Raw genomic sequence first — 115343 nt, 5'->3', positions numbered from 1 at the left:
TGAGCCTTCAGGAAGCAGGTAACGGAGTGTCACGGTACGCGAGCGCATATCCAGTGCAGCGCCGGGATTCAGTAACGTCGCTGGATAAACATCTGAGCCAACACGAACCTTGGCGGATGAATTGGCAGTCAGTGCATCGAGGTATTTGATAGGCACACCAATACGTGCCTCTTTTAGATCATCTGCCAATAGGGTGAGGGTCGGCGCACCAACATTGACAACGTCCCCTTGGGAGACATAGCGCTGGCTTATCTTACCGTTGTAAGGAGCGTAGATGGTGGATTTTTCCTGACGAAGTTTATTCGAGGAAAGTGACGCATTGAGTTGTCGAACATTTGCCAACAGGGCGTCACGTTGGCTGATCAGTGAATCGATTTCTGCATCCGCACTGAAGCCTTTCTTTTTCAACTGGCGTTGGCGTTGTAGGTTGGTGCGGGTGAGGTCCAGTTGGGCGTCGAGTTGTTCCAATTGCGCGCCCAACTGCTGGGCTTCGGTTTCGAGTAACTGGGTATCCAGTCTGATCAGGGGCTGGCCTTTAACAACGGTATCGCCCTCGTCGACTAATAAGGCGTTCACCTTGCCACCGAGTTCAAAACCTAGATTGGCACTTTGACCCGCCTGAACAGTGCCGACATATTCGCGGTTAACGGAATAACCCGGCGCAAGTTCTACGGTCAGTACATTAACGGTCGGTAAGTTATGCTCAGGCTGTGCCGCGGCTTCTTCTGTCTGCGAATTGCAGGCAGTGAGGAGAGTGATAGTGGCCGCGATAGCGACAGATGGAATGCACTTTTGCATGGAAAATTTCTCGTCGTCCGTTACGATTATTTAGTGGACTAGACTGCCCAGTCCAATTAGATTAAAAATAAAGCAATCAAACTAGACTGTCCAGTTTGATTAGGCTAATAAATGCACAGCAACTCAACCAGGGAAGACTATGACAACGCATATCTCGCAGCGAAAAGAGCAAAAGCGCCAACAAATCCTTTCGGCAGCTGTTGAGCTCTTTTCCAAGCAAGGCTATGGCATCTCTATGGATGCAATTGCAGTGCATGCAAATGTCAGTAAACAAACGGTTTACGCGCACTTCAGTAGTAAAGATCAGTTGTTCGAAACCTGCATCATTGAAAAATGCATCTCGGCGGGGTTGGAGCTGGATCTGGAACACGAATCACGTGCTGCACACGTCGTGCTCCGTGAGTTTGGTTGGTTGTTCCAGAACATGTTGCTGGGGGAAGAGGCGCGTAATACGTTTCAGAATACGATTCGTCAGTCTGGTACCCATCCCGAAATCGCCCGCATCTTTTTAGAACAGGGTCCTATCCGCAACATCAACCGAATCAGCGATTACCTTTCCTTATTGGTAAAAAGGGGAGAGCTGCCCCTGTGCGACAACACTGAATCTGCGGCTATGCAGCTATTGCTGATGTTGCATGGTCGTGCGGTGTATTGGGCGTTACTGGGGTTTGACTCAGAAGAAGACGCAGAAACACGACGCACTTACGTGCATTCCTGCGTTGATCTGTTTTTGCGAGGATACGGCTATCCAACTGAGAGGCTTTAATCGCTAACCAGCAAGGTTTTGTATTCATCAAACGCGAACTGATCGGTCATGCCGCTGATGTAATCCTGCAATAATCGGCATCTCAAGTAGAACTCCCAAAGCGTCGGATGATTCACTGGTGCTTCTTCCTTCAGGGCAATTTCATATGCCGCTACATGTTTTCTGGAAAGCTTGTTGAATAACCTTCTTTCCACGGGCAATTTTCGTCCTTCACCGCGAACGATTTTCTGGAAGGTATCTTGGTCTAAATCCAGAAGGGGTCGATATTCCTCCAATAACCCGCCAATGATTTTGTAACCTTGAAGTTCCAGATTTTCGACTTCTGGATCGTTGAAGACGTGATTAATTGCTACCTGTTTGAAAGTCTTCGCCAATGCGTGGAATTGGCTGTTGTCTTCGATTAACGCACGGTTCAGATCGCCATTGAATACAGCTTCAAGGTTCTGCGTGAACTGTTCTGACGCGTGATTGACCAATGGATGAACCATTTCCACACGAAGTTTGATAAAGAATTTGTGGGTAGGGCTGATCTCGTCGTTTTGAGCATCACGATAAACGTTATCGAGCAGGGCGTCGAAACAGTGTCTGCCTTTTATCGGGCGGTTATCCGGCTCAAGTTCGGCAAATGTGCGTTTAAGATGTTCAGTCAGGGTTTCCAGCGAAAGAATACGTTTCTCAACAGCGTCTTCCAAGTCAGCCAGACAGTAAGAAATGTCGTCTGCCGCTTCCATGATGTAGCTGAGAGGATGGCGGCAGTATTTGCTGATTTCCAACTCGTCCATTAAGGCATTCACATAGCGGTTTTCAGTGATGTAGTAACCGACTTTCTTGGTAAGGTAGTTTTTATCTTGCGGCACTTCCTCTGCGCGTTCAGTCGCTGGACGGGTATATTTCAACACCGCCGCTGCCTGACTATAGGTAAGATTGAAGCGATGCAGTGATTGCACCAGACGGATTGCCTGCGCGTTGCCATCGAAATGACAAAGCTCATGGAGAATGGGGTCTGTTGTTGACGTTGGAAGTTCCTGAAGAAGCCGACGCATGGGCGTGAGATCGTTGAGGTGTTTGCTAAACCAACGGTTGATTGCATCTTCACCGCAATGCCCGAATGGCGGATTTCCCATGTCATGCATCAGGCAGGCTATTTCCACCAAAGATTCAATCGGACGCTCAAGCTCCGCCAATCCATAGGCTTTGATTTCATTGTCTGAGAGGCGATCAAAAATAGAGTGGACGATAAATCGGCCAACTTGCTGCACTTCCATGGAATGAGTGAGTCGGCTTCGTACTGCAGAGTTTCGTTCTAGTGGGAAGACTTGCGTTTTTTGCTGTAGGCGGCGAATGGGGGCGGAATTGATAATGCGCCCACGGTCACTTTCAAGAGCCCGTTGGAGATGGGTGCCATAAGGTCTGGGACGGGCGAGGCTGATTTTCTTCCTGAAATCGATGTGAGACATGGGTACCCTACCGGAAGCAACGTATTTTCATAACCTTAGCGCTGTAAGGCAGGATTGTCGATAAGCTTGATAGGGAAGAAGAAAGAGAAATGCCGACAGGCAGTGAAACGGCATTTCTCGGGTATAACTGTACTTAACAAACGGACGCGAGCAGCGCGACTCCAAAGGAAAAGCCGAACATAAACACTGAAAAACCTGCTTTATACTGGTTCTTACGTTTTGCTGTTAGCATCATCATTTCTATCCTTGTTATTGCTTTAACGTACTACTCAGCAAATCTGATGCCAATTATGATAGCCGTATTTTCAAAGAGTTAGAGACGTGTCGGTCAGCCAACATAACAATGGTTGGTAAAAATGACTAACTAATGGGAGTTTTCACCAGTGATTCAAGGAATTCATCACGTCGCTTTGATTGCCAGCGATATTATCGTGTCAAAGCGCTTTTATCATGAGGTGCTGGGGTTTGAAATTCTGGCGGAGAATTACCGTGAAGCTCGGAATTCGTGGAAAGTTGATTTGCAACTCCCCGATGGCAGACAGTTGGAGCTGTTTTCTTTTCCGGAAAGTCCTTCACGTCCTTCTTTTCCTGAAGCTCAAGGGCTGCGACATCTTGCTTTTTCCACCCAAAATATCGATGAGGCTATCGCCTATCTGGAATCGCAGGGTGTTCAATGCGAGCCTGTGCGTGTCGACCCTTACACTCAAGCCCGTTTTACCTTCTTTCAGGATCCTGATGGTTTGCCATTGGAACTTTATGAAGTGCCTCACTAACGAGAGCTTTCGTAAGTTAATCTTAAGTTGTTTCTAAAATAAGACGAATTTTTCTCGTCCTCGTCCGTACTATATCGTAGGGTCTGTTGATCTTTGGTGGTTGAATTTTGTTCTAGCCCTAAGCGTTTTAGGCGCCACAAACTGCATCAAAAGCCATCACCAAAGATCAACAGACCCTATTAATTCACTCAGGTTGAGTGAATCTCATTGAGTATTTATATGAGAGAGAAGTAGGGCGATGAGTGAAGTACGCCGTTGGCAGAGATACAAGTGCCAATCCAGAGTGAAAGGAACACTGTATTGGGCACACAAAATTTTCCCGAAGGTGAGTATTCAAATTACGGATATCTCTGAACGGGGCATGGGCTTCACTTCTGAGTGGAAGCTGGAAGAGGGCATTGGTGAGCTGAAAATCAACTCCATGCCGAAACTCCGTGTCGAAATCAAGCATAAAGGGGAAGTAAAGATTGGCGGTCGTGTACGTTATCGCTATGGACTCGCCCTACGCCGCAAACTTCATGCAGTCCAACTCTCCCAAATCAAACGCGCCGCTTGAGCACAAACGTTGACGGAGAAATGTCACAAGTGCTCAGCGGTAAATTCTTCCTCCCACCCGAACGGTTTCCGGAATAGTACTAACCGGAGAGCCTCTTAAATATAAATCACCGCCCACGCTTAAATCTGGTGGCAGCGACTCCACGCGTGTGTTGCTCAGGTAGAGGTTTCCTTTCACGTTTAACCGTCTTGGCAGTGCTGCGATTGGTGTACCGCTCAAGCTGAGATCGCCGTTCACTTTAAATCCTTGTGGCAAAACAGCGACTTTTGAGTTGGTGAGGTTGATGTATCCGCCTACATCAATTTTTGGGAATCTGGTCAGCCTTGTATTGGAAGCGTTGACATAACCTTTCACGGTTAAGCCGTCAGGCAAGCGCTCGATCTGACTCCCCTCAATGTCCAGAAATCCTTCCACATCAAAAGGCTCAGGTAATTCCGTTAAGGGCGAATTGTTTAATCGAACGTTACCATAGTTATCAATGTATCCATGAAGTTTCAATGTATCGACAAAATGTGGCTTTTTCTTGCCCATGGCCTGGGTTGTCTGGCCTGACAGGATCAACAGAAATGTCAGTAATACGAGTGAAATCGCGAAACGTGGGTGAGTTGTTGATTTATTGGTCATCTTTTCTCGCAGGCATAAAGGTAATAACCACTTAATTATACGCCATAAATCAAAAGCTTTGGTGGATGTTAATTAAATATTCCTTTTAGAATTAATCGTAAACGTCGCTTTACCAAAGATAATTAATAAATAATTTTTCAATCATCGAGACAAATAACATTATTAATATTGCTGTTAATAGATATTTTAATATTGGACTCAAGATCTCATTTTTGCTCCCAAGTACTTAATTTCTGGCAGTAGTCAGCCGAAAACGTGAATAAGTTCCCAGCGCAAACGATTGGTAATGAGTGATCCAATGGATGAAATTTGGTATTGCATTCAGAGGGTGAATGTTAATGGCTGGTAAAAGTCGATTTTATTTATGTGAGATGTTGATTTAGGTTTTCTAGACACTACAATACCCGGCAAATTACCACGGTTTTAGCATATTTACTCGCTCTGAATTTTCATCGCGACAATGGGCAACAATGTCGTTGGCCTTCTTTCAGTGAATTAAATGAAGCAAAAATTAAACAACCAATCTTTCTTACATTGGCTCAATCCGTATCGGTTTGAGGCGGTGACGCGATCGCTCAGAGCAATGCGAGACGGGATGTTATGGCTTGTCCCTTGTTTAATAGTGTCAAGCATCCTGGGATTTGTGGCGAGCATGCTCGAATTCCTTCATGTGGATGCACCCGTTTTTATACACGAACTGAACCTACTGAGACTGTCACTGACCTCCCTTTATCCATACCTTTTTGCTGCATCTATTAGCATGATGCTTGCGATTCAGTGGCGTTTACCCCGTCCGCCGATTGCGGTGCTCTGCATCTCTTACGTTGCAGTGGCGGAAAAAGTGCTGGGCTATGAGTATCAAGCCAGCTCAATTCTATTGACCTTTGTTGGCTTAACCCTGCCAATCTATGCTGTTCCTTTGCTCTCCAAACTGAAAAAGCAAAGATGGGCGCGGATTGTTGAAAATGAAGTCGCTGGCAAGTTAGTCAAAGACTCCATGAACCTCATCATTCCGGGTGTTATCACCACTGGTGTGGTTGTCTTGCTGACGAAGTTGCTCACTCTGACCAGCTTGTATTTTGATTCAGCGGCTTTCCTTAAGGCGTTTGACCCAGTCAATGACCCTTATACTGTTGGTGCGCTCTTCTCTACCTTGAATTCCTTGTTATGGTTTTTGGGTATTCATGGCTACTACGCGCTAACCCCATTGGTTCAACCTTTGATTGATGTGCTGGATATCAACCGCGTGCTTTACAGTGCCGGGGCCATGCCTTCAAACATAATGAATATTTCGACCCTTTCATCGTTTGTTTTCATTGGTGGCGCAGGGGCGACATTGGGGCTTGCGCTGGCGATATTGGCGTTTTCCAAAGACAAAGTGATGCGTGTGATTGCGATTTCAAGCATTCCTTTGGGTTTCTTTAATATCAATGAAATCCTGATGTTTGGTTTGCCAATCATTTTCAACCTGCGTCTTTTCATTCCGTTTTTGATCGCACCATTGGTCAATATGGGTATTGCATTGACCGTGATGTCGATGGGGCTGGTGGCTATTCCTGTGGTGATGGCACCGATCACAAGCCCGTTGATCCTTAATGCGTTTATCTCAACAGGTGGCGATTACAACGCAGTGATATTGCAGGTGGGGCTGGTGATCGTCAGTACACTGATCTATTTACCCTTTGTTCGTATGTTGGATGCGCACGCCAAAACTCGCGATTTGTACATTCCTTCTCTGGATACCTCGTTCACCCGCCGTGAAGAAGAAGCGTATGTGCTAGCGGTGGACCCAGTGACGGAATCACTCCATAAAGTGCGCGAAATTCAAGGCGTGCAAATGCAGTTGGAAGCGTTTGCTACCCGAGAATTCTATCTGGAATATCAACCACAGATTTCGAGCCACACTGGTCAGGTGACGGCAGTAGAAGCGCTGATCCGTTTACGCGACAGCATGGGGAATGTGGAAGCGCCGGGTCAATTCCTTTCGGTGTTTGAGAAAGCGAACCTGATGACAGATATCGATCTCTGGGTCGTGCGACAGTCAGTGGAACAGAGCAAGCTCTGGATGGATCAGACCTTCTATATGCCAATCAGCGTAAACATCACCAGTCATACCCTGACAAATAAAGACGCCATGGAAGAGATTCTCTCGCTCATCGCGCAGGTGCCGGGACTGATTCATTTTGAGATCACTGAAGATTCGCTGATTGATAAACCAGCGATGGTAGAACAGGCCATTTCGCGTCTTCATATGGCGGGTTCTGCTGTACATATCGATGACTTCGGGACGGGTTATAGTTCATTGAGTTATCTCAACCGCTTCGATATTGATGCGATGAAAATCGACCGCAGTTTTGTGTTGGCGCTGAGCAGCGAACGGGGCAAGCAGGTGTTCTATAGCCTGACTGGAATCGCCAAACAGCTAGGCATGAACATTATTGTGGAAGGGGTGGAAACCCAAGAGCAGCTTGATATTGTTTCGCGCGAAGCAGATGTGGTGATTCAGGGCTGGTATTACAGCAAGGCAGTTTCTGCTTCGGAGGTGCGGAACTACGCCCTGCAACGCCAGGCGATCAGTAAAGTGCCGGTGGCACGCACCAATCGAGAAATTGCTTAACCAATCCAATGAGAAATAAGAGAGCGCTGGTCGCTCTCTTATTTTTTGTGAGCAAGTGCCTCATCCAAGGCTTCCAACACACGCTCTCCGGGCTTCCCTACTAATTCCACATAACGACTTCTAACAGGCTCGGCGAGTTTCTTAAATGCGTTTTGCTGACTTCGGTTGAGAGTGATAAAGGTCATACTGGGTTTAAATGCTTTAATGGTGGCCAGTTGCTTTTTGTTCAGGGCTTGCTGCTTTTCGAGTATATAGTCACTCAAGCCTTGAAATGTTTCCCTAAGCAGCGCTTTATGCTCAGGCGAGAGTGATAAATACCATGCTTGATTGGCAATCACTGAGGTGGTGAACTTTTGCTTGCCCGGCCAAATCATATATTCCGTCACTTCGTAAAACTTCATTTCTTCTATCGAGAAAACCGGATTGGTCTGCCCATCCACAATATTGGCTTGTAGCGCGCCATAAACCTGAGAATAAGGGAGTGGCACGGCATCTGCGCCATAAAGTTGGAAGGATTCAATCACCAACGGGGAATTCATCACACGCATTCGGAATTGCTTAAAATCGCTGGGTTTGACCACTTCTTGATTGGTTGACCACACCATATCGCCTTCAAGATAGAGGGTCATCAAGCGCAGATCCTGATCGATAAGTGCATTCCCAAGCACTTCATAAAGCGTGGGATTGCTGGCGATAACGGATTGATTCAGCTCGTCGTCATGCGAATAAATGTAGGGAATATTGAAAACCTGCATTTCAGGCACCAGGCTGCCGATGATACCCACGGAGGCATGGGTAAGCTGAAGTGTGCCGAGTGTGGTCAACGCGGTGAGATCTTCCGATTCGCCCAAGGTGCCATAAGAGTAAATATCGACGACCACCTCACCACCGGACTTCTCTTCGATGATGCGTTTAAATTCTTTGGCGTAAATGTCTTGCACTGACCCTTCAATTTCTTCCAGCCCAAAACGCCACACCACCCGTTCTTCCTCACTCGACGCCTGAACGGATAATGAAAGTGAAAAGGTGAGTGTCACCATAAACAGTCTCAGCAGATAGCGCATTTTCACCTCTTTACTTCCATGTCTTGAATTATATGGACTTAGTTAATTGTTAATGCAAATAGATACGCTTCATCAGTTTAGTCCTTGAGATTCTGGGAAAAAAAGTGATGCCTTGGGAACTTCCTCAATGAAATAAAAAAGTTGCGGAGTGTCTTTGTGCAATGGTCACCAATACGAGAGAAAACTGCTGCTTTGTCATGGAGATAGCAAACTCAATCAATCATGATGGAATTGGGATAATTCTTGGCGTAAATAAAGTCGAGAGTCCTAAAAAATGCCACGAAGTCTTTTTTGAGGTAGTCCCGTACGTGGGACATAAAAATGGTGGTGACTTATTATCGAATAAGGAAATTCATCATGCACAAACCAATGATACTCTCGGCCATTGCGCTGAGCGTAGCAACAGCTCTGCCAGCTTGGGCAGTTGACTGTACTTCATTACCAACTTGGGAAAACACTGCCATATACAATGGTGGCGATCAGGTGGCGTATACTGGCGAGGCTTACAAAGCCAAATGGTGGACGACAGGCAAGAACCCGGCTGAAAACTCTGGTCCATGGCAAGAGTGGGAAGCGCTGGGGCAATGTTCTACTGGTGGAAACCAGCCTCCCGTCATCGACCTGACTTCTCCTTTAAATGACTCCAACTTTGTTACTGGCGATGTGATTACTCTTTCAGCGACGGCCTCCGACAGTGATGGCTCGGTGTCGGATGTTGAATTCTTCATCGGCGCAAACAGTGTCGGTATTGTGACAGCGCCTCCTTTCTCTTTGGAGTGGGTTGCAGAACAGGGACAGGCGATTGTTCGTGCTGTCGTCACAGACAATGAGGGCGCAAAGTCCGAGCAAAGCGTGAGTATCTCGGTTGAGGACCCTGTCTTTGGTATCCCGCCTACCGCACAGCTGACTAATCCGACTGCGAGTTCGCAATTAAAAGCTGGTGAAACAGTTGCTCTGACAGCAACTGCAGAAGACTCCGATGGTGCAGTCACGCTTGTAGAATTCTATGTCGACAACAAACTTGTCGGTTCAGATGACGTTGCTCCGTTTGAAACCCCTTGGCTTGCTACGGAAGGCAACCACAGTTTCAATGCTAAAGCGACTGACAACGATGGCTTGCAGGCTTGGGCAGGTGAAGTCTCTGTTAAAGTTGCCGGCAATACCGTTGGTGGTGGTTGTGCTGGCGTTCCGACTTACAGCGCTGGCACCAGCTATGCAGTTGGCGATATTGTTCAAAACGCGAACTATAAATACCAATGTGACGTAGCGGGATGGTGTTCATCGGATGCGGCGTGGGCATATGAGCCAAATACCGGCGCTCACTGGCAAGACGCTTGGACTGAACTGGGTATCTGCGCCATTGTTCCTAGCGTGACTTTCACTTCTCCGTCGGATAATGCAACTCTGCTTGCAGGTGAGACTGTTTCCCTTGCTGTTGATGCCGTTGATTCTGATGGCAGCGTAACCGGCGTCGAGTTCTTCGTAGCTGGCCAAAGCGTTGCCGTTGATAATGCTGCGCCTTATGCCGTTGATTGGGCGGTAACAGGATTAGGCGAAGTGAGCATCAGCGCCGTAGCCACTGATAACGAGGGTAATACAGGCGATGCCGGCATTCTGGTTAATGTGAGTGACCAGCCATTGGTAGCGAGCCTGACCTCCCCAGCAGCAGGCAGTTCTGTCGGCTTGGGTAAAGCTGTGTTGCTCGAAGCAGAAGCGAGTGCCCTCAACGGTACTGTGGCGAAAGTTGATTTCGTGGTTGATGGTGCCATCGTCGCATCTGATTCAACGGCGCCTTACAGTGCAAGCTGGACACCAGGTGCAGTAGGTAGTTACGCGGTTTCTGCGCTAGCAACTGATAGCAATGGCCTGACTGCTTCAACCGCAGCTGTTACGCTGAAAGTGTTCGAGCAATCGGCGAAAAAACATCAGCTGATTGGTTACTGGCACAACTTTGTGAACGGTGCTGGCTGTCCACTGAATCTGAGCGAAATGTCGGATGCGTGGGATATCATTGATATCGCCTTCGCAGAGAACGATCGCAACAGTGACGGGACTGTCCACTTTAATCTGTATAACGGTGACATTCGCAGCACTTGTCCTCCGCTTGATCCTATGAAGTTCAAGCAAGACATGGCTGCGTTGCAGGCGAAAGGAAAAATTTTCGTTCTGTCACTCGGTGGTGCGGAAGGGACGATCACGCTGAATACTGATGCGGATGAAGCTAACTTCGTTTCGAGCCTGACAGCGATTGTGAAAGAGTGGGGCTTTGATGGTCTGGATATCGATCTGGAAAGTGGCTCTAACCTTGTTCATGGTTCGCAAATTCAGGCGCGTTTACCACGTGCATTGAAGCAGATTGAAACCAACATGGGTGGTGACATGTACCTGACGATGGCACCTGAACATCCTTATGTTCATGGCGGTATGGTGGCGTACAGCGGTATTTGGGGCGCTTACATTCCATTGATTGATGAACTGCGCGATACCTTGGACCTGCTGCATGTTCAGCTATACAACAATGGTGGTCTGCCGAATCCGTATCTTTCAGGCGCTGCACCGGAAGGTTCAGTAGACATGATGGTTGCTCAATCCAAAATGCTGATTGAAGGTTTTGAATTGGCAAACGGGACCACGTTTGCGCCACTTCGCGATGACCAAGTCGCTATCGGCTTACCATCAGGTCCAAGCTCGGCGAACTCTGGCCAGGCACCTACTCAGAACATCTTGGATGCTCTTGACTGTGTGACCAAAGGTACTGCGTGTGGAACAGTGAAACCTGCTTTCAACTACCCGAACTTTGGTGGCGTGATGACCTGGTCAATCAACTGGGACAAACATGATGGCTTCAATTTCTCTGGCCCCGTCGGTGACAAGTTAAGTGCCATGAATGCAGGGCAATAACCTTAATACGCGAAGCGGGACGTAATGTCCCGCTTTTTTCCCCATTCATCAATTTTGAAACAACAACTATCCATCTTAATTCATAGACTTGCATAATCTTCTTAAAGTAGTACCCAGATATGCACGTTCAAACACCAAACAAAACGCTTCGCGGACTTTCTTTCCTGTTCTCGCGACTACCCTCAGCGGAAAAGTGGCTTCACTTTACGACCATAAGCTGGGTGATATTTCAACTGCTCACCTCAGCCGGAATGCATGTCAGCAAAGATGCGACCGTTTATCACCTCACCCTGATTGACCATATTCATATGTATGGCGGGATAGGGCTGTTACTTTTCTCTATGGTTTTTTTCGTAACCGTGGTTAACCGGCGTCCAATCGCAGACATGTATCCCTGGTTGTTTGGCAACTTTAAGGTCATTAAAGCTGATTTGCTTATTCTCAGAACTGGCCGTTTGCCAGAACCAAAGCCTGCGGGACTGGCCGCGACGGTTGAGGGACTAGGCTTGCTGGCACTGATGTTGGCGACCGTTACAGGCACTCTTTGGGCCATCGCGATGTTAATGGAAAATCCACTCAGCCCAGATTTTTTAGCCATTCATAAAACCGCCGTTGGCGCGATTGAAGCCTATATCTGGGGGCACGGCCTGTTTGCTTTGTTGCATCTCATCATCTGGTGGCGACGTTAGGGCCTATAACGACATAGGTCACGCTTGTCTCATAAATGCGATAAATGTTGTCGTTACTGTCTATAATTTCGACAGGCTTATATGATGAGGCATGCTAGATGAATACATGGAGAGAACAAGAAGTTGCCGAATTTTATGTTGAAGTATCTTCCAAGAGAACAGTAGGTGATGTCGGCGCTGAGTATGAAAGAACAGGCAGCGGTAAAGATTGGCAGCAGTGTATGAGATTGTCATTTGAAGGGTTTAATAATTCCCGCATTTTGTCGTTAGACGATATTTGGCGCGACCTGATTGAGAACAAGAAAACCAAGTTTACCGGTGAGGTTTTAGCGCTGGAAACCATCGTGAAATTTGGTGACACGATGCAGTTGGAAACGCCGTACAAAGTCCAAATTAAAGTCACTCATTAATCTGGTGGTAATGTCACCGGATGAGTATGAATCTTTAGTGACGAGGTTATCTAGACAAGTCGAGCAACCTATCTAGATAACCCCTCCAGCCCCTGCATACAAACGCTTCCACGCAATTTATACCTCTGTCTCACCTCTTCAATCGTCAACTTCCCTGACACCATTTCGTTATAAAAACGACACAAACAGACCACACGATAGGGACACCACATAACGAGGTTCCCTGAAACATGGATAGCATTATCGAAGTGAATGGTCTGACGAAAACGTTTGGAAAAAACAAAGCGCTTGACCAGATCAACCTCAAGATCCAACACAAAGAAATGACCGCACTTCTTGGACCTTCTGGTTCAGGAAAGTCAACGCTACTTCGCCATCTGAGCGGCTTGGTCTTCTCTGATAAAACGCAAGACGGACAGATTCAGGTGCTTGGTAAAACCGTTCAGAGTCAGGGCCGAGCTTCAGGTCAGGTTCGCAACTGTCGCGCGCAAGCTGGTTATATCTTCCAGCAGTTCAATTTAGTGAACCGCCTGTCAGTGATGACCAACGTGCTGATTGGGGCGCTCAACTACACGCCGTTCTGGCGCACGCTTACCGGTAACTTCACCAAGCAGCAGAAAGCAGAAGCGATGGCAGCATTGGAACGTGTTGGTATGCAAGATTTCGCTCATCAGCGTGTTTCTACGCTGTCGGGTGGACAGCAACAACGTGTGGCTATTGCCCGCGCACTCATGCAAAAAGCCCGGATCATTTTCGCCGACGAGCCTATTGCCTCTTTGGATCCAGAATCTTCACGCATCGTGATGGAGCTGCTTAGCGACATCAACCAGCGTGAGGGTATCCCTGTGATCGTGACGCTTCATCAGGTCGATCACGCCCTCAAATACTGCCAGCACGTTGTCGCACTGCGAGACGGAAAAATCTTCTATCAAGGAGAAAGCGCGGCAATCGACAAACACGCCCTTGCTGAACTTTATGGCAGTAAATCAGAAATGACATTGGACGTCGGTATGGAAGAACAACCGGCTTCTGTGGAAAAAGCACCACTTTCTCTCATCAGTTAAACCGTTAACACACAAAGGACGATGACGATGTTACGAGCACTACGCACATTCACCTGTGGACTTGGCATGTTGGCTGCAGCCGTCGCTGCACCAGCGTCTGCAGAGGAAAAAATGGACACCCTGAACTTCGGTATTATTTCTACGGAATCCCAGCAAAACCTTAAATCAGTGTGGGACCCGTTCCTAGACGACATGAGCAAGAAACTGGGTATGGAAGTGAAAGCCTACTTTGCTCCTGACTACGCGGGCATCATTCAGGGCATGCGTTTCGACAAAGTTGACGTTGCATGGTTTGGTAACAAATCCGCGATGGAAGCGGTCGACCGTTCTGGCGGTGAAATCTTCGCCCAAACTGTCGATTCAGAGGGTAACCCAGGCTACTGGAGCCTTTTGGTGGTTCATAAAGACAGCCCAATCAACAGCGTTGAAGACATGATTGCAAGCCGCAGCAAGCTGGCGTTTGGTAACGGTGACCCTAATTCTACTTCTGGCTTCTTGGTACCTTCTTACTATGTGTTCGCGAAGAACAACATTCAGCCTAGTGACTTTAAACGCACACTGAATTCAAGCCACGAAGTGAACCTGTTCGCGGTTGCTAACAAGCAAGTGGATGTAGCGACCAACAACACCGAAAACATGCGTCGCTTCGAGCGCACCAATCCTAAAAAATTCAAAGACATTAAAGTGATTTGGCAGTCGCCACTGATTCCTTCTGACCCAATCGTATGGCGTAAGAACCTGCCAGATAACGTGAAGGAAGACATCTACAGCTTCTTCATGAACTACGGCACAGCGGGCGATGCGCAGGAAGTGGCAATTCTGAAAGGCCTGGACTGGGCACCGTTCAAACCATCTAGCGACCTGCAACTGTTGCCTATTCGTCAACTGGCGCTTTACAAGCAGCTTAATGGCCTGAGCAACCAAGACAAGCTTTCTGATGAGCAAGTCGCAGAGCTGGCAAGCATCAAAAGTTCTCTGGCTGCCCTGAACCGCCAAATGAGTGCTTTGGAAGCGATGGAGTAAGTACCTGATGAGCCGGAGTTCTCTCCGGCTTTTCTTTTTAACTCGGTTATTTGTAGCTTGATGGAATTTTAGAATGAGCAGTAATACCGCCGTTTTAACCGCGCCACAAACCTCTCACTGGAAACGCTTTGTCGGCATGTTGATTGTGGCTCTCGTGCTTGCCTGGTCATGGCAAGGTTCTGAGATGAATCCAGCGCAACTCATTAAAGATGCTGGAAACATGGCAGAACTGGGGTCTGATTTTTTCCCACCGGATTTCACGCATTGGAAGCTCTATGTCGATGAAACCCTTATCACCATCCAAATCGCCATTTGGGGCACCGTGCTTTCTGTCCTGCTTTCGATTCCATTCGGGCTTCTCTGTGCAGAAAACATCGTGCCTTGGTGGGTTTATCAGCCAATGCGCCGTTTGATGGATGCCGCGCGCGCCATCAACGAAATGGTTTTTGCGATGTTGTTTGTTGTCGCTGTCGGTCTGGGACCTTTCGCAGGTGTATTAGCACTGTTTGTTCACACTACGGGCGTACTCGCCAAGCTGTTTTCTGAAGCGGTCGAAGCAATCGATATCGGGCCTGTCGAAGGGGTTCGGGCGACCGGAGCCAACAAGATTGAAGAAGTGATGTACGGGGTGTTACCTCAAGTATTGCCGCTTTGGATTTCGTTCACTTTGTACCGTTTCGAATCGAACGTCCGCTCAGCCACCGTGGTCGGCATGGTTGGTGCGGGTGGCATTGGTGTGTTGCTCTGGGAAGCGATTCGCGGATTTCAGTTCCAACAGACCGCCGCCATCATGTTGATAGTCATTGTGACCGTCAGTCTTATCGACTTCGCGTCCCAGTACATCCGCAAGATGTTTATTTAACAGCCAGATTTTTATTTCACCCAACTTGTCTAGATAACCCATAAGCGTAGAGGAATGCGGAGGGATAAAAGATGCGAGTTTATTTAGATATCGCCAGGCATCTTGAACAGGAAGTTCGCAGCTATTTTCAGGCGGGGGATTACCTGCCGCCTGAATCCAAGCTGGCGAAGAAGTATGACGTTAACCGCCACACAGTGAGACGAGCAATTGACGAACTGGTTTTTACCGGCCTCATCGAGCGTCAACAAGGGCGCGGCAACATGGTGGTCAGCCAACCGTTTGACTATCCACTTCACGCCGGAGCGCACTTTACGGACAACTTGATGGAACAGGGCAGTTTGCCAACCAGTCAGGTGATCAGCAGGGGGCTGGTGGCTGCGAACGAGAAAATAGCAGGCATGTTTGGTGCTGAGCTGGAATCGCAAGTCATCAAACTTCGCACGCTTAGAAAGATAAACGGCATGCCAGCGAGCGTGATTGACCACTACCTTGCTGACCTTGAATGGTGGCCGGTAGTGAAGCATTTCGAAGTGGGTTCGCTACACGCTTTTCTCAAAGACAAATTGGACGTTCACCTTACCCGTAAAAGTACTCGGCTCAGAGCCATGATGCCGAAAAAGACCGATTGCCGATTGCTTCAGTTATCCGGCAAGACACCCATCATGGTGTTTAAAACCACCAACGTGATCACAGGAACCGACCAGATTGTGGAGTTTTCATCGTCCCACACACGTTCTGATCTGGTCGAGATTGTTTTGGAGCATTGAATGGAACAGGAAAAGCAAACATCGCGCCAGCGCTGGATGTCAGTCCTCGCCAGAACGGATGCCAATGCGTTGATAACGCACTGGGTAAAACTCTCACTTAACCCGCAATACCAGTTGGTTCGCGCACCGGAACTGGGGTTGGCTCAGGTACGCGCTCGAATGGGCGGTACAGGGAACGCTTTCAATATGGGTGATGTCACCATCACCCGTGCGGTAGTTCGACTGGATAGTGGCGAGCTGGGCTACAGCTATGTCACTGGAAGAAACAAGCAGCATGCAGAACTTGCTGCAGTGGTGGATGCATTGATGCAAACCTCTGCACATGATGCGCTGCAGCAAGCTCTGATATCGCCGCTCGCGGCAGAAAAAGCAGAACAAGAACAGTTGCGTGCAAGGGAAGTGGCGACCAGTAAAGTTGACTTTTTCACCATGGTGAGAGGAGAGGACGAATGAGCAAGATAACAGAGGGTTTTCACTCACCCGTGCATGATGCACAGCAGGTCTTCCGAGAGTTAATGGAGGCAATGTCCCACCCCGGGAAACAGGTTTCATTGGACTACAACGCTCAGTTTGGAACAACTAGCCGCGCAGCGACTCAGGTATTACTGACGTTGGCCGACAACGCAACCAGCCTGTGGCTATCAGAACGCTTCAATGCAGATGAAACTTTGGTTGAAAACATCCGTTTTCACTGTGGCGCACCGCTCTCTGGTCAGAAGTGCGAGTCCGCTTTTGCGCTTGCCAGAGGCAGTGAACTGGAAGACTTTGAAGGTTTCAATGTTGGTAGCGAACACTATCCGGACAGAAGCACCACGTTGATTATTGAGGTGGACAGCCTGAAGGAAGGTGATGTGCTGGTGCTGGCCGGCCCCGGTATTCAGTCGACAACAAAAATGAGAGTGAAGGGTTTGAACCCGCTGCTGCTTCTGGCTTTAGTAACAAAACGCAGCCACTTCCCCCATGGTGTGGACATTCTGTTTACATCCGGCTCCGACATTATTGCATTGCCTCGCTCGACAGAGGTGACGCTGGAAATTGAGGAGGTCACATGTATGTAGCTGTAAAAGGCGGAGAGAAAGCCATCGCTGCCGCTCATGAATTGCAGGACAAAAAACGCAGGGGCTCTTTTTCGCAAGCCGCTCTGAATGTCAAACAAATAGCCGAACAACTGGCTGGCGCGACAGATCGTGTGATGACCGAGGGCGGCATCTATGACAAAGAACTTGCGGCGTTGGCTATCAAACAAGCTGGCGGTGACTTGGTGGAAGCTATCTTCCTGCTTCGCGCCTATCGCACTACTTTGCCTCGGCTGGCGGTGACGGAACCTGCGAATACCGAAACGATGAAAATCGAGCGTCGTATCTCTGCAACTTATAAAGATTTGCCGGGTGGACAGGTACTCGGGCCAACTTATGACTACACCCATCGATTGCTTGATTTTGCTTTGTTGGCAGAAGGTGGAGATCGTAGCGAACCCGCCAGACTGAGTGATATCGATGAGATGGCGCATTGCCCAAGGGTGATGAGTATTCTGGAAAACCTCGATCTAACGGTGACTGAGGAAGATAACGGCGCAGCGCCGGATGATATCACCATGGAGCCACCCACATTCCCGGCAAACCGGAGTGCAAGGTTGCAGCAACTTGCGCGCAGTGATGAGGGGTTCTTGCTGGCATTGGGCTATTCCACCCAGCGTGGTTACGGGCGTAATCACCCGTTTGCCAGTGAAATCCGCTCTGGCAACGTCACGCTTGAAGTCGTTCCTGAAGAATTAGGCTTTGCTATTGAAATTGGCGATATCGAAATGACCGAATGCCAGATGATCAATGGTTTCACTGGCAGTAAAAAGCACAAAGCGAAGTTTACTAGAGGCTACGGCGTCACGTTTGGGTTTTCTGAGCGTAAAGCGATGTCGATGGCGTTGGTAGATAGAGCATTGCAATGTGGCGAATATGACGAAGTGCCACAAGGCCCTGCTCAGGATGAAGAGTTTGTGTTAGCGCATGGCGACAACGTTGAAGCTGCGGGTTTTGTCAGCCACCTGAAGCTTCCGCACTACGTGGACTTTCAGGCTGAGCTCGAACTTATCCGCAAGCTTCAAAAAGAATTTGATGCCCGCGACGCTTCGGGCGAAGGAGAAGCGCTATGACTATGCAAGCCGTTCAAAGTGGTTATAACTTCGGTTATCTCGATGAGCAAACCAAACGCATGATTCGACGTGCCCTGCTGAAAGCCATTGCGATTCCCGGTTATCAGGTGCCGTTTGGTGGCCGCGAAATGCCCATGCCTTATGGCTGGGGCACAGGCGGTGTTCAAATCACCGCTGCCATTATCGGCGAGCCTGATGTGCTTAAAGTGATTGATCAGGGGGCTGACGACACCACAAACGCGGTTTCCATCCGCCACTTCTTTGAAAAGGTTGCCGGTGTTGAAACTACTGAGCGCACAGAGCAGGCCACGTTGATTCAAACCCGCCACCGCATTCCAGAAAAACCGCTGAACGAAGGTCAGATTCTGGTGTACCAGGTGCCGATCCCTGAGCCGCTGCGCTTTATTGAACCGCGTGAGACGGAAACACGCAAAATGCATGGTCTGGAAGAATATGGCGTGATGCACGTGAAGCTCTACGAGGATATCGCGCGCTATGGCCATATTTCGACCGCATACGCCTACCCAGTGCGGGTCAATGGTCGCTACATCATGGACCCTTCGCCCATACCGAAATTCGATAACCCCAAGATGGATCAAATGCCCGCGCTGCAACTCTTTGGCGCTGGGCGTGAGAAGCGTATTTACGCCATTCCTCCTTATACGGATGTGAAGAGTCTGGATTTCGACGATCATCCCTTCGAAATCCAGCAATGGGGTGAGCCTTGCAGCATCTGTGGTTCAACAACCAGCTTTCTGGATGAGGTAGTAACGGATGATAAAGGCAACCGAATTTTCGTGTGTTCTGATACCGATTATTGCAATGACCAGCAGTCAAAAAATGCTCTAAAAAAGGAGCAAGAGGAGAAGCGCGCGTGTCAGTAACAGAGTTAGGTCGCGAGCACGCGACGATGCGAGCAACGAACTTGCAGCCACTATTAGAAGTACAAAGCCTCACCAAGCTTTATCAGCCAGGCAAGGGGTGTCAGGACATCTCTTTTGCTTTATGGCCAGGCGAAGTGCTGGGTATTGTGGGTGAGTCAGGCTCTGGAAAAAGCACCTTGTTACGTGTGCTTTCAGGTCGTGAAACGCCAGATTGTGGCGCAGTGAATTACCAGTTTGAAGATGGCTATCAAGCGAGCCTCTATGCGCTTTCTGAAAGTGAACGCCGTCGATTACTGCGCACCGATTGGGGAGTGGTTCATCAGCACCCAATGGATGGATTACGCCCGCGGGTTTCTGCTGGTGGCAACATCGGCGAACGACTGATGGCAGTAGGAAACCGACATTACGGCGATATTCGGGAGCAAGCGTTGGACTGGCTTTCTCAGGTGGAGATTCCTAAAGACCGAATCGACGACATGCCAATCACTTTTTCTGGCGGTATGCAGCAGAGGCTACAAATTGCCCGCAATCTGGTGACGCATCCAAGACTCATCTTTATGGATGAACCGACAGGCGGGCTTGACGTGTCTGTGCAGGCAAGGCTGCTGGATTTGATTCGAAATCTCGTTACGGACTTAGGGCTGTCTGTGGTCATTGTGACCCATGATTTGGCTGTAGCGAGATTACTGGCTCACCGATTGGTGGTGATGAAAGAGAGTCGAATTGTTGAAACCGGGCTGACCGATCAGGTGCTCGACGATCCGCAACATCCTTACACACAGTTGCTCGTATCATCCGTCTTGCAGGGGTAGGGAAGACCATGACAAACACAACCATGTTAAGCGTGTCGAATGTCAGTAAGACTTTCGTTCTTCACAATCAAGGCAGTGCAAAGCTCTCCGTGCTTGCGGACTCCAGTTTCTCTGTCGACAAAGGGGAATGCGTTGTACTGCTGGGCCGTTCCGGTGCAGGAAAGAGTACCTTGCTCCGCGCGCTATATGCGAACTACCTCGTTGATAACGGCGAAATTAAGGTACGACACCAAAATACAACGCAAGGCGAGCATTGGGTGGATATTGCCAGTGCGCTGCCCCGCGACATTCTGGATGTTCGCAAAAACACCTTGGGTTGGGTGAGCCAGTTTCTGCGTGTTATTCCCCGCATCAGTGCACTGGATGTAGTTGCGCAGCCTCTGGTGGAGCAAGGGGAGTGCAAAGAAACGTCACGGCAAAAGGCTGGGGCGTTGTTGAAACGACTCAACGTGCCTGAACACCTATGGCATTTGGCACCCGCGACATTTTCTGGTGGTGAACAGCAACGGGTGAACATTGCACGCGGATTTATCGTTGAATCACCCATTTTGTTGCTGGACGAACCGACGGCATCACTGGATGAAAAGAACCGTGATGTCGTGATTGAACTCATTCTGGAAGCCAAGCAACGGGGCGCCGCAATTGTTGGCATATTTCACGACGAATACGTCCGCCAGCAAGTAGCAGATAAGTTCTACGACATTTCAACCGCCACATTGAAACTGGCTTAAGGGAAGGAAGCGATAATGATCATTACCAATGTTCAACTGGTGTTGGAAGACGAAGTCGTTAATGGCTCGTTAGAAGTTGAGAACGGCATCATTCGCGCCATGTCTGATTCGCCCAGCTATCAGCCAGGAGCAGTAGATGGCAATCAGGGATGGTTGATGCCGGGGCTAATTGAGCTGCATACCGACAATCTGGAAAAGTACTTCACGCCGCGACCAAAGGTCAGCTGGCCTGCATTCTCGGCCATGGCAGCGCATGATGCGCAACTTATCGGAGCTGGTATCACAACGGTTCTGGATGCAATTGCAGTCGGTGATGTGCGCGATGGTGGTCATCGTCAGGATAACCTCGACAAGATGATCAATACCATTGTCCAAAGTGGCGAAAGAGGTTTGAATCGCGCTGAGCATTTCGTTCATATCCGTTGTGAGTTGCCCCACGAGACGACGGTTGATTTAGCTAAGCTTTATCTGGACTTGGATCAGACCCATATGGTGTCCCTGATGGACCACTCTCCGGGTCAGCGCCAGTTCGTGAATCTCACCAAGTATTACGAATACTATCAGGGTAAATACAATCTCAATGACGAGGAAATGGCCGCATTCGAACAGGACCAGCGTGAAAAGTCTGCGATATGGTCAGACCTAAACCGACGAGCCATTGCAAGCCTATGCCATGAGCGAAATATCCCTCTTGCAAGCCATGACGATGCGACCCGTGCCCATGTTGAAGAATCCCGTGCTTTGGGACTGGTTTTAGCGGAATTTCCTACTACCGTTGAAGCGGCGCAACGTTCCCACGAACTTGGTTTGAAAGTCATGATGGGAGCGCCCAACGTGGTTCGTGGTGGCTCGCACTCAGGCAATGTCGCAGCGCATGAGCTGGCGTCGTTGGGCGTGTTAGATGCACTGTCGTCTGATTATTTCCCTGGCAGTTTGTTGGATGCGGTTTTCCGTCTTGCAGATGATGAGCGCAATGCGCTGGATCTGCCCTCTGCGACATGCCTAGCGACACGTAACCCTGCGTCCGCGCTTAGCCTTTCAGATCGCGGCATCATTAAAGAGGGCATGCGGGCAGATTTGTTGCTCGTAGAGCGTCATTACGATCAGCCTTATGTGGAGCAGGTCTGGCGTCAAGGGCGCCGCGTGTTTTAACCCAAAGGCAGGACAAGAAAATGGCAAAGCTGTTTTATGTGCTTGGTGCTTCTGGGGCGGGGAAGGATTCGCTGATCAATGCCGCCAGAGAGCGCTTCTGCGACAGGCTAATGGTGGCGCATCGTTACATTACACGGCCTGCTTCTGCTGGCAGTGAAAATCATGTTGCCTTGTCAGACGACGAATTTGATCTTCGTATCAAGCAAGAACTGTTTTCCATGCACTGGCGAGCGAACGGACTGCGCTATGGGGTGGGGCGTGAAGTGGAAACTTGGTTGGCGTCGGGCATGGATGTGATGGTGAATGGTTCTCGCGCGTATCTACCCTTCGCCAGAGGGGTATTTGGAGAACAGTTGGAAGTGGTGTGGATCTCAGTCAACCCTGATGCACTCAGAGAACGTCTCGAAGCCCGGGGCAGAGAAAGCGTAGAACAAATTGCCCAGCGATTGGAACGCGCCATTCACTATGATGCAGTGCGCCCAGCCGATGCGATTCATCTCAACAACAGCGGGAAACTTGAAGACACCATTGCTCAGTTTGCTTGTGAATTAGATATCGCACTCTGCAACGAAAACGGAGGCAATCACCATGGATGAGCATCACATTGACACAAATCTCACTTTGCATGAAGAGGCAACAATTTGTCGCGATGCTGTGGTAACTGACTCGGTGCTCGGGCGATGGACTGAAGTCGGGGAACGTACATTATTGGAACATGTTGCACTGCAAGACTTCAGCTATATTGGTCCCGACAGTGAAGTGGCGAACACTGACATTGGTAAGTTCACCTCGATTGCTTCAAAGGTTCGGATTAATCCCGGCAACCACCCTTGGTGGCGGCCGACGTTACATCACTTTACCTATCGTCCCGGAAAATATGGAATGGAAGATCTCCATCAGGCCGGCTCAGACAAGGATGCAGAGGTATTCGACTGGCGGGCGGAAAACCGGGTGACGATTGGGAATGATGTCTGGATTGGGCATGGTGTCATCATTCTCCCCGGCGTCAGCGTCGGAGATGGTGCGATCATCGGCGCAGGCAGCGTAGTCACCAAAAATGTGCAAAGCTATACCATTGTGGTTGGTAATCCAGCGAAGATGTTGCGGTCAAGGTTTGAAAATCCAGACACCGCGAGAAAGTTGGAAAGCCTGTGCTGGTGGGATTGGCCGGAAGAGAAAATCAGGCAGTATTTTCCATACTTTCAGCAAAGTGCCGAAGCCTTTCTTGAAGCAGTAGAGAAGCGCCACTGACTGTCAAAATTTAAAGGGTATAAAGTTGGGTACATACCCAACTTTTTTGTGCATGGAAGGATTAATGTTGAGAGTGACCTTGTTAGGGACAGGGGCGGCAGGGGGCGTTCCCCTGTATGGATGTGAATGTGGGGCGTGTCGGCGGGCCAGAGAGCACACTGCATTTGAGCGAAAACCCTGCTCCGCAATGGTGGAATGGGGCAGAGGGAGCACCCGAGAAAGACTATTAATTGATGCAGGCCTGATGGACTTGCACGAGCGCTTTCCCGCAGGCACCTACCATGGCTTTTTGCTTACGCATTTTCATGTGGACCATGTTCAAGGTCTTTTTCATTTAAGGTGGGGCAACCCATCGTCCATCCCTGTGTGGTGTCCAGATGATGAGCAAGGCTGTGCTGATCTTCTCAAGCACCCTGGCTGCCTGAGATTTCTGCCGGAAATGAACCATGGTGATGTGGTCAACATTAATGGACTGCGTGTTACCCCACTTCAACTCAGACACTCGCGGCCGACTGTTGGTTACCTGCTGGAATATGGGCCAAAAAGTATTGCTTACCTCACCGATACAGACGGACTGCCAGCCCAAACGCTTGATTTCCTCGCCTCGTTAACGCAACTGGACGCGTTGATTCTCGATTGCTCATTTCCGCCCGAGCACGAGGGCTCAAACCACGGAAACGTTGAAGCGGCCTGGCAGGTTTATGAAAAGCTCCAGCCGAAAGAACTGATCATCACCCACATTGGTCATGAACTGGATTGCTGGTTAATGGATAACGGGATACCTGACTGGATGGAAATTGGCAGGGAAGGGATGGAGATATAAGGGCGATTTCTCGCCCTTTTGAACTAAAGCGCTAATTGGTAATTTGGGTCTGCCAATATTTGTATAGCCCCTCAATGTCTGAAGAGCACATCAAATCCATACAGCCCTTCAATTGCTCATCGCTCCAGTTCCACCATTGCATTTCCATCAGCATTTGTATTTCAGGCTCACTGAACCGGAACTTGATGTGCTTGGCAGGGTTGGAACCCACCACTTCGTAAGGTGAGACATCTTTCGTCACCAGCGCGCGACTGGCAATGATGGCACCGTCACCAATCTTTACGCCTGCCATAATCATGGCTTCTGAACCAATCCAAACATCGTTACCGATCACTGTATCACCGGCGCGTTTGAAGCCGTCTTCGGCACCAGTAAAGTTCTCATTGTCCTGATAGAAAAACGGGAAGGTACTGACCCAATCCGATCTGTGGCCTTGGTTGCCCGCCATCATAAATACTGCGCCGGAGCCAATGGAACAGAAACTGCCAATGATGAGCTTGTCGACATCATGGCGGTTGGGCATCAAATAACGAGCGCAATCGTCAAAACTATGCCCATGGTAATAACCTGAGTAGTAACTGTGTCTTCCGACGATGATATTTGGATTGGTAAGCTGCTCAGCGATGGGCTTACCAACAAAAGGCGATTCGAAATAGTTCATGGTCTTTTTCACTGAAGTTGCTGCGCGAGAATGATACTCCTGAGATATCGGACAACCAAAGGAAACTTGACGTGAGTATCTGCAGAAAGATATATTGGTTTCGTATCGAAACCAATATTGATGGGAGGAAAATATGTCGAGTGTATTATCCGGTCAGACTTTCAAGCTGACCGCTAGTGAATGGTTGAATACGGAGCGACCTATCGAACTTAATGAATATCTGGGGAAAGTCGTTGTCATCTATGTATTTCAAATGCTGTGCCCTGGTTGTATTTCCCATGGACTGCCACTGGCAAAGAACATTCAGAGTACATTCTCGGACTCAGGCGTTCAGGTCATTGGTCTGCATTCTGTTTTTGAGCATCACGATGTGATGATTCCGGATGCATTGAGGGCGTTTATTCATGAATATCGCATTCAGTTTCCTGTAGCGATTGATCAACCCAGTGAACACAACCCAATCCCAAAGACCATGGATCGCTATCAGTTTGGTGGAACGCCGACGCTTCTTATTCTGGATCAGCATGGCAAACTCAGGCTTAACCATTTCGGTATGCTGAGTGATATGCAGGTGGGAGCGCTTATTGGTTCGCTGCTGGAAGAGGGAGCAAACGCTGAGGCAGAAAGCCAGACTGTAAGCACTCATAGTCAGGACGGCAAGACTGTCGATGATCATAATGGGTGTGACGAGCATGGTTGCAAGGTGTAAGTCAAACTACCTGAAGTTAAGAGCCGACACGTGGCCGGCTCTTTTGGTTTCACTCGTTAATCTTATCAAGCATTTTCAATGAGCCCATATAAGCCATATATTCGATAAGCTCATTCAACTGCTGATCGGAAAGATGTTCAAACGTCAACATCCGAGATTTGGCTCGATATGAGTTCGGATTCTTAATGAAAGCCTTTAAGTACTCGATATCTCTATATTCAGTAATATTTTTGGGAATATTTAATTCCGGGCCAATGTCGCCACCTTCCAGATTAATAGAATGGCAAGAAATACATGTGGATTTGAATGCATTGTATCCGGCCATAATAACGGGTTTATCTTCCGCTCCCGAAGGGTAATAATCCGGTTTTGGCGCTTGATAATTAAGCTCTATCTTATAAACCTGAAACGGCCATATCCAATTGTTATATTCTTTAGGATCTGTCGTCATGACATAAAATGGCCCAGGATTGAGCGTCTCTTTGCCTTCACCAATGTCGGTGAATTTCCCTTCAGTACCTTGCTCGCCAGTCACCACGACCAACGGGCTTTTCGTTGTGCCTTTAGACCAAGTGGCGACAAAGCCATCCAACGCGACAAACTTGATTTCTTCTACTTTGCTGAAGTCAACGCCGACCTGGCTTGCAACATCTTTGAAGGACAGACCTTCGTAAGCCATTGGCTTGTTGTAAACGGGAGACTGAAACGACAGTAAGCGTTGAGCCGCAGATGCTTCCATCTGATCAATGCCTACTGTTTTCTCAAAGAGTAGCTGCGGTCCATCTTTAAGAATGAATTCTAACTTTCGGTCATCTGCTGAACTCTGGAACGAAATAAAACCTAGCAATATTGCAAAAACGAACCTGAACATATTGTCACCTTTTTATTGAACATCCTGTTTGGTTTCATTTTGATAGTAGTCTTACAGATTGATTGTATTGATATTTAATTGGCTACTTTGAAACTGATCAAATTAATTTTTCGGAGTGTTATGAGTGAAGGTGAATATTGTCAAGATTATATGGTCTTTATTTATAAAAAAGACAAAAAGGGTAGGCATTAATTGGGGAAGGTAAGATGTAAGGGGGAGAAACTCCCCCTATTTGAGTAGACTAAGCAGTCGCAACGGAGCGGTAGAAAAGGCGCTCATAGCGTTTGCCATCGATCAGTCGCATTAGTCTGGATACAACACCCACTAAAACCAATGCAAAGACCAATCTTCCCCAGAAGATGGCAGTAAAGTCAGCACCAATCACCAGCATCAAGAGGGTATCTTCGATCAGGCTGTGCAGTAGCCCGAGCAAAGTAATGGCTGTAAATATATCCCGAGGCGGTATATGTCCCTTCTTGGCCTCATTGATGAGCAGGCCACCTCCATATGAAAGACCCAAAGTTATACCAATCAGCGTCAGATTCGTGGCCTCTTTGCTGATGCCAAGCAAACGAAGGAAAGGGCTTAGTGCCTTGGCGATAAGTTTTTCAATACCTATTACCTTGAGAATATTTAGTACGAATATCAAGGCGACGATAATCACGAAGACCAAAATCAAATTCTGGAGCTGACTAATCCCCCAGGCTACAAGCGACGTGTCTGTTTCCATAGAGGGTTGCCAGATGATTTGTGCCTGTTCTTGCAGCGATCCCGTTGCGCTATATGTCAAATGTAAGAGCCAGCCAAGAAGCAATGCACCGCCAACACGGGTAAGAATGCTCCACCAGACAGAAACACCGGATTTCTTGGCGAGCCCGACTTCAATTGGCATTGAGTGCGCAAGCAAGATCATGCAGCTTAGAATGGAAGCTTGGGCTACTGACATGGTGACATCAGTGTTTATAAGAACGACAAGGGCAGAGTATATATTCACAAAGATAGCGGTCGCCCAGACCAAGCCCATTTCACTGGGAAGGCCAACTGAATTCATTAGAGGCGCGATGAAATTGGAAAACCAGACCACGCCGCCGAACTCCTCGAAGATCTTTACCACGATGATGGTAGGAATCATGACCTTATAAAGTGTGATTGCAACATTGATGCTGTCAGCTAACGTTCTCTGGAAAAAATTCACAACTGGTTTCATATCCCACCTCCTTGTGCTGCTGAGAAACTTAATACTAAACCGTTTCGGTGTGACTAAATTTCCATTTGGTGGGGATAATTGGCTGTTTATTTCTTTTGTTTGGGTGTATAAGAAATTTAGGGCTCAGAAAATGGATAGTGAAGAAATATGGAAATCGACCGTATCGACAAGCGTATTTTGATGGCACTTCAAACTGATAACCGTATTGCAAACGTTGAACTGGCTGAGCGGGTGGGGCTGTCTCCCCCTGCTTGTTTGAAACGGGTAAAGCGACTTCGTGATGAAGGTGTTATCGCGAAAGATGTGTCGATTCTTAACCCGGACTTAGCGGGCGTGAAAATGACCATGATTGTTTCTGTGGAAATGGAGCGCGACCGCAGGGAAATCTACCAGCTTTTCCGCGCTTCGATTCTAAAAGCGCCAGAAGTGACCCAGTGTTACCAGACTTCCGGAAGCTATGATTTTGTTTTGATCGTCAATGTACCGGATATCAAAGCCTATGAAGCGTTTGTCGAGCGAGTGCTGCACACTGACCTGAATATCCGGAAGTTCCACACATCAGTCGCGATGCGTCAGGTGAAGTTTGAGACGGCAATTGGGTTGGGGGAATAGATAACGCGTCCCCAAAACCCATCTACGCTTCGGAAAATGTTGTCGGTCCCTTTAATGCCGCGCCACACCAGTAGCAGTTTGCCCTGCGCTTTCTGATGGTATGTCCGCATTCCGGGCAATTTTTAACAGCAGATACGGTGATCTTCCCATCCAGCACGCCATCTCTCATGTCTATTTCTTCCATTTTCTTCAGAAGATCATTCTCGGTATAACCGAGATGGTTGGACAGCAATTCCCACATGGCTTGATTGGCAAGAGACAGGGTGTCTAACCTGTCTTCTAGGTAATTTACGTCGCTGGCATTGCGCTCAGATTTGACAGAGGCTTGAGTCGCTGTTGAATGGTTTCGTCCAATTTGTCCCGACTGAAAGATAGTCCATAGGAAATTTGACATCGAGTACTCCTTTTCCATTTCGCTCGACGTTTGTTTAGGTCGTTATCTCATCATATCGTTAAAGTTTGAATAGAAAGTATACATTCGTAAGAAGTGGCAGTTATACGGTGGGCAAACTGAGATATGATGTAACCTTCACCAAACAAGTTCAGCAATGATGAAACTCTCCCAAACTCCCATCACGCAACATCGCTTTGAAGGTTATTCTTTCTTCCTTAAACGCGACGACCAGCTCCACCCACATTTTTCTGGCAACAAAGCGCGCAAATTGATGGCGTTATTGGAACTGGAAGACAAGGGTGTTACCCATCTGATTGGCTATGGTTCTCCGCAGGCAAATTCACTGCTTTCGCTGGCAGCATTGGCAAAGATGAAAGACTGGCAGCTGGAGTTTTATGTCGACCGTATACCAGATTGGTTGAAGGATAACCCAATTGGTAACTATCGCATCGCGTTGGAGCTGGGCGCGGAAGTGATTGCAGTGTCAGCGCTGACGGATGAGCCTATTCATCCCCATGATTACATTCATGCAAACCGGCTTGGCGAGGGATGTTTATATGTGCCAGAAGGTGGGCGTTCTCCCATTGCAGAGCGGGGCGTGGCGACGTTGGCAAAAGAGATTTTGGAGTGGGTGCAATCCAATCACATGGATAATGTCTGTGTAGCGCTGCCGTCAGGAACCGGAACCACCGCGTTGTTTTTACACAAGCATTTGAAAGCACATGGTATTGAAGTTCTGACCTGCCCGTGTGTGGGGGGAAAAGACTATTTGGTTGAGCAGTTCAGGGAGCTTGGTGAAACGTGTTTCCCTGCGGTATTAGAGACACCGTCTAAGCATCATTTCGGAAAACTATATCGTCAAGATTACCAAATATGGAAAGCCTTACTGGAACAGACCGGGGTTGAGTTTGATTTGTTGTACGACCCTTTGATGTGGCGATGTCTGAGCGAATGGTTACTGGTTAATAAGAACAAGACGCTGCTCTATATTCATCAAGGGGGCATTATCGGCAACGAGAGCATGCTGCCGAGATACCAACGAAAGTACGGTGAATGACGTTGCTGAGAGTTTTAAGAAAACGCCCTCCATACCGGAGGGCGTTTTTGTTAGTTGTTGACGCGAATCAGTGTGTCACTGTCTGAATGTGAGAAAGGCTTTCCGTAGATATCGAGCTTAACTGTCTCAGTGTAAGTCAGCTTGTCGCCATCGATTTTGATGTTCATGGTGAAGTCTTTGGTGCTGGCATTGTTGGCCATAAAGTCAGACTGAGCGATGCCATCCCCAGAAGCAACCAGAGTCATGTCGTTACCTGCTTTACCTTCTGCTACAACGCAAGTCGCGCGAGGCACACAGAAAGAGTTGTAAACGGTCTGATTTTTGTGGTCGTAAATCAGATAGCCGCGCTGGTCATGGAATTTGGTGTCGTCGGCTTTACGGAACACTTCCTGTTTGTAGTAAATCGCAGCCAGATACTGTTCGCTGGCATTGGTGGCATCAGCGGCAACTTCAAATGTCATCACTTCGTACAGTGGTGTAGCAGCAGGCGCACCTTTGCCATTTTCTGTTCCCGACTGAGCAGGGGCGACATCGACGCCACCTTGTTCAGTGCTTTTCCAGGTGCCGACTAACTGTGCCAATGGGCCGAAGTTGATGCCGTCTATCACGCCTTCTTGATTAGTTGCTTTGTCCTCAGCATAAGATGTAGCGCTAGCTGAAACAGCCAATGACAGCAGCGCGACTTTGATTGTGGTCTTGCTCATTATTGCTTCCTTATTTGTTAAGCCCAAGCTTTCCGTTGGGTATTTTCTTCACTCCACCCCTGCGTAGCTTGTGAGCGCTAAAATGCGTGGGTTGTTGAGTTGTGCGAGTTGGAACAGGCGAGTAGATCCTAGGGAAGTGATGACAAAGAATGTAGTCAGAGATAGACCAATACCATCAGTTTATTTGCGATGAAACAAAACCGGAAAATCAATAATAATCAGTAAAATTCAGAATATTTGGTTGTTATTGAGAACTTTCATTGAGTAGACGATGATAGTGAGAGGTTATGCCCATAAATCTAGCATTCGCAGGGGCGAGGTTAACATAGAGTTAACAAGGGAAAGTGCAATTCTGGAGACGGAATAATTGATCGAAATGGGCGTTAATCTGGTATTGAAAGGCAAATATGACAACGAGAGGCCATCATGCATTTCAACATCGAAGCGCTCAGACAGCTTGAAGACAGGTATCGCGCCAAGCTCATTAACAGTCTTTCCGGTTTCAAAAGCGCAAATCTTATTGGTACAACGGATGGAAAGGGCAATCATAATCTCGCGATCGTAAGCTCCGTTTTCCACATTGGAGCCAACCCGCCTTTGGTGGGAATGATCATGCGTCCTCATACTGTCACCCGAGACACGTTGGAAAATATTCTCGAACTTGGCGAATACACTATCAATCAGGTCAACGTAGAGATTTGGAGGGAAGCCCACCAAACTTCAGCACGTTATGAGCAGCAAGTCTCAGAGTTTGATGAGGTTGGTTTGACACCCGAATGGGTTGATGAAGCCAAAGCACCTTTCGTCGCAGAAAGCCGACTGAAATACTCGCTGGTGTTGAGAGAATCACAAACACTGGAGATCAACGGTACAGTATTAGTGATTGGTGAAATCAACCATGTGCTGGTGGAAGACGATGTGATTGCGCATGATGGGTATATCGATATTGAAGCGCTGGAAACCGTGGCTGTTTCCGGACTAGATAGCTACCACGTCACCAACAGGTTAGGGCGACTGAGCTACGCGAAGCCAGACAAGAAACCAGATGTTATCGACTGAGAAAGCATCTGGCTGTAAAAGAGAAAAGCGGAGGGGAAACCTCCGCTTTTAGGTTTTAAGGTTTATACGAAATCAAACATAGATGCATCCAGATCGTTTGCGCTGAACTTATCCAGCACGATCTTGGTTGGTGCTTTATCAAATGTCATGATCACGTCTTCACCAGATTGACGAATGTTGATGTCTGACATTCGTGTTGCCAGCGTCTTCTGAATTGCAATGGTGTCCAGGTTGCCATTGAAGTCGAGAATGATGTCGTTTTCACTGCTGTTATTAAAGAAGAAGGTGTCGCGGCCAGCGCCACCAGTCAGGATGTCACGACCCACGCCGCCATCCAGATAGTCGTCACCGCCACCGCCATTCAGGCGATCCAGTCCGTCGTGACCGTAAAGCTTGTCGTTATCTGCTTCACCGAACAGTTTGTCGTCGCCTAAGCCACCTCGCAGGGTGTCATTGCCTGACCAGCCGTAGAGGATATCGTTCTCAGTGTGGCCGTCGATGAAGTCATTGCCGAGACCGCCATAGATGGTGTCACTACCTTCAAGCCCGATCAGGTGGTCATCGCCTTCTTCACCCAAAATGGTGTCGTTACCGGAACCGCCATTGACGAAGTCGTTACCCAGGCCACCACTGACATAGTCATCGCCTGCGCCACCAAAGACTTGATCGTCATCGCCACGTCCATACAGTTCGTCATTGCCCAGGCCGCCATGGAGTTCATCGTTACCGTAGCCACCGTTAAGCATGTCATTGCCATTGCCACCGTCGAGATAGTCGTTGTTCAAACCACCGTAGATTTCGTCGTGGCCATCACCACCTTCCAAAAGGTCGTCGCCGTCTTTACCATAAAGCAGATCATCGCCTTCGCCACCGAAGAGTTTGTCGTTGCCCAATCCGCCGTCTAGTTTGTCGGTACCTTCGTTACCCCAAAGTACGTCATGACCTTCGTCGCCTTCGAGCACGTCATTGCCCGTGTTACCGAATAAGATGTCGTCGCCTTTTCCGCCGCTAACGAAGTCATCACCTTCATTACCTCTTGCGCGGTCATTGCCATCGCCACCGTAAACATTGTCCTTGCCTTTGCCACCATAGAGGTCGTCATTCCCGGTACCGCCGTAAAGGTTGTCGTCACCATCGAAACCTTCAACACGGTCATCGCCAGAATCGCCAAACAGGTTATCATTCAAAAGGCCACCACGTACCCAGTCGTTACCCGCATCACCGTGTACTTCGTCTGTTCCATCGCCTCCGATAACCGTGTCATCGCCATCACCACCGTAGATGTAATCTGTTCCATCCCAGCCTTGGATGTAGTCGTTACCACCATGGCCATAGATGAAATCGACTCCGTCTGTGCCTTCAATGATGTCTTCGTTTTCGGTTCCGTTGATGATATTCGCCATAGGTTCCTATTCCTTATTTTGAGAGATTGAAATGCTAACGTGGAGAAACCGCTTTCACGTGGTGGGGAATAATGCCATCTCTCACTGTTTGACCTGTCTTTGTGGTGAGACAAAATAGGGAATGTTAAGGTATTTATCATGATAATTACCTTGGGGGAGGTAGAAATAATTCATCTAGGATTAGTGTGGAAATAAATGCCGTTGTATGGCTGACATGGCTCGTAACGGAGCGGTTTTGACAGAAATTGTGATGAATATTCGAAAAACACAAAGCTAATTTAGGCTTGGCTTTAGGTGTGGAAAGTTATACACAATTTAGATAGGCCTAATTTTATGCTTTTAATGGAAAAAGAATGAAACTGGCGGCTGGTACTTTTGTAGCGCTTAATGTGATGAATAAATAGTCAGACAATACCCACGCCGCGCAAAAGACGCGGCGGGGGCGCACTTTAACCGTTTCGTTCAATCGTGCGCTTTTGGCTCGCTGTGTATCCATCGGCATCGGTAATGCTGAATTCAACCCGTTGGGTAATTTGTGGCGATGCTGAAAAGAATGCCCGGCCGTATTCATCTGTGAGTTTAGAGCCAAGCAGATCGGAGCTGGTAATGACTTCAGCACCTTCAAAAGGTTGACCGTTTTGGGTGACTTTGACAAAAGCACCGCCGTGCACCGGCGTAACTTTAATCTCCGTATTGGCCGCAAAAGCAGGAGAGGCAGCAAGGCTAAGAAGCAATGTAGCAAGGACCTTTTTCATTGTTTTTTCCTCATAAGTGCGTTGATGCCAAATCACGTTAGCAATGAAAGATTGAGTCTAAAAGTGTTAACTGCATCGCGTTTAGGAAGGGTTAAGACTCAAAGGGATAACTGAATGAGGCCTTAACCAGCATGCTGATTTTGATAGTATTACTGGAAAGAAATTCTTTCCCATTAGTCACGGAACGGGTTGTTTGAAGTGTTTGAATTATTCACGCCAAGGTTAAAGCTTCGGGATTTTCTCAAAGAGGATTTACCTGACTATTTCAGCATGACCCAAGATGGGAAGTATCAACGTTTCTATTCGCCTGATGATGTTAGCGCAGAGAAAGCAGAATATTTGGTGGCTTTGTTTCAAGAGCAAGCGATCTCGATACCACGCACGCATTATCAGTTGGCGGTCTGCGATAAAGAAACGGGCCAGTTTATGGGAACGGTAGGGCTCAGGTTAGAACAGCCAGGAAAAGCGTCAGTAGGGTGCGGTTTGTCGCGTGAGTTTCATCACTCAGGATTGGCAGAAGAAGCGATGACAGCCTTGGTGGCATATGGTGTTGAGTCTCTCGACATTCAGCAGCTTTATGCGGAAACGATCGCTGAAAACAAAGCTGCTATTCGCTTGTGTCAGAAAATGGGGATGACCGAAATTGAACGTCGTGCGGGGGATGTTACTTTTGCAGGCCGCCAGTGGGATACCCTTGTAATGAGTCGGTATCTCAAATGATGTGAGCTTTACCGATGGGTAGCATCGACTACTCTGACCAGCGAATTCAGTGATTGATTTATCGAACGTTCGTGCTAATTTTATTTTTAGATGCTTGAGAGTCGTAAAATGAGCAAGAAAAAACAGACGCGGGAACAGATACTGACAGTTGCCTTTGAAATGGCGAGTCGGGAAGGGTTGGAAAGCCTCACTATTGGCGAACTTGCCAAGCAGGTGGGTATGTCCAAAATTATTGCTCTGGATGGAAAAAGAGTGTAATTGGTTTTGGTCCTTTTTTTGTCGTGTCTAGGATGAGTAAGAATGAAGTCCCCATTTGTTAATCTGCCTATTGATGTGAGAACACACTTGGAAAGCAGTGGTAATGACCTCAGAGTTTCTAGCGGGACAATATTACTTTCAGCGTCAAATGTCTGGGATCATTGCTACTGGCTTCAAAGAGGGGCCATTCGAATGTATTACATAGATATAGATGGACGCGAGCACAACAAAGCGTTCTTCCTGATGGGAGATTTTCTCTGGCCAGTTTCAGAGCAATTAAGAAACTCCCCTAGTGGCTTTTTCATTGAAGCTTTGACTGATCTTGACGTTGTTTCATGGAAGGTGGAATTTTTCCAGAAACATTTTGATGAGGAAGAGTGGCGTCGCTTTACGTTACTTTGGGTTGAAAGATTGCTCAACTCAAAACTCGAGAGGGAAAGAGATTGGCTACACCTAAATGCAACAGAGCGGTACAAGAAGCTGTTTAAAACCAAGCCGGACTGGATTGAAAATGTGCCAGACTTCCATCTAGCCAGTTATCTGGGAATGACTCCTGAATCTCTTTCGAGAATTAAACGCCAACTTACCAAATGATAAGGAGCACAACCGTTTGTTGATACACACTTGCTCTGACTAGAAAATGGTGAGCAGTAAGGAGCAAGTGAAATGAACAAGGTACTTGGCGTGAGCTCAACGATATTGTTGGGGTTGATGGCTGGCTTTTTTGCTACATACAGCTTCAATGTGAATATGGCGATGCTTGAGGTCGATGGTGAGACCTATGCCAGTGTCCAATCTCTCTTTAACCAAAACGTCAGGCATACAGCTTTTTTTGTTTGTTTCTTTGGCGCGGGATTGCTGCCTTTGGTAACGGGGGTTTATTGGTTTAAGGAAAAACAAACCATGATAAGTTTAGGTTGGTTGCTGATTGCTCTGACTTACATCTTGGGAATTATTGTGTTTACCCGTTTTGTAAATCTTCCACTTAATTACTACACCGAGTCGTGGGACCCTTCTCTGCTACCAACAGACTGGGAAGTTGTGAGAGAAGAATGGAATCGCGCCAATTTTTTCAGATCCATCGTTTCGATAGTTGTATTTATCGGAGCGTTGCTTCTGAGGGAGTTTGTCACATCGGACGGACGAGCGCGGTAGGCTGTCTCTATGGGCATGATAGGGTTAACCGTCGGTGATAAGCCTTAGCACTGGTCTTATCAATCTGCTGATTTTGATAGTATTAGGGGATTGGATGACTTTCCCAATGAGCAAGGATTAAGCCTCGATGGGTTGCGGATTGTGCCCGGCAGATTCATCACACAGAACTGGCTATTTTTTTAGATGCTTGAGAGTTGTAAAATGAGCAAGAAAAAACAGACGCGGGAACAGATACTGACAGTTGCCTTTGAAATGGCGAGTCGGGAAGGGTTGGAAAGCCTCACTATTGGCGAACTTGCCAAGCGGGTGGGTATGTCCAAAAGCGGGTTGTTTGCACATTTTAACTCGCGCAGTAATTTACAGGCGGCTGTCGTGATGTTTGCTGGCGAGTGCTTCGCTGCCCGCATCATCGTGCCTTGCCGTGAAGCGTCGCACCCCAGCATTGAAGCGAAAATTCGCCATATGCTAGATAACTGGTTGACCTGGAATAGCTCGTTTCAGGGAAGCTGCATGTTTTTGGATGCGTGGCGTGAAAGCCACGACGAAGAAGACCCAATGCAGCAGGCGTTGGAAGGAACAATTAAGAAGTGGCTGAACTATTTGCATATTCAATTCGAGAAAGGGATTGAGTCTGGTGAGTTCCGCGAAGATTTGGATTGTTGGCAAACCGTTTATGAGCTTTATGGTTTGTACCTGAGTAGCCATCTGTTTAGAACGTTGAAACTTGAATCTGAAGGGGCGAAAAGGTTTTGGACAGGAATTGATGGCCTGTTCAATAAAGTCAGAAAATAATTGGTGGAAGCAGATGCATACCGAGTCTGCTTTTTCTTTGAGATGGAATAGCACGACCGTTCGATAATGATGAGGGACATCCATGAGTAGCAAAATCTACTTTGGCAATAATAACCGGTTCAGCTTTAAACGTGGCGCTTTGAGTGTTGCCAGCAGGCTTCATCACACTATAGCCCCGAAGCATGCACTTAAAACTGCCCGTCGTCTATTTCTAACACCGGCAAAAGGACGCGAAACCAATCCAATGCCTGAGGGAATGGTGGTGGAAGCGGTACCAACGGCACAAGGTAAAATGATGACATACAAGTTGGGAACTGGGCCAACTTGGGTGCTGACACACGGCTGGTCAGGGTCTTCAAATCAGTTTTTTCCGTTGATGGAATACATTGCTGAAGCTGGCTTTACCGCGTTGGCTTATGACCACCCAGGACATGGCAAAAGTGAAGGCAAAGAAGGGAGTATTCCCGCTTTCCTCTGCGCTTTGGATGACATTCTCAACCAACAGGAAAAGATAGAAGGTGTCGTGGCGCACTCAATGGGAGGAGCAACCTTGCTGGAAAGCGAGCATCCTTCATTGCAAGGCAAGCCAATTATTCTCGTGGCACCAGTACTCAAATACTGGGACAACCTATTTGGCACCATTGAAGCGTCGGGTTACTCCATGAAACTGTTCAAAGAGGTGATTGCTTCTGTCGGGCAGGAATACAACGTCCGTATTGAAGATATCGATCCCTTCGTTAAGTTGGGTCAACGCCAATCTCCGGTTGTGATTGTTCATGACAAAGGTGACCGTTTTGCGCCATTTGGGGTGTCAAAAGAAGCGACCATTTATGACCATGTCACCTTGGTGGAAACAGAAGGGCTAGGGCATGGGCGTGTATTGAAAAGTGCTCCGTTAAAAGAAGCGTTTTCAAAAGTGGCCGGGCCGCTTATCTAAATCAGTCATTGGGAAGGGAAACTCATGATCACACCTATCTATGCTGCGCTGCTTTGTTTGGTATTTATTTACTTGGCAATGAGGGTCATTAAGTTCCGCAGAGGATATAAGGTGGCCTTGGGTGATGGGAACGAAAAGTTGCTGAACAAAGCCATTCGCGCTCACGGTAACTTCGCCGAGTATGTCCCGTTCGCTTTGCTGCTGTTGTTGATGGTGGAACTCCAGCTTGAACAGCAAAGCCCATATCTTCATGTGCTCGGCATTACACTGCTGGTCGGTCGATTACTTCACGCTTACGCGGTGAGCCAGCCCAATGAGCCGTTGAAGTTTCGCGTCTACGGTATGTTGCTGACCTTCTTGGTGTTGATAGCGTCAGCACTATGGGCGCTATATCTAGGTATATTCTAAATATTATTACCATGGTGTGTTATTCTGGCTTTGTCCCTCAATAAGCACATCGGAACTTCCTTTGAAGAAAATCGCTGTATTCGCAGATGTTCAAAATATCTATTACACCACCCGCCAAGCCTACGGCCGCCAGTTTAACTATCGAAAACTTTGGCAACAGCTTCAGGAGTTGGGGGATGTCGTAGTGGCTAACGCTTATGCGATCCGTCGCGATGACGATCAGCAAATCAAGTTTCAGGATGCCCTTCGCCATATTGGTTTTGAAGTAAAACTCAAACCTTTTATTCAACGCAGTGACGGCAGTACCAAAGGCGATTGGGATGTTGGTATCGCGATTGATGTGATGGAAACGGCACCCGAGGTTGATACCATTATCCTGCTTTCCGGTGATGGAGACTTTGACTTGCTGATGAATAAAGTGCGTGAGCGCTACGGCAAAGAAGCGATTGTGTTTGGTGTGCCGATGCTTACCGCTAATTCATTGATCAACAGCGTTGACCGTTTTATCCGCATTGAAGAAGACCTACTTCTATAACGTTAACCTCAATAGCATGACTTCGGGTTCTGGGTGCGCGGCTGTTGCCTTTTTGAACCCGAGACTTTTCAGCAGTTTCAAACAACGTTTGTTGGTTTCGAGTGTGATGGCGACGACTTCGGTCAATGCCAAAGATTCCTTAGCCATCTCCAAAACAGCGATTGCCGCTTCTTTCGCATAGCCTTTCCCGTGATGTTCTGGAAAGAATCCAAACCCCAGATCAATGCCGTCTAAGTTGTCTCTATCAATCAACCCGCATACACCTATAGGTTCATGATTTTTAAGCTCTACAGCCAATAAGCCCATATTGGGGGTGCCGTGCATCGGCAGTAAGGTTGAGCGAAGATACACTGCCGCATCAATATTGCTTCGGATATTCTTATCCCCAACAAACTGAAGAAAACCGTCGGTGTTATAAAGTCGATTGATAAAGCCTGCATCATTCTCGTTAAGGTTTCTGAGCGTTAATCGAGAGGTGCTGAGTATGGGTAGTTGCATTGTGTTTCCCCAAAAAAAGAGCCCTTAAAGTAAGGGCTCTTATGATTATAGCTGGTTGAGATAAAACGATTTGCTCAGAATGAAATGACGTAAGCACCACTTGCTTGATTGAGCGTGACGACAAAAGTTTGTTCCAGCTCTGAGCTGCTCATTGGTACCCAGCGCGCATATATTTGCTCCCAATTACCGTTAATCTCGATATCAACCGTCGTGGTCAGGTCGGGATATATTGTGGTCAACCTCGACAGTGGATCCACATCAACATCACCATTAGCGTGTACGTAATCCGCCTGTGAATAGACATGCAGTGCTCCAGGCGTCGAACCGCTGTAATTCACACTGAGTTGGATAGCGTCACCGATGCAGAATTTAAAAGCGCGCGCCGCAACAATGTCTTCTGTATTAACGAGTGATGTTGTGGGGGAAGAGCTAGACACATCGCTGCTTCCTGAGCCGCCACTCCCCGTAGAGGTATCTCCGCCACCTCCGCCGCCACAAGCGGTGAGAAACAATGGCAGGGCGATTAGAGTCATACGTTTGAGTGTTATGTTCATCTTCTTATTCCTCATCTGCCAATGGGGCAACGACTTTTCCGGATGTCGCTGTGGAATACCAACTGATGTTCGATTCTCCGCTGCTGGTAACCCAGTCGGCAAACGTAGTGAAAGCGTGGCTTATGTCAGTGTCTTCGGTTGGGTGACTCCATTCATCCCTGATGTTGATTGACCATGGCATGTTGTTGCTGGTCAAGAAGGATTCTGAACCGCCAGAGCTATCGTCATTTGTATTAAAAAAGGCGTTGTTCATATCGCTGGTGCCGGAGAATTGTTTAAGGTGCAGTTGCCAACTTATCCCGGGAGGGGTGTCAGTAAAGTCACCGTGGTAAATCCCGTCTGTGGCAAAGATAAACGGGTCATAGGGGGGGTAGCCAACGACAGCACGAGCTACGGGCGTTGTTAGTTCAACGCTAAGTTGATAATCCAGCCTGCTCGTTTGGGAATCCAAACAAGCAGTTTGAGTACGATAGTAAGGACAACCTTCAGAAAGCACACCGAGACTATCCACATCCTCTCTAACATTTTCCGAAATGATCAGAACCGTTTCTCCGGGATTAGCTTGTTGCACTGTGTGGGAAACAGCTTGACCATTACGTGTTAAGGAAACTGAAGCAATATTTGATGGGTCAACGTTTGGCAAATGCAGTGCAAAGCCATTTGAATAACCTGCTCCCATCGCTTGCAGGTTGTAATCCGCTGAGAAGCTTTTCAGTTCACGTTGGCCATTCAGTGTTTCTGTGATTCGGTAGCGCATGACGACATCGTTAAAGTCGTAATCGCCCATAATTGGCCAATTATCTTCGAAGGCGACAGTCGCATAACCATTTGAGCTTGGATACACAGAGGTGATAGTGATGTCTGGGTCATTGTTTTGAGTCAGAACTTCATACTTTGAATCGGTTGAACCATCAGGATTCACACCATCGATCGCTTGAAACGGCGTCACCTCAACGGTAAAGATGAGGTCGTTGAAATCATTATCCCCTTGGGGGCGTTGAATATCTTCAAATCCCAGCACCAGAAATTCATTCTGGGTGTCGATAAAAGCGACATTATGTCTGCGCCACTCAGCGGTGGTTTCTGGGTTTAGTTCCGGAAAACTGTAGAAGGGTGTACCGAATCGGCCCAATGACGGGATGTTGTTATAGCTGCCTCCCCAACCATTCGAGAGTATAAAGAATCCCAATGTTTGCCCCGCTGTCAGCTGAACACTAAGGTCGATAGTATCTCCCTCCTGTAGCTCCCCCTGATTAGGTTTGGAAGCGTTTGGAAAGATGATCGTGTGTGTAGCAATGTCATCTATCGAGGCCGGTGGGTTTGCTGTTTCGTAAACAAAATAGCCAAGCACGTTGCGGTAACCTGCACCTTCGTTGAGGAAAGTGACGCGAGCGGTGGCGTATGCAGCCCCACCTAATTCATCATCGATGTCGATACTGGAGTATTTACCGCTGTCGATAAAATCGGGATTAACCACGCTACCTTCAGGGAGCATCGAATAAACGTTATCGAGTGTATCTTGCGGCAGTTGGTCAGCGATTGAATAAACATCACTTGGCGTACCCAGCGATGAATAGTTGCTTGAGTCGGCGCCTGACTCAAAAACCAAATCATTTGCGGTTAATGCATACGTAAAAGTGCTGACTATGCACCCTCCAGTAATAAGCATTTTTCTCAACAACATACCTAGCCTCCAAAGTGAATTCTTAAGAGGACTCAGCAAAAACAATGCCTGAATTATTTGTGTTTAAAATTAAAGAGTTAGATGTTTTAGGCGTGTAGGTAAGAAAGGATGCATCAATTTGAGAATAGTGATGATTGTCGATATGAGAAAAATGCCCCGATAAACGGGGCATTTTCAATCTAACTGATTGAGAGTATTACTTACCGGCAATACTCAGTCGCGCAAAGCGAATCAATGGAGAGTAGAATTGCCCAGCGTAGTTTGGTACGACAGTGTTTCCTACTGCCTCAATTTCTTTGATCATGGTGTAGAAGTTACCCGCGACTGTGATGCCTCGTACAGGTTGGATTCGCTTACCATCGCGGCAAAGGAATCCGCTTGCACCAAACGAAAAATCACCACTGATAGCGTCTGCACCAGAGTGAACACCTTGTAGGTCAACCAGCTCAAGGTATTCACCAGCGGTGACTTCGGCTTCACTGCTGGTGCCAGCCCCAATCACGTCGTGGCGAGAACTGACGCTCAAGGTGCCTTTTGGTGAACGGCCTGCATTCGCGGTATGCGCAACGCCGAAATGTGCGGCAGTTGCTGAGTTATGCAGCAGACCAAGCAGCTCACCGTTTTCTATCAGTGGCGTGTCACTTGTTGCAAAGCCTTCACCATCGAATGACTTGATGGCATGGCCTCCAGGCATGTAAGCCACATCCCTGAAACTCAACAGCGGACTTGCGACTTGCTGGCCAATCTTATCGCGCCATGGGTTGATACCACGTTTTGCCGATTCACCTGAGAACACGCTACCAAAAGCACCCAGCACCTCATTCAGACTGTCTTGCTCGAAAATGACCGAGTATTGGCCAGTCGCAATTGGCGTGCCTTCCAACAGTGCTTCAGCCATGTCGTAGGCATCGTTGATGACCTTTTCTGGTGTCAGGCCATCGAAGGTGCGGGCAACAGACGCAGCAACATGCATGGATTGCTTGTCGTTGTGGTCAATCAACGCGGCGGTATAACAGCTCAGTGAACGAGATTGGTGGAAACAGCGGGTGCCGAGGGTGTTGCCCAGCAGGGTGATGCCACTGCTTTCGCTGTATCCGTTGTATGGCGCGCCTTTTGCCAATGGTTTTTCACGGATTTTGCCTTCAAGCGACAACGCCAACTCGATCTTCTGCTCGGGCGTTGCATCGTCCTGCTGATAGATTTCCGGATAATCCGTGTTGATGTTTAGACCTTCTGCGCGAATTTTCTGGAGCGGATCTTTCTTGGTGAAGCTGGCATTGGTCAGCGCCTGATAGACCATTTGCGCCAGGTTTTCCCGCTCAAGGGATTCGGAGTAGCTGATAGCGACATGTTCATCTTTAATCACTCGAACGCCGATGACCTGACTTGCGGTGACTTTGTATTCTGACAGTTCGCCTTGGTCGGCCTTCAGGGTAAAGCTTTCGTTGCTGGATGCAATCACATCAGCTTGCGCGCCGCTTTTCTGTGCCAGTTCAAGCACCTGCTCGATGGCGTTTTCTAATGTTTTTTGCTCGCTCATTAGTTACCGCCTCCTACCAGAATGTTGTCCACTTTAAGCGCGGATTGTCCAACCGTCGTCGGAACTGAGCCACTCACAGAGCCACACATGCCGGCAGCAAGTGCAAAGTCTTTACCTACCATGCTGATTTCTTTAAGCACTTTAGGGCCTGTACTGATCAAGGTTGCGGATTTCAGCGGCTTGGTCACTTTGCCATCTTCAATCAGATAGGCTTCCTGAACCGCAAAGTTAAACTCGCCGGTTCCTGGCTGAACGGAGCCGCCACCCATTTTCTTCGCATAGATACCGCGCTCTACGCCGCTGATCATGTCATCAAATGTCGCATCACCCGGTTCAATGAAGGTGTTACGCATGCGGGAGGTTGGGGCATACTTATAGGATTCTCGACGACCGGAACCTGTGCGTTCGAATCCGGTTTTCAGGCTGCCCATGTGGTCAACCATAAAGCTAGTCAGCTTACCGTCTTTGATCAGCTGAGTGCGTTGGGTTTCCATACCTTCATCATCGATGTTGATAGAACCCCATTCGTTTGTCATTAAGCCATCATCCACGGCACTGACTGCAGAGTGTGCAATCATCTCGCCCATTTTGTCGTGGAATACAGATGCTTTCTTGGCAACAGAAGTCGTTTCCAGTAAATGACCACATGCCTCATGGAAAATGACGCCGCCAAAGCCATTGCCAATCACCACCGGCATTTCGCCTGACGGACAGGCATCTGCGCCTAGTTTGATTAATGCTTGTTTCGCTGCCATTTCTCCCAGTTCTTCTGGATCAATTTGAGCATTGAACTCCCAACCAGAAAGCATACCCGGTGCTTCATATCCGGTAGACTGCTCGTTGCCATGTGTAGCGACAACGGAAGAGGCAATACGGGTATAGTGGCGGGTATCCTGAACATGCAAACCCGTTGAGTTGAAGATTTCGATCTGCTGCTCACGCTGGGCGATACGACCAATGATTTGAGAAATTTTATCGCTTTGAGCGCGCGCTTTGGCATCGACACGCTTAAGGAAAGCAATTTTCTCTTCAACATGGTTGTTTGCAGAGAAAGGCATACTCACCGGATGACGATCGTCGCGCTGCATAAAGTTCAATGAGCCGGCTTGTGCGATTTGATCACGTTTGTCTTTTGCACAAAGAAGTGAGGTGACTTGCTTGAGCTTTTCTTCGTCTTGACTGTTTGTGTAGCCGTAAAGCACTTTATGGCCAAAGAAAAGGCGGATGCCGATACCAAAATCGATACCTGAATTCACTTTGTCGACTTCGCCTGACAGTAACTCTACGCTCCCTGAATGGTGTCGCTCAACGAACAACTCCGCAAAATCCGCACCCAAAAACAGGGCGTGGTCAATCACTGCTTTGGCAGTGCTGGTATTTAACATTCCTTCCTCCTACATAGAGTCAGTTTTCTTATCTGTTACTTTGAGATTAACAGCTAGCAACCAGAGCACCAATCGTGTGTGCCTTTTAGTGATATAGGTGCCGTCTATTCGGTTAAAATTCATTCAAAACATTTACATAATGTAAGTTAATATACCCAAACAACCTGAAGATGCTCGCATTGATGGCCTCCCTTCGGGCGAGTTGACTGACGCCGCGCTCATTGTTGTTCCTTTTTGATGGAGGTGACTACACCTGCAAAGGAACGCCTCGATCACAACGCCAGTCAATCTCGCTGAATCCGGCATCTTCAGGTTGTTTGGGTATACGGTGTATTCATGGCAGTAATAAGGAATTTGTACTTTCGGATCTCTGCCGGATTGATACACTGCTCAGCCTGACAATGATCAGCGTACTGATAGGAATCTCCATGGCCGACAAGCTAACCAAAAAAGTCCCGACCAATATCATCACCGGTTTCCTCGGTGTAGGTAAGACAACCGCCATTCTCAATCTGCTCAAACAAAAACCAGAAAATGAAAACTGGGCTGTGCTCGTGAATGAGTTTGGTGAAGTGGGCGTTGATGGTGCTTTCCTTAGTGAACAGGGCGCGATGGTAAAAGAGGTTCCGGGTGGTTGCATGTGCTGTGTGGCGGGATTACCCATGGCTATCGGCATCAACGCACTGCTGGCACAAAATCCGGATCGATTGTTGATTGAACCAACTGGTTTGGGACACCCTAAAGACATTATCGGTAAGCTGCTTTCAGAGCATTACGAAAATTATATCGAGCTGAATGCGACGATTACTTTGGTTGATCCGCGTAACTTCGCGGATGTGCGTTACACCGAGAACCAGAACTTCCGTGATCAGTTGGCATTGGCGGACGTGGTGGTGGCGAACAAAGCTGACCTCAGTTCACCAGCCGACATTGAAGCGTTCGATGACTACGTCAAAAGCGCTGAAATCGCGAAGTTAGCATCAGGGTATGTTGAACAAGGACAACTCAACCCTGAATGGTTAGCCTTGCCACGCGTTGACCGTAATGCGCAGTTTGGACACCATCACTCACACGATGATGACGAAATGCCTCCGTTTGAGCTGGAGCCAGGTGAAAAATACCGTCGTAAAGAAAACAAAGGGCAGGGTTATGTCAGTTGCGGCTGGGTGTTCGAGCCAAACACGGTATTTCCGTTTGATTCGCTCTATGGCCTGTTTGCCAACCTGAATGCGGAGCGCGTGAAAGCTGTGATGAATACAGATGACGGTATGTTTGCGTTCAACGTGGTAAACCAAATGGTGACAGTGAGTCCAATCAGTTTGCAAGGCGTTGAGTCCCGTGTCGAAGTCATCGACAAGGAACTGCTACCTTGGGACGAGCTTGAAGACATCCTGCTGTCGTTCATCGCAGAATAATTGTCACGCCCGGCTAAATGCCGGGCGTTTTCATTGGAAAAGGAACTCAGCGTGATGAAGGAAGAGATAAAGGCAAAGTTTGAGAGCTACCCAGAGCCGGCAAAATCTAGATTGCTACAACTGAGGGAACTGATTTTCGCCGTCGCAGCTGAAATCGGTGTTAGTGTCGACGAGAGTCTGAAATGGGGTGAACCTAGCTATTCAGTAAAAGGCGGAACGCCAGTGCGGTTCGATTGGAAGACCAAATCGCCAGAATCGGTCTCCATTTACTTTCACTGTCAGAGTTTAATGGTCGATACGCTGCGAGAAGTGATGCCAGTGGCGTTCAGTTATTCTGGAAACCGCGAACTCTCGTTCCCATTAAATCAGCCTCTTCCGGATACCGCTTTGAGGGTTTGCATTGAAGCAGCGTTTACGTATCAATCGAGAAGAAAACAGCCGCTGCTTGGGCTTTAGCGCTGAGCTTTATCAAGCCGCAATAATGTTGTTGCGAACCAAACCGCGCCTTACGTTGTTACACATCTTGCCAAAACGGCGAATCTCGTCGAATTGCGGTGTGATGCCCCGAGACATTGCTGATTCCCAATAACTCAGTTCTGAGTCCACCATTTCCAGCAGCTTCTTTGGACAACCAATACAGTTACCTTCTGGACCGCACACAAAAGTGTCGGATTCGTAGAGAGGAAGCTCCTGCTTTACCTGCTCAATAATCTGTTTCATTGCATCCATGCGAGTCGGTTTTTTAGCCATTTCTATGACTCGCTAATAAAGGGAGGGAAATCTTACGCCTCCTTGAAATCGCTGTCTAGCAGCACATAAATCACGGGTATGTAATTGGCTTGTTGTGCCAGTGTTAACCCTTAATATTTCTAAACAATTCGACGTAGATCCTCACTGAATCCTTCTTTCGAACCCTAAATAAAAATTGATATAGATCAATTATCAAGGCCTAGGCATCACACCATACATCTCACTTCTTCTGTTTGAACGTGTTTTCAAAAACCCATTTTTCGAGTTGTTTATGATTGAGGTACAACGATGTTAGAAACCCTTATGCTCTCGCGAATACAATTCGCTGCGAACATCAGTTTCCACATACTCTTCCCGACCATCACCATTGCACTTGGCTGGATGCTGGTGTTTTTCAAACTCCGCTTTAACCGAACCCAAGATTCGGCTTGGCTGGATCTTTATTACTTCTGGGTCAAAGTATTCGCTCTGACTTTCGCGCTTGGTGTGGTTTCGGGTATTACCATGAGCTTCCAGTTTGGCACTAACTGGCCGGGCTTTATGGAGCAAGTCGGCAATGTGGCAGGGCCGTTACTCGGTTATGAGGTAATGACTGCCTTCTTTATGGAAGCGACTTTCCTCGGCGTCATGTTGTTCGGGCGTAACCGCGTTGCCGAATGGGTACATACGCTGGCGACTTTCCTCGTGGCCATCGGTACGACATTGTCGGCCTTCTGGATTCTGGTACTCAACAGTTGGATGCACACACCAGCGGGCTATGAGTTGATTGAGGGTATTGTTCACGTCACTAGCTGGAAGGAAGTTATTTTCAATCCGTCTATGCCATATCGCCTCGCGCACACCTTGTTGGCATCGGGCTTGACCGCAAGCTTTTTGATTGCTGGCATCAGCGCCTACCAATACCTGAAAAAACCAGACCACAAACCTGCACAAAACGGCTTAAAAGTTGCCGTATTGGCAGCCGCAGGGCTTATCCCAATTCAGATTTTCGTGGGCGATTTACATGGTTTGAATACGCTCGAGCACCAGCCGGAAAAAATTGCGGCAATGGAAGGCGTTTGGGAAACACAAAACGGTGCGCCTTTACTTTTGTTTGCTGTGCCGAATGAAGAAACCCGTTCCAACGATTTAGAAGTTGGGATTCCGAAGTTGGCGAGCCTGATTCTGACTCATGACCTCAATGGTGAATTGGTGGGATTGAAAGATTTTGAGGACCATCCCCCAGTGTCTCCGCTGTTTTATGGTTTCAGGATCATGGTTGGTGTTGGCGTTTTGATGTTACTGGTGGCGGGTTATGGCGCATTCAAAATATTGAAGAAGCGCGAACTTCCGAAACCCTATCTTTACACGCTAGTCGCAATGACTTTCTCAGGTTGGGTTGCCACCCTGGCAGGTTGGTATGTGACTGAGATTGGCCGTCAACCTTGGCTGGTCAATGGTGTGCTTCGCACTTCGGATGCCGTTACAACGGTCTCTAGCGGCAATGTCATGTTATCACTGGTGATGTATTTGGTTGTTTATGGCGTCTTACTCGTTGCCTATATTCGCACGCTTTTCTATCTCGCAAGGAAAGGATTGAACGCTGAATCAACTGAGCCAAATAAAAACCTTAAGGAGGCTTGCGCATGATGGACTATTTACCGGAAATTTACCTGTTGCTCCTTGGCTTCTCCGCGTTCATGTACGCGATTTTAGATGGTTATGACCTTGGTGTGGGGATGCTGCTGCCTTCCAACAATGAAGCACACCGTGACCGTATGATTGCATCCATTGGCCCTTTCTGGGATGCAAACGAAACCTGGCTGGTATTGGCGGTTGGCATTTTGCTGATTGCCTTCCCAACTGCTCACAGTCTGATTCTGACCGAGCTCTATTTGCCCACAGCGTTTATGCTGATTGCGCTGATCATGCGCGGGGTAGCGTTTGACTTCCGCGCCAAGGCAAAGGCTGACAGAAAAGACAGCTGGGATCTCTGCTTTAAAGCGGGCTCATTGATCGCTTCGCTTTCCCAAGGCTACATGATGGGTCGCTATATCATGGGCTTTGAGGTTTCAGCCTCAGCTTACGGATTCGCAGTATTGAGTGCACTCTGTGTGACCGCAGCCTATGTTTATATCGGCGGTGCTTGGCTGGTACTGAAAACGGAAGGTGAATTGCAAGTCAGAGCTGCCAGATGGTCACGACGTGCAGGATGGTTAGCGGCAATGGGTATTGCTGCGGTCAGTATCGTCAATCCGCTAGTAAACGAACAAGTCGCCGAACGTTGGTTCAGCTTCCCTGAAATACTGCTTTTGGCGCCAGTGCCGCTAGTGGTGATGTCGATTATTTTCCTGGTCGACCGTTATTTGCGTCAGGTACCCGTAAAAGATGATTTGGGTGCGAGGTGGCCTTTTTTCGGCGTCAGCCTGATCTTTGCACTGAGTTTTCTTGGACTGGCTTACAGCTTCTTTCCGGATGTCGTGCCAGGAATCATGACCGCGAGTGAAGCGGCGAGTGCGCCTGCAACGCTTATGATAGTGGGTGTCGGTGCAGCCATTGTGATGCCAATGATCCTGCTTTATACCTTCATGATTTATCGAATCTTTAAAGGAAAAGCGACAGAGCTAAGTTATCTGTAAAAAGTTACCTATGAAAAAGCAAAATGGGCACCCGGTGAGGTGCCCATTTTCGTTGTCAATTCAGTTGGGGCTGGGGTAGGGTGATAATTCACCAGTAAAAGGAGTTTACGATGTCAAAACCTGCCAGCTACAAAGGCCAATGCTTGTGCGGTCAAATTCAATACGAGGTTGACCATATCGAACCGAAAATGGGGCATTGCCATTGTTCAATGTGTCGAAAATTTCATGGTGCGGCGTTCGCCACTTTTGGTGAAGCCAAAGCGGAGGATTTCCGATTCAAGAAAGGCAAAGACAAACTGAAAGTCTATGTGGCGGAAAATGGCACCAAAAGAACCTTCTGTGAAAACTGCGGATCCAGCTTGCTGTTTGAGGCTTCTAACAGTGACGGTAGCTTGGTTGAGTTTACGCTTGGCACGCTGGAAAGTGATATTCCACTCAAGCCTGATGCGCATATTTTCAAGAAATTTAAAGCGCAATGGTATGACATTACCGATGAATTGCCGCAGTTTGATAAGGGGAGAGAGCACTAAAGGTCTAGCTACTTGGCGCATAGAGCCAAAGTAAGATGTTCTCACTAAAAACCGAATATTGAGAACTTCGCCGCGTCTTTTCGAACAGGATACGACCCAGACTTACCTGCAGGATATCTTCGATCTCATAGAAAAATATCGAGATTTGAGGTGCTTGTGATTAATAAATGGTCTGTAAAAGTGTTGGGCGGCATTTTAGCTAGCACTTCTTTCTTGGGAACCGCGATTGCGGCAGAAAATGTGCCTGTACCCGCCATCGTTGATGGGGCTTATGTGCAGATTGGCGATGTGCCATGGCAAGCAGCACTCATTGACGATTCAGGTAAATTCTGCGGTGGTATCATTATCAGCCAGCGTCATGTTTTAACCGCTGCACATTGCGTGATTGATGTCAGCACGTCAACATTAAATGTTGTCACTGGCTATGAAGATGTTGCGTACATTCCTGATGAAAATATCTCTGCGGTTTCCAAAATCGATGTCCACCCAGACTATGATAATGAGTGGTTAACATCAGATATTGCGGTGATTCATCTAGCCTCAGACATCGCGACCACGGCTTCTCCTATTGCTATCGCAACCCAAACTACCCAGATTGACTTAGATGCCCAATTTGCTGCGGCAGAAAGAGAGAATCTATTTGTATCAGGTTGGGGAAGAGTGGCGACTGAAGAAAAGGGTAGCCGATTCTTACAGTACACGCTGTTGAATGGCATGGATGATTTCAGCTGTTATGGTAACGACATCGGAGGTAGACACGACTCCTTTATTTGCGCAAACAGTGAACGTTCAACAGGTGTTTGTCAGGGAGATTCGGGTGGTCCATTGGTTTGGCAAAATCCTTCTGCGCTTGCCAACAAGGACAAAGGCTATGTGGCTGTTGGCGTTGTTAGCTATACGTCCTTTTATGGGTGTGGGTTGACGGATTACGCAGATGGCTTCTCTCAAATCGCCACGTTCTACGATTGGATTGATGAGAAAGTGGGTGGCTATGAAAGGCCAGACGTTACTTTCACGACAGATATTTTCAACTTAGGCTCTGACTACGCTCCTGACACAACAATACCGCTAACCCAAAGCACCAGCGGTGGTGGCGGTTCAATGCCTCTTTGGTTATTGACGCTGATGCTGCCAGCCGTTTTGATAAGAGCGTCCCGCAACAAAGCAATCAGTTAAAGAAAAATAAAAGCCGGAGAGTCGAAAAATTCTCCGGCTTTTTCGTGAGCCTTAGAGAGATAGACACATGGTGTGGGAAAGCTTCTCAAATCCGATATGCTCATAGAAACCAACGGCATTCTCATTGAATGACATCACTTCCAAGCGCACTTCTACAGCACCATTCTCTTCCGCCCACTTTTTACAGGCATCGATAAGTGCACGCCTAACACCTCTGGTTTGAATACGTTGGTCAACCACAATGGTGTTCAGTCGGCAAATCAATGTCTTGGCCAAAAATGGCACGGTTTCATTTCTGTCCAGCCTTGCCATGGAATATCCGATGATCTTGCCTTCAGATTCGGCCACGGCAAACCACCAGGCATCATCTTGGACTTTGGAAAGCAAAAAGCGCTTGTCTTCCTGTGACGGAGGGTTAAAGGCATTCGGTGCGTTATCAAAGTGTGATTGGGCAATTTGTTGATAGATGTCGAATATCCCTTCGATATCGAATGGCGTTGCTTGTCGTATTTCCAAGTTCAGTTTCCTTTCTCTTCAGCGCGTTCCATCTGAAAGTTTGTCATAACATCGCTGAGGATGTTTGCCTTTTGTGCTTTCAACAAGGTGAATCCCATATGCTCGAAAAGTGGGTGCGAAGAGGCTGTCGTTTAAAAAACGAAAAGGGCAGATTTCTCTGCCCTTTTGCGTAGATGGTCTCAGTAGCTGGTTAGGCGTAAGATGCGGTAAGCGTCATCCAATTGCGTTTCTGCTTTTGAAAATCAGATTTCAGGATCTGCAATTGCTGCACCAGAATAGCTCGTTCGTACTTCTTCAAAAGGTTTTGTTTCTTAAGATCAAGTAAGCGTTTTTTCGCTTCATAGTAATCACTCATACGCGCTACCAACGCTTCATATTCTTGCTCAACAATCTGCAGGCGGTGCGTCGCATTTGGCGTCAGGCTTAAACGCGCTTGAATAGTTTTCAGCATCATTCTTGCCTTCGCTTTTTCAATGCGATCTGGTGGGGTAATGCGAAGCTTTTTCGTCAGTCCGAGCCAGCTGCTTGATTTAATCAGCCACTTAGTCGGATCAAACTGCCACCAGTAGATTCCATTGCGGTAGTCATTCTCAAAGATATGGTGGAAATTATGGTAGCCCTCACCGAAAGTCAGGAATGCCAGAATACCGTTGTCACGTGCTGTGTTTTTCTCTGTGTACGGCTGCTTACCCCAGATATGGGCCAGCGAATTAATAAAGAAAGTGCAGTGATGGTTAAGTACCAGACGGGTGAAACCAATCAGGATAATGGCACCCCATAAATCGCCGTGAAGCAGGCCAAAAGCGATCGGAATACCGAAGTTCGTCGCGATGACCAATGGCAGGTAGTACTTGTGCTGCCACATCACGATTTTGTCTTTCTGGAGATCACGGCAGTTGCTGTAATCAGAATAGCGGTGTTTTTGATATTCACGCAGCATCCAACCGATGTGTGAGTACCAGAAGCCGCGTTTAGCGGAGTATGGGTCGGTATCGTTGTCATCAACATGACGGTGGTGTACGCGGTGGTCGGAAGACCAGTGAAGGATGCTGTTTTGAACAGCGTAAGCGCCGCCAAGAGCAAAAATGAATTTCAGAACAGGGTGAGCTTCGTAGGTTTTATGAGACCAGAGCCTGTGGTAACCCGCGGTGATAGACATACCACTAAAGGTAAAGGCGACGAGGAGCATCGCGATTTGGGCCCAGTCAAATCCATGGTAATAGGCCCAAAGTGGCGTACCAATGATGGCGACCGCAAAAGTGATGACAAATACCGAGACATTCAGCCAAATGATCGGTGGTTTATTAGTGTTATTTGATTCCATGTTAAATACCGCAAATTTCCAGCGTACACATGTACGCTAGAATAGTGGTCGCTATCTAGGCGGTCAAGATGGCTATTAACAATTTGTCTCAATTTCGCCCACTAATTACGTGACTCGATTCAAACCCACAAAAAAGGGTGAAACACTATGAAAGTATTTCACCCTCTCTGTGAGGCGGGGATATGACTACAGAACAATATGTCCGTTCTGGTAATGTAATCCGCCCTGGATATCATCACTGATAAGGAATGCACCATCCAAATCGACAAGCACTGCCGTTGCCGCAACAGGCAATGCAGCGCGCATTGCGATGGAACTGCCAAGCATGCATCCCACCATCACTTGCATGCCTTTTGCCCTTGCTGCTTGTTCCAATTCAAACGCTGCCGTTAAACCGCCGGTTTTGTCCAGTTTGATATTCACCATCTGGTATTTGCCAGCGAGGCTTTCGACATCATCTGCGGTGTGACAGCTTTCATCCGCACATAAAGGAATTGAGCTGGATATCTGACGCAATGCTTCATCTTCTGCCGCAGGTAAGGGCTGTTCAACCATGGCGATATTCAGCGGTGCGATTTGCTGAATCGTCGCTTCAATATCCAGATTTCCCCAGGCTTCATTGGCATCGACAATCAATAGGGTATCCGGTGCTGCGGCACGAACTGCAGAAAGTCTTTCAAACACCTCGTCGCCATTGAGCTTGACCTTGATCAGCGTTGCTCCTTGCTCCACATAGGCCTTTGCTTCATCCGCCATTTCCTGTGGCGTTGCTATCGACACCGTCATCGCAGTTTGAATACGCGCCGGTAAAGAAAAGCCATCAGGGAAGTTTTCTGATTCCAGATCCCATAGCGCACAATCCAATGCGTTGCGTGCGGCACCGGCGGGTAAAAGTGTCTTCAATTGTGAGCGATCGAAGGCTTTTCCTTTTACCGAATCAATTTGCGCTAACACGCTATCGAAAGACTCCCCGTAACGTCCGGTAGGCGAACATTCCCCAAGCCCTTTTTTGCCGTCCTTCTCGATAGTTACCTGAATCACTTCCGCTTGGGTACGGCTACCACGAGAAATCGTAAAAGGGCGTTTAAGTGTGTATGTGACTATCTGCGCGCTAATTTGCATCTTAATCCCCGAAACTGCTGGCCAAACGGTCGACGATGTTTTCCACACCGAATCGAACCGGATCGGTGGCTGGCAGCCCATGCTTTTCTTCCATCTCTTTAAGATAGACCTTGGCTTCGTCTTCGTTTAACGCAGAAGTATTGATGGCCATGCCGACAAAGCGAGAATTTGGATTGGTGAGTTTTGCCAACCTCAAGCCAAGCTCCATGATGTCTTCGACTTGTGGCATTGGCATATGAGGCATGTGGCGGGTGTGCGGGCGATTCGCTTCGTGGCAAAGGACCAAAGCATCCGGCTGGGAACCATGCAGTAGACCCATGGTGACACCGGAAAACGCAGGATTGAGCAGGGAGCCCTGACCTTCAATCAGTTGCCACTCGTCCTCATCACAGGCTGGCGACAAGGCTTCTGTTGCACCAGCGATAAAGTCTGAGATCACCGCATCTACTGCGATACCTTTACCTTCCACCAAAATACCAGTCTGCCCTGTCGCACAGAAAGTGGCTTTCATGTCGCGCGCTTTCATCGCTTTTTCGAGCGCCAAGGTGGTGAACATTTTGCCCACGGAACAGTCGGTGCCGATAGTAAGCAGACGTCGACCAGAGCGTTTCTTACCATTCCCGACATCCAGCTTTTCAGCGTAGTGGCGCAAGTCGAACAGTTGAACGCCCACTTTTTCTGCCGCTTCTGCAATAGCCGGCACGTCTGCCAAACGTTGGTGCAATCCAGAAGCGACATGCATACCCAGTTCAATCGCTTCAACAATCATTGGGATCCAGTGCTCTGCCAATACGCCGCCCGCGTTGGCTGTGCCCAGTACAAAGGTTTTTGCACCTTGCGCGTATGCTGTTTTGGCATCCATTTCCGGGAGGCCGAGTGAGGGCACACCATCATTCAGGCGCAATTGACCCAGACATTTTTCTGGTCGCCAGTAGTGGATTCCACGGGCAGTTTTAATCGCAAGAGGGTCATGGCTTTCGCCGAGCATAAGAAGGTAAGGGGCTGGGATGTTCATTTTATTCCTTTTCTCCGGCACGCCCTTGCGTGCTGCATGAAGTCCTAAGGTGATGTTTTCACTATAGGTGGGTTGGTACTTACAGAAAAATGCCGTTTGTGATTCGCCCATGCCGATTGGTTATCAAAAACTAGGAATAATGCGATATATATCGACTTAAACTTTGTCTATGAAATTAAAATGCCGATAGGGACAGAAACAAAGTAAGAGAAGTTTGCGTGAATATCGAAAGTAAGTGGCTGGAAGATTTTTTGGCATTGGCAGAAACACGGAATTTTTCCACGGCAGCAGGGCTCAGAAATATTACCCAGCCTGCTTTTTCACGCCGCATTCGTATGCTGGAACAGTCTGTCGGCGCTGAACTGATTGATCGCACCCAAACCCCTGTTGCATTAACTGCCAGTGGTCGAATATTCCGGGTTACCGCAAGAACCTTGGTTCATCAGATGGAAGAGGGAATCAGCCAGATCTCCGCTCTCAATTACTCAGATGGCAGTGTGGTACGTATTGCTTCAGCCCATTCTCTCGCTTTGGATATGACGCTCGCCATTCAACAAGCTTTTACGTCTGAAACACAGCCTATGCTGAGTGTCGATGCGATGAACGTGGATGAAGCCGTAGACGCACTACAACAAGGCGAGTGTGACTTGTTATTGGCGTTTGAGAACGAACACCTGAAATTACCGCCGTTCGATTACATTCAGGTCGGTCATGCTGATTTGCTACCCGTTACCGCGCCCAACGAAAAAGGGTTGCCAAAATTTTCGCTTGCTTCTGAAGAAGCAACACCATGGCTGGCCTATAACCCGACGTCATACATGGGGCGACAAACGGATTCCCTTCGCACTGAGCTCAATCTAAAAACCGTCTTCCTCTCGTCGATGGTCGATATGTTAAAACTTCAGGCCGTCAAAAGTCAGGGAGTGGCATGGTTACCGGACTTTTCGATTCAAGATGAAATCAGAGAGGGTCGCTTGGTCGTGTTGGGAGAAAAGGAGCATGTCCGGAAAGTTGCTTACTATGCGTACCGGTATCAGTCGCGATTGCATCCGTCAGGAGAAAAAGTGTGGTCGGCGCTGAAAAAAATTGCTACCGGTAACTCTCTCAACTGACAACGGAAATTCAAGAAACAGCCTAGTGGCTCGAAAGATCTTGTCGGGTAGCTGCTATATTTTTCTAACGCGCTGCCGATAACTAAAGCATAAGAAGTCCAAACAGCCTGCCTTTTCTCAAAGCACGTGGTGATACGATCAAATAGCCTCTCGTGAGCGCTGTTTGGATAGACGACTCTCTCGCTAAATGGGGTGTGGCGGGAGAGATTGACGCTGGGGGTGACATGCCGTTGAAAGAACCTATCCCGAATTTCGTCAAAGCCATGGGGCATCGCGTTGTCAGTTATATCCTGAACGTTTCTGAAGCGGATGCGAGGCTGGTGCTGCAGCACCAGGCGCGTCTGAACGCCAAGCAAAAAGACACACTGTCTTCCTACATTCAACTGTGCCGACAAATGCGTGCTGTGGCGGTTTCACAGGGTGACATCGAGCAATCCTTTTTCCATCGTTTGCCGCATGTTCTGCAGAATGGTCAGCATATGTTCTCTGTCTGGCGTCGCCAAAATGGTGGTGCAACGCCGATAGTTAATGCGACGGATCCTCTCGCGCGCAGCTTGGCGAATGTTGCGGCTGAGCTTTATCCGCTGTTTCTGGTAAAAGCAGGGGCTCGTCCTCATCTTTTTTACCGTGCTTCGGGTCATTTGAGCGCGGCGATCATGAATCTGCCCGGTCACAAAACCTTGTATCGACATTTCATTGAAGATCATTCGTTTGAGCGTGTCTTTGAAACCATTGGCAACGAGCCGAGCGAAACCTTCGGCCATTATGCGGATTCTAAAGGCAAGCGTGGCGTGATCACGCTTTCCTCGCTTCCCGCAGCGCTATTGATCAACAGCTACGATTTAATGCGTGTGCGTGGGCCAATCTCTGCGGACATCTTCGTCGAGACCGTACTCGAGATGCTTGAAATTGCGCGAAGTGTAGCCGATGGCGAAGTTGCACAGATCCCGCTGTTTGTTGGCTTCCGCAATGCTGCCTTGATTGATTTCGATGCCTTGGATACAAAGTGGGGAACCATTCGCCGCTACACGCCAGCCATTGCTGAATATGTACTTCAACTGCCGAGCCAGATGGCTAAACGCAAAGACAGCGGCTTTATGTTGGAATCTGGTTTTGCTTACGCCATCAATGTAGGTGACTTGCTGGAAGATGATGAATGGCCGGACGATGTGATGGATGCGGAGAACGATAAAGTCGCGACCGAGCTGAACATTACCTTGTGCATGGCAATGTGCTTCCTTGAGCAAACCCCGCCTTTCGTCGCGCCAGAATGGGCATGGCATATCGATCCGTTTTCCCTGGAAGGGGCAAAACAGATTGTCGATACCGTTAAAGAAGCAGAAGAGCCCGTATCAGTCACTAACAGTGTGCTGGATGATTTGGAAAACTGGAGTCTGCTGCTGGAAGATACTGATTCAACGGGGATACGACTTGCCTTTGGAAGGCTGTTCAGCGCGGCGAGGCAGCCAGAAAGGTTGGATGGCTTGCTGGATGCGATTCTCGCTTTGCGCAATATATTTGGTGCAGGCTCTCAAGCCGAGAACGTTGCTCAGGCAGTCAGCGTGTTGATCAAAGGTGACGCACAAGAGGCCGTTGAAGTCGCTCAAATGCTGACCCGTGATTGGAACCTCATCCTGTCCGGCGAAGCGTGGTGGGATGCGGAGGAGATCCGTGAGAAAACTAATGACTGTATATCTCTATGTCTGACCTGTTTACATCATTTGTATCTTAAGTATCCGACGTTGGTGAGTGAACCTGATCGACTAGCGCAAATCATCGCTTCTGAAGGGAAAAGCATTGCCTGTTAGTTCAGTGAGATCTCAGTGAAGCATTTCTCTTACTGAACAGTTTGTTGGAGCAATAAAACGCCGATTCTGTACAATACAGAATCGGCATTTACATATGTACCCAAATAACCTGAAGATACTTGTATTCAGAGGTCATCAATGCGTTCAATTCGAGGCAAATTTTGCGAGGAATAGTGGTTCTATTTCCGTGGAATTTAACGAAGAAGTGGGCGCATTGAGGCCCTCCCTTCGGGCGATTTGACTGACGTCGTGCTCATTGTTGTTCCTTTTTGATGGAGGTGACTACACCTGCAAAGGAACGCCGCGATCACAACGTCAGTCAATCTCGCTGAATTCAGCATCTACAGGTTGTTTGGGTACAACAAGAAAGGAGTCAGCGTGAGCACAAAAGTCAGCCAGATAAATGTATTTCCCGTTAAATCGGCAGGAGGCATCTCGCTCTCTAATGCTTGGGTTGAAAAAATTGGCCTGAGTTTCGATCGCCGCTTTATGGTGACGGATAGCACGGGGAAAATGGTCACCGGACGCACCGAGCCAAAGCTGACTGAAGTGTCGGTGGGTATTCAGTCCAATGGTATTACGCTGACTCATCCCACCATGTCTCCTTTGGTGTTGAAGTACGCTCAATTCTCCATGAGTGAAGTGCAAACGGGCGTCTGGAAAGACGAGTTCGCGGGTTACTCCACCACATCCACCGCCAATGCCTGGTTCAGTCACCTGTTAGGTGGGAATAAGCAATTGCTGTTTACGGGCGAAGAATCGTCGCCGCGTTACTCCCAAAGTGCGCAAACCCAGGTGAGTTTTGCTGATGGTTATCCGCTTTTGGTGATTTCAGAAGCCTCTCTGGAAGCATTGAACGAGCGCTCGCCCGATAAACACATCATGGATCAGTTCCGAACCAACATTGTCGCAACCGGTTGTGAAGCGTTTGAAGAAGACCGCTGGGAGAAAATCCGTATTGGTGGTGTGACGTTTCAAGTTGACCGTCCTTGCAGTCGTTGTGTGTTTACCACGCTGGATCTGGAAAGCGGTCGATTCCGTGTGAACGGCGAACCTATCACCACGTTGAGCCAGTTCCGCACCGACAAAGACGGCAACGTGAATTTCGGCATGAATTTGGTTGCGCTGAATGAGGGTTTGATTTCTGCAGACGATGAGATCAAAGTCCTCGAATACCGTGAGCCAGAAGTCTACGAAGACAACACCACGCCAAAACTGAACCTGAAGTGCAGCGATATTGAAGAGGTTGCACGAGATTTTAAAACCTTCTGGTTTACCAGCCAGCAGGGCACGTTAACAAGTTACAAAGCCGGTCAGCATCTTCCTATTGAATTGGATATTGATGGCGAACGCATCCAGCGTCGTTATACGCTATCTTCCTCGCCAACTCGTCCCGAAAAGCTGTCGATTTCCGTTAAACGTGTCGATGGTGGTCTGGTGTCAAACTGGCTTCACGACAATCTAAAAGCCGGCGACAAAATCAAAGCACAGCAACCGGACGGTCAGTTTCACCTGAGTGATGATTCAGGCAAGCGTCAGTCATTGCTTTTGCTTTCTGGTGGTAGCGGTGTCACGCCCATGATGTCGATGCTTCGTGCTCTGGCAGATAACAACGAAATCAATGATGTGATTTTCCTGCATCAATGCAGTACAGAAGCCGATATTCCATTCGAGGAAGAGCTGAAATCATTGGAAGATGCGCACGCGGGTCTAAAAATCATGACCATACTCAGTCAGCCTGCAGCGGATTGGCTGGGAATGTCTGGCCGTTTGAGTCAGGAACATTTGGCATTGTTACCTAAAATCACTCAACGTGAAGTCTTTGTTTGTGGCCCTGAAGGATTTATGGAATCTGCCATGAATCTGCTGGATACCTTGGGTGTGCCGGAAAGCCAACGCCATCAGGAGTTCTTCACACCACCAACAGTGGGTAACGATGCGCCAGCAATGGAAGTGAACATCAATATCGAAGGGGAGTTCATCCGCGGTGAGAACCAGCGTCCGATTTTGGTTCAGGCGGAAGAGGCAGGTGTCTATGTCGATTACAGCTGCCGCGCAGGCGTTTGTGGATGCTGTAAGCTTCGCTTGGTCGAAGGTGAAGTAGAACAACCTGACATGCCAGCCCTGTTCCCCGGTGAGAAAGAAGACGGTCTTGTGCTCGCATGTTGTTGCATTCCAAAAGGTGACGTCACTTTGGTCAAACCTTAAGCAGGTAACGGAAAACTAAAGATTTTTTCCATCAGCTAACATTAATAACTGCCACCATAGGCTATCATGGTGGCAGTTATTTTTTGGGGAATACGCAGTTGCGACTGCAAGGAAAACATAATGACAAGCACAAACAAAAAAGGTGCATTGCTGTTTGCCAGCGGTTTACTTTTGGGCGGACTGGTGGCCACTAATCACTGGTCTTCGGTAGAAAATAGCATCTCCTTGCAACTTGATGACGTGAAGGCCGAGCTATCCGAGACAAAAGTTGCTTTGGCCGAAGCGCAGGAAGCGTTAGCGCAAGTCAACGTGCAAGGTGAAGCCGCGACAGAGCACGCTGAGTCACTCGCCCAGCAACTCGAAGAAAAGCAGGCTGAGATAACAGCATTGAAAGCGACGCTGGGTGAAAAATCCCGCGCTTACGCAGGCAAAGCGGGTGCACTGGAAAAGACATTGGAAGAAAAGTCTGTCGCCATTGCCCAGCTCAAAAAACGCGTTACGGACACCGATGTATTGTACGCTGAGCGTTACCGACTGACTAAAGCGGTCAGTGACCTGAATGAGAAGATCCTCAAAGGCGCGCACAAGCTGGAGCTCAGCCAGAAGGCATGCTCGGAGTTCAAAAAAGGTAATTCTTGGAACAAAGTATCGGAAAATGATTGCGATAACTTCAATGCACTAAAAGCCGAAAATAACGCCATGATTGAGCAATTTGACCACCTGAGCTCAGATCTCGACAAAGTGAAAAGGGAACTTTCAGTATTTGGTAATGTGCCACTTCCTGATCATCCTTAGGACCAAATGGGGGAGTCGAAGCTCGGTCAATCCATCTCCCCATCACATTAAATTACTTCCACAGAGACCAATAGGCCTGTTTAACAACTATGCTTATGGGAGTAAGGTCATATTTCCTTGAAAATTGCGTTATATTTCGTAGCCTTGCTTACAACAACAATTCCAATCAATAGAATACGCAGCCGGATTTAGGGGTGGAGATTTTGACAACCCGAGTATTAATCACCGACGACTCTGCATTAGCACGAAAGCAACTTGCCCGGTCGCTGCCAGCATTTGTTAATGCAGAAGTGACGTTCGCGGAAAATGGCAAAGTCGCCATCGAGCAACTTCAGTCTTCCAGTTTCGATGTCATGTTTCTTGATTTGACCATGCCAGAAATGGACGGTTTTGAAACACTGGAAGTGATGCGAGCCAACAGCATCAATGTTCCTGTCTTTGTCGTATCAGGCGACATACAGCCAAAAGCGCAAGAGAGAGTTCTCTCACTGGGCGCAAAAGCATTCGTACAGAAGCCTGTCAGTCAGGAAAAGCTGGTCGAGCTTTTACAACCTTTTAAAATCAGCGAGCCTTCTACTTCACCTAAACCTGCTCAACCGCCGGTGGACATGAAAATTGGCCGCCGTGAAATGTATATGGAAGTGGTGAACGTGGCGATGGGTCGCGCCGCTGATTCCTTGGCACGTTACTTTGACGTGTTCGTTCATATGCCGCTGCCACAGGTTAACGTGCTAGAGGTCAGCGAGCTCACCATGACCATCAAGCACCTCGCGAATAACGACAATATGAATGGTATTTGTCAGGGATTCAGCGGGGAGGGCCTAGCGGGTGAAGCCTTGATGCTGATCTCTGATTCCTCGATGAAAGACCTACTGGGTATTCTGGATTATCCGGACGATGGCACCATCGACAATGATCTCGAAGTGCTTGTTGATGTCAGTAACGTGCTTATCAGTGCGTTTCTTTCTGGTATCGGTGAGCAGGCGGGCTTGGTATTCGCGCAAAGTTATCCCGCCATTATTGGCCAACACCAATCGGTCGATAAGCTGGTGGAAAACATGCACGGTACCTGGAAGCGCACGGTGACAATCGAAGTGAGTTACGCCATTGACGGCACCAACATCAAGTGTGATTTGTTGCTGCTGCTGGTTGATGAATCCTTGCCGCTCTTAGACGCGAAACTGGCTTACCTGATGGATGACGAGGAGTAACCATGATTGACTCACCAGAATTTGAACAATTCAACTGGATGGTCGATATGGTTCAGAATATCGACATGGGTTTGATTGTTGTTGACCGCGATTTCAACATCCATATGTGGAATGGCTTTATGGTTCACCACACGGGCAAGCACCCAAACAAGGTGAAAGGGCAGTCACTGTTTGATGTGTTCCCTGAAATTCCGGAAAGTTGGTTCCGCGCCAAATGCCGGCCTGTGTTTGAGCTGAAATGCCGGAGCTTTGTGGTGTGGAAGCAACGCCCTTACCTTTTCCATTGCCGCAACGTTCGCCCTATCACGGGCCAAGCGAGCTTTATGTATCAGAATGTCACGCTAAACCCCATGGTAAATTTGCGTGGTGAAGCGCAACACATGTTCATCTCTGTGGCAGATGTGACGGGTGAAGCTTTGGCTTCTCAATAGCGTTCTGCAGATAGAAAAATGCCAGCGTCATCGCTGGCATTTTTGTTTCAGACTTTCAATTAATCACAAAGTGTTAGCCGAACAGATTAGGGCTGCCGCAGTTGGGTGCTTTTCGTGTTTGAGGTGGCAACTCGTTAATCGCCGTTTGCAAGTCAGAAATTCGGGTGTCGTGTGAAGGGTGAGTGGAGAGAATCTCTGGTGGAGCGCCATCAGACGCTTTCGCCATGTTTCGCCACAGTGCAACGCTCTGATTAGGATCAAATCCCGCTTCGTTCATCAATTGCACACCAATCAAGTCTGACTCAGACTCGTGCGTACGGCTAAACGGCAGCAAAACACCGACATTCACGCCGAGACCCAACCCCGCCATAATAAGGTCGGCATCTGCCGTCCCTGACGCACCCAAAGCGATACTGGTGACTTGTAATGCGCTATTTGCAGCAACTTGGCTTGAAACGCGCTCGCTGCCGTGATTCGCCATTACGTGGCCAATTTCGTGGCCGATAACTGATGCGAGTTGATCTTGTGTTCTCGCGACTTTCAACAAACCGGTATACACACCGATTTTCCCGCCAGGGAGTGCAAAGGCATTGACCTGATCACTGTCGAATACCACCACTTCCCATTTATCGAAGTCCGGCTGGGGTGGTGTCACTTCCAAAATGGCATCTGTCACGCACTGAACATATTGGTTGGTCTTTTTGTCTGTGCTGACTTTTTCGTTTTTCTTGAGTTCTGAGAAAGACTGCGCACCCAGCGTCGCCATCTGCGACCCCGAAACAATAATAAACTGGCTGCGGCCGGTTGGTGATGTCGTACAACCAGCAATCAACGCACTCAACAGCGCCGCAGCGACTGTGTATCTGATTTTGTTGATCTTCATGAAGCTATTCCTTAAGCCCTTAATAATCCTAGCTATATAGTAAAGGATCCATAGGTCTGAATTAAACAAGTAAGACTGATAGAAGACTTTAAATGTCACTGATTGCGACAAAAGCCAGTAGCGTAGAAAAGTGACAACAAAGATAATACCAAAACAACCCAAAACCAAAAAATCACCGAAGGGGACTGTTTTGTCTATCTGGAAGAAACCCATTTCGCTTGAAGGCTTGAATGCCACCTCGAAAAACACCTTGGTTGAACATCTCGGTATTGTTTACACAGAGTTCAGTGAAGACAGCCTGACGGGCACTATGCCGGTAGATTCCCGAACGCATCAGCCATTAGGTATGTTGCATGGTGGCGCGTCAGTTGTGCTTGCAGAAACCTTAGGTTCGCTGGCAGCCAATATGGCAGTGGAAGAAAACAAGTATTGTGTCGGTCTGGATATTAACGCTAACCATATTCGTGCCATGCGTTCAGGTCACGTCACAGGAACAGCCAAAGCGATTCATATGGGCGCGACCACACAGGTTTGGCAGATTGAAATCACTGACGAGCGCGGCCGTTTAGTGTGTACCAGCCGCCTGACTATGGCGGTGCTGCAGCACAAAGGGAAATAGTCATGGTGATTACGATTCCCGGTGGCCGTGTGATTGCCACCATGCATGAAGTGATGGTGAAGTTTCAGGAAAATCAGATGACGCTTCAGGCACAGACTGATGATATCAGCCTGCTGGGCGCACCCTATATGCTGATTGCCAATGGCGGTACGGTGAATTGGAGCTTGTCATTAGGCTCAGAAGAAAACCTGAATGCAGTGTCAGAAGCAACAGGGATCGCCATTAAACGCTAAATCGACAGAGGGAAAGAAAAATGAAAAGACTGATCGCTGCGAGTTTGATGTTCTTGGCAGGAACCGCTTGGGCTGGAAAGGCCGATGTGGTGAATGCAACAGCGACTAAAAGTGGTGAGTCTTACCGTTTTTCTGCCACTGTCGAACATGCCGATGAAGGTTGGGAGCACTATGCCGATGCCTGGCGAGTTGTCACCGCAGAGGGCGAAGTGCTGGGAACGCGGGTGCTACACCATCCCCATGTCAACGAGCAGCCATTCACCCGAAGTCTTTCTGGTGTAATGATTCCGGATGATATTACTGAAGTGTACGTTGAAGCGCATGACAGCGTGCATGGCTGGGGTGGAAAGCAGTTTAAGGTGGCGCTGGACTAGTTTGGAAAGATTCCCTCTCCCAAATGGAGAGGGATTATCGTTTTAATATTCTGCAGTCACTTCGTAACTGGTGAATTTGCGAATATTAATCACACCGGTATCGAAGATCAGATACTGGCCTTTAATGCCTTTCAGTACGCCGGAAACCACAGGATCTTTATCGAAGTTCAGTGACGTAATCTTGGTTGGGTATTCCGTCACAGGAAAGCTGATGTCGATGATGTCGTTTTGAATCGGTTCAACGGCGTCGAAACCATATTGCAGGCGTAGGCTGTAAATCTTGGCGTCAATTTGCGGCAGTAGTCGGCGCGCCTCTTCATGCAAATCCAACTCAACATTGTCACCTTTCAGCATCGCCCGCCAATTGGTTTTATCTGCCAGAAATTCCGCAATCGCGATTTCCACCAAACCAGACAGATGACGGCTTTTTACCCTCAGAATTGGCAGTGCTTGTGTCGCACCTTGATCAACCCAGCGGGTCGGGATCTGATTCGCACGGGTAATGCCGACCTTCAAACCCGAAGTATTCGAAAGGTAAACCACATGGTCAGTCATACAGAACTGTTCTGCCCACTCTGGCTCACGACAAGTGCCTTCAGCAAAGTGGCAGGTTTCGGGTTTCAGGATGCACATATCGCAGCGTGCCAGTCGCTTAGTGCAGGGGAAACAGTGACCCTGGCTGAAACTTTTGTTGGTTTTGTTACCACAAGCATCGCAATAGATATTGCCGGTGTACGTCAGTGTAAGAGATTTGCCAATCAGGGAGTTTAGGGAAATGTCGGTGTCACCGACAGGAAGGGAGTAATTCACGCCGTTATCCAGCGTGCTTTTCATTTTGCTCAGAGTGCCAGTAATCATTGTATTTTTATTGTTGTCCTTCACGTGCAGAGATTCTACAACGAAAGGACAACCACTAAAACCGCGTTCAAAACGCTTTGATGCTTATTTGGCCTTAACCAAACCGTCGTTCAGGTCGTTATACAAAGACACATCCAATACCAGCATATTGTGGTCAATGTCTTCACTGATTTCATCAATCACAAACAAGTCAGCGTCTTTGTCAGTCAAGTTGGCTTCGGCCAGATTAACAATGTTCTGGTTGATGTCGCCATGAATCGTCACTTCTTCTACTTTTTCGTAGTGTCCGTAATCGAGCATAGTGGCAGGAACCAATTCTGGTGCAGCAAAAGAGGGAGAAGAAATCAGCAGGGCAGCAGCAAGCAAAGGTGCTTTGGAAAAAGTCATTTCGGTGTTCCGTTGTTCTCGTTTTAGCGCATTGTAAATGCGGGTATTGCTTGTATTGTCAGTGAGATGTCAGAGCGGCTTTAAAGCGCCGCAAAACGGGGGCATTTTGGGTTTTTATCAGAAAACTACAAGTCGACAATCACAGGACAGTGATCGGAAAGACGATAAGTCGCAACAGCGTGGTAAGAGTATTGATATTGACGCGGCTCTGGCATATTCGACAGTGGCACAGCCCCAGGGCTAGCGACGATATGATCGATGAGTTTGCGGTAAACAACATGCTCCCAACGCTTGGTGCGATAGTTGTATTTTCTCGCTTTGCACTTCGCATCCGTATCGCGAGTCAGCTTCACCAGGTTCTCTTCGCCTACTTCCTCAATAAGCTGCTTCCACACCCACTCGTTCTTTTCATTCATGTAGTGGTTAAAATCTCCGGCAATCACAAATTCCTGTCCGAGTTCTATACGGGCGTTAATCCAGATCCCAAGGGCTTCGATTTGCTTATCGAGTTTCTTACAACTGTTGTTGCGACGGACAGGCGTTTCGAAACAGCCAGATTTTAGATGAATGGATAGAAGGTGAAGGGAAGGTTGGTTTTCGCGTACCACTTCGATATAAGCACCATAACGCAAATCCCCCCTTGAGAGGAAAGTGGGTAAACCGAGTGGCTGATAATCCTTGTGGTCGATGACCTTGATGCCTTTTTTGACTGCCCAGCCAGTGAACTGTTGGCTGCGGCGACTTTTCTTGAAGTATTTAGAGCGATCGGAAAAGTAGTAATCATACTCGTCAGGGTTTAGCACTTTTGCCAGAGAGTTTTCACTGTCCACTTCCTGAAAAGCAATCAAATCGGCATCAATCACCGAAGAGACAGTTTGCATCATCAAGTAATCTTCAGGCGTTCGTTTACTTTGAATGATGTCATCTTTATCACTCAGCCACTCCATGTTCCAAGTAGCGACAGACAAGGAAGCATACGCACTGGAAACCTGCAACAGCATTACCACGGGCACCACAAAAGCAAGCCAAGAACCTATGGTCCGCTTGAATAAAATATGCTGTCTTGATGGGCTCGCTGAATTCATTAAATGGTTGCTAAGTGGTTACTAAGTATTTGTTCTTAAAATAGGTGAGCTGAGAGTCAGAAAATACAAGGCTTTCAAGCTCATAGTAGTGCATACGGTATCGCACAGTTTTTACAACATAAAGAATTTGGGGAGTCTGTAGCAAAATTTGACAGGCTTTTTTCATTTCTTGAAGTTTGTCCACACTAATCGACTAGATAGAAATCGCATCCCCCTAGGCCATGATCTAAATCAAAGTATCCCGTTCAGCTCGACGGTCTAATACACCACATATTGTAGTCCTAGCTATGAATTCACCCATATTTGGTATTTCTTGACGCCATTCACATTTGCGTGTAGGTCGATTGGATCTTGCTGGATCCTTGTTCGATATCGGTTAAGTAACGCGAAATGGCGCGCTTTTTCATGGATATGGCTGACTACTTTCCCAGACGTGACGACTACTTACTAGCCAAAGTGGTCAACCTGATTTTCTTTCCCTTGCAGTAAAAGAGGGCCGATTTGTTGAGGAGCTATTTGTGAAACCTGTTGTCATCAAACGCGATGGAGGCCGCGTACCTTTCGAGCGCCAACGTATTCAGGATGCGGTACTGAGCGCGGCGTTTGCAGTAGAAGACATGGATCAAGCCTATGCAGCAGCAGTAGCAGATGGCGTGCTCGCGCAGTTTATGCGCAGTGATGAAGTGGATATCAATCAAATTCAGGATGCCGTAGAAAACCACCTGATGGCCGGGCCATTCAAGGCGGTTGCGCGTGCATACATTGAGTATCGACATGATCGTGACAGCATTCGTGAGAAGAAAAGCCGTCTGAACCATGAAATTCGTGGTCTGGTTGAGCAAACCAACTCCGATATCCTCAACGAGAACGCCAACAAAGACAGCAAGGTGATCCCAACTCAACGCGACTTGTTGGCGGGCATCGTGGCGAAACACTACGCGAAGCAGTACATGCTGCCGAAAGCGGTGGTTCGCGCGCACGAACAAGGCGACATTCATTACCACGATCTGGATTACGCACCATTCTTCCCGATGTTCAACTGTATGCTCGTTGACCTTGAGAACATGCTTACGCATGGCTTCAAGATGGGTAATGCGGAAATTGACACGCCGAAATCCATCCAGACCGCGACAGCAGTAACGGCACAAATCATCGCGCAGGTTGCCAGCCACATATATGGCGGTACCACGATTAACCGTATTGATGAAACCTTGGCGCCGTACGTTGAAATCAGCTACGAAAAACACCTGATGGTGGCGCGCGAGTGGGATATCCCAGACGCAGAAGGTTATGCCCGTGCGCGTACCGAGAAAGAATGTTACGACGCTTTCCAATCGCTGGAATATGAAGTGAACACTCTGCATACCGCGAATGGTCAAACGCCGTTTGTGACCTTCGGTTTTGGTTTGGGTGAATCTTGGGCAGCGCGTCTTATTCAGCAATCTATTTTGCGTAACCGTATTGCTGGTCTGGGCAAGAACCGTAAAACCGCTGTTTTCCCGAAACTCGTGTTTAGCCTGAAATCTAGCTTGAACCTAAAAGACGGCGAACCAAACTACGACATTAAAAAACTGGCATTGGAATGTGCGTCAAAACGCATGTATCCGGACATCCTGAACTTCGACAAAGTAGTAGAAGTGACAGGCTCATTTAAAACCCCAATGGGTTGCCGAAGCTTCCTGTCTGCATACGAAGAAAATGGCGAACTGATCCACGAAGGCCGCAACAACATCGGTGTGGTGTCTATCAACCTTCCGCGTATTGCGATTCGTGCAAATGGTTGTGAAGAAACCTTCTACAAACTGTTGGATGAAGTCTTAGCCGTTGCCCGTGAAGGCTTGGACACCCGTATTGCCCGTCTTCAAGGCGTGAAAGCCCGTGTCGCCCCAATCCTATACATGGAAGGCGCGTGTGGTGTTCGCCTGAACCCTGATGACGACGTTAGCGAAATCTTCAAGAATGGCCGAGCCTCGATCTCCCTTGGTTATATCGGCATTCACGAAACCATGAATGCGTTGTATGGCGTGGAAGAGCACGTTTACGATTCAGAAGCACTGCGCGAAAAAGCGCTGAACATTGTAAAATACCTGAAAGCGGCGACAGACAGCTGGAAGGAAGAAACCGGTTATGGCTTTAGCTTGTACAGCACACCAAGTGAAAACCTGTGTAGCCGCTTCTGTAAGATCGACACTAAAGAGTTTGGGCTGGTGAATGGCGTTACCGACAAAGGTTATTACACCAACAGCTTCCACTTGGATGTTGAAAAGAAAGTGAACCCGTACGACAAAATTGATTTCGAGATGGCGTACCCAGCTATCGCGAACGGCGGTTTCATTTGCTATGGCGAATATCCAAACATTCAGCACAACGTTGAAGCGCTGGAAAACGTTTGGGACTACAGTTACGAGCGCGTTCCATACTACGGCACGAACACACCCATTGATGAGTGTTACGAATGTGGCTTCACTGGTGAGTTTGATTGTTCAAGCAAAGGCTTTGTTTGCCCAAGCTGTGGCAACCATGACTCAACGAAAGTGTCAGTGACCCGCCGCGTTTGTGGCTACCTGGGCAGCCCGGATGCGCGCCCATTCAACGACGGCAAGCAGGAAGAAGTTAAACGTCGCGTTAAGCACATGTAAGCGAACGAGAATGAACTTCCACCAGTATTATCCGGTTGATGTGGTTAACGGCGAAGGCACACGTTGCACCTTGTTTGTGTCAGGGTGCGAGCACCAATGCCGAGGCTGCTATAACCAAAGCACCTGGTCACCATCGTCTGGCGAGCTTTTCGATCAGGCGATGGAAGATCGCATCATTGCGGATTTGAATGACACGCGCATCAAGCGTCGTGGATTGTCGATCAGCGGTGGTGACCCACTGCTTCCCGCTAATCTGCAGAGCGTTCTTAGGCTGGTTCAACGCGTTAGAAACGAATGCGAAGGCAAAGACATTTGGATGTGGACGGGGTATACACTGGCGAACCTCTCCGACGCACAGCGTGAAGTGGTGAACTATGTGGATGTGCTGGTGGACGGTAAATTCGAGAAAGTATTAGCCGATCCTTCTCTACCTTGGCGAGGCAGTTCGAATCAGATTGTGCACCGTTTGACACCACGTTAACAAAGGTACGGTTGCAAACTGCTAATCTCATTTCCAACGCCGCTTCAATGCGGCGTTGTTATACTCAACATCTAGTTTGGTCAGGCAAAGTTCAGAAACATCATGTATTCTGGCTTCGTCACCATAAACAAAGAAACTTTCAACAATCCGCACTGTCCATCTCTATGAATTTGCTTTAACTACAAGGACATCGCAATGAAACATCGTATTGCTGCCTTCTTAATCTTCCTCGTTATGGGTTCTATCTCAGTCGCTTTTGCGGCCAGTTCACCAGACAACTCACCAGACAGTTATGAACACCTGCCAGACGGAAAACTGGTGATGGGTGAGAAAGAATGGGTCAGAGTTGACGAGATCAACGTTGTCGCTAAAGCCCGTGTGGATACAGGGGCAACAACTTCCTCTATCAGTGCTATCGACATCGAAGAATTTGAGCGAGATGGAGAAGAGTGGGTACGTTTCCGGTTGGCGCATGACGACAAGCAAACCGACTTGATGGAATTGCCTGTCATCAGAACCGTACGCATTATCCAGTCGAGCGCCGAAGGGTATGATCGCCGTTACGTGGTCGAAATGCCTATCACCATCGGTGATGTCACTGAAACCACAGAATTTACCCTGCGTGACAGACATCATCTGAATTTCCCTGTGCTGTTGGGAAGGACATATTTAAAAGATGTCGCGGTCGTTGATGTCAGTCGAAAATATGTGCAGCCAAAGCCGGAAATTCTCAAGTAGTAAATCACACTTGACGAATTTACAGTCAAAAGTGCAATCCATTGATATTGGGTTGCGCTTTTTTAGTTGCGCGGCGCTGAGCTTTTAGTAATGTAGCTTCATTAGCAAACAGCACGGCCGTTAAATAAGGAAGTTATCGAATGTTAGATCTGCTATCTCCGGCGCTACAAGACCCAATTTTGTCTCTCTCCGTCGCTTTCCGCGAAGACAACCGCGCCGAAAAAATGGACCTTGGTATTGGCGTTTACAAAGACAGCCAGGGCAACACCCCCATCATGAAGGCGGTGAAAGCAGCACAGCAACAACTGGCCGAATCTCAAACCACCAAAAGCTATGTCGGTCTGGCAGGCAGTGAAGCCTACAACCAGGCGATGACAGATCTTCTTCTCAAAGGCACAGACGGCTATTCACGCAGCGCAGCAGTGCAAACACCGGGTGCAAGCGGTGCGCTGCGTATGCTGGCAGATTTAATGTATCTGGCAAAACCTATCACCACGGTATGGATCAGCAACCCGAGCTATGTGAACCACAAACCCGTGATGGAAGCAGCTGGCCTGACCGTGAAGTTTTATCCTTACTTCAACGCCGAGACCAAACAGGTTGATGCCGATGCCATGATCGATGCACTGTCAAAAGCGGGGCCTGATGATGTGGTGCTTCTGCACGGCTGTTGTCATAACCCGACGGGGGCAGACATTCGCCCTGAGCACTGGCAGGCGATTAATGATCTGGCACAGAAGAATGGCTTTACGCCGTTTGTTGATATTGCTTACCAAGGTTTTGGTGATGGCTTAGAAGAAGACGCAAACGGCCTGCGCCTGTTGGCAGATTCAGTAGAAGAAATGCTGATCGCGACGTCTTGCTCGAAAAACTTTGGTTTATACCGTGAACGCACAGGTGCAGCGATTGTTATCGGTAAAAACGCACAAGAAGCGGGTAATGCAAAAGGGCGTATTCTCCAACTGGCGCGCGCAACGTACACCATGCCGCCAGATCACGGTGCTGCGATTGTAGAAACCATTCTCACCAGCGATGAACTCACAAAGCAATGGAAAGACGAGCTGGATACGATGCGCGGAAGAATCATTACACTGCGTGATGGTCTGAGTGCTGCGTTAGCGAAACGCACAGGTGATGACCGTTTTGATTTCATCAAGGAGCACAAAGGCATGTTCTCCATGTTGGGCTTGAGCCAAGACCAAGTTGCACAACTGCGTTCAGATTTCGGTATCTATGCTGTCGGTGACAGCCGTATCAACGTGGCAGGTTTGACGGAATCACGCATTGACTATCTGGCTGATGCACTTATCGCTGTCACGAAATAACTCGGTCGGACTAAATAATAAAGCCAGCATCTGCTGGCTTTAATTTTATGTATTCAATAAACAGAGAATTTTTATTTTTCTTTAAACACCAAACTAACATTGACTGGCACAGTGCTGGAAATATCAATGTTCCCAACTGTTTCAGAAACCGCTTTTAAATTGGCTTCTGGAATACCAAAAGTCGCAGCGCTAATAACGACAGGTTTATAAGTGAAAGCGAATATATTGTCATCATCTTTAATCACATTCATATCCAACGTAACCTCTTTGGTATTACCAAATAAAGTCACTGTTGCGGGAATCGATTGCTGAAGCAGTGCACCTGATTTGTCTAGGTCCTGCATAGAAACCTGACCCTCTACCTTCAGCATCGGAAACTTCTTAGAATCAAAGAAAAGATCGTTAAGACGCTGATTACGAATAGGAATGCCGGTGGATATTGATGAGAGCGGAGCGGTAACGGTGAACTTACCCGAGGCGTCGACACTACCTTCAATGCCGCTGATAGTGGCAGGTTCAACGATGTAGGATTTCTTGATGGTGGCAAAACTAATGGAAGAGGCTTCACTATCAACAGAGTAATTATCAGAAGCAAAGGCGAGAGAAGAAGACAAGGTTAAAGCCAACAGCGTTGCCGACGAAATACATTTCATTATTTATTTCCTTCTTATTGATTGTGTGTTGATATCCTTATCGACTATAGACACTTTGTACATCGCTTTATTTCGATGTGAATTTTCTGAATTTCCGATTGCGCCTTATTTGTTTCAAGTGATGCATAATTAAAACAAGGTTTTATTAAATTATTTATACCCAAACAACTTTTTGATTGCTGATAATTCAACCTAACCTAGATGACGCGTAACGTCATCAAATGTTAGTATGTGTCGTCAAACATAATCTGGTAGTAACCCAATGAAAATACATCGAATTAACCCTACAAAACGTTGGTCAGATGTGACCGTATTCAATGGCATTGCAAACTTTGTAGAAGTGCCGGAAAGCGACCTGAGTGCAGACATCAAAGGCCAGACACAACAAATCTTCGCACAGGCAGAAGAAATGCTGGCAACCGTCGGCGCAGACAAAACCCGCATCCTGTCTGTTACCATCTACATCACTGATTTCGCCAATCTGGAAGCGCTGAATGAAGTGTGGGATAACTGGTTTGAAGAAGGCACTGCACCAAGCCGCGCATGTGTGAAAGCAGAGCTGGCAGACCCAGATTATCTGGTTGAGATGGCTTTTGTTGCCGCGGCTGGCGAAGAGTTTCAGTAAGCTAGCATTTTCCAAATGAAAAACGCCCTGCAAACAGCGGGGCGTTTTTCGTCTGGCTCTCATCATATATTGCTTGCTAAACGCGATAGCTAGACAGTTGTTCGTTCATTTGAGTGGAGAGGATTCGTAGGTATTCACTGGCTTTTTGGGTTTCATCAATATACTGCGCATTTTCCTTACTAATTAAACCAATTTGGCCAATGTTGTGGTGAATTTCACCGGCGACCACATGCTGTTCGTCAGCAACATTGTTGATGGAAACGTTGGCTTGGGTGAGCATTTTGACTGCCGTTACGATGTGTTCCAGTACTTCACCGGCAGATTTGGCTTCCTCAACATTCGAGACAGAAATCTCGCGGTTCTTTTCCATCAATGCAAGCATCTCATTGGTACCGCTTTGGAGCCGTTCGATCATCACCCGGATCTCTCCGGTTGAATCCTGAGTTCTGCTGGCAAGTGACCTCACTTCATCGGCGACTACGGCGAATCCTCGGCCTTGTTCACCGGCTCGAGCTGCTTCAATAGCGGCATTCAGCGCCAGCAAGTTTGTCTGCTCAGCAATTTGAAGAATCACGTCGAGAATACCGCTGATGTCTCCAGTGGCACTGGCTAACTCATTGACGACATTGGCTGACTTGGCCATGGATTCATCCTGACTTTCCAAGCTGACGATGACATTCTGAACCACGGAGTTACCGCGCACGACCTCCTGATCTACTTTAGTAATGGCATCGGAGGAAGCGCTTGCACTTTCTGTTACTGACTGTGCAGATTCGTTTAATTGTTGAATGGCATACTGGGCGCGTTCTACTTCCTGACTTTGTTTACCCATCGCCGCTGAAGAATGATCGGCGATTCCAGCCAAAACCTCGGATTCCGCAGAGAGTTTGCTGGATGATTCCATGACTTCTTTGATTGTGGCCTGTATTCGCTCTAGCACTTTATCAAAGTGTCTGGCCATGATGCCGAACTCATCTGAAGCATCAGAATTAAACCGCTTAGTTAAGTCACCTTTACCTTCCGCTATATCTTTAATAGCAGCGATAAAAGCATTTAGGGGTTTGGCCACAACCTGTTTCATCACGAAAAAGTTAATCAGCATAAAAGCAATCACAAAACAGACGACCACCGCGAACGCTTTAAGTGCCGACTGGAAGATCAATGCAGACACATCTTTGTTAGGGTAAGCGATGACAATTTCATAGTCCCATTTGTCATAAGGGAATCGTGCCACTGACCAAGCATCTGGATTGATGTTTAACGCCGACTCAACCACCGCCGTATCAACAGAGTCTGAATGCATTCTGACGCGTTTCTGGTTGTCCAATAACGCAACAAAACCATTATTTAGAACGGTCGACTTACCAATGGCAGAGGCCAATTGTTTAAGATCTGCTGAATAACCCACATACCAAATACCGATAACAGAATTTTGCTTATCAAAAATGGGTTCATAAGCGGTCAGGTAAGGGTCACCAAGGATATCAATTTTGCCGTAATAAGCTTCACCTGCCTGAATTTTCTGATCAACGGCGCCTCCTGGGTGCAAAATGGTGCCAGTAGCGCGTTTACCGTTCTTTTTTACATTGGTGGCAATACGCACAAATTCTGAACCATCTTTAGCAAAAACGGTTGCAGTTCCCCCCATGGTGCTGGTTATCCTGTCGACAAGCTCGTAGTTGTTGGCTTGTGGATTGTCACCTAGGTAAAGGTTCAAAGAGTCTCTTTCGCTGACCATAACGCGTTCTCTTAGGTTCGGATTACCCAGCTCCTGACCCTCTTTTTTGAGCAATGCCATGCTTGATGCCACGCGCTCCATAATCAGACTGTGTGTTGTGTCCATTAAACCAAGCAAGTCATGGCTAAGGTTTTCTTTCTGGATATAGACACTTTCTTTAATGTGATTAGTTTCGTTGATATTGGTTAGCACAAAAGCAATCGCGCTGGCGATAATCCCCAGACTAGCTATGGCAGCGAAGAACTTTCTTTGAAGAGACATTCTCTTTACTCCTTGTGGACCCACTTACAACAAACAAAAGGGAGGTTAGTTAACTAGTTACATATAAAGGTGGCTAAATGTTTCAAAATGTTTCGTCCATGAGTGAATTCTAGATTCGGGTGTCAAGAAATTTAGCGGATACCGGACAAATATCGGTAAAATGTATTAAGGATGAGAATAAATGGGGTCAAAACACACAGTTTTAATCAATTGGTGGCATAGGGATGCAGAATGCGAGCATGAAAATACAACTCGTTTTATTCATGAATGGACATTTGATGGAGGAATAAAAGTCGATGCATCACCTTCTCCTTTTGTTATGCCGGAAAAGGCAAAAGAAGAAGCTATCGACCCTGAAGAAGCCTTTATCGCCGCCATTGCCAGTTGCCACATGATGACCTTTCTGACTGTGGCAGAGAAACAGCGTTTTAGCGTTGAAAGCTATGCCGATGAGGCCATCGGCACGCTAGGAAAGCTGGAAAACGGAAGAACGGCAGTCACTGACGTGGTGCTGAAACCCAAGATTGTTTTCAGCGGGGGGAATCAGCCTACACCTGAGCTGCTAGCTAAAATGCACAAACTGGCACACAAGCACTGCTTCATAGCTAACTCAGTCACCACCAATATCACAGTGGAAAGTGACTAATCATCAAATCGCGAATCAAGAAAACGCTGCGAAGGCACAAAGTAGTTCGTCCCTGTCTTCGCCTCAACAAAATCCAGCAGCTTGTCGTAGTCTCCGTTTTCGTCTGCAGTGATCATCTGCTTCAATGACGTTTCTACAACAGACGCCGAAGCTGCAAATCCGACAAACATGGTGCCGTGCTCAATAGCATTTCCGTAGGGACGGTTTTGGCGGTACATTTTGATTTCCTCGCCGTCCACTTCCACCTTACTTTTCTCATTGTGCGCCCATGCGGGCTTTTCATCATCACTCAGTTCAATGTCATCCATCTTAGTGCGGCCAACGACTTTTTCTTGCTGTTCAGTTGGTAGAGCATCCCAGTCCTGATGACGGTCGACATAACGCTGAACCGTGAGATAACTGCCGCCCATCTCGTTATCACTGCCTTCCTGTACCAAAACTGCTTCCGCGCGTTCTTCATCTAGAGGGTTTTCCGTGCCGTCGACAAAATCAATCATGTCTCGGTTATCCAGATACTTAAAACCCTGAATATCTTCAACGAGATCCGCAACATCCGCTAGAGCACGCGTGGCGTATTTGGCGACCTGAAAGTTGAGGTCTTTGCGTTCTGATTTCACCATCAAAAAGATATCACCTGATGTGGAAGGGAAAATGCGGGGGCCATCCGACAGCGCTGGAAAGTCATGGAGCTCAGAAGGGGTTGGCACATCAGGAAACAGAATCGGCCAACTGTTGGCAGAAAACCCCATGGTGACAGACAAACCGGCAGAGGTATCTTTCTGTCGAATGGATTTTTCAATGCCCGGTAACTGGGAAAGCCCCTCGTTGATCTGGTCAATATTAAGCCACTGATCTTTCAGCGTGAAAGTCAGAAATTCAGCATGGGTAGTAGGATTAGACAATACACCTGGCTGCGCCAGAGACACGAGCTCGTTCATAGATCTTCCTGTTGGTAGAAGTGAGAAATCCCAGTGAGAATAGAACAGGTGAGAAGATCGAGGTGGGGTAGGAATGAGACGCAAGGTAAGAACAGACACAATCCCACAACAAGCTTGTTGATGTCCCGTTTTGCATACATAAAAGATTCATATCATTAGACTTCTTAGGCAAGCGCAACTAGGATAAATTTTCTTTAAGTTAATTCAGTTGCATATAGGGAAAACATGCTCTGGCACAAGGTTCAAAACCAGCTCAAACTCCACGATATCAGCCTCGTCGTCGGCCCCAACCGATCAGACAAAACCAAGTTTCTGGTAGAGCAATATGGCGATACGCCATTCACCATTGATGTTTCCAAAGCCAAGCTCGCCTATTGCGGCGGCGATACCACCATCAGCGACGCTGAATGGCAACAAATCATTGATCGGGATTGTCCATTTATCACCGTCGATGATGCCCACCTGCTTAAAATGCCAGACCTAATCAAGTTGATTGAAGTCGCGGTAGAAACCAAAAAACGCCTTTATATGTCATGCAACGAAACCATTGTTTCTGACCTGCCTGCACTGCTGACTCATGCTAGTACGCATCATCTGTCAGTGGTTAAATTGGAAAGGCTAACCGCGAATGATGTATGTGCATGGGTGTTGGGGGAGTTCGGGTAGACTATTGTTTCTTCAGCCTTTCTAAGGGGAAGGTTGGGGTATATTTGGTTGGTTTTTCCCCAAAGTGAGCAAGCATCACTTTTAAAGCGGTGTGTTGGAGCCCCCGTTTACCGTACTTTTTATCATCCAAACCTTACTTGTTCACTGTTGATACACGCTACACGTGAAATTGTGTCGCATACTACCGATACACCCTCACATTAGGGTGATTTCACAATGTCATTCTTGGCACAGGGAGAAACGTATTTTTAAACAGAGGGAAAGTCACTTTTGAAATACAGTGGGTTGTTATTATTGGAAAAAGTTGGGTGTTTAAACACCCTACTTTGGGATCTAATAAATTGTTAATCGCTATATTAGGAAGTGAAGAGGATAAAAATATGAAAATAAATCAGATTTTTATGAGAGTGTTCCTGCTATCGTTGATAGTGGTTTTTCCTAGCATATGTTTTTCTCAATCGGAAAATAAAGAATTATCGAAATCTTCTAGTCCAGAAAGTTTGAAGAAAGAAAGATCCTCGTTAGAGACAGATATATCAGAGCTGAAAGCAAAATTGAAAACGTATCAAGATGATCTTTCTCAAATAGAGTTTCTAGAGATCGATGCAGTATCAAAATATGAGGGTAAGTTCGGTTCTGTAGATAAAGATTTAGATTTAATCCAAAATATTGACACATCAAATATTGAAGAATCGCGCAGTGAATTAAAGAGAAGAGCAGAGCTTGATATTTTAGAGGCTATGGGTCAAAGCTCTCTATCCCTATTTGAAGAAAGTAATGACTTTGATGTTCAAAGTTATCGAAGCTTGGTAGCTGGAAGGGCTGCGCTAGCAATCCAGCGGGCTTTTAATCAGGAAACAACACCACCTGATACTCCAAAAGAATGTGATGGGAATTCTCAAATTAATAGCGATGCTTCGGAAAGTGATATAAAAAATGCTGTTTCATCTTGTATTCGCGCGGTTGGGAATATTATCAATAGCATCGTAGCTATCGACGTCCCATCCCAGGTATCAAAAATATTGGACCCAGTCAAAAAGGAACTCCAGAGTAAGATACAATTAACAAGAAGTCAGCTTATTGAAAAAGAAGAAAATCTTTCAAAAGTTATTGAGCTCATTGGAAATAGCGAGGATTTAACTGAAACTATAGTCAAATGGACAATTCCTGCACTTGGCATACTACTTGTAATTATATTTCTAGGGCCTAGGTTGTACGGTGGAGAAATGCAAAAAGAGATTTTTGCGACAAGAATAGTTCTAGAGCTGTTAACAGTTTACATACTAGTTTCAAGTATATTAATACTCGGGCTAGCTAACAGGATTGATAATGAAGTATTAGGTACGCTTTTGGGCGGGATTTCCGGTTACGTTTTAGGACGATCTTTTAGTGGCGGAGTAAGTAGGCAAACAAAAGATGAATAGTGATACTCAAGTATAGAGTGCGCTTAACAAACGCATGTTGGCGGACTGCTTTTCCGCTTTGTTCCAAATCAGCCGCAAATGCGGGCGTGAGCTGTTCTGGAGGATCAGTTCTAATTGGTTAAATTTTCGAGAAAAGCTAAATATGGATATTCTGGTCTTCTAATCATCTTCTCTATCTATCTTCTAACAGCAGATGAGTTCAAATTTCAGGGTATGACTATTGTAGACACGGAGCTACTACTCCTATCTGCAGGATGTTTAACGAGCGCTACAGATATGGCTTTGTCTGCTTTGTTTAATTACGATAGTGACAATCCAATGCACCCTTAAAAGCTTTACCACTGACTCTTACTAGTTATCACTGTAGGACTTGTAGCTCTGGCAATTTTGGTATTGGATTTTCACGAATTACAAATGCAGATCCATTAATCAAAAAGCTAACACATATGAGCCCTTCTCTGGTTAATAGGCAATAACCATCTTTTGGCTGCGTCCCTGAACCACAAAGTCACTTATTTCGGTTTCCCTATCTGAAGTAATCCGAACTCGACAGTTACGAACACAATTCTCAACTCGAAATTGTCCCAAAATGCTCCAGAGCCAATAGCAAAGTCTTCATCTAACTTCCCCTAAAACAATAGGGGAAGAACCAAAAGCTAGCCAAAACAAAAAGCCCCGCATTCGCAGGGCTCTTCAATCTCAACTCTCGAGACTCTTATCTCGAATCTCGCCTTAGCGCTTATTCTTCAAATATCGCTTACGACGCTCTTCTTTGTGTTTCGCTTTTTCTTCTGCTTTCTGTGCTGCGGCTTCTTCTACTTCAACCAGTTCCTGGCTGATCATGTCTGGGTGTTCCAGCGTGATGAGACCCAGTGCTCCGTTGCGAAGGTCGTTGATCAGAATCTCTGAGGCTTTGTGCAGGTCGATACGGCCGCCAGCACGCAAACAGCCGCGCTTCTCGCCAATCGCTTCCATCAGTTCCACCTCAGTTTCTGGTAGCTCTTCGATGTTGTAGCGCTTTTTCAGCAGTTCTGGGTATGCGCTTGCGAGATATTCCACGGTGTAGAACGCTACTTCGTCATATTCCATCGCCGTGTCTTTTACCGCGCCAGTTGCTGCAAGGCGGAAGCCACTGTGTGGATTTTCTACTTTTGGCCACAGGATCCCTGGGGTGTCAGAAAGTACCACACCATTTTGCAGGTTAATGCGCTGCTGTTGGCGGGTGACAGCCGGTTGGTTACCGGTTTTCGCGACAACACGGCCAGCCAGTGTGTTGATGATAGTGGATTTACCGACGTTCGGAATACCCATGATCATGGTGCGAATGTTCTTGCCCATTTCTTCACGGTGAGGGGCGAGCTTGTGGCAAAGATCCATGATTTTATTCACTTCACTGATTTGCTCAGTGGTGATAGCCATCGCTTTTACACCTTGTTCTTTTTCAAGGTGTTCAAGCCACAGGGCAGTCATCTCCGGGTCAGCCAGATCGCGCTTGTTCAGCACTTTAATCACTGGCTTATCTTTGCGGATGCGGCGAATCATTGGGTTTTCGCTGCTAAACGGAATGCGCGCGTCCAGTACCTCGATGATCACATCGATTTTTGGTACCACTTCTTCGATTTCTTTACGCGCTTTGTGCATGTGGCCCGGGAACCACTGGATGGAATTGTTAATCATGCGAATGATTGCCTTTGTAATTCTGTATAAACGCCTTTCAACATGCGCTGAGGCGAAAAGTTGTCGGCGATTTTAGCACTTAACGGAGGCTTGATAAAAAATAACTGGAAGAACAGGGGGAGAGTGGTGAGAGGTTAGCCGATTTTCTTATTCGACCTTCTGGGTCGGCCCGCGCTTGCCAGGGTTGGCAGCAAAGAAATCTTCCAAGCGCTGTGGCATGCCCAAATAGAAACCCTGGAAGTAATTGATGTGCAGGGCGCGCATGGCTTCGTATTCTTCCTGATTCTCGATGCCCTCCACCAATATTTCAGCATTCACTTCGTTGGCGAGGGCAACAGCACGCAGCATGGTTTCTACTTCGCCTTCTACATAACGTTGCACTAAAGAACGGTCGATCTTAATTAGGCTTGGGCGAATCATACGTACACGCATTTCCTCTGAGCCCTCTACGCCGTAGTCATCTACCGCGATTTGGAAGCCGTTATTAATAGATTGTGTAATGGCAACGGAGAGCGAGAGGGTGTCGGCGTGCAGGTGCTCAACCACTTCAAGTACAACGTGATGACGCGGAATGCCAAGCTCAGCTAAACGTTTGACCATTAGATTCTGCTTGGAAAAAGTCTCGATAGAAGCGACGGCAGAAGACGGCAGCATGTTGAGAAAGATGGAGTGATTACCAGCGAATAAAGAGAAGTTTCTGATATGGATAACGCGGGCAAGTTTGTCGATACTGATTTGGTTTATAAAGTCCGGATGGTCGTGATCGAGCTTCCTGAAAAGATGTGCAGGGCAGGCTGGCTCTCCATCCGTTTTTCTGGCCCGCACTAGCGCTTCAAACCCAAGTACCGTGCCATTTGCCCGGAAGATAGGCTGAAAGACACTGCGAAGTTCCAATCCATTGAAGACAGCCATCACGTCACCATTTGTATCGGTGCGCAGGCATTCCTCAAATTCAGATTGTGTCCTCAAGTGCTTAACCACGACTACCTTACCTCTCAATCAGATCTGACCGATGTTACGCGAAAGCGTACTATCGGCAAATCAATCATTAGCTTGCATGCTAGATTAATGTGATCTTCTCCGAGGTGAGACGCTTTTTTGTGCTTGGGAACCTCGCTGAAAGCCACGTAATGTCTGCCTTCTCTTACAATTGTTATCTTTGTCTTAATGGCAATGACGTGCAAGACGAGGGAGACAAAAATCATCTTCCACTCACCGCTCGCGTAAAAGCGGGATGTAAATAAAATGTTACGCACTGGTGTTCTGTAAAACCCGCCCGGGTGTTTTCCTCTCCATGTTGAACCGCTATCGTTTTTTGTAGAGACGAAACAGGGAGGCGTGTCGATGAAACAGCATCAATACGAATCTAAGCCGTTGGATTCTAAAGGTCAGATCGCTTGGACGGATGACGAACATGAGGTCTGGACGCAGCTTGTCGCCAGACAGTTAGACTGCATCAAGGGCAAGGCGTGTCGTGAGTATTTTGATGGGCTGGCATTGTTGGATTTGCCCACAAATTGTGCGCCACAGATATCTTCCATCAACCGTGTTCTGGCAGAAACAACGGGTTGGCAGCTGGAGCCTGTGCCAGCTTTGATTGATTTCGACCATTTCTTCGCGCTGCTTGCATCAAAACGGTTTCCTGTCGCGACCTTTCTTCGCACTCAGCAGGACTTTGACTATCTACAAGAGCCTGACTTCTTCCACGAAATTTTCGGTCATTGCGCCATGTTGACGCATCCAGCGTTTGCTTCATTTACCCAACATTATGGCAAGCTGGGAGTGAACGCATCTAAGGCAGATCGCGTATATCTTGCAAGGTTGTACTGGTTTACGGTTGAGTTTGGGCTGGTTCAAAACGACGAGGGGCTATCAATATACGGCGGTGGGATTTTGTCTTCACCTGCGGAAACCGAGTATGCCTTTAATAGCGATGAACCGATTCGGAAAAAATTGGATGTGATCGACGTAATGAGAACGCCTTATCGCATCGACATTCTGCAACCGATCTACTTTTATTTAAGTACGCTCGACGAGCTGTACGAACTCGAGAAACTCGACTTGCTCGCGTGTGTGAACAGGGCAAAAGCCCTTGGTCTGCATGCGCCACTTTACCCTCAGAAAATCGCACAATAGGGAGAATGAAATGGAACAATTGTCAGAACTGCAATGTGAAGCCTGCCGTGCAGATGCGCCAAGAGTGGACGGTGATGAAGCGGCAAGTTTGATGTCCACGCTTCCTGAGTGGCAACTGCTGGAGGTCGATGGCATCAACCAATTGCAACGCGTTTATAAGTTCCGCAACTTCAAATTGGCGTGGGAATTTGCAGACAAGGTGGCGGAGTTAGCAGAAGCTGAAGGACATCACCCGGCCATTCTTCTGGAGTGGGGAAGCTGTTCAGTTACTTGGTGGACCCACAAAATTAAAGGTTTGCACAAAAATGATTTTATCTGTGCAGCCAAGACAGATTTGTTGTGCGAAGACTGATCTTCGCTAAAAAGTAAGAAAGGGGCGCAATGCCCCTTTATAGAGAAAACAGCGACAGCTAAATGCTACACCTCAAACCTCGTTCCCTGATTTCTGCCTTCCGCATTGGCATCTCATCAATAACCTGCACCATTTCGTTGATATCAAAACCCTGACGCCAACGGGCTTTTTCGGTGCCATCCTTACCGATCAATACCGCGGTATGCTCGTTGTTCCGCACGCGATATTTGTTCATCAGTTTGATGATTTCCTGCGAAGAGAATAGGCCTCGGGAGTCGGACAGATCGTTCATGTCTAAAATGAGCGTATGGAGGTCTCTGTCATCAATCTGGCAGCGATGAACCAGCAACTGACGCTCAAAAGAGGCGACGTTTTCATCGAAACCTTTTGAAAAATAGATAAGTGTTCGGTGGGGTTCAATCAGACCGTACATCGGGTAGGCGAGCGTGTTTGTGCTGAACCACAGCCCAGTCAGAGCCAACCCAAGATAAGTGAACGTTTTCATGATACACGCCCTTCCACAAAGAACATGTTTGCTAGTACGTAAGCATAGTTCGTCCGGATTGATCTCTCCTGCCTGTACTAAAAAATACAGAACGATGCTCCATATAAGTGCGTCGTGTCATTCCTAGCTAAGGAGTGACTAATATAGTGCGTTGGGCAGGTTTCTATGCACCATTCTTAAGCATCTTGAATTTTGTGTTCGTGTCTATAACGTTTGATGCTCTGTATAAAACCTGTTTTATTTCATTGGGTTGTGATTTATTTGCGAGCAACATCTCGTTTATGGCAAGGCTCTTGCTCAAGGGTATCCCAGATACTCAAAAGGAGCTTTTGCAATGAATGGGAAGAAGTTTGCATTAAATTGGGTAAGTGCTGCGGTTATCGCTGGTGCTGGCATCTCATTTCAGGTTGTCGCTGAAGAAGACACCATCAAAGTGGGTGTCTTGCACTCGCTATCTGGAACGATGGCGATCAGTGAAACGACGTTGAAAGACACCGTGTTGATGATGGTGGACGAGCAAAACAAGAAAGGCGGCTTGCTCGGCAAGAAGCTGGAAGCCGTTGTGGTTGACCCAGCTTCAAACTGGCCGCTGTTTGCAGAAAAAGCACGCGAACTGATTGAGAAAGAAGAAGTAGATGTTGTGTTCGGCTGCTGGACATCCGTTTCACGTAAATCTGTCTTACCTGTATTCGAAGAACTTAACAGCCTGCTGTTCTATCCTGTTCAGTACGAGGGTGAAGAGTCCTCGAAAAACGTGTTCTACACTGGCGCTGCGCCTAACCAGCAGGCAATTCCTGCTGTTGATTACCTGAAAAAAGACCTTGGCGTTGAGCGCTGGGTATTGGCAGGTACTGACTATGTCTATCCACGTACGACTAACAAAATCCTCGAAGCCTATTTAATTGACAGTGGTGTCGCCAAAGAAGACATCATGATCAATTACACCCCATTTGGTCACTCTGATTGGCAGTCAATCGTTGCTGACATCAAGAAATTCGGTGCTGCCGGTAAGAAAACCGCAGTGGTTTCTACCATCAACGGTGACGCCAACGTGCCTTTCTACAAAGAGCTTGCTGCTCAGGGCGTAGAAGCGGAAGACATTCCTGTCGTCGCGTTCTCAGTCGGTGAAGAAGAACTGTCTGGTATGGACACTTCTGCGCTGGTGGGCCACCTCGCGGCATGGAACTACTTCATGAGCGTGGAAACTGACACCAACGACGAGTTCGTTGAGAAGTGGCATGCCTACATCAAAGACGACAAGCGTGTGACTAACGATCCAATGGAAGCCACTTACCTGGGTTTCAACATGTGGGCGAAAGCGGTTGAGAAAGCAGGCACCACAGATTCTGAAGCCGTTCAGGAATCGATCATTGGTGTGACTGTTCCAAACCTGACTGGCGGTTTTGCGACCATGATGCCTAACCACCACATCACTAAGCCTGTGTTGATTGGTGAAATTCAGGACGACGGTCAGTTCGTGACCGTGTGGGAAACCCCAGATGTTGTTGCGGGTGATGCGTGGTCTGATTACCTGACTGGCTCCAAAGACCTGTTTGCAAGCTGGCTGAAGCCAATGTCTTGCGGCAGCTTCAATGTCACCACGGGCCAGTGCTCAGGTGTCGCTGAATAAGTTCTGATTCTATCTACTAGGGTAGGGAGTCCATAGAGAGTCCTGCCCGGAAGGTTGCTTCCAGTTTACCTGCCTTTGCGGTGCCGTCTCCTTGCACATATGAACCGCATTGGCAGGACTTTTTCGAAGGATCGATTCATGCAACGTTTGACAGCAACAATGAATCGCCTGCTGTGGTTGTGCCGTTTACTCGTTGTTATGAGTGGCGTGCTGATAACAGCACAGGCGAATGCCGACATTTCGGAGATGTCGCAAGCCGCAAGCGCACTTGCGGGTAAATCGTTTGGTGACAAAGAAGCCGCGATTGCTTTTATCGCTACAGCTGAGTCATCAGAACAAGTAACAGTTTCAAACATTCAACTTCTTGAAGGCTTGCTGAATAAGCAGGTGGTTTACGACAAGAAAGCCAGATCTGTTTGGTATCTTGCCGAGCCGCCATTGGCGAAAGGCAGCGAGCTGACCAATATCCTTTCTGGCGATACTGTGACGGTAGAAAAGAAACGCCAGTACCGTGCGGTGACCATCAATAACAGTATCCGCAGTCAGATAAAGACAGTCATGGCGACAGCTGCACTGTCCAGCGCTGATGCAGAAACCCGACAAACTGCTGCTAGACGTATGATTGGGGAGCTTGATGCCTCCTTACTGCCTGCCATCGTTTCGATACGTGATGATGAGAGTGACACTGTCACTAAAAAGTACTTGTCGACGGCGATTTCAGTTTACTCAGTGACAGAAGGCAGCGAAGCAACGCAGACCATGGAAGCAAAGCAGACCATGGAAGCCATAACTTTCCTGTCTAGCGTTGGTTTGCCCGAAGCCTTTGATGCGCTGCAGGCAGCAAGAGCGAAAGTGCAGAGTGATGATGTTGAAACCATCACAGCGCTTGATAAAGCGATTGCTGAGTATGAACAGAGCCAGCGTGTAGTGAATGCCGCCCAGACCTTGTACTTCGGTTTAAGTCTTGGGTCGGTACTAGTGCTCGCGGGAATCGGCCTTGCCATCACATTTGGTGTAATGGGCGTGATTAACATGGCACATGGTGAGCTGATCATGATCGGCGCGTATACTACTTATGTGCTGCAACAACTTTTCCCGGCGCAAACCGGCATGGCGTTGCTGCTTTCTATTCCTTGCGCCTTTGTGGTTTCCGGTTTGGTGGGCATGGCGATAGAACGCTCGGTGATTCGACATCTTTACGGTCGACCATTGGAAACTCTGCTGGCGACCTTTGGTATCAGCCTCATTCTGCAACAAGCAGTCCGTAGCATCTTCTCACCGCTTAACCGTTCCGTCAGTACGCCTGATTTTATGAGCGGCATGATTGAAGTGACGCCGATGCTAGAGCTGACAGCCAGTCGCATGTACATCATGGTGTTCTGCCTGATGGTTTTCTTTGCACTCCTGTTTATTTTGAAACGCACGCCGCTGGGCTTGCAGGTTCGCGCCGTGTCTCAAAACCGTGCAATGGCCCGCGCGATGGGTGTGCGATCTGAATGGGTCGACATGGCGACCTTTGGTTTGGGCTCTGGCATCGCCGGTGTTGCTGGCGTGGCGCTTTCCCAGCTCACCAATGTGGGGCCGAACATGGGTCAGGCTTACATCATTGACTCTTTCATGGTGGTGGTCTTCGGTGGTGTTGGAAACCTATGGGGAACGCTGGCTGCAGGCTTGAGCCTGGGCGTGTTCAACAAAGTCTTGGAACCTTGGGCGGGCGCTGTATTGGCGAAGATCCTAGTTCTGGTGTTCATCATCCTCTTTATTCAGAAACGTCCTAAAGGTTTGTTCCCGCAACGTGGACGCATGGCGGAGGACAACTAAATGGTCACTAAATCCCTTTTCGACCGCTCAACGGTCATGATGATTGTGGTGCTGCTGAGCATCAGTTTTCTGGTGCCTATCCTGAATCTGGTGGTACCGGCGGGTAGCGTTTTTCATCTCGAAACCTATACCGTTTCTCTGCTTGGCAAATATCTCTGCTTCGCCATTCTCGCGCTGTCAGTGGATTTGGTGTGGGGCTATCTTGGTATTTTGAGTCTGGGTCACGGCGCGTTCTTCGCACTCGGCGGATATGCCATGGGCATGTACCTGATGCGCCAGATTGGTGATCGCGGTGTTTACGGTAACCCAGAACTGCCGGACTTTATGGTGTTCCTTAACTGGCAGGAACTGCCGTGGTTTTGGTTCGGCTTCGACCAATTCTGGTTTGCCTGTTTGATGGCGGTCGCTGTGCCGGGTTTGTTGGCCTTTGTGTTCGGCTGGCTGGCGTTCCGCTCACGCGTGTCCGGGGTCTACCTCTCCATCATGACGCAGGCGATGACGTTCGCTTTGATGCTGGCTTTCTTCCGCAATGAAATGGGATTTGGCGGCAACAATGGCCTGACGGATTTCAAAGACATTCTCGGTTTCAGCCTTCAAAGCGATGCCACCCGAATTGGGTTATTTACGGCGACCGTGATGGCGTTGCTGTTGGCTTACTTGTTGTGTCGTGCGGTGGTTGTCAGCCGATTAGGTGCATTGACGATCGCGATTCGCGATGCGGAATCCCGCGCCCGATTTGTTGGGTATCGCGTTGAGAATAGCAAGCTCTGGTTGTTTGTCCTCTCTGCTGCCATCGCTGGTGTTGCGGGAGCCTTGTATGTCCCGCAGGTGGGCATTATTAACCCTGGAGAATTTGCACCGCTGAACTCGATTGAAATCGTAGTTTGGGTAGCACTGGGCGGCCGCGCGACCCTTTATGGCGCTGTCATTGGTGCGGTGCTGGTGAACTACGCGAAAAGCTGGTTCACGGTTGAATTTCCAGAAGTGTGGCTGTTTGCATTGGGTGCGTTGTTTGTTCTCGCCACCTTGTATCTGCCAAAAGGCGTAAGTGGACTGTTTCGCAAGGAGGCAAACGCATGATGTCGAGAACCTTGGTGGTTGAAGGCATGAACCACCAAAAAGAACAACTGCCTGAAATTAATCCTACGGCGGAGCTGCTGAATGAAATCACCCGACGTGATCAGGTATTCAGCTTCCTGAAGCCTCAATACAACCCAAAAGTCGACGTGAAAAACGGCATGTTGCTCTACGTCGAAGGCGTGTCGGTATCTTTTGATGGTTTCAAAGCGATTAACGATTTGAATTTGTACATCAAAGAAGGCGAGCTTCGTTGCATCATCGGTCCAAATGGCGCGGGTAAAACCACCATGATGGACATCATCACAGGGAAGACGAGACCGGATGTGGGCGATGTTTGGCTCGGTCAGCAATTGAACCTGCTCAAGATGGATGAAGCGGAAATTGCCAATGCGGGCATTGGCCGAAAATTCCAGAAACCTACCGTATTTGAAGCGTTGTCAGTTTGGGAAAACCTTGAGCTCGCCATGGCGGGTGAGAAATCGACATGGCACCTGTTCCGGGCTGTTTTATCTGGTGAGCAGAAATGCGACATAGAAAGAGTACTGGAGCTAATAGGCTTAGACACGCAGTCCAGAATGTTGGCGGGTAAGCTTTCCCATGGCCAAAAACAGTGGCTTGAAATCGGCATGTTGCTGATGCAGAAACCCAAGCTTTTGCTGGTGGATGAGCCCGTAGCGGGCATGACGCATCAGGAGATGGATCGTACTGCTGAATTGCTGCTTTCCCTGGCGGGAGAGCATTCGATCATGGTGGTTGAGCACGACATGGATTTTGTTCGCAGCATTGCGTCGACAGTGACCGTGCTTCACCAAGGACATGTGCTGGCAGAGGGATCGATGAAATCGATTCAGGACGACCAGCGTGTTCGCGAAGTGTACTTGGGCCAATAGGAGAGAGCTTAATGCTGACAGTAAATGGATTAAATCAGCGTTACGGAGAGAGTCAGACACTCTGGGATCTTTCCATTGAAGCGCCAAAAGGACAATGCACCGTGGTGATGGGACGCAATGGCGTCGGAAAAACCACCTTACTACAAAGCATCATGGGGCTGTTGAAAGTCGATACTGGTCAAATCCTGATGGAAGGCAATGACCTTGCCCCTCGCCGCGCGGAAGACCGACCACGAGCGGGTGTGGGTTATGTACCGCAGGGTCGTCAGATCTTCCCACGATTAACCGTTGAGGAAAATCTGGAAATCGGCCTGCCAATTCGCCCGAAGAACGACAGGAAAATCCCGGATTACATCTATGAGTTGTTTCCTGTTCTGGCGGAAATGAAGCGCCGCTTTGGCGGGGATCTATCAGGTGGTCAGCAACAGCAGTTGGCGATTGCCCGCGCTTTGGTGATCGACCCCAAACTGTTGCTGTTGGATGAGCCAACAGAAGGGATTCAGCCAAACATCGTGCAGGAAATTGGCGACATCATCTGCAAACTCAATCAGGAGATGGGTCTCACTGTCATTCTTGTTGAGCAGAAGCTGCCTTTCGCACGCAAAGTCGGCGACAGATTCTGTTTGCTTGATCGGGGAAGAAGCGTTGCCAGCGGCGAAATGGACGAGCTTTCTGATGATCTGATCCGACAGTATCTGACTGTGTAGGAGTGATTGTATGGCACAAACGCTCTCTGACGTTTATGAAAGCAATGTCCCGAACACCCAGTCTCACGGCCGATGGGAAGCGGAGCTTCGCCTCGGCTATCAGCACAACGGTACTCGAACGGTATTGCGTGATTGCCTACACCGCGGCCCATTAGCGGTGCAGCGCGCTTTGTATCCGGAAGGCGGTGTTTGCCACAGCCATTTATTGCATCCGCCGGGTGGCGTGGTGGGTGGCGATAGCCTGAATGTGTTTGTCGACGCCAAAGACGGCGCAGAAGTATTAATGACCACTCCTGGCGCAACCCGTTTTTATCGTTCAGACGGTCGTGTCGCGATGTTAAACCAATCGCTGAAAGTGGGTGAAGACAGTCGTCTTGAGTGGTTGCCGTTGGAAAACATTGCGTTTCCGAATGCCCATCTTGTCACCCGTACTGATATTCAAATTTCCTCTCATGCGCGCTTTGCAGGCTGGGAAATTTGGACTTTGGGACAGCCTGTTTCCAACCAAGCCTTCGATAAAGGCGTGATTGATGGAATGACCACGATTTCCATCGACGACAAGCTCGTTCTCTGCGAGCGCCTGCGCGTCAATCCAGCCACGCTACAACACTCTGCTGCGGCGCTTCGTGGCTATCCCGTTGTCGGTTCGATGTTCGTGTATGGCGATGCAGAGGCTTTGTCTGAGTTACTTAAAAACTGGTGGGCTGAGCAGGACAAACCGAAAGAGCTAGAGCTTGGCATCACCTATATCGACGGATTGGTGGCTGTGCGGGCATTGGCATCAAACACAGAAACCCTGTTCCACATTCTGACGGAATGCTGGCTAAAAATTCGAAAACACTGGACCGGCGCAACTCCTGATGTGCCGAGGATCTGGCGTACCTGATGGATAGTGGTGTTCTGGCGTAACTGATTTATAGCGGTGTATTGACCGCGAAAACTGCGAGGAGTCAACACATGGAGTTAACCCCGAGAGAAAAGGACAAGCTGCTGTTATTTACTGCGGCTTTGCTCGCTGAGCGACGTAAAGAGCGCGGCTTGAAGTTGAACTATCCCGAATCAGTCGCCTTGATCAGCGCCGCCATTATGGAAGGCGCGCGAGACGGTCGAACCGTGGCGGAGTTGATGGATTACGGTCGCACTATCCTGACCGTCAACGACGTGATGGAAGGGGTGCCAGAGATGATCCACGACGTGCAGGTAGAAGCGACTTTCCCTGATGGCACTAAGCTCGTCACTGTTCATGATCCGATTGTGTAGGAGGCCAGAATGAAACTAAAAACAGGTTCCTTCACGCCGGGTGAAATTCGCGCAGCAGACGGGGAAATCGAACTCAATGCAGGTCGCCCAACTGTTACCGTTGATGTAGCAAACACAGGTGACAGGCCAGTCCAGGTTGGCTCCCACTATCACTTTTTCGAAGTGAATGACGCGCTGGTTTTTGAACGCAACATGACAAAAGGATTTCGCCTCAACATTCCTTCAGGCACGGCGGTACGTTTCGAACCAGGTCAAAGTCGCTCTGTAGAGCTTGTGGCTTACGCGGGTTCTCGTGAGGTGTATGGCTTTCAAGGGCGCTGTATGGGTCCGATAGATGGCGCTTCAAACAGCGATAAGGATGATTGAGATGAGTAAGAAAATATCCCGAAGCGCTTATGCAGAAATGTTCGGTCCAACCACAGGCGACTGTGTGCGCTTGGCGGACACCGAACTCTGGCTGGAAGTGGAAAAAGACTTCACGGTTTACGGCGACGAGGTGAAATTCGGCGGCGGTAAAACTATTCGCGATGGTATGGGACAAAGCCAGCGCCCTAGCAGCGAAACACCGGACATGGTGATCACCAATGTTGTCGTGCTCGATTACTGGGGCATCGTAAAAGCAGATGTCGCTGTAAAAGGCGGTCGCATTGCGGGTATAGGCAAAGCCGGTAACCCGGACATTCAGGACAATGTCGATATCATCATTGGCCCGGGCACTGAAGTGGTGGCGGGGGAAGGTCAAATCCTGACAGCGGGCGGCATTGATTCTCACATCCACTTTATCTGCCCGCAGCAAATCGAAGAAGCACTGACCTCTGGCGTGACTACTATGATCGGTGGCGGTACTGGCCCAGCGACAGGCACCAATGCGACAACCTGTACGCCGGGACCTTGGAACATTCACCGCATGCTCGAATCGTTGGATGCGTTCCCGATGAACTTCGGTTTGCTGGGTAAAGGTAACGCGAGCTTACCGGACGCGCTGGACGAGCAAATTGCGGCGGGTGCCTGTGGCTTGAAACTGCACGAAGACTGGGGCTCAACGCCAGCAGCGATTGATTGCTGTTTAAGCGTGGCGGAAGTGACGGATACTCAGGTTGCGATTCATACCGATACGCTCAACGAGTGTGGCTTTGTGGAATCGACGCTGAATGCGATTGGTGATCGCGTCATACATACCTATCACACCGAAGGGGCGGGCGGTGGTCACGCGCCGGACATCATTAAAGCGGCAGGTCTGGCTAACGTGTTGCCGTCTTCGACTAACCCAACCCGTCCTTACACGGTCAATACGGTGGATGAACACCTCGACATGTTGATGGTGTGTCACCACCTTTCACCGTCCATCGCCGAAGACATCGCGTTCGCGGAATCCCGTATTCGCCGCGAAACCATTGCGGCGGAAGACATGCTTCACGACATGGGGGCGTTTTCGATGATTTCGTCGGACTCGCAGGCCATGGGACGAGTCGGTGAAGTCATCCTTCGTACCTGGCAAACCGCGCACAAGATGAAAGTGCAGTTTGGTGCGTTGGAAGGCGACAGCAGCTATAGCGATAACGCGAGAATCAAACGTTATGTGGCGAAATACACCATTAACCCGGCGATTACTCATGGCGTCGCCCATGAAGTGGGCTCGATTGAAAAGGGCAAATTGGCGGACCTGGTACTTTGGAAGCCTGCTTTCTTTGGCGTGAAACCTTCGCTGGTGATCAAAGGCGGCTTAATTGCTACTGCGCCTATGGGCGATCCAAATGGCTCCATTCCAACACCTCAGCCTGTGCATTACCGCCCTATGTTTGGTTCTTTTGGTGCAGGCCCAGCACAGAGCTCGCTGTTGTTTATGTCTCAGATGTCGATTGATAACGGTGTACCGGAAATGCTCGATCTGAAGAGTGGTGCAGTGGCAGTGAAAAACTGCAGAAACATCCGCAAGAAAGACATGAAACTGAACGACTGGCAGCCAACGATCGAAGTGGATCCTCAAACCTATGAGGTTCGTGCTGATGGCCAATTACTGGTTTGCCAGCCTGCTGATGTGTTGCCGATGGCGCAACGTTACTTCCTGTTCTGAGGTAAAAAATGATCGAATTTACAGAAATCATCAAAGCATCGGATGTCAGGGAAAGTGATATCACCGAATTGGCGACCATTCACCTGGGCATTGATTCAAGAATAAAAAGCCGTATCCGCGTCACGTTGGACAACGGCAGTGAGGCTGGGTTGTTTCTTCCCCGTGGGCAAACGCTTCGCGGTGGTGATGTGTTGGTATCAACCTGCGGCCACCAAGTTCGTGTTATCGCGGCAGAGGAAAAAGTATCAACCGTACACGCTGATGATGGCGTGTTATTGGCTCGGCTCGCTTACCACTTGGGTAACCGCCATGTACCGTTGCAAGTGGGTGATTGGTGGGTACGTTATCAGCATGACCACGTTTTAGACGAAATGGTGGGATTACTCGGAGGCCGTGTGGTGGTCGAAATGGCCCCTTTTGAGCCAGAAGCGGGCGCTTATGGCGGCCACTCATCCGGTCATCACCATCATCATTGATTTTAGATTTAATACATTCAGTCAAGGAGACAGGACTATGAAAAAATTACTTATCGCTGCGCTGGCATTACCGTTTCCCGCGTTTGCACACATTACTGGCGAACCGCATACTGAGACGCCGCATCATATTTTGGCCACCGCGCAGGCGCACCCGTTTGAAACTGTATTAATGCTGGTAGCTGCGGCGGGAATTGGCTACATGATTCACCGCATGTTCAACGGCCGTTAGTCATGCAATCCGATTATCGTCTGTTTCAACTTATCAGTCCTTCTTTGCCTGTGGGAGCATTCAGCTACTCACAAGGTTTGGAGTGGGCGATAGAAACAGGCTGGGTTGACAGTGAATCTGCATTGAAGGACTGGCTGGTGAGCTTGGCAACAGACAGCTTGCAACAGCTCGAACTGCCCTTGCTGCGCCGTGTTTTCGCAGCGCTGAAGTCGGAAGATTTAGAGACAGCAAACTATTGGTGCGATTGGCTGTATGCCAGCCGCGAAACGATGGAACTAAGAACGGAAGAGCTCCAGCGTGGACGCACCATGCTGAAGCTGTTGCAGCAGCTTGAGCTGGTTGAAGCGGAAAGCCAGTTAGATGTGTTGCTGGCGAAAAGTCAGGTCGCAGGCTTCGCGTATGCCGGAATGAAATGGGGCATTGAAGAAGAATCTCTTTGCCACGGCTATGCATGGAGTTGGTTGGAAAACTGTGTCGTCGCTGGTGTGAAAATGGTGCCGTTAGGACAAACAGCGGGACAGCGTGTGTTGATGGATGTGTCAGATGCTTTGCAGGAAGTCGTCGAAGCGTCGCGTTTTATCGCTGACGAACAAGTTGGCTCTTTTGCACCAGCGCAGGCCATCGCGTCGAGCTGCCATGAAACGCAATACACGCGGCTATTCCGCTCATAAGGAGAATGAAGATGGATTATAAACAACCGCTAAGAGTCGGTGTGGGTGGCCCGGTAGGGTCAGGAAAAACGGCGCTTTTAGAAGTGCTATGTAAAGCCATGCGTGATACCTATTCGGTGGCTGTCGTCACCAATGATATTTATACCCGTGAAGATCAGCGCATTTTGACCGAGGCCGAGGCTTTGCCTGCAGAACGCATTGTTGGGGTGGAAACAGGTGGTTGTCCGCACACCGCGATTCGTGAAGATGCGTCAATGAACCTTGAAGCAGTTGAGGGATTGTCAAAGCTTCATAAAGATCTGGATTTGGTATTTATCGAAAGCGGCGGCGATAACCTGAGTGCCACGTTTAGCCCTGAACTTGCTGATCTGACAATCTACGTGATTGATGTGGCAGAAGGCGAGAAGATCCCACGCAAAGGTGGACCGGGCATTACCCGTTCTGACCTACTGGTGATCAACAAAATCGACTTGGCACCTTACGTTGGTGCAAACCTCGATGTGATGGATTCGGATACCAAAAGAATGCGTCCGGTGAAACCTTATGTCTTTTCCAACCTGAAAGAAGGTGTGGGGCTGGCGGAAGTGATTCATTTCCTCGAGACGGAAGGAATGTTGAAAAAAGCGGGTTGATAAACCCGCTTCTCATTTTGTTATATCTAGCGCTATTTACTTACCAAACCCATAGTGTCGGCAATAGCAAAAACTGACCCAGCTCACCAGAAGCGTTGCGACTGTCAGTTCGACCAGACCTAATCGCTCCAGCCATGTCCAGTGTGGGAAGTCCTTGCCTAACCAGAGAATCAATCGCTCCATAGCAACTGCACTGATAACCGAAGGGAAGGTCAGTGCTGCGAGCGTGGGCTGGAAGGGCTCTTTGAGCAGGTCGATATAGCAGAGATAAACGAACAGGGTCATCATGATACCGACTCCGGCCAAGGCGCCAGCCAAAACAGGATCAGGAGTTGGCATGTTGACCAAATACGCGGTGAGCGCAAGGTTCACCGGTGCTGCCATGATTGCCAGTACCGGGCGGGAGTTCCTCGGTAAACTTTCCAAAAAGCAAAGCCGATAAAGCACAAATGGCAACATGCAGAAATACGCACCGATACAAATGTGGGCCAGCAGGGCAGATTCGTTATCAAACCCCAGTTTTGGACCTGCCAATGTGCTGCTGATTAACCCGACTGGATATAGGAACCAACTCGGGTAGATGTTGCACTTCTCAAAGTTCTTCAACTGGTGAAAGAAGAAATAACACATCATGAAGATGTGCATCGTCATCGCCGGATACCAGACAACAGCTGCCACGCTGACATTCACTTCCGCCAGAAAATCTGCCATCAACAATAGCGACATAGTCATGGGCGCCATCAAGCTACCGTAAAGCGGGTCTCTGAGATCCTGGAAGAAACGCTTTGGCTCAAAGATATATTTGAGCCAAACAGGAGCAATCAACAAAATGCCGATTGTAGAAAGCATGGGGCGGGTGAGATGTCCAGTTATTGGGTGGTAGAGAGACCATGCGACACCTAGCCCAAAAAATGCCATCGCAAGGGATGACTGGGCGGTAGGTATAAATCGAAATGGGGAGTGGAAAGCCGTCAATCTAACATCCATGAGCTAACTGCAGAGTGGGCATTATACGCCTGCTGATTTATGGTTGTGAGTGGGTTTGCGAAATTTCTTTATTAATTTCAGACAATAGGGGCAGCGAATTTCTGGAAATATCGTTCAGGCCTTGTGTGGCAAGGGTTTAAAGCATAATTCCTGCCGAAAAATCACCCCAAAAGACTGATATTGTCGAAAGCGGAAACCTGATCACAATCACAGAAATGCAATCTAGCCCCTTCGTCAAGGTTACCTATAATCAAATTGCACCCAGAAATTTAGACGAATGAGGATGAGCTTTGAAGCTCGAGTCCGCCGGGCAAAAGAGTGCTGGCGACGAGTTTGGGTCGCATAACAATTTGGAATGTTACACCAGTGTAGAAATACACCAAAACTGAAAAAGTCCTTACACATCACATAGCCCATGAGATGCAAATGCACGAGGCACGGTAGCTCAACGTAGTGAGCAATGTGAGGCACGCTATATCTACGACAACACCACAGTATTCGATTTTCAACCTTTAGAGTTAAGCAAAAAGCCACCGTTTAGGTGGCTTTTCTTCGTGTGGCGTTTCTCTGTGAAGTCAGGATTCAGAAAGAAATGATTCTTCTGCCGTTTTCCGCGCGCTCTTCGGTTTGAGGCTTCGTTTTTCTTTTTGCTGATTTAGTTGGCTTTGCCGTTTGCTTTTTAGCTGCTTGCTTCTGTGCTTTTGGCTTTTGTATTGCTTGTTGCGGTTGCTGCTGTTTTGGCTTTTTCTGCTTTGGTTCAACCGGCGCAGGTGGCGTATCACAAAGCACGACATAAAACTCTTCGTTAAACGCAATCACGTCGCCATCATAGATTTTGCAACGTTTACGGGTTTCTACTTCGCCGTTCACGAAGACATAGCCTTCTGCGATCGCCATTTTGGCTTCACCACCACCGCTAACGGCGTTGGCGATCTTTAATACTTTATAAAGTTCTACTGGCTGGGAAGAGACTTCGATACCCAGCGCTTCTACTTCAATTTCTTCGTGCGACATGTTCGCTACTCATTTCTTTGTAATTTGCTCGCTGGGAGTTTAGCGTAAGATTCGATGCCTGTGCACTCTGAAACGCACGAATGACGTGGTATTGATAGAATTAATGATACTTTATTCAGGTGAGCTGCTGTAGTGCAGAACTGTGATCTGCACGTCATGCACACGTTCGGAATCTCTTGAAACTTGAAAAGGGATGTAATAAAAATACTTTCGTTGTGACAAGTTCTGGAATTTTTTTCAATTTCCACTGTCATATCATTAGCTTCATCCTGCATCTACGAATGAATCTTTCATTCTTAAGAAGTGTGCTCCTTGAGGTAAACGAATAAGGGGAGACAGCCAATAAGTTGGCAAATGCAGATGAAGTGTATTTTAAACACTCAGGAATGTAATGCGTGCGCACTTTCGTTCAAGAAGGTCGGCTCATTTTAACCTGATTAAAAAAAGAGGTGTTCTCTATGAGTAATAAAGCAAGACGCCTGTGGTTTTACCATCAAAGTAAAACGCAAAAGACGCGTCCATCAAAACTGCGTTAATCGCAAAGATACCAGAAACGCCATTCGGCGTTTCTGGTTCCAAAATCTCCTCCCAAAATTCTCTCTATCCCGATTACACCCTCGCTTTATTGATACTTGCACAGAAAAAGTGGGGCAACTGTCAGAAAATTCTATTTAAAATCAGTATCCCAACCCGATGCTGGCTACACTTTAACCATGCCTGCTGATATACAAAAATAACGATTTAATCAGGACGCAACACAACAACTAACATGGATGTCGGGAGAGAAAAAATGAATGTATTGTCTTGGGAGAATATCTCCAAGTTAGCCGGACATACTGTTCAACTGATCGATGGTGCAGAAAACGAATACGATGTGTTGGTTGAGGCGGTCAATGAAGGCGAAGGCAATGGTACGACGAAGAATGACCGTCTTGTTGAGAACTTCACCATGGTACTGGTTGGCCCTGATGAAACTGAATTTCCTCAAGGGAATTATCTGATTTCCCACCACTCAATGGGACAGCAAATTCTTTATATGATGCAAGCTGGTAACAATCGCTACACCATCACTATTAACACCGAGGCGTAAAGGCTTACGCCTCTTTTGTACGCTTACTCGCCAAGTAAGTTGTTGTCTCTCGTATTGAATTCCCGTCTTGATAGATTCGTTGTTATGATACTGCCTTTCTGTCTTCAATTTACCAGAGGCGGTATGCAACGCATTCTTCTCAGTTTTCTCTCGCTCACTCTGCTGTTGTCTTCTCAGGCCTTCGCCCGCGAAGAGGTCTTGGTATTTGCGGCATCTTCAATGACAACGGCGCTGAATGACATTGTTGATCAATACGAGCTTGAAACAGGAAAGAAGGTGGTTGTTTCTTATGCGTCTTCTTCAGCACTTGCAAGGCAGCTGGCCTATGGTGCACCGGCAGATATCTATATTTCGGCGAATGAAAAGTGGATGGCTTATGTCGTTGAGCAAGGCGTGATTGAACCCACTGTGGTAACACCTTGGGTAGAAAACCAATTGGTTATCGTGGCAGGACCTGATGGTAAAACCCTCGATGGCCTCAATCAGCAAGATCTTGTTGCTGCCATCGGCAATAGTCGGCTGGCGATGTCTGACCCTGGTCATGTGCCTGCGGGTATCTATGCCAAAGAATCTCTTGAAACCCTGGGGCTTTGGGGGAGCGTGAAAAGTAAATTGGCATTATCAAACAGCGTGAGAGCCACACTAGCGCTGGTGGAGCGTGGTGAGGCGCCGCTTGGTATTGTGTATTTTTCTGATGCTAATGCTTCTTCGCAGGTGAAAATTGCCGCTGAGATTCCTGCCAACACGCACGAGCCTATCGTATTCCCTAAAGCGCTAACGAAAGAAGCAAACGCTGAGGCTGAGGCCTTCTTTCGTTTTTTGGATTCAGATGCGGCGACGCAAATTGTCACCAACAATGGCTTTGTGGTGACGCCAAAACAGAGCAATGATCACTAATGTTACTCACACCTGTTGAATGGGAAGCGCTGACACTCAGCCTGAAAATATCGTTTGTCGCTGTGGCAGCAAGTTTGCCATTAGGCATCGCGATGGCTTGGTTATTGGCAAGAAAAGAGTTTGCAGGGAAATCTCTGTTAGATGGCTTTATCCACCTGCCTTTGGTGTTGCCACCTGTCGTGATTGGTTATTTGCTATTGGTTGTGATGGGGCGTCGTGGTGCGGTGGGAAGTTGGTTGTATGACACCTTTGGCATTTCTTTTTCGTTCAGTTGGAAGGGCGCTGCATTAGCGTCTGCTGTGGTGGCATTTCCACTATTGGTGCGTGCTGTCAGGCTCTCCATCGAGCTGGTGGATAGCAAGCTTGAACAAGCTGCACGGACCTTGGGGGCATCTCCCTGGCGTGTGTTTTTCACCATTACGTTGCCACTGATAGCACCGGGTATTCTCTCTGGTGTGGTGTTGGCTTTTGCCCGTAGCTTGGGTGAATTTGGCGCAACCATTACATTCGTTTCGAATATTCCCGGTGAAACCCAAACCATTCCTCTTGCGATGTTTGCCTTTCTTGAAACACCTGGTGCGGAAGAAAGCGTGGCACGTCTTTGCATCCTTTCTATTGTGATTGCGTTACTCTCGCTATTTGGCTCTGAATGGCTGAGCCGTCGAATGAAAAAGAAGATGGGGCTGTCATGATTACGCTGTCGCTAAACGTTGATCACAAGCCTTTTCTGCTAAGGGTGAATGAAACGATCCCTTCATCGGGCATTACCGCGGTGTTTGGTCGTTCCGGCGCGGGTAAAACGTCACTCATCAATGCCATCTGCGGCCTAGTTAAACCTGAATCCGGACAAATAGCGCTTGGGGATAAAGTGTTGTTTGATAGCGCTGCCGGCATTGACCTCGCCCCTGAGCGCAGACGTATCGGTTATGTGTTTCAAGAAGCGCGTCTGTTTCCTCACATGTCGGTCGAGAAGAACCTCAAATACGGTCAGCCAAAGGAAAACCGCGCTAAGTTTGAAGAAGTCACCGAGTTATTGGGGATTGAACACCTACTGAAAAGGCATCCCGCCGCGCTATCTGGTGGTGAGAAGCAGCGTGTGGCGATAGGGCGGGCGCTTCTGTCTGAACCTGAACTGTTGATCATGGATGAGCCGACCGCTTCCTTGGACGGGCCGCGTCGGCAAGAACTGATTCAGTATTTGCTTCGATTGGCAGCTTCCTTAAATATTCCTGTGCTCTACGTTAGTCACAGTTTGGATGAAATCCTTCAGATTGCAGACAACATGCTGATCTTGAATGAAGGTCAGGTTGTTGCCAATGGACCGCTTCATGATGTTTGGGGTTCTGCGCCAATGCGTCCTTGGCTTTCGGCGAAAGAACAGAGTGCTCTTGTCAGCGCGAAGCTGGTAGGGCATCACGCTAAATATGGGATGGCTCAATTGGACTTGGAAGGTGAGACCATTTGGGTAACAAAGGTTGATGATGCGGAAGGTGCTTTGCTTCGCCTTCGGATTTTTGCCAATGACATTTCTATAGTGAAATCCCGCCCTGTCGATACCAGTATCCGAAATGTATTGCCCGCTATTGTAGATGACGTTTGTGTTTCCGAGTGCGAAGAGAATGCCTCGGGCTATTGTCAGGTCGCGTTACGAATTGGTAACCAAAGATTACTGGCAAATATAACCCAATGGGCAGTCGATGATCTTCAGTTATCACAAGGTGATACAGTCTATGCGCAGCTTAAGGGCGTGAGCGTCACCAAAGGCGATTTGGCATACCAGCACAAGAATTTTTAATAATTTCTATGCCGTTTCTATCGCAAATTGAAGTAGAATTCCTCAGTGCTTGCCGTATACCGTGTGACATTCGCTAACCGCATTTTTTGCTGTTAAACGATAAGGTGTACGAATGAAACGCACTGGGAGGGCGACTTGTATCATGCGTCGCAAAAATACCTCCTAAAAACAAGCAACAGCATAATTTTCACGAGCAGATTAGATACTCTCGTTGAGTAGATGGCTCGTGATGAGTAGTAGGAGAGATAAATGTTTGCATGGCTAACCGGCCTGTTTAAGAAAGAAAAGCTCAAGTCGACGGATTGGGTTAAGAAGCTCATGCAAGCCAATCGTTCTGGTAGCTACGGAAAATATAGCGAGTACTATGACAAGCATGTGACCCGTATCCATCAGTCTTATCACAAAGACTTTCAGCGATTCGAACGCTTTGCTATTCAAAGCTACAAGAAGGATGACCAGCGTGCGTTTATTGCGATTAAGACTGCGATGTATGCGCACAAGCTTAACCAGATCAAAGTTGCGGCGTGTCTGACGGCATCTGTCATCAATTACAACAAGATGCTGCTGGAAGGAAAGAAGGTGCAGATTCACCCTAGGTTGGTGCGCGCAGCCACCTCGCTTCACAAACAAATTATTGAAGCTCACGCGAGCTCAAAGAAGAAAAAGACCAAAGAAAAAGCCTGAGAAATCAGGCTTTTTTGTATGCTGTTCCCAAACGCCCACCTTATCGGCTCATCATAAATCGTTAGAGAGCGAGGTATTTACCTTCCTTTTCGACTGATGTAAAAACGCTACGAGTTGATTAATGCTCATAAATACAAATAGTTAAAATATATCTGGGCTTATTGGCCTGGAAGCCCAATGTAACGAAAAGCTTAGCGATCAAATAAAAGTGATGGATATCACATAATGGTTTTGCTAAGGTGTCGCCCCTCACACACAATGTGAGAGCACAATGACTTTTACTTCTCTTTTTAAGGCTGAGAAGCTGGTGTCGACACTGACCATTAGCTTTTTCGCGCTTTTCCTCTTTGCGGCCGTCTATGACATGTCGCTCTTCTCTCAGACCATCAACCAAATATTCGGGTTAGCGGCAAATGAATTCGGCGTTTTCTGGCAATGGTTAATGGTGGCAAACCTCGCATTGGCGCTCGTCATTGCTACTTCTCCTTACGGAAAACTAAAGCTTGGTCATCAAAGCAAACCGGATATCAGCGTGTTTCGGTGGATCTCGATGATCATGTGTACCTTACTGGCTGGCGGTGGCGTATTTTGGTCAGCCGCTGAGCCGGTGTATCACTTCCTTTCGCCTTCTCCTTCCTATTCTGGCATTGAACAACACACCGAAGCTGCAGCGACTGCTGCCCTGAGTCAGAGCTTTCTTCATTGGGGATTTCTCGCTTGGGCGGTTTTAGGCACGCTTGCGACAATCGTTCTCATGCATGCCCACTACGAAAAAGGACTGAAGCTAAGACCCCGTGCATTGCTATATCCCCTGTTTGGCGAGCGTTTCGAAAAGCATTGGTTCGGTGCCGTCGTAGATGCTTGTTCAATTGTCGGTGTGGCAGCAGGAACCATTGGTCCCATCGGTTTTTTGGCGAGCCAATTGGGTTTCAGTATTGAAGCTTTATTTGGTATCGAAAATACCATGAGCACACAAGTGATGATTCTCATGGCGGTCGTAGCGATTTACTCGCTGTCTGCCTTTACGGGAATGGATAAGGGACTTCAGTGGCTTTCTAAACTCAATGTGCTTGGCGCGTTGGCTTTGCTTCTATTTGTGTTGGTATTGGGGCCGACCTCTTTCATCTTCGGTTCGTTTGTCACTGCATTCGGTAGTTATCTAGAGCATTTTTCTTCAATGAGTCTAGATACCGAAAAAGCAGCTTGGATGACCAACTGGACGTGGTTTTTCTGGGGATGGTTCATTGGCTTTGCGCCCATGATGGCGATTTTCATTGCCAAAATATCTCGTGGGAGAAGCATTCGCGTATTGATCTTAGCAGTTGCCGTGGGCTCACCGATTGTCACCAATTTCTGGTTTACTGCGCTGGGTGGCACGGGGATTTTCTTTGAGTTGACCAATCCGGGGGCGATATCCGGCCCAATGGCGGGGGCGGGATTACCGGGTGTGCTGATCGCGACGCTTCAACAACTCCCTCTTCAATTTATATTGGTACCTGCATTTCTGATACTCACCACGACCTTTGTGGCAACAACGGGCGATTCCATGGCGTATTCCATTGCTGTCGTCACGTCAGAAGACGCGACACCATCTAAGCATCAAAGACTGTTTTGGGCGGTGATGTTGGGTGTGGTTGCAGCCGTATTGCTAACGGCTGGAAATGGAGGCTTCGCAGCATTGCAGTCATTTATCGTGATTACAGCAGTGCCAGTTTCGTTGTTGATAGCCACGACACTGATTTCTGCGCCATTGGCTTTGAAATGTATGTCTGCGACTAACGCGAGGACTCAGGAGGTGTTGGCCTGATTGGCGAACATGGCGTCGTTACCAAAGCGACGCCATGTGATTCAGGTAATGAATGTAGTTATCTAGGTCTTCCTGAGTGTCGATATCTATGTTGCACTGATCAATAGCAACCACATTCACCACATGTTTGCCATTGTTAAGCAGATGCTTAGCGCCTGCATCGCCTTTCAACGTTTTAAGCTCTTCAAACATGGTTTTCGATGCAATCGCTGGTACACCCACTGTATCGTGATACTGGCAACAAACTGCGTCGTTAATGTGTTCAATAAAGACTTTCCAAAGCAGTTCGACATTATCACTGCTTACTGCTGGTTGGTCGGCAAGCATAAATAGAATGGCATCATAGTCGTTCTCAAGTTTCTCCGTCACCGAAGATATAACGCTGCCAATTCCTTCTTTCCAGCAGTCGATATATAAGATTTCTGCTGGCCAATCGTTGTCTTTGCAGGCTGCTTCGATCTCTTTATGCCAAAACCCTGTTGTGATGAAAATATCCTGAGTAACAGGAACTGCAGCGTTGATAGGGAAGCTGATGAGCGGAGAGCCATTGATTTCAGCCAGCGCTTTGCATTCGCGAAAACGTGAAGCGCGGCCAGCAGCGAGGATCACTGCGGCAAGATTTATCATTCTTATACTATTCCACTGAAAGATTTGGCGTTTGAATCGTTAAGAGCCGCCATACATTCTGACAGAATAGAAAGTCCAATCCCTTCTGGCAATGCTGCACCCAGTTGCAACCCTGCTGGTCCTGCAAGTTTGCACGGTAATTGTGATTCCTGTAACTCTGCGGTTTGCAGAACGTCTTCTTTTCTATGTGCTGGGCCAAGTAGGGCAAGATAACGTAAACGCGTATCCGTGAGCGATTTCAATACGGAGGCGTCGAGAGAAACACTGTGCGTCATTACTACTGCAGCATCCACATGCTTTTCGTTGCAGAAATACCCCAAGGTCTCTGCCTGTTCTCGCAGGATGTGATGCGCGGTTTGAAAGTAATCGCGTCTTGCATTTGCTGGGCGGGGGTCCCAAAGCGTGACGCGCCAACCTAATTGATGAGCAAGGGAAACTATCGGCCTAGCATCAAACCCTCCACCACATACGAGAAGGTGAGTAGGGGGTTGAATGAAGGTTTTCAGCCAGCGCTGATGACCTTCATCAAGTCTTTCACCAATGGTGTTTTTATCGGCCTCTAGCTGGTGAGTCTTCTCTGAGGGGATATAGTTCGCCTCTATTTCAGCGCTGTTCTTGACGATACGCTGATAGTAGAAGCCGGATCGTCTTTGTTCTAACTGAGCGCGAATAACATCGAGGCTTAAGTAGCCGTTACTCTTGTGGATTGGCTGCAGCATGATGTGAACGGTGCCGCCACAGCCAATACCAAGTTGGAAAGACAAATCGTCTTCATCTTGGCTGTCATAAGTCAACGTGCAGGCTTCACCTGTCATCATCACCTTTTTTGCATGACGCTGGATGTCTGATTCCAGACACCCTCCGCTAAGCATACCGAGTTGTTGACCCAAACTACTGAAAAGCATCATTGCACCGGCTTTTCGGTAACAAGGTCCTTCCGTTTCGTAAACCGTGCCGAGTACCCACTCGGCATTGTCTCTTTCCGGATACCACTCGTTTAGCAAGTAATGTAGGTGGTTTGCCATTATCCTTCCTTGATGACGTTGAGGTTAAGACAGCTTCATTGGCAGATTGTGTAATCGCTGGCCAGTTGCAGCAAACACGGCGTTTGCGACAGCAGGGGCGATAGGTGGTGTACCAGGTTCACCAACACCTGTTGGTGCTTCGGCAGACGGCACAATGTGTACCTCAATCTCTGGCATCTGCATTTCCCTTAGCACCAGATAGTCATGGAAATTTGACTGCACCGTGGCACCATCCTGCAGTGTTATTTCGCTGACAAGCGCTGGAGACAGACCAAATCCGATACCGCCTTGCATCTGGGTTTTGATGATGTCCGGGTTGATGGCAACGCCGCAATCAACGGCACAAACGACCTTGTCGACGGTGATTTGGCCATTCTCGACAGTGACTTCAACAACCTGAGCAACAAAGGTACGAAACGACTCATGAACGGCAACACCGCGCCCTTTACCTTTCGGCAGTGGTTTGCCCCAGTCTGATTTCTCGACAGCCAAATTCAGAACGCCAAGATGGCGGGGATGGTTTTTAAGCAAAGCTCGGCGCAGTTCGACCGGATCTTTCCCTGTTTTATGTGCCAGTTCATCAAAGAAGGTTTCGGTTGAAAATGCGGTGTGCGTATGTCCCACTGAGCGCCACCACAAAACGGGTACCGGTTGCTGAACGGTATGCAGCTCAACGGCTAAGTTGGGAATCGCATAAGGCAAAGTGGAAGCGCCTTCAACAGAAGATGAGTCGACACCGTCTTTGACCATGAAGCCCTCAAATGCCGTGCCTGCAGCAATAGATTGCCCAACGATGCGCTGCTCCCAAGCAGTAATGTTGCCTTCGTTATCAATGGCACCACGGATTTTGTGAATGTACATTGGGCGGTAATAACCCGCGCGCATGTCATCCTCACGTGTCCACACCAATTTGACGGGCACACCAGGCTGCGTTTTGGCAATCATTGTCGCTTCAACAACGTAGTCTGCCTGAGGGTTAGCTCGACGCCCGAAACTGCCCCCTGCAAACAAGGTGTTGATGGTCACATTCTCTGGCTTGATACCAAGGACGGTAGCAACAGCAAACTGATCGATCGTTTGAATCTGCGCGCCGTACCAAAGCTCAGCCTTACCATCGTCAGCCAGAACCACACAGTTCATGGGTTCCATTGGTGAATGGGAAAGGTAGGGGAAATAGTAAGTCGCTTCGACAACGTTTTCGGCGCTTTCGAGAACTTTACTGGCTTCACCTTCGCTGCGGGCCGGAAGGCCGGGCGTTTGGGCAAGTGCCGTGTATTCAGTTTTGAGCTGTTCAGTGTTCTTGGTGAACGCAGAGCGATCCCATTCAATCGACAATTTGTCGCGTCCCGTTTTTGCACTCCAGAAATCTTTTGCAATCACCGCAATACCTGTCGGGATCTGCACAACATCGACAACTCCGGGAGATTGCTTGGCTGCAGTGGCATCAAACGAAACGACTGTTGCACCAAATGCCGGTGGATGAGCGACTAACGCGGTCAGCATGCCGTCCAGTTGTACGTCCTGTGTGAATGTCGCTGTGCCGTTGCTTTTGCCTTTATCTTTTCGGGAGGTTCCTATTTTACCGATGATGGTGAATTGCTCGGGCGTTTTTAAGACCACTTGATCATCGGCAGGAACTGATTGCAGTGCTGCTAGCTCGGCCATCTCACCATAAGTTGCTGACTTGCCAGTACGAGAATGAGAGAGAGTGCTTTTGTTTGCCGTGATTTCTGAAGCGGGGACTTCCCACACTTTAGCGGCAGCGTTCACCAACATAGTTTTGGCTTTTGCGCCTGCCATGCGGAGCTGCATGAAGGAGTTTGCAATAGCAGTACTGCCGCCTGTACCTTGCACTGGGCCAAACAGTAGGTTGTTATATTCATTGGCGTTTGCAGGAGCAGCCTCTGTATAAACTTTGCTCCAATCTGCATCGAGTTCGTCAGCGGCAATGGTTGCTAAGCCCGTAGTCACTCCTTGGCCCATGTCCAAGTGTTTAATCACGATGGTGACTGTGTCATCTGAACCGACGCGCACAAAAGCGTTGGGTTCAAAAGGCTTGCCTGCTGTTTCACTGGCACCGGCTGCAACAGAAGGGAGGTGAACGCCTAAGGTTAATCCCGCACCGGCTGTCGACATGAGTTTAATGAAGTTACGGCGGCTGGTTCCCACCTGTTTAGTATTTTTTAGGAAAGCAGCTTCGGGCTGATAACCGTTCAGAAAATCACGCATGGTTCTATCCCTGTCTCAGTTCAGTGGCTGCTTGCTTGATTGCTTCACGAATACGGACATAGGTTGCACAGCGGCAGATGTTTCCGTTCATGGCCGCATCAATGTCTGCGTCGGTAGGGGATGGATTGCTGGCAAGTAGTGCGCTGGCAGCCATGATCTGGCCTGATTGGCAGTACCCACATTGCGGGACTTGTATCTCTTCCCATGCGGCTTGAACCGCTTTGGAAGCCTTTGACTCAATGCCTTCAATGGTGGTGATTTTCTGCCCTGCAACGGCAGATACCGGGGTGACACAAGAACGAATGGGCTGACCACTCATATGAACAGTACACGCGCCACATTGTGCGAGACCGCACCCGAACTTAGTGCCTGTTAAGTTGAGGTTGTCACGAATAGCCCAGAGTAATGGGGTGTCTGCAGGTACATCGAGCTCAAGATCCTGTCCGTTAATATTCACGGATACGCTCATGGTAGTCTCCTTTCGTACATAGAACGGCAGCGTATTTGGCTTTAACACACGCAACTGTAGTCACTAGCCTTTATTTACTATGTATTCTATTTGAGGCTAATGTTATCGAGATGTTCCAGAACTCTTGCCTATTACTCCGGAATTAATTAGGAGTATCATTCTAAATGCTTATTTAGTGTCATAATCCTACGGTTGTGTAGATAATGCTTAGCAAAAGGTTAATGAAATGGAGTTTGCCTCATCGCTTGCAAAGCAAGTGTTTGAAAAAGTGAAGGGTGAGTGTGGTCAACCGTCTGAAATAGAGGGTTTAAAGCTGTATGCGAGCTTGGAGAAGGTTGATCTGATGCCGATAGTGCTCCAGCCTTCAATTTGTTTTGTGTTGCAAGCAGAAAAGCACGTCTCCACAGGAAAGCAAACCTTTGTCTACAGTGAAGATACCTACCTAATCAACTCTGTTACGCGGCCCGTAGAAGCAAGCCTTTTAGATGTTAGCCAAGAGAGGCCTTATGTGGGTTTCAGTCTGGCGATAGACCAGCAAATGGTCGGCCAATTGATGATGGAAATGTCGCCTTGGCAGCAGGAAACCTCTTCGCTACCGCAGCGCGACTTTACTCAGTCGACCAAAATGACCCCGGCCATTGAAAACGTGGTGGTTCGATTGTTGGGTTTGCTGGATAACCCAATGGATCGCGACATTTTAGCGCCTTCAATATCTAGAGAACTTTACTACGAAGTATTGAAAGGGCCTGGTGGTGGATTGCTACGCAATTGCGTGAGTAACCATGCGGGAGCCAACCGTATTGCACCGGTTGTTCATTACATTGAGCAGAACTTTGAAAGAAATTTGGCGATTGAGGAGATTGCGAGCGTAGCGGGAATGAGCGCTTCGACGCTTCATGAGCATTTTAAGCAGGTTACGACAGTTTCGCCGATGCAGTATGTGAAATCACTCAGGCTGCATAAAGCCAGATCGATGCTTTCTTCAGGGTATCAAGTAGCGGAGGTTTGCTATGAAGTGGGATACAGCAGTCCGTCTCAATTCAGCCGCGAGTTTAAGCGCTATTTTGGTTTTACGCCAAGCGAAGCACGTTCTTTGGTTACAACCATTGAATAATGGCAATGTAACACCAAACAAAAGCGGGCGTTAAGCCCGCTTTTAGTTGATTTGATATTTGGGTTAGAAGTTGAACAATACGTCGAAGTAGAACTGTTCTTTGTACAAGCCGTTTGCTCGATAGGTTGCGCCTACAGAGAGCACATCTGTTGAATGGAATCTACCGCCTAATTCTACGACCGAACGGGTGTCGTCAGAATCAAAAGCAATTTGGCCAACGAGAAGGTTTGCTTCTATTTGAGGTAATATCCATGCTTTCCCGCCGACATTAACTCCGTAAGCCAATTCTCCCCAATCGTGCTTGTCATCTTCGGGGAATTTAACAGAATAAATGCGTGCGTCACCATGTATATCTACAAAGCCGTTAACAGGGGCGTGAAAGCCAACTCCACCTGAGACAATCCAGTCTCCTTCAAACTGGCTGCTCCCATTGGCAATAAAATGCGCACCATCCATAAACGCCATTCGGCCTGTTGCTCCAAGCCCTGATGGGTTACCAGTAAAACCGACTTCCAAATTGGTGTAGTTAAAATTGGTCGCCATTGCGGCTGATGAAGTCAAGGTCATTGCAGTCATAATTGCTTTGATAGCAAATGATTTTTTTAAATTTTTCACAGCATTCCTTGCAGCTAAGGTTTGTTGCAACATGTTACTGAGTGTATGGCTACCTGTGCGAAAACTTTAGTGGCGATGCAAATAACTTTGACAAGGGTTACAAAGAATTTGCGGCTAGACGATGGCGCTAGCATTTTTTTGCAATGACTGTGATATCTTTGCCGCTCAAGTCAAAGTTTCATATCTTTCGGATTCCTTCATGTTACCTACTTCTAAAGCCCTTATGGTTCAGGGCACAACGTCCGATGCTGGAAAAAGTGTCATTGTCGCGGGTTTATGCCGCGTGCTTGCCCGCCGAGGGGTGAAAGTGGCCCCGTTTAAGCCACAGAATATGGCGCTTAACAGTGCAGTGACAAAAGATGGAGGCGAGATTGGGCGCGCGCAGGCGTTTCAGGCATTTGCTTGTGGTATTGAACCAACGGTGCATATGAATCCTATATTGTTGAAGCCAAGTACTGATTGCGCCGCACAGGTTATCGTGCAGGGAAAGGCCGTTGATGCCATGGATACGATTGGCTTCCGATCTTACAAAGCATTTGCGATGACGCCTGTGTTGGACTCTTTTTCAAAGCTCAGCTCAGAATATGAGTGTGTGTTGATTGAAGGTGCGGGCAGCCCAGCCGAGGTCAACCTGCGTGAAAATGACATCGCGAACATGGGCTTTGCAGAGGAGGCAGATGTTCCGGTAATTATCGTGGCTGATATCGACCGTGGTGGCGTGTTTGCTCATCTTGTTGGCACTTTGGATTGTTTGTCTCAATCGGAACGTGATCGTGTAGTTGGTTTTGTGATCAATCGTTTTCGAGGTGATGTGAGTCTATTGGAGCCGGGACTTGAATGGCTTGAGGAGAAAACAGGAAAGCCTGTTATTGGTGTAGTGCCTTATCTACAGGGCTTGATGCTTGATGCCGAAGACGCAATAGACACCAAACAGGACGAACTCGATTCCAGCGGTAGCATTCTCAACGTTGCGGTGCCTGTCCTCCCACGTATTAGCAATCACACAGACTTCGATGCACTGCGAGCTCATCCACAGGTTAACTTGGAATATGTGGCGCCGGGAAAACCAATTCCTTCGTGTGATTTGATTGTACTGCCGGGCAGTAAAAGTGTGATTTCAGACTTAACCAGCCTGAGAGAGTTTGGTTGGGATAAACAAATTCAAAAACACCTGAGATATGGCGGTAAAGTCGTTGGTATTTGTGGTGGTTATCAGATGCTAGGAAAACACATTTCAGACCCATTGGGGCTGGAAGGTCACAAGTTGGAAACAAAAGGACTTGGTTACCTTGATGCAATGACTGTGATTGAAAAAGAAAAAGTGCTGACCCAAAAATCGGGACATCTTCACCTCAATGGAAAGGTGAGTCCAATCACGGGCTATGAGATCCATATGGGTGTGACCACATCAAAAGGTGTGAGCCCTGTCGTCTGTGAAGAGGGTGATGATGGTCTGATCAACTCAGATAACAATATCTTCGGGACATACTGGCATGGGTTGTTCGATCAACCAGAGGCACTCAATCTCACTCTTGAATGGGCTGGGCTAGAAGATACTAAAGATATTGATTTAGTTAAAGAAAAACAACATAGTCTAGACGTGCTGGCGGACACGCTTGAAGAATATCTGGATTTGGGGCTCTTGTTCTCAAACACCTTGAAAACTGATTGCTAGCACATGATTACCGTTAGTCAATATTTTAGTGGTATAAAAATATTATAAAAAGCGTAAAAATAGGTTTGCACTCTTATTGGAATGGCGATAAGTTAACAACAAATAAGTAGGGAATACGCACTCCATCAAAGATGGTGGATGTGAAGAATGTAGCAAGGGTGAATGAATGAGCTTCCATCAAACAGACGATGTCCGAATTAGTAAAATCAAAGAACTACTGCCACCGGTAGCGGTGCTGGAGAAGTTTCCTGCAACTGAAACAGCGTCTGAAACAGTGTTTAACGCTCGTCAGGCTATCCATAACATTCTGAATGACACAGACGATCGCCTTCTCGTCATCATTGGTCCTTGTTCGATTCACGACCCTGAAGCTGCGGTTGAATACGGTAAAAAGCTAAAAGTGCTGCGTGACCAACTGAGCGACAGACTGGAAATTGTGATGCGCGTTTACTTTGAAAAACCGCGTACCACTGTTGGCTGGAAAGGCCTGATTAACGACCCGTACTTGGATAACAGCTTTAAATTGAATGATGGTCTGCGTATTGGACGAAAGCTGCTGCTGGACATCACTGACATGGGATTGCCAACGGCAGGTGAGTTCCTCGATATGATCACGCCACAGTACATGGGCGATTTGATCAGCTGGGGGGCGATTGGTGCACGTACGACAGAGTCTCAGGTTCACCGTGAGCTGGCCTCGGGTTTGTCTTGTCCTGTTGGCTTCAAGAATGGCACTGACGGTAACATCAAGATTGCTACCGATGCGATTCGCTCAGCAGAGTCGCCTCACCATTTCCTGTCTGTGACGAAGTTTGGTCACTCAGCAATTGTTGAAACGGCGGGGAACGAAGATTGCCACATTATTTTGCGAGGTGGTAAAGAGCCAAACTATTCTGCAGAGCACGTTGCAGCTATCACTGAGCAGTTGGATGCGGCAAAACTGCGCAATAAGTTGATGATTGACTTCAGCCACGCGAATAGCAGTAAACAATACCAGCGTCAGGTGGTTGTAGGTGAAGATGTTGCAAACCAAATCGCAGGCGGAAATGACGCTATCTTCGGTGTGATGATTGAAAGCCACCTTGTGGAAGGTCGTCAGGATTTGGTTGACGGTAAAGCGCCGACCTATGGTCAGAGCATTACAGATGCATGTATTGGCTGGGAAGACACCGAGAAAGTGTTAAATATTCTGGCAGATGCAGTTCAAGAACGACGCGCCAGTAAACGATAAGCGCTGCTAGGGGCTGTTGACCTTTGGTGGTTAAATTTCGTTCTCGCTATAAGCGTTTTAGGCGCGGCGAGGTGTGTGCAGCCTAGTTATTCTAAGCAAACACACCTCAACAAAGCATAAAACGCTTAGAGCAGAACCCTTCGGGCAGCGTTTGTGGGGAATTTCTGCTGCGTTATCGGCTTCTCATGTAGGCTAGCTACACATCGAAGCCTCTGCCTTGCATAAAACCCCCACAAACTGCTGCAAAAATCATCACCAAAGGTCAACAGCCCCTAGCTCCACTTAATTTAAAGCCGCCAAGTTTTGTGACTTCGGCGGCTTTTATTTTGTCTTTTTGTTGCTGTTAACGCCTCTTCTAAACTAACCATTCTTGAACACAAAGTCTCCTTAATAAGACTTGTTACTTTGTTTTTCATAAAAAATCGCTTGCTATCAGCGGAACCAAAAAATAGGGCGATTCGCGACAAATTCAGCACATAATCGTGCAATCAAACTGTAATTAAACGCCTTTCCGGCAGCATTTCTTATTCCCGCTATTTGCAACCAAAGAAAGCGCTTTCAGAATGTGGTTTTGGAGATATATATCGTATGAGCTCGATTTGCTGTGTTTTAGCATAGCTAGGTAATATTCCAACACGGTATTCACATATGGTTAACATTTTGCTATGTCACAACAAGTAGAAACAACAGCAGGTGAGCTTCACGACGCTAGGGAAAGCGTTCCAGTCATTCAGAAAGGGGCTTATGGTGCAGGTACGCTGACGCTTAACCTCCTCCCTGGTGCTTTGGGTGTTTTCTCCTTCTTCCTTATTACCGCATTCGGCATGGACCCTTTCCTGGCAGGTCTGTTAGGTGGTCTTCCAAGGCTGTTTGATGCTATTACAGACCCAATAATGGGTTTTATCACTGATAACACCAAATCACGTTGGGGTAGACGACGTCCTTATATTGTCGTTGGTGCAATATTGAGTGGCGTGTTCTTTGCCATGCTATGGCAACTCGATCCTGAAGCGTCACAAGAGTATAACTTCTGGTATTTCCTCATTTTTTCTTTGATCTTCACCATTGGTAACACGATGTTCGCAACGCCGTTTGTTGGTTTGGGTTATGAAATGACCTCTGACTACAACGAACGCACCCGCCTGATGGCTTTTGCAAATACCATGGGTCAGGTAGCTTGGATGATTGTGCCTTGGTTCTGGGTATTGATTGCTGACCCTGACCTGTTCAGCAGTCAGGCTGAAGGTGTTCAACAACTGTCACTGTTTGTAGCGGGCGCATGTATTACCTTGGGCATCCTACCGGGACTGTTTTGTAAAGGTATCGATGCTTCAGACATGGGTAACCGTGCAGAGATTTCCTTTAAAACCATTTTCTCTAACCTGAAGGAAGTCTTTAAAGGTATTAAACAAGTCTTTAGAAACAGGCCTTTTGTCCGCCTTTGTGGCGCGACCTTCTTGGTATTTAATGGCTTCCAGCTTGTTGCATCTTTCAGCTTCTTCATCATCGTATTCCACATGTTTGGTGGTGATTACGGTGCAACGGGTACATGGCCAGCATGGTTCTCAACCGTTAGCGCGATAGTAACTGCATTCCTGGTTATTCCGGTAATCTCATGGATGGCGAGCAAATGGGGCAAGCGCAACGCATTTGTTATCTCTACCGCGATTTCAATTGTTGGTTACGGTCTTAAGTGGTGGGGCTTTGACCCAAGCAACCCTTGGATGATCTTTATGCCAATCCCATTGATGTCGTTCGGTATTGGCGGTCTGTTTACGCTGATGATGAGCATGACGGCTGACGTCTGTGACATGGATGAACTGGACAATGGCATGCCTCGTAAAGAGGGGACGTTTGGTGCTATTTACTGGCTGATGGTTAAGATTGGTCAAGCACTGGCGCTTATCCTTGGTGGTCTTGTGTTGAAAGTGGTTGGCTTCGATCCAGGCGCAGGCGCGCAGTCTGTTGAAACCATCACTAACCTGCGCCTTGCAGATATCATCATTCCAGCAACTACGGCATTCCTGGCGATTCTGGTTATGTGGAAATATGACCTGACTGAAGAGAAAGCACGTGCAATCAAACAAAAACTGATTGAGCTGCGCGGCGAACTGTAATTCTCATCATGAATGAACTAAGCGAGGCTTTGGCCTCGCTTTTTCGTTATCTGCCTTAAACCACCTCCGATGGACTGGTGATCGTTTAATCGGTTTTTTGCTAAAGAGAGATTTACTGTTTCGAACTGTCAGAATTCTTGGTGCACTAAGTCCTGCTTCCACTCTTGAATATTATCAATGCATCATCTCGAAAGAGATAAAGCAGCGTTGTGGATAATTCAGTTTGAAGTACTAGAGACTTTGATCGGTTTAAAGACCAGAGCCCCTGTTATAAGCGTCTTGTAGTCACTTGCTCTACAAGTGGATTCTTACCACCACTTTAAAAATATTTTCCGTGTGGATAACAGAAACTGAGATTGTTCAGAGAGTTTGGCGATACTTGCCTTTACTGATACGACTATCTTGTGCTTGATTGAAAGGATCGCATTCTTTTTTAATCACTTAGTTTGGTGTATCTATGCTCGTTCGTTACGCAGTCGCGCTCATTGTTTTACTGATTTCCGGCTGTGCTTCTCTTTCTTCCTCTCCACAACTAACAACAGACCCTAACTGGGTCTCTGAAACCTTGCCAAATGGCATGCGCTACCACCTTTATCCCATCGAAGGCGAGCAAATTGAAGTTCGGTTGGTTGTGAATGTGGGTAGTCTGAATGAAGGAGAGGATGAGAGGGGCTACGCACATTTTATCGAGCATATGGCTTTCAACGGCACCCAACGTTATCCGAATAACTCAGTGTTTGAAGAGTTTGCTCAGGTTGGGGTGGAGTTTGGCCCTGATATCAACGCAGTGACTGACTATGGGCGAACCGTCTACCAGCTTTCTTTGCCGGATGCCCAACGTCTTCCTGACGCGTTGGATTGGTTCCGTGATATTTCCGATGGTCTGACACTGGACAGCCAAGAAGTGGACGCGGAGGTGGGTGTCATTTTCGCAGAGTGGCGACGTGACAACCGAGAAGATACATCTTGGCCCCTCAAACTCTATGAGGCGCTAATAGATGGGACTCCTTATATCGACCGGGATCCGATTGGTACAGAGCTTTCGCTGAATAGTGTCACGCCGGAAAGTCTTAGGGCGTTCTACAACAAGTGGTATCAAGCAAATCGAATCCAATTAGTGGTGATTGGCGGATTTAATGTTGAAAACCTGCA

At 48.0% G+C, this 115343-nt stretch carries 120 protein-coding genes and 1 pseudogene (2 of these 121 cut by a window edge); 82 read left to right on the top strand and 39 right to left on the bottom strand.

Features of this window, described 5'->3' with window-relative positions:
• Positions 1-798, bottom strand: partial view of an efflux RND transporter periplasmic adaptor subunit gene (locus D515_RS04015; RefSeq protein WP_002536207.1) — the 5' portion only. 294 nt of this gene lie to the left of the window's left edge; 798 of the gene's 1092 nt are visible here — the first part of the coding sequence; its start codon is at positions 796-798; its stop codon lies beyond the left edge, outside the window.
• 139 nt (positions 799-937) lie between these two features.
• Between D515_RS04015 and D515_RS04010 the strand changes: the two genes are divergently transcribed.
• Positions 938-1564 (top strand): TetR/AcrR family transcriptional regulator, encoded by a 627-nt coding sequence (locus D515_RS04010; protein WP_002536205.1) that lies wholly within the window; start codon positions 938-940, stop codon positions 1562-1564.
• On the opposite strand, the gene dgt is transcribed toward D515_RS04010, so the two are convergent.
• A complete protein-coding gene (gene dgt, locus D515_RS04005; RefSeq protein ID WP_039849571.1) occupies positions 1561-3021 on the bottom strand; it encodes a dGTPase in 1461 nt (486 codons plus the stop codon). The two genes, D515_RS04010 and dgt, sit on opposite strands and share 4 nt — an antisense overlap.
• A 383-nt stretch (positions 3022-3404) precedes the next feature.
• On the opposite strand from dgt, the gene gloA2 reads away from it, so the two are divergent.
• The gene (gloA2, locus tag D515_RS04000; RefSeq protein WP_002536201.1) at positions 3405-3794 is read left to right on the top strand and encodes an SMU1112c/YaeR family gloxylase I-like metalloprotein; all 390 of its coding nucleotides are present in this window, start codon (positions 3405-3407) and stop codon (positions 3792-3794) included.
• A 238-nt stretch (positions 3795-4032) separates the two neighbouring features.
• On the top strand, positions 4033-4350 hold the full coding sequence (locus tag D515_RS03995) for a PilZ domain-containing protein (RefSeq protein WP_039849570.1): 318 nt from the start codon (positions 4033-4035) through the stop codon (positions 4348-4350).
• A gap of 33 nt (positions 4351-4383) precedes the next feature.
• Here the strand turns inward: D515_RS03995 and D515_RS03990 are convergent, their stop codons facing one another.
• A complete protein-coding gene (locus D515_RS03990; protein WP_002536199.1) occupies positions 4384-4974 on the bottom strand; it encodes a leucine-rich repeat domain-containing protein in 591 nt (196 codons plus the stop codon).
• Between the two features lie 499 nt (positions 4975-5473).
• Between D515_RS03990 and D515_RS03985 the strand changes: the two genes are divergently transcribed.
• Positions 5474-7591, top strand: coding sequence for a PTS sugar transporter subunit IIC/EAL domain-containing protein (locus D515_RS03985; RefSeq protein WP_051997469.1), 2118 nt, complete (start codon positions 5474-5476; stop codon positions 7589-7591).
• 38 nt (positions 7592-7629) lie between these two features.
• Here the strand turns inward: D515_RS03985 and dctP are convergent, their stop codons facing one another.
• The gene (gene dctP, locus D515_RS03980; protein WP_002536196.1) at positions 7630-8661 is read right to left on the bottom strand and encodes a TRAP transporter substrate-binding protein DctP; all 1032 of its coding nucleotides are present in this window, start codon (positions 8659-8661) and stop codon (positions 7630-7632) included.
• A gap of 351 nt (positions 8662-9012) precedes the next feature.
• On the opposite strand from dctP, the gene D515_RS03975 reads away from it, so the two are divergent.
• The 17 genes from D515_RS03975 to phnP all read left to right on the top strand — a co-directional run bounded on the left by D515_RS03975 (position 9013) and on the right by phnP (position 24173).
• Positions 9013-11556, top strand: a complete 2544-nt coding sequence (locus D515_RS03975; protein WP_002536195.1) for an Ig-like domain-containing protein — start codon at positions 9013-9015, stop codon at positions 11554-11556.
• Positions 11557-11675: 119 nt separating this feature from the next.
• Entirely contained in the window at positions 11676-12245 is a 570-nt protein-coding gene (locus tag D515_RS03970) for a hypothetical protein (protein ID WP_039849569.1), read from the top strand.
• 98 nt (positions 12246-12343) lie between these two features.
• Positions 12344-12655 carry a hypothetical protein gene (locus tag D515_RS03965; RefSeq protein ID WP_039849568.1) on the top strand — a complete coding sequence of 104 codons (312 nt, stop codon included), beginning with the start codon at positions 12344-12346 and terminating at the stop codon, positions 12653-12655.
• Between the two features lie 230 nt (positions 12656-12885).
• Complete coding sequence (gene phnC / locus D515_RS03960) at positions 12886-13719, top strand: phosphonate ABC transporter ATP-binding protein (protein WP_002536192.1); 834 nt, start codon at positions 12886-12888, stop codon at positions 13717-13719.
• 27 nt (positions 13720-13746) lie between these two features.
• Entirely contained in the window at positions 13747-14742 is a 996-nt protein-coding gene (phnD, locus tag D515_RS03955) for a phosphonate ABC transporter substrate-binding protein (RefSeq protein WP_002536191.1), read from the top strand.
• Between the two features lie 73 nt (positions 14743-14815).
• Positions 14816-15604 carry a phosphonate ABC transporter, permease protein PhnE gene (gene phnE, locus D515_RS03950; protein WP_002536190.1) on the top strand — a complete coding sequence of 263 codons (789 nt, stop codon included), beginning with the start codon at positions 14816-14818 and terminating at the stop codon, positions 15602-15604.
• Positions 15605-15675: 71 nt separating this feature from the next.
• Entirely contained in the window at positions 15676-16371 is a 696-nt protein-coding gene (gene phnF, locus D515_RS03945; protein WP_002536189.1) for a phosphonate metabolism transcriptional regulator PhnF, read from the top strand.
• Positions 16372-16824: a phosphonate C-P lyase system protein PhnG gene (gene phnG / locus D515_RS03940; RefSeq protein WP_002536187.1), complete on the top strand. Its 453-nt coding sequence runs from the start codon at positions 16372-16374 to the stop codon at positions 16822-16824.
• Positions 16821-17429, top strand: coding sequence for a phosphonate C-P lyase system protein PhnH (gene phnH / locus D515_RS03935; protein WP_002536185.1), 609 nt, complete (start codon positions 16821-16823; stop codon positions 17427-17429). The genes phnG and phnH overlap by 4 nt, the downstream gene beginning before the upstream one ends.
• Positions 17420-18520, top strand: a complete 1101-nt coding sequence (locus D515_RS03930; RefSeq protein ID WP_002536183.1) for a carbon-phosphorus lyase complex subunit — start codon at positions 17420-17422, stop codon at positions 18518-18520. The genes phnH and D515_RS03930 overlap by 10 nt, the downstream gene beginning before the upstream one ends.
• Positions 18517-19404: an alpha-D-ribose 1-methylphosphonate 5-phosphate C-P-lyase PhnJ gene (locus tag D515_RS03925; RefSeq protein ID WP_002536182.1), complete on the top strand. Its 888-nt coding sequence runs from the start codon at positions 18517-18519 to the stop codon at positions 19402-19404. The genes D515_RS03930 and D515_RS03925 overlap by 4 nt, the downstream gene beginning before the upstream one ends.
• A 26-nt stretch (positions 19405-19430) precedes the next feature.
• Entirely contained in the window at positions 19431-20216 is a 786-nt protein-coding gene (phnK, locus tag D515_RS03920) for a phosphonate C-P lyase system protein PhnK (protein ID WP_204366349.1), read from the top strand.
• 8 nt (positions 20217-20224) lie between these two features.
• Complete coding sequence (phnL, locus tag D515_RS03915) at positions 20225-20947, top strand: phosphonate C-P lyase system protein PhnL (RefSeq protein WP_002536179.1); 723 nt, start codon at positions 20225-20227, stop codon at positions 20945-20947.
• 15 nt (positions 20948-20962) lie between these two features.
• Positions 20963-22099 (top strand): alpha-D-ribose 1-methylphosphonate 5-triphosphate diphosphatase, encoded by a 1137-nt coding sequence (gene phnM / locus D515_RS03910; RefSeq protein WP_002536177.1) that lies wholly within the window; start codon positions 20963-20965, stop codon positions 22097-22099.
• 20 nt (positions 22100-22119) lie between these two features.
• The gene (gene phnN / locus D515_RS03905) at positions 22120-22695 is read left to right on the top strand and encodes a ribose 1,5-bisphosphokinase (protein ID WP_002536176.1); all 576 of its coding nucleotides are present in this window, start codon (positions 22120-22122) and stop codon (positions 22693-22695) included.
• Positions 22688-23350: a DapH/DapD/GlmU-related protein gene (locus D515_RS03900; protein WP_039849567.1), complete on the top strand. Its 663-nt coding sequence runs from the start codon at positions 22688-22690 to the stop codon at positions 23348-23350. Before phnN ends, D515_RS03900 begins: the two co-directional genes overlap by 8 nt.
• 64 nt (positions 23351-23414) lie before the next feature.
• Positions 23415-24173: a phosphonate metabolism protein PhnP gene (gene phnP, locus D515_RS03895; protein WP_039849566.1), complete on the top strand. Its 759-nt coding sequence runs from the start codon at positions 23415-23417 to the stop codon at positions 24171-24173.
• Positions 24174-24204: 31 nt separating this feature from the next.
• Here the strand turns inward: phnP and catB are convergent, their stop codons facing one another.
• Positions 24205-24834 carry a type B chloramphenicol O-acetyltransferase gene (catB, locus tag D515_RS03890; protein WP_002536171.1) on the bottom strand — a complete coding sequence of 210 codons (630 nt, stop codon included), beginning with the start codon at positions 24832-24834 and terminating at the stop codon, positions 24205-24207.
• Positions 24835-24967: 133 nt separating this feature from the next.
• Here catB and D515_RS03885 point away from each other — a divergent pair, with 133 nt between their 5' ends.
• On the top strand, positions 24968-25543 hold the full coding sequence (locus D515_RS03885; RefSeq protein WP_002536170.1) for a redoxin domain-containing protein: 576 nt from the start codon (positions 24968-24970) through the stop codon (positions 25541-25543).
• Positions 25544-25592: 49 nt separating this feature from the next.
• Here D515_RS03885 and D515_RS03880 read toward each other — a convergent pair whose 3' ends face one another.
• Complete coding sequence (locus D515_RS03880; protein WP_039849565.1) at positions 25593-26414, bottom strand: c-type cytochrome; 822 nt, start codon at positions 26412-26414, stop codon at positions 25593-25595.
• A 241-nt stretch (positions 26415-26655) separates the two neighbouring features.
• Positions 26656-27621, bottom strand: coding sequence for a hypothetical protein (locus D515_RS03875; RefSeq protein ID WP_002536166.1), 966 nt, complete (start codon positions 27619-27621; stop codon positions 26656-26658).
• A gap of 147 nt (positions 27622-27768) precedes the next feature.
• On the opposite strand from D515_RS03875, the gene D515_RS03870 reads away from it, so the two are divergent.
• Entirely contained in the window at positions 27769-28233 is a 465-nt protein-coding gene (locus D515_RS03870) for an Lrp/AsnC family transcriptional regulator (RefSeq protein WP_002536165.1), read from the top strand.
• Between the two features lie 22 nt (positions 28234-28255).
• On the opposite strand, the gene D515_RS03865 is transcribed toward D515_RS03870, so the two are convergent.
• Positions 28256-28627 carry a zinc ribbon domain-containing protein gene (locus D515_RS03865; protein ID WP_002536163.1) on the bottom strand — a complete coding sequence of 124 codons (372 nt, stop codon included), beginning with the start codon at positions 28625-28627 and terminating at the stop codon, positions 28256-28258.
• A gap of 157 nt (positions 28628-28784) precedes the next feature.
• Between D515_RS03865 and D515_RS03860 the strand changes: the two genes are divergently transcribed.
• Entirely contained in the window at positions 28785-29684 is a 900-nt protein-coding gene (locus tag D515_RS03860; RefSeq protein ID WP_002536162.1) for a pyridoxal-phosphate dependent enzyme, read from the top strand.
• Positions 29685-29734: 50 nt separating this feature from the next.
• Here the strand turns inward: D515_RS03860 and D515_RS03855 are convergent, their stop codons facing one another.
• On the bottom strand, positions 29735-30388 hold the full coding sequence (locus tag D515_RS03855) for a heme-binding beta-barrel domain-containing protein (RefSeq protein ID WP_002536160.1): 654 nt from the start codon (positions 30386-30388) through the stop codon (positions 29735-29737).
• A 426-nt stretch (positions 30389-30814) separates the two neighbouring features.
• On the opposite strand from D515_RS03855, the gene D515_RS03850 reads away from it, so the two are divergent.
• On the top strand, positions 30815-31447 hold the full coding sequence (locus D515_RS03850; RefSeq protein ID WP_002536158.1) for a flavin reductase family protein: 633 nt from the start codon (positions 30815-30817) through the stop codon (positions 31445-31447).
• A gap of 62 nt (positions 31448-31509) precedes the next feature.
• On the opposite strand, the gene D515_RS03845 is transcribed toward D515_RS03850, so the two are convergent.
• Positions 31510-32850: a calcium-binding protein gene (locus D515_RS03845; RefSeq protein ID WP_002536156.1), complete on the bottom strand. Its 1341-nt coding sequence runs from the start codon at positions 32848-32850 to the stop codon at positions 31510-31512.
• A 449-nt stretch (positions 32851-33299) separates the two neighbouring features.
• On the bottom strand, positions 33300-33605 hold the full coding sequence (locus tag D515_RS03840) for a hypothetical protein (protein ID WP_002536154.1): 306 nt from the start codon (positions 33603-33605) through the stop codon (positions 33300-33302).
• A 198-nt stretch (positions 33606-33803) separates the two neighbouring features.
• On the opposite strand from D515_RS03840, the gene D515_RS03835 reads away from it, so the two are divergent.
• From D515_RS03835 to D515_RS03805, 8 genes and pseudogenes are all read left to right on the top strand, one after another.
• Positions 33804-34325 (top strand): GNAT family N-acetyltransferase, encoded by a 522-nt coding sequence (locus D515_RS03835; RefSeq protein WP_039849593.1) that lies wholly within the window; start codon positions 33804-33806, stop codon positions 34323-34325.
• Positions 34326-34433: 108 nt separating this feature from the next.
• Positions 34434-34553, top strand: a pseudogene (locus D515_RS25165) (TetR/AcrR family transcriptional regulator); the annotation flags it as partial.
• Positions 34554-34625: 72 nt separating this feature from the next.
• Positions 34626-35177, top strand: a complete 552-nt coding sequence (locus tag D515_RS03830) for a Crp/Fnr family transcriptional regulator (protein WP_152442340.1) — start codon at positions 34626-34628, stop codon at positions 35175-35177.
• Between the two features lie 72 nt (positions 35178-35249).
• Entirely contained in the window at positions 35250-35738 is a 489-nt protein-coding gene (locus tag D515_RS03825; protein ID WP_002536148.1) for an anthrone oxygenase family protein, read from the top strand.
• A 201-nt stretch (positions 35739-35939) separates the two neighbouring features.
• A complete protein-coding gene (locus tag D515_RS03820) occupies positions 35940-36530 on the top strand; it encodes a TetR/AcrR family transcriptional regulator (protein WP_002536145.1) in 591 nt (196 codons plus the stop codon).
• 82 nt (positions 36531-36612) lie between these two features.
• The gene (locus D515_RS03815; RefSeq protein WP_002536143.1) at positions 36613-37467 is read left to right on the top strand and encodes an alpha/beta hydrolase; all 855 of its coding nucleotides are present in this window, start codon (positions 36613-36615) and stop codon (positions 37465-37467) included.
• 24 nt (positions 37468-37491) lie between these two features.
• Entirely contained in the window at positions 37492-37875 is a 384-nt protein-coding gene (locus D515_RS03810) for an MAPEG family protein (protein WP_039849563.1), read from the top strand.
• Positions 37876-37936: 61 nt separating this feature from the next.
• Positions 37937-38410 carry an NYN domain-containing protein gene (locus D515_RS03805; protein WP_002536138.1) on the top strand — a complete coding sequence of 158 codons (474 nt, stop codon included), beginning with the start codon at positions 37937-37939 and terminating at the stop codon, positions 38408-38410.
• Here D515_RS03805 and D515_RS03800 read toward each other — a convergent pair.
• From D515_RS03800 to D515_RS03780, 5 genes are all read right to left on the bottom strand, one after another.
• Positions 38405-38908 (bottom strand): GNAT family N-acetyltransferase, encoded by a 504-nt coding sequence (locus D515_RS03800; RefSeq protein WP_002536136.1) that lies wholly within the window; start codon positions 38906-38908, stop codon positions 38405-38407. The two genes, D515_RS03805 and D515_RS03800, sit on opposite strands and share 6 nt — an antisense overlap.
• Before the next feature lie 74 nt (positions 38909-38982).
• Complete coding sequence (locus tag D515_RS03795; protein ID WP_002536134.1) at positions 38983-39462, bottom strand: hypothetical protein; 480 nt, start codon at positions 39460-39462, stop codon at positions 38983-38985.
• A 4-nt stretch (positions 39463-39466) separates the two neighbouring features.
• A complete protein-coding gene (locus D515_RS03790) occupies positions 39467-41146 on the bottom strand; it encodes an LruC domain-containing protein (protein ID WP_002536132.1) in 1680 nt (559 codons plus the stop codon).
• A 196-nt stretch (positions 41147-41342) separates the two neighbouring features.
• On the bottom strand, positions 41343-42686 hold the full coding sequence (locus D515_RS03785) for a TldD/PmbA family protein (RefSeq protein ID WP_002536130.1): 1344 nt from the start codon (positions 42684-42686) through the stop codon (positions 41343-41345).
• Positions 42686-44071, bottom strand: coding sequence for a TldD/PmbA family protein (locus D515_RS03780; RefSeq protein ID WP_002536129.1), 1386 nt, complete (start codon positions 44069-44071; stop codon positions 42686-42688). The genes D515_RS03785 and D515_RS03780 overlap by 1 nt, the downstream gene beginning before the upstream one ends.
• Positions 44072-44499: 428 nt before the next feature.
• Between D515_RS03780 and D515_RS03775 the strand changes: the two genes are divergently transcribed.
• Both D515_RS03775 and D515_RS03770 read left to right on the top strand, forming a co-directional pair.
• Positions 44500-45486, top strand: a complete 987-nt coding sequence (locus tag D515_RS03775; protein ID WP_002536127.1) for a CobW family GTP-binding protein — start codon at positions 44500-44502, stop codon at positions 45484-45486.
• 33 nt (positions 45487-45519) lie between these two features.
• On the top strand, positions 45520-45942 hold the full coding sequence (locus tag D515_RS03770; RefSeq protein WP_239643931.1) for a DUF1801 domain-containing protein: 423 nt from the start codon (positions 45520-45522) through the stop codon (positions 45940-45942).
• A 12-nt stretch (positions 45943-45954) separates the two neighbouring features.
• Here the strand turns inward: D515_RS03770 and D515_RS03765 are convergent, their stop codons facing one another.
• On the bottom strand, positions 45955-46236 hold the full coding sequence (locus D515_RS03765; protein WP_039849562.1) for a hypothetical protein: 282 nt from the start codon (positions 46234-46236) through the stop codon (positions 45955-45957).
• A gap of 288 nt (positions 46237-46524) precedes the next feature.
• Between D515_RS03765 and D515_RS03760 the strand changes: the two genes are divergently transcribed.
• The 4 genes from D515_RS03760 (at position 46525) to D515_RS03745 (ending at position 50560) form a co-directional block, all read left to right on the top strand.
• A complete protein-coding gene (locus D515_RS03760) occupies positions 46525-47865 on the top strand; it encodes a cytochrome ubiquinol oxidase subunit I (protein WP_002536121.1) in 1341 nt (446 codons plus the stop codon).
• The gene (locus D515_RS03755) at positions 47862-48854 is read left to right on the top strand and encodes a cytochrome d ubiquinol oxidase subunit II (protein ID WP_002536120.1); all 993 of its coding nucleotides are present in this window, start codon (positions 47862-47864) and stop codon (positions 48852-48854) included. The genes D515_RS03760 and D515_RS03755 overlap by 4 nt, the downstream gene beginning before the upstream one ends.
• A gap of 110 nt (positions 48855-48964) precedes the next feature.
• Positions 48965-49384, top strand: a complete 420-nt coding sequence (locus tag D515_RS03750) for a GFA family protein (protein WP_002536118.1) — start codon at positions 48965-48967, stop codon at positions 49382-49384.
• A 156-nt stretch (positions 49385-49540) separates the two neighbouring features.
• Positions 49541-50560, top strand: coding sequence for a serine protease (locus tag D515_RS03745; RefSeq protein ID WP_002536117.1), 1020 nt, complete (start codon positions 49541-49543; stop codon positions 50558-50560).
• 51 nt (positions 50561-50611) lie between these two features.
• Here D515_RS03745 and D515_RS03740 read toward each other — a convergent pair whose 3' ends face one another.
• From D515_RS03740 to dgcN, 4 genes are all read right to left on the bottom strand, one after another.
• Positions 50612-51076: a GNAT family N-acetyltransferase gene (locus D515_RS03740; RefSeq protein ID WP_002536114.1), complete on the bottom strand. Its 465-nt coding sequence runs from the start codon at positions 51074-51076 to the stop codon at positions 50612-50614.
• A 190-nt stretch (positions 51077-51266) separates the two neighbouring features.
• Positions 51267-52400, bottom strand: a complete 1134-nt coding sequence (locus tag D515_RS03735; RefSeq protein ID WP_002536113.1) for a fatty acid desaturase — start codon at positions 52398-52400, stop codon at positions 51267-51269.
• A 186-nt stretch (positions 52401-52586) separates the two neighbouring features.
• Entirely contained in the window at positions 52587-53522 is a 936-nt protein-coding gene (gene dgcA, locus D515_RS03730) for an N-acetyl-D-Glu racemase DgcA (protein ID WP_002536111.1), read from the bottom strand.
• Position 53523: 1 nt separating this feature from the next.
• Complete coding sequence (gene dgcN / locus D515_RS03725; RefSeq protein WP_002536110.1) at positions 53524-54537, bottom strand: N-acetyltransferase DgcN; 1014 nt, start codon at positions 54535-54537, stop codon at positions 53524-53526.
• Between the two features lie 218 nt (positions 54538-54755).
• Between dgcN and D515_RS03720 the strand changes: the two genes are divergently transcribed.
• From D515_RS03720 to D515_RS03695, 6 genes are all read left to right on the top strand, one after another.
• Positions 54756-55649 (top strand): LysR substrate-binding domain-containing protein, encoded by an 894-nt coding sequence (locus tag D515_RS03720; RefSeq protein WP_002536108.1) that lies wholly within the window; start codon positions 54756-54758, stop codon positions 55647-55649.
• A gap of 224 nt (positions 55650-55873) precedes the next feature.
• A complete protein-coding gene (locus D515_RS03715) occupies positions 55874-57457 on the top strand; it encodes a hypothetical protein (RefSeq protein WP_039849560.1) in 1584 nt (527 codons plus the stop codon).
• A 378-nt stretch (positions 57458-57835) separates the two neighbouring features.
• The gene (locus tag D515_RS03710) at positions 57836-59665 is read left to right on the top strand and encodes a hybrid-cluster NAD(P)-dependent oxidoreductase (RefSeq protein ID WP_002536105.1); all 1830 of its coding nucleotides are present in this window, start codon (positions 57836-57838) and stop codon (positions 59663-59665) included.
• Positions 59666-59785: 120 nt separating this feature from the next.
• Positions 59786-60460 carry a hypothetical protein gene (locus tag D515_RS03705; RefSeq protein ID WP_002536104.1) on the top strand — a complete coding sequence of 225 codons (675 nt, stop codon included), beginning with the start codon at positions 59786-59788 and terminating at the stop codon, positions 60458-60460.
• Positions 60461-60663: 203 nt separating this feature from the next.
• Positions 60664-61671: a response regulator gene (locus D515_RS03700; RefSeq protein WP_039849591.1), complete on the top strand. Its 1008-nt coding sequence runs from the start codon at positions 60664-60666 to the stop codon at positions 61669-61671.
• 2 nt (positions 61672-61673) lie between these two features.
• Positions 61674-62102 carry a PAS domain-containing protein gene (locus D515_RS03695; protein ID WP_002536101.1) on the top strand — a complete coding sequence of 143 codons (429 nt, stop codon included), beginning with the start codon at positions 61674-61676 and terminating at the stop codon, positions 62100-62102.
• Positions 62103-62175: 73 nt separating this feature from the next.
• Here D515_RS03695 and D515_RS03690 read toward each other — a convergent pair whose 3' ends face one another.
• A complete protein-coding gene (locus tag D515_RS03690; protein ID WP_002536100.1) occupies positions 62176-62985 on the bottom strand; it encodes a M48 family metallopeptidase in 810 nt (269 codons plus the stop codon).
• 190 nt (positions 62986-63175) lie between these two features.
• On the opposite strand from D515_RS03690, the gene D515_RS03685 reads away from it, so the two are divergent.
• From D515_RS03685 to D515_RS03675, 3 genes are read left to right on the top strand one after another with little or no spacing between them, the layout of a single operon-like run.
• Positions 63176-63604 carry a hotdog fold thioesterase gene (locus tag D515_RS03685; RefSeq protein WP_002536098.1) on the top strand — a complete coding sequence of 143 codons (429 nt, stop codon included), beginning with the start codon at positions 63176-63178 and terminating at the stop codon, positions 63602-63604.
• A gap of 2 nt (positions 63605-63606) precedes the next feature.
• Complete coding sequence (locus D515_RS03680) at positions 63607-63837, top strand: DUF3389 family protein (RefSeq protein ID WP_002536097.1); 231 nt, start codon at positions 63607-63609, stop codon at positions 63835-63837.
• A 20-nt stretch (positions 63838-63857) separates the two neighbouring features.
• Entirely contained in the window at positions 63858-64211 is a 354-nt protein-coding gene (locus D515_RS03675; protein ID WP_002536095.1) for a hypothetical protein, read from the top strand.
• A 42-nt stretch (positions 64212-64253) separates the two neighbouring features.
• Here the strand turns inward: D515_RS03675 and D515_RS03670 are convergent, their stop codons facing one another.
• The 3 genes from D515_RS03670 to D515_RS03660 form a co-directional block, all read right to left on the bottom strand.
• A complete protein-coding gene (locus D515_RS03670) occupies positions 64254-65069 on the bottom strand; it encodes a DUF2797 domain-containing protein (protein ID WP_002536094.1) in 816 nt (271 codons plus the stop codon).
• 84 nt (positions 65070-65153) lie between these two features.
• A complete protein-coding gene (locus D515_RS03665) occupies positions 65154-65456 on the bottom strand; it encodes a hypothetical protein (protein WP_002536093.1) in 303 nt (100 codons plus the stop codon).
• A 125-nt stretch (positions 65457-65581) separates the two neighbouring features.
• A complete protein-coding gene (locus D515_RS03660; protein WP_239643930.1) occupies positions 65582-66541 on the bottom strand; it encodes an endonuclease/exonuclease/phosphatase family protein in 960 nt (319 codons plus the stop codon).
• A gap of 518 nt (positions 66542-67059) precedes the next feature.
• Here D515_RS03660 and nrdD point away from each other — a divergent pair.
• The 4 genes from nrdD (at position 67060) to D515_RS03640 (ending at position 71724) form a co-directional block, all read left to right on the top strand.
• Complete coding sequence (gene nrdD / locus D515_RS03655; protein ID WP_002536090.1) at positions 67060-69180, top strand: anaerobic ribonucleoside-triphosphate reductase; 2121 nt, start codon at positions 67060-67062, stop codon at positions 69178-69180.
• 10 nt (positions 69181-69190) lie between these two features.
• Complete coding sequence (gene nrdG, locus D515_RS03650) at positions 69191-69661, top strand: anaerobic ribonucleoside-triphosphate reductase-activating protein (RefSeq protein WP_002536089.1); 471 nt, start codon at positions 69191-69193, stop codon at positions 69659-69661.
• 195 nt (positions 69662-69856) lie between these two features.
• Positions 69857-70399, top strand: coding sequence for an ATP-dependent zinc protease family protein (locus D515_RS03645; protein WP_002536085.1), 543 nt, complete (start codon positions 69857-69859; stop codon positions 70397-70399).
• 140 nt (positions 70400-70539) lie between these two features.
• Positions 70540-71724, top strand: a complete 1185-nt coding sequence (locus tag D515_RS03640; RefSeq protein ID WP_002536084.1) for an amino acid aminotransferase — start codon at positions 70540-70542, stop codon at positions 71722-71724.
• 71 nt (positions 71725-71795) lie between these two features.
• On the opposite strand, the gene D515_RS03635 is transcribed toward D515_RS03640, so the two are convergent.
• On the bottom strand, positions 71796-72377 hold the full coding sequence (locus tag D515_RS03635; protein ID WP_002536083.1) for a YceI family protein: 582 nt from the start codon (positions 72375-72377) through the stop codon (positions 71796-71798).
• Positions 72378-72639: 262 nt separating this feature from the next.
• Between D515_RS03635 and D515_RS03630 the strand changes: the two genes are divergently transcribed.
• Entirely contained in the window at positions 72640-73002 is a 363-nt protein-coding gene (locus D515_RS03630; RefSeq protein ID WP_002536081.1) for a RidA family protein, read from the top strand.
• A gap of 76 nt (positions 73003-73078) precedes the next feature.
• Here D515_RS03630 and D515_RS03625 read toward each other — a convergent pair whose 3' ends face one another.
• Positions 73079-75001, bottom strand: a complete 1923-nt coding sequence (locus tag D515_RS03625) for a methyl-accepting chemotaxis protein (protein WP_002536080.1) — start codon at positions 74999-75001, stop codon at positions 73079-73081.
• Positions 75002-75182: 181 nt separating this feature from the next.
• On the opposite strand from D515_RS03625, the gene D515_RS03620 reads away from it, so the two are divergent.
• A complete protein-coding gene (locus D515_RS03620; RefSeq protein ID WP_039849558.1) occupies positions 75183-75647 on the top strand; it encodes an OsmC family protein in 465 nt (154 codons plus the stop codon).
• On the opposite strand, the gene D515_RS03615 is transcribed toward D515_RS03620, so the two are convergent.
• Positions 75644-76585, bottom strand: a complete 942-nt coding sequence (locus D515_RS03615; protein ID WP_002536078.1) for a Dyp-type peroxidase — start codon at positions 76583-76585, stop codon at positions 75644-75646. The genes D515_RS03620 and D515_RS03615 overlap by 4 nt on opposite strands.
• Positions 76586-76810: 225 nt before the next feature.
• Here D515_RS03615 and D515_RS03610 point away from each other — a divergent pair, with 225 nt between their 5' ends.
• Complete coding sequence (locus tag D515_RS03610; protein ID WP_002536076.1) at positions 76811-77251, top strand: hypothetical protein; 441 nt, start codon at positions 76811-76813, stop codon at positions 77249-77251.
• Positions 77252-77559: 308 nt separating this feature from the next.
• Positions 77560-78675, top strand: a complete 1116-nt coding sequence (locus D515_RS03605) for a hypothetical protein (RefSeq protein WP_039849557.1) — start codon at positions 77560-77562, stop codon at positions 78673-78675.
• A 732-nt stretch (positions 78676-79407) separates the two neighbouring features.
• On the opposite strand, the gene ylqF is transcribed toward D515_RS03605, so the two are convergent.
• Both ylqF and D515_RS03595 read right to left on the bottom strand, forming a co-directional pair.
• Positions 79408-80352 (bottom strand): ribosome biogenesis GTPase YlqF, encoded by a 945-nt coding sequence (gene ylqF / locus D515_RS03600; protein WP_002536073.1) that lies wholly within the window; start codon positions 80350-80352, stop codon positions 79408-79410.
• 147 nt (positions 80353-80499) lie between these two features.
• The gene (locus tag D515_RS03595; RefSeq protein WP_002536072.1) at positions 80500-81264 is read right to left on the bottom strand and encodes an EAL domain-containing protein; all 765 of its coding nucleotides are present in this window, start codon (positions 81262-81264) and stop codon (positions 80500-80502) included.
• A gap of 432 nt (positions 81265-81696) precedes the next feature.
• Here D515_RS03595 and phhA point away from each other — a divergent pair, with 432 nt between their 5' ends.
• Both phhA and D515_RS03580 read left to right on the top strand, forming a co-directional pair.
• Complete coding sequence (gene phhA, locus D515_RS03585; protein WP_002536070.1) at positions 81697-82488, top strand: phenylalanine 4-monooxygenase; 792 nt, start codon at positions 81697-81699, stop codon at positions 82486-82488.
• Between the two features lie 10 nt (positions 82489-82498).
• Positions 82499-82840: a 4a-hydroxytetrahydrobiopterin dehydratase gene (locus D515_RS03580; RefSeq protein ID WP_002536068.1), complete on the top strand. Its 342-nt coding sequence runs from the start codon at positions 82499-82501 to the stop codon at positions 82838-82840.
• A 58-nt stretch (positions 82841-82898) separates the two neighbouring features.
• Here D515_RS03580 and D515_RS03575 read toward each other — a convergent pair whose 3' ends face one another.
• Complete coding sequence (locus tag D515_RS03575) at positions 82899-83345, bottom strand: DUF4174 domain-containing protein (RefSeq protein WP_002536067.1); 447 nt, start codon at positions 83343-83345, stop codon at positions 82899-82901.
• Positions 83346-83679: 334 nt separating this feature from the next.
• Between D515_RS03575 and urtA the strand changes: the two genes are divergently transcribed.
• The 13 genes from urtA (at position 83680) to ureG (ending at position 94815) form a co-directional block, all read left to right on the top strand.
• A complete protein-coding gene (urtA, locus tag D515_RS03565) occupies positions 83680-84975 on the top strand; it encodes an urea ABC transporter substrate-binding protein (RefSeq protein WP_002536063.1) in 1296 nt (431 codons plus the stop codon).
• A 138-nt stretch (positions 84976-85113) separates the two neighbouring features.
• Positions 85114-86796 carry an urea ABC transporter permease subunit UrtB gene (gene urtB / locus D515_RS03560; RefSeq protein ID WP_002536062.1) on the top strand — a complete coding sequence of 561 codons (1683 nt, stop codon included), beginning with the start codon at positions 85114-85116 and terminating at the stop codon, positions 86794-86796.
• Between the two features lie 36 nt (positions 86797-86832).
• Positions 86833-87876 (top strand): urea ABC transporter permease subunit UrtC, encoded by a 1044-nt coding sequence (urtC, locus tag D515_RS03555; protein WP_420835364.1) that lies wholly within the window; start codon positions 86833-86835, stop codon positions 87874-87876.
• Positions 87873-88766, top strand: a complete 894-nt coding sequence (gene urtD / locus D515_RS03550; protein WP_002536058.1) for an urea ABC transporter ATP-binding protein UrtD — start codon at positions 87873-87875, stop codon at positions 88764-88766. The genes urtC and urtD overlap by 4 nt, the downstream gene beginning before the upstream one ends.
• A gap of 11 nt (positions 88767-88777) precedes the next feature.
• The gene (gene urtE / locus D515_RS03545; RefSeq protein WP_002536057.1) at positions 88778-89473 is read left to right on the top strand and encodes an urea ABC transporter ATP-binding subunit UrtE; all 696 of its coding nucleotides are present in this window, start codon (positions 88778-88780) and stop codon (positions 89471-89473) included.
• A 10-nt stretch (positions 89474-89483) separates the two neighbouring features.
• The gene (locus tag D515_RS03540; RefSeq protein ID WP_002536055.1) at positions 89484-90359 is read left to right on the top strand and encodes an urease accessory protein UreD; all 876 of its coding nucleotides are present in this window, start codon (positions 89484-89486) and stop codon (positions 90357-90359) included.
• 71 nt (positions 90360-90430) lie between these two features.
• Positions 90431-90733, top strand: coding sequence for an urease subunit gamma (gene ureA / locus D515_RS03535; RefSeq protein WP_002536054.1), 303 nt, complete (start codon positions 90431-90433; stop codon positions 90731-90733).
• Positions 90734-90742: 9 nt separating this feature from the next.
• On the top strand, positions 90743-91099 hold the full coding sequence (locus D515_RS03530; protein WP_002536052.1) for an urease subunit beta: 357 nt from the start codon (positions 90743-90745) through the stop codon (positions 91097-91099).
• A gap of 1 nt (position 91100) precedes the next feature.
• The gene (gene ureC / locus D515_RS03525) at positions 91101-92807 is read left to right on the top strand and encodes an urease subunit alpha (RefSeq protein WP_002536050.1); all 1707 of its coding nucleotides are present in this window, start codon (positions 91101-91103) and stop codon (positions 92805-92807) included.
• 8 nt (positions 92808-92815) lie between these two features.
• Positions 92816-93283: an urease accessory protein UreE gene (gene ureE, locus D515_RS03520; RefSeq protein ID WP_002536048.1), complete on the top strand. Its 468-nt coding sequence runs from the start codon at positions 92816-92818 to the stop codon at positions 93281-93283.
• Positions 93284-93320: 37 nt separating this feature from the next.
• Positions 93321-93512 carry a hypothetical protein gene (locus D515_RS03515; protein ID WP_002536047.1) on the top strand — a complete coding sequence of 64 codons (192 nt, stop codon included), beginning with the start codon at positions 93321-93323 and terminating at the stop codon, positions 93510-93512.
• A 2-nt stretch (positions 93513-93514) separates the two neighbouring features.
• Positions 93515-94183, top strand: a complete 669-nt coding sequence (locus D515_RS03510; RefSeq protein ID WP_002536044.1) for an urease accessory protein UreF — start codon at positions 93515-93517, stop codon at positions 94181-94183.
• An 11-nt stretch (positions 94184-94194) separates the two neighbouring features.
• Complete coding sequence (gene ureG / locus D515_RS03505) at positions 94195-94815, top strand: urease accessory protein UreG (protein WP_002536042.1); 621 nt, start codon at positions 94195-94197, stop codon at positions 94813-94815.
• 36 nt (positions 94816-94851) lie between these two features.
• On the opposite strand, the gene D515_RS03500 is transcribed toward ureG, so the two are convergent.
• The 3 genes from D515_RS03500 to D515_RS26335 form a co-directional block, all read right to left on the bottom strand.
• The gene (locus D515_RS03500) at positions 94852-95802 is read right to left on the bottom strand and encodes a TDT family transporter (RefSeq protein ID WP_039849554.1); all 951 of its coding nucleotides are present in this window, start codon (positions 95800-95802) and stop codon (positions 94852-94854) included.
• A gap of 582 nt (positions 95803-96384) precedes the next feature.
• Positions 96385-96816: an RNA-binding S4 domain-containing protein gene (locus D515_RS03495; protein WP_002536039.1), complete on the bottom strand. Its 432-nt coding sequence runs from the start codon at positions 96814-96816 to the stop codon at positions 96385-96387.
• A 456-nt stretch (positions 96817-97272) separates the two neighbouring features.
• The gene (locus D515_RS26335; protein ID WP_002536038.1) at positions 97273-97395 is read right to left on the bottom strand and encodes a hypothetical protein; all 123 of its coding nucleotides are present in this window, start codon (positions 97393-97395) and stop codon (positions 97273-97275) included.
• Positions 97396-97606: 211 nt separating this feature from the next.
• Here D515_RS26335 and D515_RS03490 point away from each other — a divergent pair, with 211 nt between their 5' ends.
• The 6 genes from D515_RS03490 (at position 97607) to D515_RS03465 (ending at position 103089) form a co-directional block, all read left to right on the top strand.
• Positions 97607-97906, top strand: a complete 300-nt coding sequence (locus tag D515_RS03490; protein WP_002536037.1) for a DUF6916 family protein — start codon at positions 97607-97609, stop codon at positions 97904-97906.
• A 123-nt stretch (positions 97907-98029) separates the two neighbouring features.
• Complete coding sequence (gene modA, locus D515_RS03485) at positions 98030-98803, top strand: molybdate ABC transporter substrate-binding protein (protein ID WP_002536035.1); 774 nt, start codon at positions 98030-98032, stop codon at positions 98801-98803.
• Entirely contained in the window at positions 98803-99495 is a 693-nt protein-coding gene (modB, locus tag D515_RS03480) for a molybdate ABC transporter permease subunit (protein ID WP_002536033.1), read from the top strand. The genes modA and modB overlap by 1 nt, the downstream gene beginning before the upstream one ends.
• A complete protein-coding gene (modC, locus tag D515_RS03475; protein ID WP_002536031.1) occupies positions 99492-100598 on the top strand; it encodes a molybdenum ABC transporter ATP-binding protein ModC in 1107 nt (368 codons plus the stop codon). Before modB ends, modC begins: the two co-directional genes overlap by 4 nt.
• A gap of 249 nt (positions 100599-100847) precedes the next feature.
• Positions 100848-101282, top strand: coding sequence for a hypothetical protein (locus tag D515_RS03470; protein WP_002536029.1), 435 nt, complete (start codon positions 100848-100850; stop codon positions 101280-101282).
• 271 nt (positions 101283-101553) lie between these two features.
• Positions 101554-103089, top strand: coding sequence for a BCCT family transporter (locus D515_RS03465; protein WP_002536027.1), 1536 nt, complete (start codon positions 101554-101556; stop codon positions 103087-103089).
• Positions 103090-103107: 18 nt separating this feature from the next.
• On the opposite strand, the gene D515_RS03460 is transcribed toward D515_RS03465, so the two are convergent.
• The 4 genes from D515_RS03460 to D515_RS03445 are packed head-to-tail and all read right to left on the bottom strand — an operon-like array spanning position 103108 to position 107439.
• Positions 103108-103716, bottom strand: coding sequence for a nucleotidyltransferase family protein (locus D515_RS03460; protein ID WP_002536026.1), 609 nt, complete (start codon positions 103714-103716; stop codon positions 103108-103110).
• A 2-nt stretch (positions 103717-103718) separates the two neighbouring features.
• Complete coding sequence (locus tag D515_RS03455; RefSeq protein WP_002536024.1) at positions 103719-104741, bottom strand: XdhC family protein; 1023 nt, start codon at positions 104739-104741, stop codon at positions 103719-103721.
• A 24-nt stretch (positions 104742-104765) separates the two neighbouring features.
• Positions 104766-106970, bottom strand: a complete 2205-nt coding sequence (locus D515_RS03450) for a xanthine dehydrogenase family protein molybdopterin-binding subunit (protein ID WP_002536022.1) — start codon at positions 106968-106970, stop codon at positions 104766-104768.
• Positions 106971-106974: 4 nt separating this feature from the next.
• Complete coding sequence (locus tag D515_RS03445; protein WP_002536020.1) at positions 106975-107439, bottom strand: (2Fe-2S)-binding protein; 465 nt, start codon at positions 107437-107439, stop codon at positions 106975-106977.
• Positions 107440-107665: 226 nt separating this feature from the next.
• Here D515_RS03445 and D515_RS03440 point away from each other — a divergent pair, with 226 nt between their 5' ends.
• Positions 107666-108553, top strand: coding sequence for an AraC family transcriptional regulator (locus D515_RS03440; protein ID WP_002536018.1), 888 nt, complete (start codon positions 107666-107668; stop codon positions 108551-108553).
• A 63-nt stretch (positions 108554-108616) separates the two neighbouring features.
• On the opposite strand, the gene D515_RS03435 is transcribed toward D515_RS03440, so the two are convergent.
• Entirely contained in the window at positions 108617-109168 is a 552-nt protein-coding gene (locus D515_RS03435) for a hypothetical protein (RefSeq protein WP_002536016.1), read from the bottom strand.
• Between the two features lie 199 nt (positions 109169-109367).
• On the opposite strand from D515_RS03435, the gene D515_RS03430 reads away from it, so the two are divergent.
• From D515_RS03430 to D515_RS03415, 4 genes are all read left to right on the top strand, one after another.
• Positions 109368-110843: a cobyric acid synthase gene (locus tag D515_RS03430; RefSeq protein WP_002536014.1), complete on the top strand. Its 1476-nt coding sequence runs from the start codon at positions 109368-109370 to the stop codon at positions 110841-110843.
• Positions 110844-111009: 166 nt separating this feature from the next.
• Entirely contained in the window at positions 111010-112074 is a 1065-nt protein-coding gene (gene aroG, locus D515_RS03425) for a 3-deoxy-7-phosphoheptulonate synthase AroG (RefSeq protein WP_002536012.1), read from the top strand.
• Between the two features lie 665 nt (positions 112075-112739).
• Positions 112740-114191 (top strand): MFS transporter, encoded by a 1452-nt coding sequence (locus D515_RS03420; RefSeq protein WP_002536010.1) that lies wholly within the window; start codon positions 112740-112742, stop codon positions 114189-114191.
• 457 nt (positions 114192-114648) lie between these two features.
• On the top strand, positions 114649-115343 hold the 5' end (the start) of the coding sequence (locus D515_RS03415; protein ID WP_002536008.1) for a M16 family metallopeptidase. It continues 2053 nt past the right edge of the window; 695 of the gene's 2748 nt are visible here — the first part of the coding sequence; its start codon is at positions 114649-114651; the stop codon falls past the right edge of the window.

This window comes from Grimontia indica (assembly GCF_000333895.2).
GTDB lineage: Bacteria > Pseudomonadota > Gammaproteobacteria > Enterobacterales > Vibrionaceae > Enterovibrio > Enterovibrio indicus.
The sequence above is the reverse complement of the archived record's forward strand: the minus strand, read 5'-3'. Positions and strand labels throughout refer to the sequence as shown.

Excerpts from the sequence above, each read along its gene's own strand:
- phnN (WP_002536176.1), top strand. The coding sequence starts at position 22,120 with ATGGCAAAGCTGTTTTATGTGCTTGGTGCTTCTGGGGCGGGGAAGGAT.
- D515_RS03995 (WP_039849570.1), top strand. The coding sequence starts at position 4,033 with ATGAGTGAAGTACGCCGTTGGCAGAGATACAAGTGCCAATCCAGAGTG.
- D515_RS03795 (WP_002536134.1), bottom strand. The coding sequence starts at position 39,462 with ATGAACATAACACTCAAACGTATGACTCTAATCGCCCTGCCATTGTTT.
- D515_RS03880 (WP_039849565.1), bottom strand. The coding sequence starts at position 26,414 with ATGTTCAGGTTCGTTTTTGCAATATTGCTAGGTTTTATTTCGTTCCAG.
- D515_RS03800 (WP_002536136.1), bottom strand. The coding sequence starts at position 38,908 with ATGCAACTACCCATACTCAGCACCTCTCGATTAACGCTCAGAAACCTT.
- D515_RS03690 (WP_002536100.1), bottom strand. The coding sequence starts at position 62,985 with ATGAAGATCAACAAAATCAGATACACAGTCGCTGCGGCGCTGTTGAGT.
- D515_RS03450 (WP_002536022.1), bottom strand. The coding sequence starts at position 106,970 with ATGCGTGATTTTCTGAACGGTTATCAGCCCGAAGCTGCTTTCCTAAAA.
- aroG (WP_002536012.1), top strand. The coding sequence starts at position 111,010 with ATGAGCTTCCATCAAACAGACGATGTCCGAATTAGTAAAATCAAAGAA.
- D515_RS03820 (WP_002536145.1), top strand. The coding sequence starts at position 35,940 with ATGAGCAAGAAAAAACAGACGCGGGAACAGATACTGACAGTTGCCTTT.
- D515_RS03670 (WP_002536094.1), bottom strand. The coding sequence starts at position 65,069 with ATGATTACTGGCACTCTGAGCAAAATGAAAAGCACGCTGGATAACGGC.
- phnH (WP_002536185.1), top strand. The coding sequence starts at position 16,821 with ATGAGCAAGATAACAGAGGGTTTTCACTCACCCGTGCATGATGCACAG.
- ureA (WP_002536054.1), top strand. The coding sequence starts at position 90,431 with ATGGAGTTAACCCCGAGAGAAAAGGACAAGCTGCTGTTATTTACTGCG.
- D515_RS03645 (WP_002536085.1), top strand. The coding sequence starts at position 69,857 with ATGAAACATCGTATTGCTGCCTTCTTAATCTTCCTCGTTATGGGTTCT.
- phnL (WP_002536179.1), top strand. The coding sequence starts at position 20,225 with ATGACAAACACAACCATGTTAAGCGTGTCGAATGTCAGTAAGACTTTC.
- D515_RS03695 (WP_002536101.1), top strand. The coding sequence starts at position 61,674 with ATGATTGACTCACCAGAATTTGAACAATTCAACTGGATGGTCGATATG.
- D515_RS03490 (WP_002536037.1), top strand. The coding sequence starts at position 97,607 with ATGAATGTATTGTCTTGGGAGAATATCTCCAAGTTAGCCGGACATACT.
- D515_RS03680 (WP_002536097.1), top strand. The coding sequence starts at position 63,607 with ATGGTGATTACGATTCCCGGTGGCCGTGTGATTGCCACCATGCATGAA.
- D515_RS03635 (WP_002536083.1), bottom strand. The coding sequence starts at position 72,377 with ATGAAATGTATTTCGTCGGCAACGCTGTTGGCTTTAACCTTGTCTTCT.
- urtB (WP_002536062.1), top strand. The coding sequence starts at position 85,114 with ATGCAACGTTTGACAGCAACAATGAATCGCCTGCTGTGGTTGTGCCGT.
- D515_RS03735 (WP_002536113.1), bottom strand. The coding sequence starts at position 52,400 with ATGGAATCAAATAACACTAATAAACCACCGATCATTTGGCTGAATGTC.
- D515_RS03925 (WP_002536182.1), top strand. The coding sequence starts at position 18,517 with ATGACTATGCAAGCCGTTCAAAGTGGTTATAACTTCGGTTATCTCGAT.
- D515_RS03675 (WP_002536095.1), top strand. The coding sequence starts at position 63,858 with ATGAAAAGACTGATCGCTGCGAGTTTGATGTTCTTGGCAGGAACCGCT.
- D515_RS03460 (WP_002536026.1), bottom strand. The coding sequence starts at position 103,716 with ATGATAAATCTTGCCGCAGTGATCCTCGCTGCTGGCCGCGCTTCACGT.
- catB (WP_002536171.1), bottom strand. The coding sequence starts at position 24,834 with ATGAACTATTTCGAATCGCCTTTTGTTGGTAAGCCCATCGCTGAGCAG.
- D515_RS03470 (WP_002536029.1), top strand. The coding sequence starts at position 100,848 with ATGTTTGCATGGCTAACCGGCCTGTTTAAGAAAGAAAAGCTCAAGTCG.
- D515_RS03900 (WP_039849567.1), top strand. The coding sequence starts at position 22,688 with ATGGATGAGCATCACATTGACACAAATCTCACTTTGCATGAAGAGGCA.
- D515_RS03780 (WP_002536129.1), bottom strand. The coding sequence starts at position 44,071 with ATGTTAAATACCAGCACTGCCAAAGCAGTGATTGACCACGCCCTGTTT.
- D515_RS03815 (WP_002536143.1), top strand. The coding sequence starts at position 36,613 with ATGAGTAGCAAAATCTACTTTGGCAATAATAACCGGTTCAGCTTTAAA.
- modB (WP_002536033.1), top strand. The coding sequence starts at position 98,803 with ATGTTACTCACACCTGTTGAATGGGAAGCGCTGACACTCAGCCTGAAA.
- phnK (WP_204366349.1), top strand. The coding sequence starts at position 19,431 with ATGCGAGCAACGAACTTGCAGCCACTATTAGAAGTACAAAGCCTCACC.
- D515_RS03515 (WP_002536047.1), top strand. The coding sequence starts at position 93,321 with ATGAAAAAATTACTTATCGCTGCGCTGGCATTACCGTTTCCCGCGTTT.
- D515_RS03715 (WP_039849560.1), top strand. The coding sequence starts at position 55,874 with ATGCCGTTGAAAGAACCTATCCCGAATTTCGTCAAAGCCATGGGGCAT.
- D515_RS03575 (WP_002536067.1), bottom strand. The coding sequence starts at position 83,345 with ATGAAAACGTTCACTTATCTTGGGTTGGCTCTGACTGGGCTGTGGTTC.
- D515_RS03850 (WP_002536158.1), top strand. The coding sequence starts at position 30,815 with ATGCATTTCAACATCGAAGCGCTCAGACAGCTTGAAGACAGGTATCGC.
- D515_RS03610 (WP_002536076.1), top strand. The coding sequence starts at position 76,811 with ATGCTCTGGCACAAGGTTCAAAACCAGCTCAAACTCCACGATATCAGC.
- D515_RS03860 (WP_002536162.1), top strand. The coding sequence starts at position 28,785 with ATGAAACTCTCCCAAACTCCCATCACGCAACATCGCTTTGAAGGTTAT.
- D515_RS03445 (WP_002536020.1), bottom strand. The coding sequence starts at position 107,439 with ATGAGCGTATCCGTGAATATTAACGGACAGGATCTTGAGCTCGATGTA.
- D515_RS03930 (WP_002536183.1), top strand. The coding sequence starts at position 17,420 with ATGTATGTAGCTGTAAAAGGCGGAGAGAAAGCCATCGCTGCCGCTCAT.
- D515_RS03455 (WP_002536024.1), bottom strand. The coding sequence starts at position 104,741 with ATGGCAAACCACCTACATTACTTGCTAAACGAGTGGTATCCGGAAAGA.
- D515_RS03965 (WP_039849568.1), top strand. The coding sequence starts at position 12,344 with ATGAATACATGGAGAGAACAAGAAGTTGCCGAATTTTATGTTGAAGTA.
- phnG (WP_002536187.1), top strand. The coding sequence starts at position 16,372 with ATGGAACAGGAAAAGCAAACATCGCGCCAGCGCTGGATGTCAGTCCTC.
- D515_RS03845 (WP_002536156.1), bottom strand. The coding sequence starts at position 32,850 with ATGGCGAATATCATCAACGGAACCGAAAACGAAGACATCATTGAAGGC.
- D515_RS03975 (WP_002536195.1), top strand. The coding sequence starts at position 9,013 with ATGCACAAACCAATGATACTCTCGGCCATTGCGCTGAGCGTAGCAACA.
- D515_RS03775 (WP_002536127.1), top strand. The coding sequence starts at position 44,500 with ATGGCCGACAAGCTAACCAAAAAAGTCCCGACCAATATCATCACCGGT.
- D515_RS03660 (WP_239643930.1), bottom strand. The coding sequence starts at position 66,541 with ATGAATTCAGCGAGCCCATCAAGACAGCATATTTTATTCAAGCGGACC.
- D515_RS03440 (WP_002536018.1), top strand. The coding sequence starts at position 107,666 with ATGGAGTTTGCCTCATCGCTTGCAAAGCAAGTGTTTGAAAAAGTGAAG.
- D515_RS03430 (WP_002536014.1), top strand. The coding sequence starts at position 109,368 with ATGTTACCTACTTCTAAAGCCCTTATGGTTCAGGGCACAACGTCCGAT.
- dgcA (WP_002536111.1), bottom strand. The coding sequence starts at position 53,522 with ATGCAAATTAGCGCGCAGATAGTCACATACACACTTAAACGCCCTTTT.
- D515_RS03530 (WP_002536052.1), top strand. The coding sequence starts at position 90,743 with ATGAAACTAAAAACAGGTTCCTTCACGCCGGGTGAAATTCGCGCAGCA.
- D515_RS03760 (WP_002536121.1), top strand. The coding sequence starts at position 46,525 with ATGTTAGAAACCCTTATGCTCTCGCGAATACAATTCGCTGCGAACATC.
- D515_RS03870 (WP_002536165.1), top strand. The coding sequence starts at position 27,769 with ATGGAAATCGACCGTATCGACAAGCGTATTTTGATGGCACTTCAAACT.
- D515_RS03630 (WP_002536081.1), top strand. The coding sequence starts at position 72,640 with ATGAAAATACATCGAATTAACCCTACAAAACGTTGGTCAGATGTGACC.
- D515_RS03790 (WP_002536132.1), bottom strand. The coding sequence starts at position 41,146 with ATGTTGTTGAGAAAAATGCTTATTACTGGAGGGTGCATAGTCAGCACT.
- D515_RS03840 (WP_002536154.1), bottom strand. The coding sequence starts at position 33,605 with ATGAAAAAGGTCCTTGCTACATTGCTTCTTAGCCTTGCTGCCTCTCCT.
- D515_RS04010 (WP_002536205.1), top strand. The coding sequence starts at position 938 with ATGACAACGCATATCTCGCAGCGAAAAGAGCAAAAGCGCCAACAAATC.
- D515_RS03755 (WP_002536120.1), top strand. The coding sequence starts at position 47,862 with ATGATGGACTATTTACCGGAAATTTACCTGTTGCTCCTTGGCTTCTCC.
- D515_RS03785 (WP_002536130.1), bottom strand. The coding sequence starts at position 42,686 with ATGAGCGAGCAAAAAACATTAGAAAACGCCATCGAGCAGGTGCTTGAA.
- D515_RS03830 (WP_152442340.1), top strand. The coding sequence starts at position 34,626 with ATGAAGTCCCCATTTGTTAATCTGCCTATTGATGTGAGAACACACTTG.
- D515_RS03970 (WP_039849569.1), top strand. The coding sequence starts at position 11,676 with ATGCACGTTCAAACACCAAACAAAACGCTTCGCGGACTTTCTTTCCTG.
- D515_RS03465 (WP_002536027.1), top strand. The coding sequence starts at position 101,554 with ATGACTTTTACTTCTCTTTTTAAGGCTGAGAAGCTGGTGTCGACACTG.
- urtC (WP_420835364.1), top strand. The coding sequence starts at position 86,833 with ATGATGATTGTGGTGCTGCTGAGCATCAGTTTTCTGGTGCCTATCCTG.
- phnM (WP_002536177.1), top strand. The coding sequence starts at position 20,963 with ATGATCATTACCAATGTTCAACTGGTGTTGGAAGACGAAGTCGTTAAT.
- ylqF (WP_002536073.1), bottom strand. The coding sequence starts at position 80,352 with ATGATTAACAATTCCATCCAGTGGTTCCCGGGCCACATGCACAAAGCG.
- D515_RS03855 (WP_002536160.1), bottom strand. The coding sequence starts at position 30,388 with ATGAGCAAGACCACAATCAAAGTCGCGCTGCTGTCATTGGCTGTTTCA.
- ureG (WP_002536042.1), top strand. The coding sequence starts at position 94,195 with ATGGATTATAAACAACCGCTAAGAGTCGGTGTGGGTGGCCCGGTAGGG.
- D515_RS03990 (WP_002536199.1), bottom strand. The coding sequence starts at position 4,974 with ATGACCAATAAATCAACAACTCACCCACGTTTCGCGATTTCACTCGTA.
- ureC (WP_002536050.1), top strand. The coding sequence starts at position 91,101 with ATGAGTAAGAAAATATCCCGAAGCGCTTATGCAGAAATGTTCGGTCCA.
- modA (WP_002536035.1), top strand. The coding sequence starts at position 98,030 with ATGCAACGCATTCTTCTCAGTTTTCTCTCGCTCACTCTGCTGTTGTCT.
- D515_RS03665 (WP_002536093.1), bottom strand. The coding sequence starts at position 65,456 with ATGACTTTTTCCAAAGCACCTTTGCTTGCTGCTGCCCTGCTGATTTCT.
- D515_RS03865 (WP_002536163.1), bottom strand. The coding sequence starts at position 28,627 with ATGTCAAATTTCCTATGGACTATCTTTCAGTCGGGACAAATTGGACGA.
- D515_RS03615 (WP_002536078.1), bottom strand. The coding sequence starts at position 76,585 with ATGAACGAGCTCGTGTCTCTGGCGCAGCCAGGTGTATTGTCTAATCCT.
- ureE (WP_002536048.1), top strand. The coding sequence starts at position 92,816 with ATGATCGAATTTACAGAAATCATCAAAGCATCGGATGTCAGGGAAAGT.
- D515_RS03580 (WP_002536068.1), top strand. The coding sequence starts at position 82,499 with ATGGAACAATTGTCAGAACTGCAATGTGAAGCCTGCCGTGCAGATGCG.
- D515_RS03500 (WP_039849554.1), bottom strand. The coding sequence starts at position 95,802 with ATGGATGTTAGATTGACGGCTTTCCACTCCCCATTTCGATTTATACCT.
- D515_RS03875 (WP_002536166.1), bottom strand. The coding sequence starts at position 27,621 with ATGAAACCAGTTGTGAATTTTTTCCAGAGAACGTTAGCTGACAGCATC.
- D515_RS03540 (WP_002536055.1), top strand. The coding sequence starts at position 89,484 with ATGGCACAAACGCTCTCTGACGTTTATGAAAGCAATGTCCCGAACACC.
- phhA (WP_002536070.1), top strand. The coding sequence starts at position 81,697 with ATGAAACAGCATCAATACGAATCTAAGCCGTTGGATTCTAAAGGTCAG.
- dgcN (WP_002536110.1), bottom strand. The coding sequence starts at position 54,537 with ATGAACATCCCAGCCCCTTACCTTCTTATGCTCGGCGAAAGCCATGAC.
- D515_RS03420 (WP_002536010.1), top strand. The coding sequence starts at position 112,740 with ATGTCACAACAAGTAGAAACAACAGCAGGTGAGCTTCACGACGCTAGG.
- D515_RS03985 (WP_051997469.1), top strand. The coding sequence starts at position 5,474 with ATGAAGCAAAAATTAAACAACCAATCTTTCTTACATTGGCTCAATCCG.
- phnE (WP_002536190.1), top strand. The coding sequence starts at position 14,816 with ATGAGCAGTAATACCGCCGTTTTAACCGCGCCACAAACCTCTCACTGG.
- dgt (WP_039849571.1), bottom strand. The coding sequence starts at position 3,021 with ATGTCTCACATCGATTTCAGGAAGAAAATCAGCCTCGCCCGTCCCAGA.
- phnP (WP_039849566.1), top strand. The coding sequence starts at position 23,415 with ATGTTGAGAGTGACCTTGTTAGGGACAGGGGCGGCAGGGGGCGTTCCC.
- D515_RS03510 (WP_002536044.1), top strand. The coding sequence starts at position 93,515 with ATGCAATCCGATTATCGTCTGTTTCAACTTATCAGTCCTTCTTTGCCT.
- phnC (WP_002536192.1), top strand. The coding sequence starts at position 12,886 with ATGGATAGCATTATCGAAGTGAATGGTCTGACGAAAACGTTTGGAAAA.
- D515_RS03640 (WP_002536084.1), top strand. The coding sequence starts at position 70,540 with ATGTTAGATCTGCTATCTCCGGCGCTACAAGACCCAATTTTGTCTCTC.
- D515_RS03595 (WP_002536072.1), bottom strand. The coding sequence starts at position 81,264 with ATGGCTGTCTTCAATGGATTGGAACTTCGCAGTGTCTTTCAGCCTATC.
- D515_RS03810 (WP_039849563.1), top strand. The coding sequence starts at position 37,492 with ATGATCACACCTATCTATGCTGCGCTGCTTTGTTTGGTATTTATTTAC.
- phnF (WP_002536189.1), top strand. The coding sequence starts at position 15,676 with ATGCGAGTTTATTTAGATATCGCCAGGCATCTTGAACAGGAAGTTCGC.
- D515_RS03885 (WP_002536170.1), top strand. The coding sequence starts at position 24,968 with ATGTCGAGTGTATTATCCGGTCAGACTTTCAAGCTGACCGCTAGTGAA.
- nrdG (WP_002536089.1), top strand. The coding sequence starts at position 69,191 with ATGAACTTCCACCAGTATTATCCGGTTGATGTGGTTAACGGCGAAGGC.
- urtA (WP_002536063.1), top strand. The coding sequence starts at position 83,680 with ATGAATGGGAAGAAGTTTGCATTAAATTGGGTAAGTGCTGCGGTTATC.
- D515_RS03825 (WP_002536148.1), top strand. The coding sequence starts at position 35,250 with ATGAACAAGGTACTTGGCGTGAGCTCAACGATATTGTTGGGGTTGATG.
- modC (WP_002536031.1), top strand. The coding sequence starts at position 99,492 with ATGATTACGCTGTCGCTAAACGTTGATCACAAGCCTTTTCTGCTAAGG.
- phnD (WP_002536191.1), top strand. The coding sequence starts at position 13,747 with ATGTTACGAGCACTACGCACATTCACCTGTGGACTTGGCATGTTGGCT.
- urtE (WP_002536057.1), top strand. The coding sequence starts at position 88,778 with ATGCTGACAGTAAATGGATTAAATCAGCGTTACGGAGAGAGTCAGACA.
- urtD (WP_002536058.1), top strand. The coding sequence starts at position 87,873 with ATGATGTCGAGAACCTTGGTGGTTGAAGGCATGAACCACCAAAAAGAA.
- D515_RS03705 (WP_002536104.1), top strand. The coding sequence starts at position 59,786 with ATGACAAGCACAAACAAAAAAGGTGCATTGCTGTTTGCCAGCGGTTTA.
- D515_RS03750 (WP_002536118.1), top strand. The coding sequence starts at position 48,965 with ATGTCAAAACCTGCCAGCTACAAAGGCCAATGCTTGTGCGGTCAAATT.
- D515_RS03495 (WP_002536039.1), bottom strand. The coding sequence starts at position 96,816 with ATGTCGCACGAAGAAATTGAAGTAGAAGCGCTGGGTATCGAAGTCTCT.
- D515_RS03620 (WP_039849558.1), top strand. The coding sequence starts at position 75,183 with ATGGGGTCAAAACACACAGTTTTAATCAATTGGTGGCATAGGGATGCA.
- D515_RS03765 (WP_039849562.1), bottom strand. The coding sequence starts at position 46,236 with ATGGCTAAAAAACCGACTCGCATGGATGCAATGAAACAGATTATTGAG.
- D515_RS03625 (WP_002536080.1), bottom strand. The coding sequence starts at position 75,001 with ATGTCTCTTCAAAGAAAGTTCTTCGCTGCCATAGCTAGTCTGGGGATT.